Genomic DNA, 115343 nt, shown 5'->3' with positions numbered 1-115343 from the left:
GCACGACCTGCCCGGACGCGACGTAGAAGTAGGCCGCGTCGACGTCCGCCACGGGCACGCCGCGGACCCGGGCCCAGGCCACCCGGTAGACCGCGAGCTGGACGGGGTCGGCGGTCTCCGAGCCGGTCTTCCAGTCGACGACCTCCCAGCGCCCGCCACCGAGCTCGTAGACCGCGTCGATGCGCCCCCGCACCGCGCGCCCGCCGATCATCACCTCGAACGGCGCCTCCAGCGCGAACGGGCGGCGGGCACCGTACGGGCTGGCCAGGAACGCCGCCTGCAGGCCGGAGAGGTCGTGGTCGTCCAGGACGGCGGTGGCGTCCGCGGCGTCGGCGAGATCCTCGACGTCGATGAGCGGCCGCTGGTCGAACATCTCCTCCACCCAGGCGTGGAACCGGGTGCCCCGACGGGCCTGCGGCACCGGCCGGCGCGGCACCGGCCGGGCCAGGTCGCGGGCGAACTCGACCGGGTCGGCGCGCATCCGCACGATCTCGGACGCGGTCAGGCTCGCCGGGATCGGGACGTCCCGGAACGGGGCCCGGGCCACGCGCTCCTCGGCCAGCAGCAGCGCGGCCTCGCGGTCGAGCTCGGCGAGCAGGGCCCGCTCGCGGGCGGTCATCCCGGCCGGCTCGTCGGCCGGGGGGGCCTGGCCGGAGCCGATCATCGCCAGGGTCTCGGTGACGCCGGCCGCCGCCTCCCGCCGGCGCGCGAACGCCACCGGCTCGTAGGGGGTCGGCCACGCGAACTCCGCCGGGACGGCCAGCGCGGGGTTCCCGCCCGACGCCGGTTCGGACGTCCACGCGTCCACCTGCCCGTTCCCGGCGGCCGCGTGATCGTGCAGCTCGGTGAGGAACACCGAGGGGCCACGCCTGGTGCGCTGGGTCGGCCCCCACCAGTGGCCGCTGCCGAGCAGCACCGACTTGGCCCGGGTGAACGCGACGTAGGCCAGCCGCCGTTCCTCGCGCTCCTGGTACTCCCGGCAGTCCGCGGTGTAGGCCTCCAGGGCCGCCTTCGAGTCGTCGAGCTCGTAGGACGGCAGCTCGGCCGCGTCACCGCGCAGCGGGGTCGGCAGCACGCCGGTCGTGGTCGGCCACCTGTCCCGCACTGTCAGGTCGGGGAAAACCCCCCGGCTCAGGTTGGGCACGGCGACGACCTCCCATTCGAGGCCCTTCGCGCGGTGCATGGTCATCAGCGCGACGGCGTCCGCGCCGGACGGCCCGGTGATGTCCAGCCCGCGCTCGTGCTCACGGGCCGCCCGCAGGAAGCCGAGGAAGGACGTCAGCGAGTTCGGCCCGTCGGGGTCGTCGAAGTCGGCCGCCGCGTCGAAGAAGGAGGCCAGGTTCTCCCGGCGGCGAGCCGCCACGGCCCGCGGGCTGGCGGCGAGCTCGACGTCCAGCCCGATCGTGGAGATCACCCGGTGGAGCAGGTCGAGCAGCCCGTCGCCGACGTGCGCGCGCAGCGTCGCCAGCTCCGCGCCGAGCCGGACGACGCGTTCCCGCCCCTGGGCCGAGATCTCCCCGCCGGGGTCGGTGAGGGCGTCGGCGAGGGCGACGACGTCGCACGGGTCGACCCCGGCGACGGCCTCCGCCAGCGCGCCGCCGGCGCCGTCCCCGCCGGCGGCCGTCGGGGCGGTCGGGCTGGTCGTGTGCAGCAGGGCGCGCGCGCGGCGGCCCAGCGCCGCCAGGTCACGCGGGCCGAGGCGGACCCGCGGCCCGGTGAGCAGCCGGACGAGCGCCGCGTTGGCGACCGGGGAGTCCAGCGCCTCCAGCACGGCGACGACGTCGGCGACCTCGGGCAGGTCCAGCAGGCCGGCGAGGCCCACCACCTCGACCGGCAGCCCGGCGGCGGTCAACGCCGTGTGCAGGGCTCGGACGTCCGAACGGGCCCGCACGAGCACGGCCATGTTCCCGGGCCGCTCCCCCGCCGCCACCAGCTCGGCCAGCCGGGTGGCGATCCAGGTGACCTCCTGCGCCCAGCTCTCGTGCAGCGCCACCAGGGTGCGCCCGGCGGTGACGACGTCCGCCCGGGGGCGCAGCTCGACGACGTGGTGGCGGGCCCGCAGTGGCGCGGCCACGTCGTTGGCCAGGGTCAGCAGCCGGCCGCCGCTGCGCTGGTTCACCGACAGCAGGTACCGCGCGGACGGGGTGCCGTCGGCGTGCGGGAAATGGTCGGGGAAGTTGTCCAGGTTGGCCACCGACGCGCCGCGCCACCCGTAGATCGCCTGGCAGGGGTCACCGACGGCGGTCACCGGATGGCCGCCGCCGAACAGCCCGGCCAGCATCGTGCGCTGGGCGACGGAGGTGTCCTGGTACTCGTCGAGGAGCACCACGCCGGCCCGGGCCCGCTCGGCGGCGCCGACCTCCGGGAAGTACCTGGCCAGCCGGGCGGCGAAGGTGACCTGGTCGCCGAAGTCGAGGACGTCCCGGCCGCGCCGGGCGGCGCGGTAGTCGGCGACGAGGCCGGCGAGCTCACGGCGCCCCCGGGCGGTGATCGCCATCCGGCGCAGCTCCTTGCGCAGGCCCTTCGTGCCCGGCCGCGGCTGCGCGCTCGCCAGGGCCGCCATCGCCCGGTCGAACAGGTCCGCGTCGAAGGCCATCAGGTCGTCGGCGGAGACGAGATGCTCGCTCATCTCCCCGTCGAGCGCGACGAGGTCGGCGACGAGCGCGGGCATCGACTTCGTCAGCGCCTCGACGCGGCCGCGGTGGGCGCGGGCGACCCGGGCCGCGAGCTGGTAGCGGGCCGCGGCGACGAGCATCCGGGTGTCGGGCTCGAGGCCGAGGCGCAGCGCGTGCTCGCCGACGAGGCGCCCGGCGTAGGCGTGGTAGGTGCCGATCGTCGGCTCGTCGGCGGCGTCCGCGGCGGGCTGGCCGGGGACACCCGCGCCGGTGGGGGCGTCCCCGCGGGCGCGCCGCAGCGCCGCCCGCACCCGGCCGGCCAGCTCGGCGGCGGCCTTGTTCGTGAACGTCAGGCCCAGCACCCGGCCCGGCTCGACCTGGCGGGTGGCCACCAGCCAGACCACCCGGGCGGCCATCACGGACGTCTTGCCCGACCCGGCGCCGGCGATGACGACCACCGGCTCCAGCGGCGCGGTGGCCGCGGCCAGCTGTTCGTCGGTGTACGGGACGCCGAGCAGCTCCCGCAGGTACTCCGGTTCCGGCAGCGGGCCGGTCGGGGTGCCGCCCGCGCCCGCCGGCTCCGGGCCGAGACCGGGGAGCACCTGCTCGGCGGCCCCCGCCGCGCCGGTCAATCGATCACCTGCTCCCCCTCCGGCCGCCCCGGGCAGCACCGACGGAACGAACACATCGTGCACCCCTCGCCGGGGGTGGGTCGGAAGGACTCGGTCGTGACGGTCCGCACCGCGTTCTCGACCATGTCGTCGATCCACGCCCGGCCGCCGGGGAGCGCCTCCTGACGCCGCACCTCGGGCGGCCCCGGCTCCTCCGCCGGCAGCCGCGGGCCGGTGTTGTCGCCGCCCGCGTCCCGCCGCAGCTGGACCAGCTCCGCCCCGCCGGGCACCGCCGCCGGCCGCTCGCCGGCGGTGGACGGCTCCCCGGCCCCGGACGACTTCCCAGCCCCAGGCGCCTCACCGGGCACGGGCACCGCACCGGACGCGGACGGATCGTGGCGGCGGGCGGCCTCGGCCAGAACCGGGTCGAGGGCACCCTCGCGCACCGCGAGCTGGTAGCTGCCCAGCTGCGCGTGGGTCGCCAGGTCGCGCCGGCTCGGCGGCGTCCGGCCGGTCTTGAAGTCGACGACGTGCACCCGGCCGGCGTCGTCGAGCTCGACCCGGTCGATGAAGCCGCGCAGCCGCACCACCCGGCCCGCCACGTCGATGTCGCAGGAGAACCGCACCTCGGATGCGACGACCTCACGGCCGCGCTGCGCGGCGTGCCATTCGAGGAACCGGCCGAGCGCCTCCCGCGCCGCCACGCGCTCCTGCTCGGAGCGCCACCGCGAGTCGAACTCCAGATGCCGCCAGACCAGGTCGAGCCGCGCGTCGAGGGCCTCGAGCCGGGCCTGCGTGCGGCCCGTCGTCACCTCGTCGGCGAGGGCGTGCACGACCTTGCCGAAGCCCTGCGCGGGCGACGCCGGCTCGGCGGCGTTCGCCTCGTGCTCCAGGAACCAGCGCAGCCCGCAGGAGCTCAGGCCCGACAGCGAGGACCCGGAGAGCCGGATCGGCGCCTCGGGCGCGACGACCGGGACGTCCGAGCTGGTCACCTCCAGCAGGCCCCACCAGCGGTCCGGATGGGCGGCGGGCACCAGCGCCCGGCCGGTCTCGTCGGCGGCGGCGGCCAGCGCGGCGAGCCGGATCCCGGCGGCCGCCCGCGCCGCCGCCGACGCCTCCGGGTCGACGGTCAGCCGCCGCAGCGCGGCGACCAGGCCGACCAGGGTGAGCGGGCGCGGCGGGCGGGACCGGACGCTCTCCACCTGCACCCCGAGCTCGGCCAGGAACCTGCTGGGCTGCTCCCCGTCGTCGTCGGCGCCGTCCACCGCGGTCACCACCAGGCGGCGGCGCGCCCGGGTGAGCGCCACGTAGAACAGGCGGCGCTCGTCGGCGAGCAGCTCATCCCTGGTCCGCGGCGGGCGGACGCCGCCGTTGCGCGGCGAGTCGAGCTGCTCGGCCCCGAGCAGGGTGTGCCGCTGGCGCAGGTCCGGCCAGACGCCGTCCTGCACGCCGCAGACGACCACGACCTCCCACTCCAGCCCCTTGGCGCGGTGCGCCGTGAGCAGCCGGACGGTGGCCGGCCGCCCGGCCCGGGCCTGCGCCGTCTCCGGCGCGATCCGCTGGCGGGTCAGCTCCTCGACGACGGAGCTCACCCCGAAGCCCGGCCCGCGCCGCTCGCCGAGACGCCCGACGGCGTCGAACAGCGCGACGACGGCGTCGAGGTCACGGTCGGCCGACCGACCGCCCGGCCCGCCGACCGCGGACGCCCGTTCCAGCCTTGGGCCCCACTCGCTGGCCGTCCACAGCGTCCACAGCGCGTCCTCCGGGGCCGCCCCGCGCCGCAGTTCGGCGCGCACGGTCCGCAGCAGCCGCCCGAGCCGGCGCGCGGGCGCGGCCAGCTCGTCCGGGACGGGGAGCAGCACCCGCTCCGGATCGGCGACCGCCTCACGCAGCAGCTCGGCCGAGGACGCGGGCAGCCCGAGCACCGGCCCGTCCGCCTCCGGTGCCGAGCGCGGCTCCGGCAGGACGATCGGGCCGGCGGCGGCGCCGCTGGCCGCGCTGTCCCGGGCCGCGCTGTCCCGGGCCGCGGTGCGGGCGGCGGCGTCGTGGGCGCGCAGCGCGCGGCCGAGGGCGCGCAGGCCGGCCGGGTCCGCGCCGCCCAGCGGGGAGGTCAGCAGCGCGCGCGCCGTCTCCGGCGTGAGCTGGACCGCTGGGTCGTCCGCGCAGCGCAGGGCCGTGAGCAGCAGCGCCGCCGCCGGTTCCCGCGCCGGCGGCAGCTCCCCGCCCGCCACGCTCACCGGGACGCCGGCCGCCGTCAGCACCCGGCGCAGCAGCCCGAGCGGCGCGGTGGAGCGGACCAGGACCGCCATGTCCGCCCAGTCGACGCCGTTCTCGAGATGCTCGCGGCGCAGCAGCTCGGCGATCGCCTCCGCCTCGGCGCCGGCCGTCGGATAGGTGCGGGCCGCGACCTGGCCCGGCCCGGCGGAACCGGCGGAGACGAGATCGCGGTGCGCGCGGACGTGCCGGACCGGCAGGCCCGCCGACGGGAGCGCCGCCGCGACGCGACGGGAGGCGGCCAGCGGCGCCGGTGCCATCCGGCGGCACCGCCGCAGCGCGGCGACGGGTGCCGGCGAGCCGTCGGCCCGGGGGAACCGGTTCGGGAAGTCGAGCAGGCCCCGGACCTCCGCCCCGCGGAAGGCGTAGATCGACTGGTCCGGGTCGCCGAAGACGACCAGGTCGCCCCCGCCGCCGGCGACCGCGCTCAGCAGCCGCTCCTGCGCCGGGTCGGTGTCCTGGTACTCGTCGACGAACACCGCCCGGTAGCGCTGGCGCAGCTCGGCACGGACCTCCGGCTCGACGACGAGGTTCGCCGCCGCGTGCACCAGATCGGCGTAGTCGAGGGTGCCCTCCGCGCCGAGGGCGTCGAGGTAGTCGCCGTAGAACTCGGCGACGGCCGCCCAGTCGGCGCGGCCCACCCGGCGGGCGATGCGCGCCAGTGCCGGCGGGTCGACGCCGACCTCCCGGGCCCGGGTGAGCAGCATCCTGATCTCCTCGGCGAAGCCGCGGGTGTTCAGGCAACCGGTGAGCGGGTCGGGCCAGACCGGGCGCCCCAGCTCGCGGGAGCCCTCGATGAGGTCGCGCAGGCGGGCGTCCTGCTCGGGGCCGGACAGCAGGCGAAGGCCGCCGAGCGGGGTGGCGGCGCCGTACGCGCGCAGCAGCGCGAGGCACCAGGCGTGGAACGTCCACGCCGCCGGCCCGACGGCCGCCGCCCCGAGCCGGACGGCGAACCGCTCACGCAGGTGGCGGGCGGCCCGCCGGCTGAACGTGAGCACCAGCAGGGACGCCGGATCCGCCCCGGCCTCGATCCGCCGGGCGACGGCCTCGACCAGGGTCGTGGTCTTTCCCGTCCCCGGACCGGCGAGGACAAGTAGCGGACCACCGGCGTGTCCCACCACGTCGGCCTGCGCCGTGTCCAACACGATGGGTCCGGCCACCGGGACGGAGGGCGACACCAGGCGAAACGACGGCCGCCGGGCAGGGCGGGTGAGCGTCGACACGGTGACCACGCCGCACAGCACATCACGACACTCTGACAAGATCGCCAAAGCACGGACGAGGTCGGCGCGGATGGCACGGAAGTGCTGTCAGCGCGACGACACCGGCACCCTTTGGAGCAGCACAAAGATGAGTACGAATACCCCCAAAAGTGTCGAAACAGCTGCGAGTCAACGTCGGAACGTGGCAGCTTCACCTGGCATGACGGACGACGACATTCCGGCCGGCCGTTCCGAGCGGACCGCACCGGAGGCCCAGGGGGCATCCATCGGAGGACAGGCGGGACAGCCACGCGCCGGCGCCACGGCCCCGGCGCCGCCGGTCACGGCACCACGTCCGCGAGCCGGCGCGGCGGACGGCGCCGGTGCCGGACTCGGTGCCGGTGCCGCGACGGCGGCCGACCCACTCGCCGTGCCGGCCGGCGCCGTCGCCGCGGGTGGTGGCGAGTACGCCGGCCGGGTCGCCTTCGTGACCGGGTCCGGTTCGGGGATCGGCGCCGCCTGCGCCCGCCGGCTGGCGGCGGCGGGTGCCTTCGTCGTCCTGGCCGACCGGGACACCGTCGCGGCCAAGGAGGTCGCCGGCGAGATCGAGGCGGCCGGCGGCGCCGCGCTGGTGGTGGCGGTCGACGTCGCCGACCCGGAGTCGGTGGCCCGGGCCGTCGGCACGGCGATCGAGGCCGGCGGGCGGCTCGACCTCGCGGTCAACAACGCGGGCATCGCCACCGACCGGGCACCGCTGGAGGACATCTCCCTCGCCGACTGGGACCGGGTGCTCGCGGTCAACCTCTCCGGCGTCTTCTACAGCATGCGCGCCGAGATCCCGGCGATGCTCGCCGCGGGCGGCGGCTCGATCGTCAACATGGCGTCCGTGCTGGGCACGGTCGGCCTGCAGGGCACCCCGGCCTACGTCGCCGCCAAGCACGGCGTGATCGGACTCACCAGGGTGGCCGCGCTGGACAACGCGACGCGCGGCATCAGGGTCAACGCGGTGGCACCCGGGTTCATCGACACGACGATGGTCAGCTCACACCGCGGGGCACGCTTCTTCCAGCCGATGAACCGGCTGGGGACCGCCGACGAGGTCGCCGAGGTCGTCCACTTCCTGCTCTCCGACCGCGCGTCCCTGGTGACCGGCAGCGTCTACTCCGCTGACGGAGGGTTCACCGCCCGCTGACCGCACAGACGTGCCCCGACGCCGACCGGAGTCGACACCGGCCCCGACGCCGACCGGTAACCGGCACCCACCGGTGGCCGGCCCGGAATCAGGGCCGGTCGGGGCGGGTGAGGCCATCCCAGCGGGCTGCCGCGAGATCGACCCGATCACCGCCGGGCCGCAGCGGGGTGCCGTCCGCGCGCAGGCGACGCAGTGCCTCGGCGGGCGCGGCGGGGTTCGGCTCCCCGGACGCGCGGATCACCCGGTGCCACGGGACGTCGTCCTCGTGGCCGTGCCGCGAGAGGACCGCGCCCACGGTGCGCCCGGTGCCGGCGCCGACGAACTCGGCGACGTCACCGTAGGTCATGACCTTGCCGGCCGGTATCCGGGTGACGGCCTCCAGGACGGCCATCGCGTGCGGGCTCGGCCTACCCCCGACGTGGATCCGCGTCCCGACACCCGCCGAGACGGTGTCGGGAGACCGTCCCCGCCGACGCTCGCCGGGCCCGTCCGTCACCCGCACCATGCCCACCGACCTCCCGTCCCACTGCCAGACCACAGACCGCCGTCCAAAGGACTCATCAGGACGAGGCACAGACGACCGTGGCGGGTGGGCGCGTCCGTAGCGGACGCGCCCACCCGCCATGGATGCTCCGGGTGCAGGCCCGGGGACACGCCGCGGGCTGACGACGGCCGGGGGGCCGGATCAGTAGACGGGGAGGCCCTTGTCCACCTGGGTGGCCCAGGCGGTCACGCCGCCCTGGACGTGGACGGCGGTGGCGAAACCGGCGCCCTTCAGGGTCGCGAGCGCCTCGGCCGAGCGCACCCCGCTCTTGCAGTAGACGACGACCCGCCGGTCCTGCGGCAGCTCGGCCAGGTGCGCCGGCAGCTCCCCCTTCGGGATGAGGCGCGCGCCGGGGATCCGCACGATCTCCCACTCCGCGGGCTCACGGACGTCGATCAGCTCGATCGGCTCGCCGCCGTCCAGCATGGCCTTCAGCTCGGCGGCGGTGATCGTGGAGCCGGCCGCCGCGAGCTGGGCCTCCTCGGAGACCACGCCGCAGAACGCCTCGTAGTCGATGAGCTCGGTGATCGACGGGTTCTTCCCGCACAGCGGGCACTCCGGGTCCTTGCGCACCTTGATCGTCCGGTAGGACATCTCCAGGGCGTCGTAGACCATCAGCCGGCCGACGAGCGGGTCACCCACGCCGGTCAGCACCTTGATGGCCTCCGTGGTCTGGATCGACCCGATGGACGCGCAGAGCACACCGAGGACACCGCCCTCGGCGCACGAGGGGACCATGCCCGGCGGGGGCGGCTCGGGGTAGAGGCACCGGTAGCACGGGCCGTGCTCGGCCCAGAAGACGCTCGCCTGGCCGTCGAACCGGTAGATCGAGCCCCACACGTACGGCTTGCCGAGCAGCACGCAGGCGTCGTTGACCAGGTAGCGGGTCGCGAAGTTGTCGGTGCCGTCGACGATCAGGTCGTACTGGGCGAAGATCTCCATCACGTTGGAGGTGTCCAGCCGGGTCTCGTGGATCACCACGTTGACCAGCGGGTTGATCTCCCGGACGGAGTCGCGGGCCGACTCGGCCTTGCTCCGGCCGACGTCGGACTGCCCGTGGATGATCTGGCGCTGCAGGTTCGACTCGTCCACCACGTCGAACTCGACGATGCCCAGCGTCCCCACCCCGGCCGCGGCCAGGTACATCAGGGTCGGCGAGCCAAGGCCACCCGCGCCGACGGCGAGGACCTTCGCGTTCTTCAGGCGCTTCTGCCCGTCCATCGCGACGTCGGGAATGATCAGATGCCGCGAGTACCGGCGGACCTCGTCGACGGTCAGCCCCTCGGCGGGGGAGACCAGGGGCGGTAGTGACACGTTGCTCCTCACCTTCTCTGTCGTACCACCCGACGATGCCACAGCCGCCCGGTCCGGCAGCCGTGATCGGCGGTTCGTGCGACCGCCGACGACCCACCGGTTTCCAGGCGGCCCGCCGCGGCGGGCGCTTCACATGGTGCAGCGCGCCCCCGGGCCCTGGTGTTCCCCACCTCGCCCGGGACGTCCGAACCCTGCCCAGGGCGTCCAGAATCGCCCGGGAAGTCCGGCACCCACGGCCGGGACGTCCGGCACCCACGGCCGGGACGTCCCGCACCCGCGCGCGGGTGGGGCCGAGCGGTCGGTGGGCGGTAGCTGGCGACGACGAAACATCGGCGGCGGCCCCGGCCACGGGAATCGACGCGGCCGGTGGGGGTATCGGTGACACGCGCCGCCGGAGAACACCGGCCAGCGCGGGAACCAGCGCAGGATACCGACCAGCGCCAGATGACCGACCAGCGCCGAGGGAGACACCGATGAGGTCACCGACCGACCCCCCGTTGGACGTCCCGGACGCCGACGCCGCCGAGCAGTCCCGGGAGCTCCGCCCGTCGGGGACGCCCCAGGGTGGTCCCGCCGAGGCCGCTCAGAGCGCCGAGGCCCGCGAGGTCGACGAGTTCGACGCCGTCGAGCAGAGCATCGTGGTCGAGCAGGACGACGAGGAGGAATACAGGTAGGCCCGGGTCGGGGCCGGTATCCGGGGGAGTGGCCGGCCATCGCGGGTACTGTTGGCCACATGTCCGCGCGGCCGCGCACCGACGGCCCGCGCCTGATCGACCTTGTGTCAGATCGACCCCGTGTCCGATCGGCCTCGGGTCCGATCGACGATGCCGGTGACCGACGGGGAGGTACGCCGGTGACAGCCGAGCCCGCGGTGCCGCAGTCGCGGCCGGGCCGAACTCCTCGGCTCCCCCGCACAGCGCGCCGGTTCCAGCTGCTGGGGGCGGCCCGCGAGGTGTTCGTCGCCCAGGGCTACCACGCGGCCGCGATGGACGAGATCGCCGAGCGGGCCGGGGTGAGCAAGCCGGTGCTCTACCAGCACTTCCCCGGCAAGCTCGACCTCTATCTGGCGCTGCTCGACGAGCACTCCGAGAAACTGGTCTCGGCCGTGCGCGCGGCGCTCGCCTCCACTGCGGACAACCACATCCGGATCGAGCGTTCGATCCGGGCGTACTTCGACTTCGTCGCCGACCCCAGCGGGGCGCACCAGCTCGTCCTGGAGTCCGACCTGCGCAGTGAGCCGGCCGTCCGGCAGCGGGTGGAGAACACCTCGGCGCAGTGCGTGCGCGCGATCGCCGCCACCATCGTCGCGGACACCGGGCTCCCCCAGGAGGAGGCCGACCTGCTGGCGATGGGGCTGGTCGGGCTGGCCGAGTCGGGCGCGCGCTGGTGGCTGCTGCGGGACGGGCGGGTGTCGAAGGAGCGCGCCGTGGAGTCGCTGGTGGAGCTCGCCTGGCGTGGCATCGCCGGCTACCCGCAGCAACCCACCCCCGAGACGTCCTGACCCGGCCGCCGGCGTGGGCGGGTGCCGGCGGCGGGACATGTGCCGGCAGCGAACAGCGCCGCACAGCGCCCGAACGACGGCCCGCAGGCCATAGTGTGGGCGCTGATCGTCCGTCGGCGGCGGTGGCCGCGGCGGAGAAGTGCCCCTGGAAACTCGACCACGCGGAGGTTATCGAGTGGAGGTCAAGATCGGGATCAAGCACGTCGGTCGTGAGCTGGTACTGGAGAGCACCCAGTCACCGGAGACGGTCGCCGGGCTGATCAGCGAGGCGGTCGACGGCAAGACCGGACTTCTCACCCTCGTGGACGAGAAGGGGCGTCGGGTCGTCGTGCCCGTCGACGCGCTCGCCTACGTCGAGATCGCGGAGTCCGAGTCGCGCCGGGTCGGCTTCGGCACGGCCTGACAGGGCCAGCACCAGCTGCCGAACCAGCACCAATCTGCGAGACCAGCACCGCCTGGAAGACCAGCACCGCCTGACAGACCGGCGGACCGGCGTGGCGTCGGCCTCGAGGCGCGGTGTGTCCTCAGCGACACACCTCACCCCGACGGCCGGCGTCCGCATCCGGGCGGCCCGTTCCGTGGCCCCGTCCGGGCGACCCGGTCGGGTCCCGGCTCCCGCGGGCGGGCCCGTCAGGCGGAGAGGCCGAGCGCCGCCATCCGCCGGCCGTGCGCGGCCATGATGCGGTTGAAGATGCCGGCGATCTCCTGCAGATCACCGACGCCGGCGAGCAGGCCGGTCAACGCGTCCCGGTCCACCGCGACCCGCTGGGCCTGCGTCAGCGCCTCCCCCACCAGCCGGCGCGCCCACAGCGCAAGCCGGCCCGCCACCGCCGGGTTGGTCACGATGGCGGCCCGCACCCGCTCGACGGCGAACGCCGCGTGGCCGGTGTCGGCGAGCACGCTGAGCACCAGGGTGCGCGCCTGCGGAGCGAGCCGGCCGGCGATCTCGCGGTAGAAGTCCGCCGCGATGTTGTCGCCCACGTACGCCTTGACGAGGCTCTCCAGCCAGTCCGAGGGCGCGGTGAGGTTGTGGAACGCGGTCAGCGCCGGCACGAACGGCGCCATGGCCTGCTCCAGGTCGACCCCGAGCCGGGTGAGCTCGCGTTCGATGGCCTCGAAGTGCACGAACTCGGCGGCGGCCATCCGGCCGAGCGCGATCTTGTCCGCGAGCGTGGGAGACATGCGGGCGTCCGTCGCCATCCGCTCGAAGGCGGTCAGCTCGCCGTACGCGAGCAGGCCGAGCAGGTCGACGAGGGCCGGGTCGGCGACGCCCGCCACGGGTTCGGGCTCCGCGGCGCCCGGCGTGCCGGGCACGCCAGTTGCGTCGGTCACATCGGTCGCGTCGATCGCCCCGTTCACGTCGGCGGGAAGGGTTCCGGTCCGGGTCTGCGAGGTCTGCGCCACAGCGCGATTCTGGCACTCCGCGGCTCGCGCACCGCGGCGCGAGCCCGGCCCGGCGCCGGGTGCCACGGCTCGGCAACCGCGTCCCAACAGCGACGAGCGCCCTGGTAGCGGCTCCGGCGGCAGCCCGGTGGGCGGCCCCGCTCGGCGCCGCCGCACGGCGCCCGCGGGCCGCGCGCCGGCACTTGCGAGCCCCCCGGCGAAACCCTGTGGACGTCGGCTTTCGCGACGGCTGTGGGCGAGAACGTTGCAATATCACACCCGCTCGGGGCGAGACACGGGTTATCCTGGGCCTAGCCGGTGGTCATCACACCACCCAGCCGTCAGGCCGCTGATCGACTGGCGCCGCCCCGACACCGGGCCGCAGGCGCCGCGCGGCACAGCGAGCGGGTTCAGCGTAGGACACCGCTCAGAGCAGACCAGGAGCGTCCCGCTGTCCGTCACAAGCACACAAACGCCCGACCACGAACCCATCAGCGACGGCTCTGACACCACGAGCCCGACCGACACCAGCCCGGCCAGCACCACCAGCCCGGCCGACGCGCCGAATCCGGCCGACGCACCCAGTCTGGCGCCCACCTTCGCCGAGATCGGCGTGCGGGCCGAGACGGTCGCCGCCCTGGCGGAGGTCGGCATCATCCGGCCGTTCGCCATCCAGGAGCTCACCCTCCCCCTCGCGCTCGAGCGCACCGACATCATCGGGCAGGCGCGGACGGGTACCGGCAAGACCCTCGCCTTCGGCATCCCCATCGTCCAGGTCGTCACGGCGCCGGACGAGGGTGCGGACGGCCGCCCGCAGGCGCTCGTCGTCGTCCCCACCCGTGAGCTGTGCGTGCAGGTCACCGCGGACATCGCCCGCGCCGGCCTCGGCCGCGGGCTGCGCGTGCTGTCGGTCTACGGCGGCCGTGCCTACGAACCCCAGCTCAGCGCGCTGCGCGCCGGCGTCGACATCGTCATCGGCACGCCCGGGCGCCTGCTCGACCTCGCCCGGCAGAAGGCGCTCGACCTCGCGGGCGTGCGCGCCCTCGTGCTCGACGAGGCCGACGAGATGCTCGACCTCGGCTTCCTGCCCGACGTCGAGCGCATCCTCGCGTTCCTGCCGGAGCAGCGGCACACGATGCTGTTCTCCGCGACGATGCCCGGGCCGGTCATCTCGCTCGCCCGCAGGTTCATGAGCCGCCCGGTGCACGTCCGCGCCGAGCAGCCGGACGAGGGCCGCACCGTCCCGAACACGCAGCAGCACGTCTTCCGCGCGCACGCGATGGACAAGATGGAAGTGCTCGCCCGCGTCCTGCAGGCCGAGACCCGCGGGCTGGCGATGGTGTTCGTCCGCACCCGGCGCACCGCCGACAAGGTCGCCGAGGACCTGGCCCGCCGTGGCTTCGCCGCGGCGCCGGTGCACGGCGACCTGGGCCAGGGCCAGCGTGAGCAGGCACTGCGCGCGTTCCGCGCCGGCAAGGTTGACGTGCTGGTCGCCACCGATGTCGCCGCGCGCGGCATCGACGTCGGCGGCGTCACCCACGTCGTGAACTATCAGTGCCCGGAGGACGAGCACGCCTACCTGCACCGGATCGGCCGGACCGGCCGCGCCGGCGGCAGCGGCGTCGCGGTCACCTTCGTCGACTGGGACGACCTGCCCCGGTGGACGCTGGTCAACCGGGCGCTGGCGCTCCCGTTCGAGGAGCCGCTGGAGACCTACTCCACCTCGGCACACCTGTTCGAGCTGCTGGGCATCCCGACCGGGGTGAAGGGCACGCTGCCGCACTCGGAGCGGACCCGGGCCGGCCTGGCCGCCGAGGAGATCGAGGACCTCGGCGAGAAGGGCCGCGGCACCCGCCGGCGCACCCGCGAGCGGGAGGACGAGCGGCCCGCCCGCCCGGCGGCCCGTACCCGGGTCCGGCAGCGCACCCGCGGCGCCGGGGCGGCCGCGGCGGCCACCGGCCTCACCGTCGCCGACGGTTCGCCGGCCGACGGCTCGGCGCTCGACGACCCGACGCATGACGGCGCGGCCCTCGACGGCCACGCCGGCCTCGACGCCGGCCTCACCGGCACCGTGGACGTACCCGTCGCACCGGTCCGCGCCATCAGCGGCGACACGGCCCGCGGCGACACCGCCCCGGCCGAGTCCGGCGAGGACACCGCCACCGACCCGACGGCCGAGCCCGCCCGACGCCGGCGGCGCCGGCGCGGTGGCCGGGGGCGCGGCACGGGCACCGTGCGCGACACCGACGTGGAGTCGATGGACGACGACGCGGCCGGTTCCGACGCGGACCACACTCCCCGGGCCGAGTCGGCCTGACCGAGTCGGCCTGACCGGGGCCGACCTGGTCAGTTCGGCCCGGACCCGCGCGGCGCGCTCCGGCGTGCCGCGCCCGTCCGGGATGGGCCGGTCAGGGATGGGCCCGCAGCGCGAGCCGCACCCAGCTCGGCCGCCCGCAGGCGGGGCAGCGCAGCAGTGAGGGGTGCCGCAGTGGCAGCGGGAGATGCACGCTCGGTGTCAGCACCCACAGCGCCCGGCGCAGGCCGATCGTGCTCGTCCGGCCGCAGCGGGAGCAGGTGACCGTCAGGTTCGTCGTGCGCGGGCCGGGCGGGCGCACCCCGCTGTAGAGGGCCCGCTTGCCGTGCGCGTCCCGGCCGATCGACGTCGTCGGCCGACCAGGACCAGAGCCGGGAGCGGAGCCGGAGCCGGCGGGGCCGCCCGGCGGAGGCCCGCCCGGCCGGGCCTCCGCCGGCTCCGGCCCGGCCAGTCCGGAGGCGCTGCGCAGGCCCCCCTTCGCCATCCCCCGGTGGCGGAGCCGGTCGAAGCCCGCCGACGCGCCCGCGCTCACACCGCCGCGCCCGAGACAGCGGTGTCCGGCCCCACCGCGGTGTCCGGCCCGACGGCGGTGTCCGGCCCGACGGCGGTGTCCGGCCCGACGGCGGTGTCCGGCCCGACGGCGGTGTCCGGCCCGACGGCGGCGGGAGCGGGAGCGGCGGGCACGGCGACGGCCGGTCCGGGGACACCCGCGATCGTCCGGGCGTGCGTGCGGTACGCCTCGGCCCCCTTGGAACGGCCGGCGGTGGTGAGAATCGACCGTCCGAGGCCGGGCGCCTCGGCGAACCGCACCGACCTCGCCACCGGCGGTTCGAGGATCTTCACCTCGTAGCGGGAGGCCACGTCCACGACCACGGCCCGGCTGTGCGCTGTGCGCCCGTCGAACAGCGTGGGCAGAACCCCGCGGACCCGCAGCCGCGGGTTCGTCAGCCGCTGGACGTCCGCGACGGTGTCCAGCAGCTGGCCGACCCCGCGGTGCGAGAGCGTCTCGCACTGCATCGGGATGACGACCTCGTCCGCCGCGGTCAGGCCGTTGATGGTCAGCACGCCCAGCGAGGGCGGGCAGTCGACGAGCACGAAGTCGTACTCGGCGGCGATCTCGCCGAGGGCCAGCCGCAGCGCGTGCTCCCGCCCGGTGCGCGAGAGCAGGATGGCCTCGCAGCCGGCGAGCTCGATGGTGGCGGGCAGCAGATCGCTGCCGTCGGGAGTGGACCGGATCACGATGCCCGCGGGCAGCCGCCCGAGCAGCACGTCGTGGACGGACAGCTCGAGGGAGTCCGGGTCGAGCCCGAGCGAGAACGTCAGGCAGGCCTGCGGATCCAGATCGACGAGCAGGACCCGGCGGCCGAGCTCGCACAAAGCGGCGCCGAGGCTGGCCACCGAGGTCGTCTTGGCGACGCCGCCCTTCTGGTTGGCGACAGCGAGAACCCGGGCCACACCGATCAGTGTGCCCACCCGGCCCGACTGATCACAACACCGTACGTGACCGAATGTCGCGCCGAGGGTGACTCTGCGGGCGAACCCCCGCAAGCGGGACGGCACCTTCGGCCACCGAAGTCGACATGTCGGGAGCCGGCGGTGCCCGGGCCGTGTCCTGGGCGTGTCGCGCGGGCAGGGCGTACCCGGGACGGGACGAAGCCCGCGGTTCCGCGGAACCGCGGAACCGCGGAACCACCGACGCGGAGCCGCGGAGCCGCGCGCGGCCGCCCGTCCAGCCGGACCATGGACCGGATACGCCGGGCACCAGTGCGGCCGTGCCTACCGGCGCGCCGACCAGAAGGAGTCATCTGAATGCTCGAGGCCGCCGGTTACCTGGTCGTGGCCGTCCTGCTGATCGCCGGCAACGCGCTCTTCGTCGCCGCCGAGTTCGCGCTCGTCGCCGTCGAACCGCACCAGATCGAGGAGGCGGCGAACGCGGGCGACCGCCGCGCCGGGATCGTCCTGCGGGCGGTGCGTTCGCTGTCGTTCCAGCTCTCGGGCGCGCAGCTCGGCATCACGGTGACCTCGCTGGTCGTGGGCTACATCGCCGAACCCGCCGTCGCCACGCTGGTCGAACCGCTGCTGGACGCCGCCCACATCCCGCCGTCGCCGCGCGACATCACCGCGATCGTGCTGGGGCTGGTGCTGGCCACGGTGACCCAGATGGTCTTCGGTGAGCTCGTCCCGAAGAACTGGGCGATCTCCGAGCCGGTCCGGGTCGCCCGGGCGGTCGCGCCGGCGCAGGTCATGTTCTCGCGGGTGTTCCGGCCACTGATCACCGTGCTGAACGGTTCGGCCAACACCCTGCTGCGGGCCGTGGGAGTGGAGCCGCAGGACGAGCTGCGCAGCGGCCGGTCGTCGGACGAGCTGAGCTCGATCGTGGCCTCCTCGGCCGAGCAGGGCACCCTGCCCGTCACCACCGCGGCCCTGCTCAGCCGGTCGCTGCGCTTCGGCGACCGGCGGGCGTCCGACGTGATGACCCCGCGGGTGCGGGCGGTCTTCACCGGGGCGGACGCCTCGCTGGCGGAGCTGCTGCGCCTCGCCGAGCACACCGGCCACTCGCGCTTCCCCGTCCTGCGCGAGGACGACGAGCTCGGCGAGGACGCGTACGGCGTGGTCGGCGTCGTCCACGTCAAGGACGTGTTCCGGGTCCCGGCACCGGAGCGGGCCCGGCGGGTGGTGTCGGAGCTCATGGTCGAGCCGCTGCTGGTGCCCGCGTCGCTGCACTGCGAGGTCCTGCTGCGCCGGCTGCGGCGCGGCGGCCTCCAGCTCGCCGTCGTCATCGACGAGTACGGCGGCACGGACGGCATCGTGACGATGGAGGATCTCGTCGAGGAGCTCGTCGGCGACGTCGACGACGAGCACGACCGCCCAGCACCGCCCGACGCGGTGGCCCTCGGCGCCGGCCGGTGGATGCTGTCCGGGCTGCTCCGCCTGGACGAGGTACGCGAGGCGACCGGGGCCCGCCTGCCCGCCGGCCCCTACGAGACCATCGGCGGGCTCGTTCTGGCCCGCCTCGGCCGGCTGGGACAGCCGCGTGACGTCGTCCAGGTCGAGGGCCACGAGCTCGTTGTGGCCTCGATCGACGGCCACCGCATCGACCGGGTGCGGCTCAGCCCGACGGAAGCCACTGCGGAAACCACGACGAAGCCCACGGCGGAAGCCAACGGCGAGACACCCACCCGGTCCGAGCGGGCGGGCGACCGATGAACCTGCTGGCTGTTCTCGTCGGCGTGCTGCTGCTCGCCGGGAACGCGTTCTTCGTCGGCGCCGAGTTCGCGCTGATCTCGGCCCGGCGCGACCGGGTCGAACCGATGGTGGAGGACGGCGACAAGCGGGCGGCGGCCGTCCTGTCGCATATGGAGCACCTCTCCCCCATGCTCGCCGCCACCCAGCTCGGCATCACCGTGTGCTCACTGGCCCTCGGCGCGGTCGCCGAGCCGGGGGTGGCACACCTCCTCGAGGCCGCGCTCGACGCGGCGAGCGTCCCCGTCGGCGCGCAGCACGCGGTCGCCTTCGTGATCGCGCTGTGCATCGTGGTGTCGCTGCACATGGTGCTGGGCGAGATGGTTCCGAAGAACCTCTCGATCGCCGGCCCGGAGCGCGCGGCGCTCTGGCTCGGGCCGCCGCTGTTCGCGTTCGCCCGGTTCACCCGGCCGTTCATCGCCTTCCTGAACCACTTCGCGAACGCGGTGCTGCGGCTGCTGCGGGTCACCCCGTCGGACGAGCTGGCCTCCGCCTACACACCGGCGGAGCTGGGGGCGCTGATCGGGCAGTCCCGACAGGAGGGCCTGCTGCCCCCGGGGGAGCACGAGTTGCTCACGCACGCGCTCGAGCTGTCCGGACGGACCGTCCGCTCGGTGATGATCCCGCTCTCGGAGATCGTCACCGTGCCGTGGACGGTCACCGCCGCCCAGTTGGAGGAGGCCGTGGCCGAGACGGGCTACTCGCGGTTCCCCGTCCGCCTCCCGGGCCGGGACTCCGGCAGCGAGCCGGGCGGTGCCGGCGGTGCCGGCGGCGACAGTGCCGGCGGCGACGACGGCGGGGCGGGGCCCGTCGCGGAGCTGGCCGGGTTCCTGCACGCCAAGGACGTCCTCGGTGTTCCCGAGCAGGAACGCGCGGAGCCGCTGCCGCCCCGCCGGCTGCGCCGGATGGCCGAGATCGGCGTCGACCTCCACCTGGACGAGGCGCTCCGCCTCATGCAGCGCACCAACAGCCATCTGGGCCGGGCGGTGGACGCGGCCGGCACCACCCTCGGCGTCGTCGCCATGGAGGACGTCGTCGAGGAGTTCGTCGGCGAGGTGGAGGACGCCAGTCATCGCGAGACGGCCGGCCCCCGACCGTGATCCCGCCGGCCCGGCACTCCGCGTACCCCCGCGGGCCCGGGCGGCGGGACGAGCGGTCAGCCGACCGCCGGGGCGGCGGTCTGGATGACCTCGAAGGACCAGAGATTGGCGCCGGACGCGGCCGGCCCACCGGGAGCACCGTGACCGGCAGGAGCACCGTGACCGGCGGGGGCGGCGTCGGCGGCGGGCTGGCCGCCGGGGTGGCCCTGGCCGGACGACGCCTGCACGCCGGCCGCCCGGTGGCCTTCACTGAACGCCATCGAGGACTGCCACTTCTGGAAGTCCTCCTCGCTGCGCCACCGGGTGTAGACGAGGTAGGTGTCGGTTCCCTCGATCGGGCGCAGGAGCTCGAACCACTCGAACCCGTCCGCCTTCTCGACCATCCCGGCCCGCCCGGCGAACCGCGACTCCAGGGTCTCCCGCATCGCCGGGGGGACCGTGAGGACATTGATCTTCACGACGCTCATGACCGTCACGGTAGTGCGCGGTGCCGCGCCGTGACGCCGTCGATCCCCACGTGTGGCGCATGGCCGCGGCCGGGGCCTCGGCGCCATCCCCCGCCCGGACGGGCACTACAGTCGGCGAGCGTGTCCCGACTTCCCCGGCTGGCCGTGGTCATCGACGCCGGTTCCGGTCCCGCCGGGCCGCTCTCCGGCGCCGGCACGGCCGCGCTCATCGCCCTGGTGGACGGCGGACTGGACGGCGTCGGCGTGCTCGCCGGCGACCCGGCCGGCCCACCGGCCCGGGAGGCCGCCCGCGCGCTCGGCGAGTTCGGCATGGCCGACCGGCTCATCGTCGTCCCCGGCCCGCTCGTGCTACAAACCGGCGCGGACGGCGGTGGCCCGTTCGAACTGGCCGGCGTTGGTTCCGCCCGCCTCGGTGCCGTCGGCGCCCTCCCGGCCGGTGCCGGTCCGGGGCTCACCCGCCTGGACGCGGTCGTGTTCGTCGGCACCCCGCCGACCGCCCCGTCGGCGACCGTCCCGTCGGCGGGTGACGGGGCCGAGCCGGGCCGGGTGGGCGCCTCGCGGGCCTGGAGTGGGGAGTACTTCTTCGGCGGCGTGTTCCACCAGGAGGTGGAGGGGCTGTACCGGGTCTCGGCCGAGCCGGAACTGGCCGCCGCCCAGGGCCGCTGGATCGGCGAGTACCTGCGCGGGCGCTATCTGCTGCCCTCACGCCCGGCGATGGTGAGCGCGGCGGGACGGCTCACCGGCGGCCCCCCGGCGGACGGCGCCGGACAGGTGCGCCGCCGCCGGTACCTTCGCGCGCTCGCCCGGGAGGTGCGGCGCGGGCATGCCCGCGCCGCGTCCGCCGGCTACCCCCTGCCGGTCCCGGCCCACCAGAACTGACCAACCAGCCCCACCTCGGGCACCCCCACCGTGACCGCCGGCCACCCGTCGAAGCGAGTCGCCTCAGCCGCTCCATACGCCGCTCGGACAACTCGCTTCAGCAGCGCCCCGGCATGCACGCCGATCGTCCGGGCGGGGTGCTGGTCAGGAGTGGGTCGGGGGGGTGCGTTCGAGGTGGCGTAGGCGGTCGGCGGCGGCGCGCAGCGTCTCCAACCGCTTCGGGAAGCCGAACCGGATGATGTGCCGGCCGTCGGCCGGATCGGCGTAGAAGGACGAGCCCGGGACGGTCGCGACCCCGAGTTCGCTGACCAGCCGTCGCGCGAAGGCGACGTCGTCGCCGGCCGGGTCCAGGTCGGTGGTGTCGCACATCACGTAGTAGGCGCCGTCCGGGGGACGCAGCGCGAACCCGGCGTTCTCCAGCACGCCGCAGAGGAGGTCACGGCGCGCCCGGTACTCCTGCGCGAGCCCGGCGTAGTACTCGGGCGGCAGTCCCATCGCGGCGACGCCGGCCGCCTGCAGCGGCGCGGCGGCGCCGACCGTGAGGAAGTCGTGCACCTTGCGGATCGCCTCGGTGTACGGAGCGGGGGCGACGGTCCATCCGACCCGCCAGCCGGTGACCGCGTACGTCTTCGACAGCGCGTTCACGGTTACCGTGCGGTCCTCCAGGCCCGGCACGGTCGCCGGTGGGATGTGCCCGCCCGGCTCCAGATAGTGGATGTGCTCGTAGATCTCGTCGGTGAAAACCAGGATGTCGTGCCGCTGGCAGAGCTCCGCGACGAGGGCGAGCTCGGCGGCGCTGAACACCTTGCCGGTCGGGTTGTGCGGCGTGTTGACGACGATCGCGCGGGTCCGGTCCGAGCAGGCCGCGCGCAGCTCCGCGGGGTCGATGGACCAGTCCGGGCCGTGCAGGCGCACCAGGCGGGGGATCGCGCCGGACAGGATCGAGTCGGGGCCGTAGTTCTCGTAGAACGGCTCGAAGAACACGACCTCCTCGCCCGGGTCGACCAGCGCCAGCATCGCGGCGATCATCGCCTCGGTGGAGCCGCAGGTCACACAGATCTCGGTGTCCGGGTCGACCGTCCAGCCGGGATAGGTGCGGCCGATCTTGGCGGCGATCGCGGCCCGGAAGTCGGCCGCTCCCCAGGTGATCGCGTACTGGTTGACGTCGGCGTCGATGGCCGCCTTCGCCGCCTCCTTCAGCTCGGGTGGGCAGCTGAAGTCCGGGAAGCCCTGCGCCAGGTTCACCGCCCCGTGCCGCAGCGCGAGCCTGGTCATGTCCCGGATCACGGACTCGGTGAAGGTCTGCGCCTTCGCCGAGATCCGCATCGCCGGGCCGGAGGCCCCGGCGGTCACGTCCCGTTCGCGGCCCACCCGCGCCGGCTGGTCTGTCGTCTCCTCGGCCACGGACACATGATGGCGTGCGGTATCTCAGCGTGCGGGGCCCTTGGCCACGGCGCGCAGCGCGGAGGCCGCTGCCGCCTGCGCCGGCCAGCTGGCCTGGGCGACGGGCGGCGGCGCTGGAGGCTGCGGCGGCGACACGAGCGGTACCGCCCCGGCCCCCGCCATGGCCGCGGCCGCCGCGGGAAAGAAAGCCGCGCCGAGTGGGAACGCCGGGTCGGACAGGATCGCCGGGTCGAGCGCGATAGCGGTGCCCGGCATGACGGCCGAACCGATCGAGATGGCTGGTCCGGACGAGCCCGCCAAACCGGACGAGCCCGTCAAACCAGACGAGAAGCCTGAACCAGGGCGGAAGTCCGAACCAGTCGGGAAGGTCGAACCGGGCGAGAGCGCCGAACCCGGCGGGAAGGCCGAACCCGATGCGGCCGAATCCGAGGAGAAAGCCGAACCGGACGGGAAAGCCGGATCGGAGGAGAAGGCGGGGTCGGGCGGGACAGCCGGACCGAAGGGCGAGATGCTGGGGCCGGGGCGCGGGGCCGCCCCGACCGACCCCGACCACGCCGACCCCGACCGCGCCGGTGCCGGCACCGGTCGCGTTGGTGCCGGCCCGGCCGCGTTGGGCGGCGGGCACACCCGGAACTCGGAATGCCGCCGCCACACGGTGAGCTGGCACAGGCCCGGCCGCACCGTCCAGGTGCGCCGGTCGAGATGGTCCTCGATCCGGACAGGCAGTCTGGTCACCGGCTCGGCGGCACGCCGGTGACTCCAGGCGTGCGCGGCCTCCCAGTTCGCGAAGACGCCGACGAACCGACCGTCGCCGTCGAAGACCTGGAAGCGGCCGGCCTCCCCGGCGGTACCGCCGCCCGCCGCTCCAGCCGGAGCCGGACCGTTCGGGCTCGCGGAGCGCGAGCTCGGTTCACCCACCATCACGATCACCCCGTCCGATGATTCACCGCCCACCACGATCATCGGCGGACCCGACACCCAAAGCAAGATACCGGACACTTAGTGTCAGACAGGGGCGGGATCGTCGCACATGCATTCACGATGATTGTGCATCCATTGTTCCCAGCCCCCGCCCACTTATGCTGAGATCATGACGCTCAGGCTACATTGCCATGCTAACGGTTATATTTAGCGAACTACTTCAGCGAATACAAACGCCATGTAGTGCGGCGGCGGCGAAAACCGGCACCCACCCGGGCGCGCTTCGCCGGCCGAACGGTCCGGCGCACAGGCGGTCACGGCGTGACCAGTGACCGCGAACGGTAACCGCGCGCGGAACGACGCGCACCGCACCCAGGCAAACCAGTGACAGAGAGGCACCATGTCCGAGCACACCAGCGGGGGAAGCCCCACAGTGCGCCGTCGGCGGCTCGGCGCCGAGCTCCGCCGACTTCGGGAGCAGGCCGGCCTGTCGGCGGACGACGCCGCGCGTCATCTCGAATGCTCACCCTCGAAGATCAGCCGGGTCGAGACCGGGCGGACGCCCGCGCGCCTTCGCGATGTGCGCGACCTGCTCGATCTGTACAAGCTGCAGGACACGTCCCGGCGGCAGGCGCTGCTCGACCTGGTGCGCCAGGCCAAGGAGCAGGGGTGGTGGCAGTCCTTCGGCGACGCGGTGCCGGAGTGGCTGGAGACTCTGATCGGCCTTGAGGGCGACGCACAGGCCATCCTCACCTACGAGTCGGCGCTCGTCCCCGGCCTGCTGCAGACCGAGGAGTACACGCGGGCGCTGGCCCTGGACTTCGACCGGGACGGCTCGCCGTCCGAGGCCGAGCGGACGGTCGCGTTCAAGCGGGAGCGCCAGAAGCGGCTGAGTCAGAGCGGCTGGCCTCAGGTCCGGGTGATCCTCGACGAGGCGGTGCTGCGCCGGCCGGTCGGCGGGCCCGGCGTCCTGCGCGGCCAGTTGGAGCATCTGCTGGCCGAGGCGGCCCGCGGCCGGGTCACCATCCAGGTGATCCCTTTCGAGGCCGGCGGCTACCAGGCCCAGGGCTTTCCGTTCACCCTGTTCGAGTTCCCGGACGCCCGAGACCAACCCGTGGTCTATCTCGAAGAACTTGCCGGCGCGATGTACCTGGAAAAGGCTCACGAGGTTCAGCGCTATAAGGTCGCCTTCGAGAAACTGCGGGCCTGCGCTCTCGGTCCTGACGAGGCAGGCGCCATGATCACGCGCATAGTCGAGAAGGTGAAACAGGAGTGAAGGCTTACACGGGCGGCATCGCTACGGGCGATGTCGAGACCCTCCATTGGCGGACCAGCAGCCACAGCCAGCCGCGTGGCAACTGTGTCGAATGGGCACCCGGAACCAGCTCGGCATACGTACGGGACTCCAAGGACCGCGCCGGTGGAACACTGGAGTTCTCCGAGCGGTCGTGGTCGTCGTTCGTCAGCGCCGTCCGCACCGGCACGCTGAACTGACCGCACCCACATCCCCGGGACCGCCGCGGGGTGATCCCGGATTCGGTCGCGGTGGCCGGTACCAGTCCGTCCGACTGGCGCCGGCCACCGCGGCTGGCCGAAAGGCAGTGCCCGGGTCAGGACGTCAGATCGAACTCGCCGTCGCCGAGTCCCGCGGTGAAGGCGTCCCACTCGTCGTCGGTGAACAGCAGGACCGGTCCGACGGGCCGGTCGGAGTCGCGCATGGCCATACCGCCGGGGATCCGCGCCACCTCCACCCGGTTGGCCGTGCCGCCGTCGGCTCGGGCGGAACGCCACGAGGCGCTGGCGAGATCGTGCTCGGAGAGGGCGAGTTTGCGCGGCACCGGTACAGCTCCCGAACTGGTCAGAGCGGATGGGACGCACAGCCGTCAGCGCACGTCACACCCGCGCCCCGGCCGTGCCACCCCCCGTCCCGGAGCTTAGAAGCCACAGCCCGGACGAGCACACGAAGACTACTGCGAGTCACCAGGATGGCAGCAAACTGCCAGCCGCCCGGCTCGTCCTACTCGGCCAGCGCCGCCCAGGGCTCCCGGTCGGGCGAGACCGCCCGCCCCTGCGGGCAGTGCCGCCGGAAGTCACACCAGGAGCACAGCGGGCCGGGGGTGGGCGGGAAGGCGGCGTCGACGTCAGCGCCGGCCCGCAGCCGTTCGGTCGCCTCGGCCGCGTCCCGCGCGACGGACTCGGCGCGCCGCACGTGCCGGGCCGTCGACTCCTCGGTGTGCTCGGCGACGGCGACGGTTCCGCTCGGGAGATGGTGCAGCTCGACCCGCCGGCACGGCCGGCGCAGCATCCGCCCCGCGGCCAGGGCGTAGAGGGCCAGGGCCGAGGACCCACGCGCGTCGTCGTCCGTCGGCGCCCGCCGGCCGGTCTTGTAGTCGACCACGACGAGCTCACCGCCACGCTCGTCCAGCCGGTCGACCCGACCGTGGAAGGCCAGCGTGTCCGTCCGGGTGGCCACCTGGCGCTCCACCGCCCGCGGCTCCGCGGCCGGGTCGAGGCCGGCGGTGTAGGCCTCGACCATCCCCGCGGCCCGCTCGCGCCACGCCGCGGACTGCGCGCCGTCCCGGAAGCCGTCCTCGACCCATCTGGCCCGCAGCAGCGCCCCGGCCCGCTCGGGGGTGCGGGCCGGCAGGGGGACGTCCCACCAGCGGTGCAGCGCGTTGTGCACGCTGACGCCGACCGAGGTGTGCGCCCACGGCGGGCCCTTCGGCGGCGCCGGCCGGTCCAGGTAGGTCATCCGGTACCGGCGCGGGCAGTCCTCGAAGCTCGCCAGGCGAGAGGGGGTGCAGGAGAACAACCGGCGGGGCATCTCGGCCAGCTCCATCTGGTCCATTCGACGATCATCTCACCGCGCCGGCTCGCGCACGGCCTCACATCCGCCCGTTCTGGACTCCGCGGCCCCCGCGGTGGCATGCTCGACCCATGGAGTGCGGTGGGCCACACATGCGCACGGCCCAGCTGGCGAGCGTCGCACAGCTGGGCGAGGTAGCGCGGTTGGCCGAGGTCACGCGGCCGTGTCTCGGCCTGGTCGGCCTTCTTCCACCGCGACCCTTTTACGGGGGCCGGGTTCGGTCCCCGCTCGGCCGCTGATCTCACGCGGCTCCGCGCCAGACCACAGCCCGGCGACACCCGGGCCCCTTGTGGCGCGGGCTGCCGGGCCCGACCGAAGGGCCCACCCGTGACGAACGCCGTCGACGCCGCTTCCGGCTCCGCCGCCGCCAGCTCCGCCGCCGTACCCGCCGACGCTCAGCCCGCCATCCCCCAGCCCGGTACCGACCCGTCCGCGCCGCGGACGATCGCCTCCATCGACGAGGGACGCCAGCTGATCGACGACATCGACGCCAGGCTGCGGGAACTCGTCACGGCCCGCAAGGAGCTGTCCCGCCAGGTCCAGGCGCTGCGCGCCGAGGAGGGCGGGCCACGCATCCAGCACGGGCGGGAGAACGAGATCATCGCCAGCTGGGCGGACGACCTCGGCCCCCGCGGCGTCGAGATCGCCGTCGCCGTGCTGACCCTCTGCCGCGGCAACCTCCCCTAGCCGCCGGCTCTCCCGGTCCCCGGTCGCCGGCTCCCCGGGTCGCCGGGCGGCGGGTCGCCGCCGGGCGGTCGGACCGGCTGGCCCGAACGGCTGTTGCCGGCGGGCCCGACCGCTCCGTTCGGCACGGCGCCCAGATCCTCGCGGCGGCGCCGGCGGTCCCGTCTGTCCCGCCGGCCGCCGTCGGCGCGGGTGCCGTCGAGGTCCGCGAGCAGGATCTTCAGCTCGGCCCGGAGGAAGTCCCGGGTGGCCAGCTCGCCGATGGAGACCCGCATCGCGGCCAGCTCGCGGGCCAGGTACTCCGTGTCGTCCCGGATGCGTACCGAGGCCTCGCGGTCCTGCGCGAGGTTCGCGCGGTCCCGGTCGTCCTGCCGGTTCTGCGCCAGCAGGATCAGCGGCGCGGCGTAGGCGGCCTGCAACGACAGCGCCAGCGTCAGGAAGATGAACGGGTAGTTGTCGAACCGCAGCGACGGCGGCGCCGCGAAGTTGTAGACCAGCCACACCACGACCACCACGGTCTGCACGGCGATGAACCGCGCGGTGCCCAGGAACCGCGCGATCCGCTCGGCGACGCGGCCGAACGCGTCCGGCTCGTAGCTCGGCCGGATGTGCGCCCGGCGCGACGCCCGCGGCTGGTCGAGCCGCTCCCCCCGGCGACGCAGCAGCCCGCTCATGTGGCCGCGGGAGCGGTACCCACCTCACCGCGCCCGCCCGGATCCGGGTCGCCGGCCGGCGGGGCGCTCATCGCCCCCGGCGGCATCTCCTCCTCGCCGTCCGGGGTGGGCTGGCTCTCCCGCCAGTCGGACGGCAGCAGGTGGTCCAGCACGTCGTCCACGGTCACCACCCCCACCAGCCGTCCCGCGTCGTCGAGGACGGGGGCGGCCACCAGGTTGTACGAGGCCAGATGCCGCGTCACCTCGGGCAGCGGGGTGTCCGGCCGCAGCGGGGTGATGTCGACGTCGATCACCCCGCCGACCAGGGTGCTCGGCGGCTCGCGCAGCAGCCGCTGGAAGTGCGCGAGGCCCAGGTACCGCCCCGTCGGCGTCTCGTAGGGGGGACGCACGACGTACACCTGGGCGGCCAGCGCCGGCGAGAGCTCGGGCTCGCGGACCCGGGCCAGCGCCTCGGCCACGGTCGCGTTCGGGGCGAGCACCACCGGTTCGCTGGTCATCATGCCGCCGGCGGTGTCGTCGGCGTAGACGAGCAGGCGGCGCACGGGTGCCGCCTCCTCGGGCTCCATCAGGCGCAGCAGCCGTTCGGCCTCCTCGGCGGGCAGCTCCCCCAGCAGGTCGGCGGCGTCGTCGGGGCCCATCGCCTCGAGCACGTCCGCGGCGCGCTCGGCGGCGAGACCGCCGAGCAGCTCGACCTGCTCGTCCTCGGGGAGCTCCTCGAGGACGTCCGCGAGCCGCTCGTCGTCGAGCGCGGCGGCGACCTCGGCGCGGCGCTTGCGGGACAGGTCGTGCAGCAGCGACGCGAGGTCGGCGGGCCGCAGCTTCTCGAACGCGGCGAGCAGGTTCGCCGCGCCCTGGCCCTCCTCCGGCAGCGAGAAGCCGGTCACCTCGTCCCAGCCGACGGTGCGGACCTCGCCGCGCCGGCCCCGGCCGACCCGCACCGCCACCTGGTCGAGGACCCAGTCGCCGGTGCGGGTGGGCTCGATCGCCGCGTCGACGACGGTCACCTCGCGGCCGGCCGGGCTCGCGGCGCCGGAACCGGCCCCGGTTCCGGCTCCCCCGCCGCCCCGGCCGGTCGAGTCGGCGCTGGGCTGCAGGAGCGTGACCCGGCGGTCGAGCAGCTCGGCCAGCACGCGCGTCTCGTTCGGCCGCTGCGCGAAGCGGCGCCAGCTCAGCCGGGCGGACGACAGCACCACCGCCCCGGACTCGACGCCCGTCACCCGGGAGATCGGCACGAAGATCGGCCGGCGCTGCACCTCGACGGCCAGCCCGAGCACCCGTGGCGGCTCATGCCCCAGCCGCAGCGTGACGATCACATCGTGGACCCGGCCGACCTGGTCGCCGTTCGGGTCGAGCACCAGCAGCCCCGCCAGGCGACGGCAGTACACCCGGGCGGGTCCCGGCCGGGCGGTCACCTGGCCCCGGCCGGGACGGACCGGTGAGTGGCGGGCGGAACGGCCCGGCTGGTGGCGGGCGGAACCGGGACGGGGGCCGCGTGGGGTGTCGGCGGAGCAGAAGGGGCCGCAGGGGTCACGGCCGGAGGCTACCCGCGTGCCGGCCGGCCGCAACCAGCGCGGACGGTCAGCGGCGCCACACCGGTGCTCACAGGTACTGGCGGGACGGCCCGACCATCGCCCGCACGGTGCGCCCGTCGTGGAACTCGCCGATGGCGGTCATCACCCAGGTGGGCGCCCCCGGCTCCCGCTGGAGGCGGCACATCACCAGCCCCGTCGCCGGCTTCGACTCCGACAGGTCGAACCGCACCAGCTCCTGGTTGGTCTGGTCGTCGACGAGCCGGCAGAAGGCGTTGCGGATGTCGGTGAAGGACTGCCCCTGGAAGCTGTTCACCGTGAAGATCAGGCTGACGACGTTCTGCGGCAGCGCGCCGAGGTCGACGAAGATGGTCTCGTCGTCGCCCTCGCCCTGGCCGGTGAGGTTGTCCCCCGAGTGGCGGACGGCCCCGCGCGCCCCCTTCTTCGACATGAACCAGACCTTGTCGACGTCCTTCCCGCGGTCGTCGAACAGGATGCAGGACGCGTCGAGGTCGATGGAGCGGCCCTGCTGCGCGGGGTCCCAGCCGAGGCCCATCCGGACCCGGACCAGCGGCGGGGCGCCGGTCTTGACCAGGGACACGCTCTGGCCCTTGCGCAGCGAGACCCGGCCCTTGTCCAGGTTCACCCGGCCGGGCACCGCACCGGCGGGCGCGCCGGCCCCGACCGGGGCGCCGGGCGGCGGCCCCCACTGCTGCGCGGGCGGCGGGCCCCACTGCTGCGGGTTCGGCGGCGGCGGCGCGCCGGGCGGACCCCACTGCTGGCCGGGCGGCGGCCCCCACTGCTGACCGGGCGGCGGGGCCTGCGGCGGCGCGCCGGGCGAACCCCACTGCTGGCCGGGCGGGGGTACCTGCGGCGGCGCGGCGGGCGGCGCCCACTGCTGGCCGGGGGGAGGACCCCACTGCTGCGGGTTCGGCGGCGGCGGGCCCCACTGCTGGCCGGGCGGGGGCGAGACGACCTGCGTCGGGGCGTCGTACTGTGCCGGCGGCGGGGCTCCGGGACCCGCGGCCGGTGCCGACGCCGCGGCGTTCCCGGAGCCCGGGTCGTCGACGGTGATCCCGAAGTCGGTGGCGATCCCGGCCAGGCCGGAGGCGTAGCCCTGGCCGACGGCACGGACCTTCCAGGCCCCGGCCCGGCGGTACAGCTCGACCAGCACCAGGGCCGTCTCGCTGCTCAGCCCGGCCGGGTCGAACCGGACGACCTCCTGGCCGCGCGCGTCCCGCACGACCACGGCCAGGCCGCGCACGGCGGCGAAGGTCGGCGGGCCGGCGGCGCCGTCCAGGCTGCCGGTGACCACGACCTTGTCGATGTCGGACGGCACCGCGCCGAGCGTGAACTCCAGCGCCGAGGGCGGCGCGAGGCGCACGCCGGGACCGGCCGGCTGGTTGAAGAAGACGAAGTCGGCGTCCCCCCGCACCTTGCCGGACGGGGTGACCAGCAGCGCGGCGATGTCGAGCGGGGTGGACGACGACACCTCGACCCGCACCTCCGTCGTCGGAAGCGGGGCGTTCGCGCCCTTGCTTAGCACCTGTGCCATGTGGGCCCTCCCATCCGCCGTCACAACGAACTGCCGCGGCGTCGCGATCCTACGATCGACCGCTATGAGCGCAACCGACGATCCCACCCACGACGACGATCCGATGTACGACAGCCTGCCGCGCGACAGCTCCACGTACGCCGGAAGGGATGTCGGAACAGGCGCCGGCCTCGCGGCGGACCTCGGCCCCGACGAGGTGCTGCGGCGCGTCGAGCGGCACCTGACCGGCCGGTTCGGCCCGGACACCGGCCGGGCCGGCGTCACCTTCCTCGGCACCGAGCCGATCGAGATCCTCCGCTTCGGGCCCGACCCCGACGGCGTGGTCCGCTATGTGACCCTCGGGATGGCCCGTGAGCCGATGACGCCGCCGGAGGCCACCGTGCGCGACCCGGCCGGCCCGCGGGCCGAGCTCGTCCTGTCACTGCGCGGGCACCGCGAGGGCACGGCCCGGGTGCTGGCCGTGCTCGCCGCCGTGCCGGTCGTCGAGGGACGTCCGGTGGTCGCCGGTGCCGGGCTCGACCTCGGCGAGCCGCTGTGGGACGGTGCGCGGTTCACCGCCGTCCTGATCGGTGAGCCCGGCGGGCTGGTCCCCGACCTGGAGCTCGCCGCCGAGGATCCCGCCGCGGCCGCCGCCGGGGGCGCCACCCGCCCGGCGGGCGCGCCGGCGCCCGTCCACTTCCTTCCGCTGTTCCCGATGACTCCCAACGAGGCCGCCTACAAGCGGGTGCACGGCGCGACGGCCATGCGCCAGCGCTGGCTGGACGCCGGTACGGACCTCCGGGACCCCGACCGCGCCGAGGTCGGCCTGGACTGAGCCCCACGGCGGTTCGGCGGCCGGGTGACTCAGAGCTCGACGCCGGCCAGCACCATCACCCGTTCGACGGTCAGGTCGGCCATCGCGGAGCTGACGCCCTCCCGGCCGAGCCCGGAGCCCTTCACCCCGCCGTAGGGCAGCTGGTCGGCGCGGTAGGACGGGACGTCCCCGACGATCACACCGCCGACGGCCAGCGTGCGGTGGGCGCGGAAGGCCGTGGCCAGATCGTGGGTGAACACGCCGGCCTGCAGCCCGTAGGAGCTGTCGTTGACGCGGGCGAGGCCGTCGTCCAGGCCGTCGACCGGTTCGAGCACCAGCACGGGGCCGAACACCTCCTCGCGCACCACCGCCGCGTCCCGCGGCACGCCGGTTAGCACGGTGGGCGCGAACGCCGTCCCCTGCCGGATGCCCCCGCAGAGCACTGTCGCGCCGCGGGCCACGGCCTCGCTCACCCAGGCCTCGACCCGCTCCGCCGCCGGGATGTCGATCAGCGGGCCGATGTCGGTGGCCGGGTCGGCCGGATCCCCGCCGCGCAGCTCGAGGACGGCCGTCACGATCTCCTCGCGGGCCCGGCCGAACAGCGAGCGGTCGACGAACACCCGCTGCACGGCGACGCACGACTGGCCGGCCTGGTAGTTCGAGAACAGCGCGATCCGGCGGGCGGCGTGGCGCAGGTCGGCGGGGCTGGCGTAGTCCGCCGCGATCAGTACCGCCGCGTTCCCGCCCAGTTCGAGCACGACGTGCTTGCGCGGGACGGCGTCCCGGATCGCCCAGCCGACCCGCCCCGACCCGGTGAAGGACACCACCGGCAGCCGTGGGTCGGCGACCAGGGCGGGCATCCGGTCGTCGGCGACGGGCAGCACCGACCAGGCGCCCTCGGGCAGATCGGTGTCGGCGAGCAGCTCGCCGAGCAGCAGGGCCGACAGCGGTGTGCGCGGCGCGGGCTTCACCACGATCGGCGCGCCCGCCGCGATCGCGGGCGCCACCTTGTGCGCGACGAGGTTCAGCGGAAAGTTGAACGGCGTGATGCCCAGCACCGGGCCGATCGGGAACCGCCTGGTCAGGGCGATCCGGCCCTCGCCGGTCGGGTCGGTGTCGAGCCGGTCGAGGTCGCCGGCGAACCGCCTGGCCTCCTCCGCGCCCCACCGGAAGGTCGAGGACGCCCGCGCCACCTCGGCCCGCGCCCAGGTGATCGGCTTGCCGGACTCGCTGGTGATCAGGCTGGCGATCTCGTCCCCGCGCCGGGCGATCGCCCGCGACACGCTGCTGAGCGCGCCGGCTCTGACATGGGCGGGAAGCGCCGCGCAGGCGGGCGCCGCGCGGACGGCGGCGACCAGCGCGTCCTCGACGTCGCCGTCGCCCGGCCGGGCGACCGTGCCGACGAGCCGCCCGTCGAACGGGCTGCGGACCTCGAACACCTCGGCCGCCGAGCGGCGCCGGCCCGCCACCCAGAACCGCGTCGCCGACATCCTGCCCCCACCGCCCGAGCCGCCACCCGAACCACCGCTGGCGCCGCCACCGGGGCCGTCACCGCCCGGGCCCGTGGTTCTGCCGGCGACCCGGATGGTGCCGTCGGTCGCCGTCCCCGCGCTGGTGCCGGCGCCCGCGCCGGACCATCCCGGAAGGCCGTCGTCGATCACAGGACCACCTTCTCCTCACCGACGGCGGTGAACGTCCCGGGCGTCCTTCCGGCCCGGCGCCCGTCCCGCATGATCAGCGGAATCATCGTGGCCCCTTCCGGCCCGCACGCAGCCGAACCGGACGCGGACGCGCGGATTCGCCGATGTCCCCCGCGCCACCCGACCCCACAGGACAACAAGTGTCCACGACGGGAACACCGCCACTCATTCGGGACCTCACCAACGGAGCTCCGAGACCCCACACAGAGACAACCGGACGCCGCCGGGCGTGGCCCGGCGTGGACTGATCGCGTCCGGCCGGCGGGACGTATGTTGGCGGGGCCGGCGCTCAGGCGGACCACGGACCACGGACCACGGGCCACGGACACCGAGCGGCGAGCGGCGAGCGGGGACCGATCGGGGCTGCGCCAGGCAGGAGAGATCATGAGTGAGACCGGCCAGGCTCAGCCGCCCCCGAGTGGCGGGCCCGGACTGCCTCAGGTCCGCCGGCTGGTCACCGCCGTACCCGGGCCGCGCTCGGTGGAACTGGCGGAGCGCCGTTCCCGGGCGGTGGCCCGCGGGGTCGGCGAGACCCTGCCCGTCTACGTCGCCGCGGCCGGCGGCGGCGTGCTGGTGGACGTCGACGGGAACTCGCTGATCGACTTCGGCTCCGGCATCGCGGTGGTGAACGTCGGCAACGCCGCCGACAGCGTCGTCGACAACGTGCGCGCGCAGGCCGGGCTGTTCACCCACACCTGTTTCATGGTGACCCCCTACGAGGGCTACGTCGCCGTCTGCGAGGAACTCGCCCGGCTCACCCCGGGGCGGCACGAGAAGCGCTCCGCGCTGTTCAACTCGGGCGCCGAGGCGGTCGAGAACGCCGTGAAGATCGCCCGCGCCCACACCGGGCGGTCCGCCGTCGTGGCGTTCTCGCACGCCTACCACGGCCGGACCAACCTGACGATGGCGCTGACCGCGAAGTCCATGCCCTACAAGCACAGCTTCGGGCCGTTCGCCCCGGAGATCTACCGGATGCCGATGGCCTACCCCTACCGCTGGCCGGGCGGCCCCGCCGCGTGCGGGGAGCAGGCCGCGGCCCAGGTGGTGGAGACGATCACCGCGGAGATCGGCGCGGAGAACGTCGCCGCGCTCGTCATCGAGCCGATCCAGGGCGAGGGCGGCTTCATCGTCCCCGGCACCGGCTTCCTGCCCCGGCTGGCCGAGTTCTGCGCGGCCTCCGGGATCGTGTTCGTCGCCGACGAGGTCCAGACCGGCTTCGCCCGCACCGGCGACATGTTCGCTTGCGAACACGAGGGCGTCGTCCCGGATCTGATCGTCACCGCGAAGGGCATCGCCGGCGGCCTGCCGCTCGCCGCGGTCACCGGGCGCGCGGAGATCATGGACTCACCCCATGTCGGCGGACTCGGCGGGACCTACGGCGGCAACCCGCTCGCCTGCGCCGCCGCGCTCGGCGCGATCGCCACCATCGAACGTGAGAACCTCACCGGCCGCGCCCGCCACATCGAGCGGCTCGCGCTGCCCCGGCTGCTCGCCCTGCGCGACCGGTACTCGTTCGTCGGGGACGTCCGCGGCCGCGGCGCGATGCTCGCGCTCGAACTCGTCGCCGACCCGGCCGAGGGAGCCCCACCCGGCCCGCCCGCGCCCGACCGGATGGTGACGGTGGCCGCGGCGGCCGAGGCCCACCGCCGCGGGCTCGTCCTGCTCACCGCGGGCACCTGGGGGAACGTGCTGCGCCTGCTGCCCCCCCTCGTGATCCCCGACAACCTCCTTCTGGAGGGCCTGGACATCCTGGACGAGGTCTTCGCCCACCTCGCCGGTCACCACCCCCGCGCCTGACTCCCCGCGGCCGGCTGGAAAAGCCGGCCGGAGCCGCCACTCCCCGCCACCGGGATGCCTGATGGCGACCGGTGTGTCACGGCCCGGCGCGACGTCCGGGCGGGTCGACCGACATCTGCCACCGAGGTGGACAAGTCCCGCCGCCCAAGCATCAGAACCGGGCTGGCTGGGCATCAATCGTCCACCAGCCGCACGTGGAGGCGGAGGATGACTGTGGCTCCGACTGTCGTAACTCGCACCATCGGTCGCCCGGAGACCGAGATATCCGGGAACGGGTCGTCCCTGGAGGGACCCCCCGGGAGCGGACCCCCCAAAAAAAGCTCACTCCCCGCGTCGCCCGGCGGCGGGCGGTGACCGCCCCGCCGGTATGCCCGGCGTGTCTGGGCGGCCTGGTGCCGCCGAACCTGTGGAGTGACAGGTGGCGGTGCGAGTCGCACGGCGATGTCGAGCCCTTCCACGAGGCACGGTCCTCTCGTGAGCAGGTGCTGCGGTCCCTGGGGCGCAGCAGCCGGGTGCCGGTGTGGCTGCCGTCCCCGATGCCGGTCCACTGGTTCGTGAGCGGCGTCGGCTGGGCGGGTGACGAGCGGACCGGCGCGCACGCGACCGCGTTCGCCGCGAGCGGGCCGTCGCCGGTCGGCGGGCCGGCGGAGATGGTGCTGGTGGCCGAGACACCGCGGGTGGGCCTGGGCAGCCGGCTGGCCGGGCTGACGGTGCCGGATCCGGAGCGTCTCGACGAGGTGCCCGAGGCCAAGATCGAGGCGGCGGGGCACCCGACGGCGCTCTGGCCGATAGCCGCACCGCCCGACCGGGCGGCGTTCGTCGGCGAGGCGCTGGGTGTCTGGCTGTGGTGCGTGCTGTGGCCGGCGGACGCGGCGCTGCTGCTGCTCGAGCATCTCGTCATGGAGGACCTGCGCGACGATCCGCGGCTGGTCGACCGGCTGCTGTTCGGCGCGCCCGGCTCGCACCTGTCGACGCGCTGACCCGAGCGCCCGCCCGACCCGAACACCGACCCGACCCGACCCCGAACACCGACCCGAGCCGAGTGCTCATCCGGGCCGGCGTCCCGGCAGGCCGTTAACCTGGCCTGCCGGGACGCCGGGCGGTCCGGCCGCGGCGGCGACATGAACCGGCGCCGGTCCCGCGATCGAATGTACGGCACCTTTCAGCGCGCTACGATTCTGGCGCCCGCCCGTTCGACAGGTCAGAGCCGGGAGCCGGAGTGACAATTCTGCGCGAGCCGTCCGGCCACGCCGTCGAACAGGCCGAACCCGGGCACCTCCGGCCGCGCACGAACATACTGGGATACCTTCGCACCACTTCACACAAGGACATCGCCGTCCTGTACGCGGTGACGTCTTTCGGGTTCTTCGTCTTCGCCGGAATCCTGGCGATGATGATGCGCGCCGAGCTGGCCCGGCCGGGTCTGCAGTACTTCTCGAACGAGCAGTACAACCAGCTCTTCACGCTGCACGGCACGCTCATGCTGCTGCTGTTCGCGACGCCGCTGGCCTTCGCCTTCGCGAACTTCCTCATACCGCTGCAGATCGGGTCTCCGGACGTCGCCTTCCCCCGGCTGAACGCCCTTTCGTACTGGTTCTTCCTGTTCGGCGGGCTGATGGTCGTCGCCGGCTTCCTCAGCCCGGACGGCGCCGCGGACTTCGGCTGGTTCGCCTACGCCCCGCTGAACAACAAGACGTTCAGCCCGTCGGTCGGGGCGGACATGTGGATCCTGGGCCTCGTCGTCTCCGGGCTCGGGACCATCCTCGGCGCGGTCAACATGATCACCACGATGCTGACCCTGCGCGGCCCGGGCATGACGATGTTCCGTCTGCCGATCTTCTGCTGGACGTTCCTCGTGACGTCCGTGCTGGTGATCGTCGCGTTCCCGGTGCTGGCCGGGGCCCTGCTGTCGCTGGAGGCAGACCGGCGCTTCGGCGCCCACGTGTTCGACTCGGAGAACGGCGGCGCCATCCTCTGGCAGCACCTGTTCTGGTTCTTCGGGCATCCCGAGGTCTACATCATCGCCCTGCCGTTCTTCGGCGTCATCAGCGAGATCATCCCGGTCTTCTCCCGAAAGCCCGTCTTCGGCTACAAGGGCCTGGTGTTCGCCACCATCGCCATCGGCGCCCTGTCGATCGTGGTCTGGGCCCACCACATGTTCGTCACCGGCGCGGTGCTGCTGCCCTTCTTCGCCGTGATGTCGTTCCTGATCGCCGTCCCGACCGGCATCAAGTTCTTCAACTGGATCGGGACGATGTGGCGGGGCAACCTGAGCTTCGAGACCCCGATGATGTTCTGCCTCGGGTTCCTCGTGACGTTCCTGTTCGGTGGGCTGACCGGGGTGCTGCTCGCGAGCCCGCCGATCGACTTCCACGTCAGCGACAGCTACTTCGTCGTCGCCCACTTCCACTACGTGGTGTTCGGGACGGTCGTCTTCGCGGCGTTCGCCGGCACGTACTTCTGGTTCCCCAAGCTGACCGGCCGGATGATGGACGACCGACTCGGGAAGATCCACTTCTGGACCGTCTTCCTCGGTTTCCACCTGACGTTCCTGGTACAGCACTGGCTCGGCATGCAGGGGATGCCCCGACGGTACGCCGACTACGGGCCGAATGACGGATTCACCACGCTGAACACGATCTCGACCGCCGGCAGTTTCCTGCTCGGGGTCTCCACGCTGCCTTTCATGTACAACGTGTGGAATTCCTACCGCCGCGGCCCGCTCTCCGTCGTCGACGACCCGTGGGGATACGGGAACTCCCTCGAGTGGGCGACGTCGTGCCCGCCGCCCCGGCACAACTTCCACGAGCTGCCGCGCATCCGCTCCGAGCGCCCCGCCTTCGACCTGCACTACCCGGAGGTCGCCGGCGCCGCCGACTACCACGCCACCCCCGAGCTGCGCTAGCCCCCGCCAGCCGGTTCAGCCCTGGGGCGGCGTGAGCAGGCGCAGAGCCCCGGGCCGCACGACGATCTCAGCCGGGAGGTCGGCGATCGGGTCGCCGTCCGCGTAGACCTGGAACGGACGGTCCGCCTCCACGACCAGCCGCTCGGCCCGCCGCACCTGGACGTAGGGGACCTCGACGTGCCGGCCGGAGAAGATGCGCGGGAACAGCCGGAGGAAGGTGAGGCGCCCGGTGCGCGCGACCAGGACGATCTCCAGGCGGCCGTCGGCGATGTCGGCATCCGGGGCGAACTTCATCCCGCCGCCGTAGTACGGCCCGTTCGCCGCGCCGACCGTCCACCCGACGTGCTCCAGCGGCGGCTGGTCGTCGATGGTGACGGTGAACCGGGCCGGCTTCCAGGCCGCCACCCCGCGCAACGCCGCGTAGGTGTAGACGCTCTGACCGGACAGCCAGGTCGTCCGGTTCGCGATCACCTGGACGTCGGAGTCGAACCCGAGGCTGGCGATCCCGACGAACGGCACCCCGTTGGCCTCCGGCAGGTCCACCCGGCGTTCCACGGCCGCGACGAGCGCGGTGGCGGCGAGCGCCGGGTCGCGCGGGACGCCCAGTCCACGGGCGAAGTCGTTGCCGCGGCCACCGGGCAGCACGGCCAGCACACCGCCCGACCGGGCGACGGCGCCCGCCACCCGGCCGACCAGGCCGTCACCGCCCAACGCGACGGTCACCCGGCCCGCCGCGACCGCCGAACGGGCTAGTTCCTCGGCGTGCTCCAGGCTTTTCGTCGTCTCGACGGAGACGTCCTCGGCCCAGCGGGCGAGCGCCGAGCGGACGCCGTCGAGGACCTTCGCGGCCCGGCCGCCGCCGGCCTTCGGGTTGACCACGACGGTGAGCCTCGATCGGTCCACCGCCGCGTCGGGTACCTCGGCCCGTGCCGCGGTGCTGGTGCTGGCCGTGCCCGGCTCGGTCATCCGCCGTTTCCTCCCCGCCGACGCCCTGCCGGCCGCGGCAAAGCCTATGGCCACCGGCCACCCGCGGCCCCACCGCCGACCCCGGGCGATCCGCGGCGGCCGCGGGCCGCTCAGGCCTCGTGCGCGCCGGGTGTCCCGGCCTCGACGACCCAGGTCGCGTCAGTCGAGGCGGGGGCGTCGCGCCTGGCGATGGTCTCGACGACCCGCATGTCGGCCCGCCACTCCTCGGGCGTCACGGTGACCCGGGTGTAGCCCCGAAGATCACCGCGGAAATAGCGCACGTGCGGGTTGAGCCGCGCGTTGTTCTCCCGGACGAAGTCCTCGCTGACGAGGAAGAAGCCCGAGCTGATCGACGTGCAGACGAACTCGGTGGCGATCACCGGGGTCTCCGGGCGGTCGAAGTCGACCCGCAGGTCGTTCACCCAGGCGCAGTGGATGTCCCCGGCGAGCAGCACCGGGTTCGCGACCCGGGTGTCGCGCACGGCCGAGAGCAGGCGCGTCCGGTAGGGCACGTAGCCGTCGTTCTGGTCGAGGTTGGTGAGCACCTCGGAGCCGGGGAGCTGGCCGTGCAGCTGGGCGGCCATCGTCTGCTGGGCGATGACGTTCCAGCGCGAGCGGGAGGTGCGCAGGCCGTCGACGAGCCAGGCCTCCTGGGCGGTGCCGGACATGGTCCCGGCGGTGTTGTCGTCGCCCAGCCGGACGGCACCGATGCCGTCCGCCGGCGACCCGGGCTGCGGGGTCCGGTACTGGCGGGTGTCCATCACGTTGAGCGTCAGCAGGTCACCGAAGGTGAGCCGGCGGTAGATCCGCAGGTCCGGCGAGCCCGGGTCGAGCTCGGCGCGGATCGGCATGTGCTCGTAGTACGCCTGGTAGGCGGCGGCCCGCTGCCGGGCGAAGGCCTGCCGGTCCTGGTGCCGGTCGCCGGTGTCGCCGCTCTCGTCGACCAGACCGGCGTAGTTGTTCTCGACCTCGTGGTCGTCCCAGGCGACGACCCAGGGGGCCACGTGGTGGGCGGCCTGCAGCGCGGGGTCGGCCTTGTACTGCCCGTAGCGGTTGCGGTAGTCGGCGAGCGTCTGGAGCTGGTCGAACCCGGGCTTCTCGGGGGTGGTGTGCCGGCGGTCGGGGTACCTGCTGTCGGGGTCGTACTCGTAGATGTAGTCCCCGACGTGCAGGACGAGGTCCGGGCGGTCACCGGCGATCGCGTCGAAGGCGGGCCAGTAGCCGTTCTGGAAGTCCTGACAGCTCGCGAGCGCGAACGACAGCTCACCACCGGGCGAGCCCGGCGCCGCCGCGGTGCGGGTCCGCCCGACCGGGCTGAGGACGTCGCCCGCCCGGAACCGGTAGTAGTAGTCCCGCCCGGGCTCCAGACCGCGGACGTCCACATGGACCGAGTGGGCGAAGGACGTCGTGGCGAGCTGGGTGCCGGCGCGGACGACGTCCGCGAACCTCTCGTCCCGGGCGACCTGCCAGTCGACCTCGACGTCACGCCTGGGCATACCCCCGCCGGCGGTCGGTTCGGGCGCCAGCCGGGTCCAGAGGATCACCCCGTCGGGCAGCGGGTCACCGCTGGCCACGCCGAGCGAGAAGACCCCGTCCCGGATCCCGGGGATGGGCGTCGGCGCGCGCAGGGTCGGCGCCGGCGACGGCGCCGACCCGGAGCCACCGCCGCAGCCGGCGACGACCGCCGCGGCCAGGCCGCCGATCCCACCGAGGAGCACCGCCCGCCGGCCCGGCCGCATCGGCGCGGGCACGGGTGAGTATTCGTCCCGCGTCACGGCCCTGATCACACCACAGTGGGGTGAACGGGGAACGACGATCGGCCGACCATCCTGACCGATCTGACTGGACAGTCGCCTTTGTGGCGACCAGTCCGATCGGTCCGGTAACACCGGGTCTAACATTTCGCCCCGCCCGTTCCCGACTGGAAGACCAGGATGGCCCCCGACCCGGTGCTCGACCTGCTCGCCGCGCAGATGGCGCAGGATATTCTGCCGGCGCGGGTCCGTGACCTGGTCCTGGCCGCTCTCGACGGCGACGGCCCGCTCGCCGCGGAGCTCGCCCGACGCGGCGGGACGCCCGGTGCCGACGAGCCGGACGACGGCGCCACCTCCGGCGACGGCACCGCCCCGGGCGACAGCGCCTCAGGCGGCACCGCCCCGGGTGGCGGGAGGGGGTCGGGTGAGCCGGCCGTCCACCTGGAGTCGATCAGCGTTCAGGGGTTCCGCGGCATCGGACCGCCCGCGGTACTCCCGCTCCGGCCCGGCCCGGGGCTGACCCTCGTCACGGGACGTAACGGTTCGGGCAAGTCCAGTTTCGCGGAGGCCGCCGAGATCGCCCTGACGGGCGACACCCGCCGCTGGTCACGGCGGACGGCGGTCTGGCGTGGCGGCTGGCGCAACCTGCACAGCTCCGGACCCGCCCGCGTCGAGGTGACCTGCACGGTGGAGGGCCGCCCCGGACCGGTCACCGTCGCCCGGAACTGGCCGGAGGGCGCCGGCCTGGACGAGGGCGCCGGCGAGATCCGCGCCGCGGACGGTGAGCCGTGGTCACCATCCGGATGGGCCTGGGCACTGTCCGCCTACCGGCCGTTCCTGTCCTACGCCGAACTGGGCGATCTCCTCGGTGGGCGGCCCAGCGCGATGTTCGACGCGCTGCACGCGATCCTCGGACTGGACGAGATGGTCGACACGGCGCGGCGCCTGAGCGCGGCCCGCGGCCGGTTCGCCGAGGCCGCGCGCCGCTCACGGGAGGAGCACAGCGCCCTGCTCGCGGCGCTGCGGCGCAGCACGGACCCGCGGGCCGCCGCGGCCGCCGACGCACTGCGGGACACCGAACGTCCCGATCTCGACCGGGCCTGGACCATCGCGGCGGGCCTGCCCGCGGCCCCTGGCACCGCGCCGCCCGCGAAGCCGGCGGCGCCACGGGATCCGGCGGCGCCACGGGCGATGGTGGAGCTGCGGGCGATGGTGGAGCTGCGGGTGCCGGCGGAGTCCGACGTCCGGGAGCTCGCCGGGCGGCTGCGCGCGCTCGGGGCCGAGAAGGTCAGGCTGGCGGCGACGGCGGCCGGCGACGCGGCCCGTCTCACCGACCTGCTGGCCGCCGCGCTCGACCACCACGAGCACCAGAACGCCGTCCACGCGGGTGGTCCGTCAGCTGAGAGTCCCGCCGATGGCGATCGGGGCCAGGGCGCGAGCGGCAGCCGACCTTGCCCGGTCTGCGGGGTCGGGCGGCTCGACGAGCGGTGGTGGCACACGACGCGGGCGGAGGTCACCCGCCAGCGGGAGCGGGCCGCGGCCGTGCTCGCCGTGCGCGCCGGCCTCGCCGCCGCGCTGACCGACGTCGCGTTGCTGGTCACACCCAGCCCCGAGCCGCTCACCACCGCTGAGCCGCCGGCTCCCTCCGGGTCGCCGGCCGCCCCCACTCCGCCGGCCGCCGACGCGCCGCCGACCACCGAGGGGAGCACCGCCGGGCTGGCAGGGCTGGCCGCGGCCGCCGACACGGCCTGGCGCCGCTGGGCGCGGCTGCGCGACGGCTCCGACCCGCTGGCCGTCGCGGACGGGCTCGAATCCACCCACCCCGCGCTGCTGCGGGCGGTCGAGGCCCTGCGGGCGGCCGCCCGCGACGAGCTCGACCGCGCCGACGCCGACTGGCGTCCGCTCGCCGCCCGGGTCACCGCCTGGGTCGGGGCGGCCCGGGCGGTCGACGCCGGCGCCGGAGTCCTGGCCGACCTCCGCCAGGCTCTCGACTGGCTGCGCGAGGCCACCCAGCGGCTGCGGGACGAACGGATGCGGCCCTTCGCGCAGCGGTCGGCGCGGATCTGGTCGATGCTGCGGCAGGAGAGCAACGTCGAGCTGGGCCCGGTGCGCCTCACCGGCAGCGCCAACCAGCGGCGCGTCGACCTCGACGTCACCGTCGACGGGGTGGACGGCGCCGCCCTCGGCGTGATGAGCCAGGGCGAGCTGCACGCGCTGGGGCTGGCGCTGTTCCTGCCCCGCGCGACCAGCGACGCCAGCCCGTTCCGCTTCCTCGTCATCGACGACCCCGTCCAGTCGATGGACCCGGCGAAGGTGGACGGGCTGGCCCGGGTGCTCGCCGAGGTCGCCGAGACCCGGCAGGTCGTCGTGCTCACCCATGATGATCGACTGGCCGACGCGGTGCGTCGGCTGCGGCTGCCGGCCACGGTGCTCGACGTGGTCCGTCGCGAGGGTTCGCTGGTGCGGCTGCGAGGGAACCTCGATCCGGTCGGGCGCCATCTCGCGGACGCGCGGGCGCTCGCCCGGACCGGTGACCTGCCCCGCGACCTGGCGATGCTGCTCGTCCCGGCGATGTGCCGGTCGGCGGTCGAGACGGCGTGCAACGAAGTGGTCCGGCGCCGCCGGCTCGGGGCGGGGGCCCGTCACGCCGAGGTCGAGGCGGCGCTCGCGGCGGCGCACTCGGTGAACGAGAAGGCCGCGCTGGCCCTGTTCGACGACGCGCGCCGGGCCCGCGGCGTCCTGCGTCGCCTGGACGGCCACGCGCCATGGGCCGCCGACACCTTCCGGGCCGTCCGGGACGGCGTGCACGTCGGGTATGACGGCGACCTGCTGGCCCTGGTCCGCGACACCGGCCGGCTGACCGACCACATCCGGACCCTGGCTTGACCCGCGGCCGACGGCCGTCGCCGCGGCCGCCGGCGCCGCAGCCGCAGCCGGCGGCGGCGCCGTCACCGGACCTGCGGTTGGATCCCGTGGTGGCGCTCGCCGAAGCCGACCGGCTGTTGCGCCTGGAGACCCCGGCGGCGGACGGGTCGTGGCCGCGGCTGTGCGCCTGGCTGCTGCGACTCGCCGTGGAGCAGGCCGTCGACGAGGTGTGGCGGGCGCACCGCCGGCCGGAGCTCGTCCGGCTCCCGATGCGGGCCCAGCTGCTGGTCCTGCCGAGCTTCATCGATCCCGGCGTGGCGGACGAGGCCGGCGCCGCCTGGTACACGCTGTCGCGGGCCGGCCATCAGCATGCCTACGAGCTGGCCCCCACCGCCGCGGAGCTGCGCCGCTGGCACCAGGACCTCTGCTCGCTGCTGCCCAGGCTCAGGGCCGGACGCCCGCGGTCCGTCCGGCTGGCGGAGGCCGACCGGCCGGACGGATAGTGTGGGTCGGATCGGCTCAAGGAGGTCGCGCTGCCCACCGTTCCCGCCCCGACCCCTGATCCCGCCCCGGCCCCGCCGGCCGGTCCGGCTACCGGCCCGGCGCCGGACGCGACGCCCAGCCCGGTCGCCCGTCCGTCCTCCGGGATCGACCTGCACGCCCATTCGACCGCGTCGGACGGGTCGGCCAGCCCGGAGGAGCTTGTCCGGCTGGCCGCCGCGACCGGCCTCCAGGTGCTCGCGCTGACCGACCACGACACCACCGGCGGGATCGACCGGGCCGCGGCGGCGCTGCCCACCGGCCTGACGCTGGTGCCCGGCGCGGAGATCTCCTGCCGGGTCGTGGTGCACGGGCACCAGATCTCGATGCACGTCCTGGCCTACCTTTTCGACCGGGCCGAGCCCCGGTTCGCCGCGGTCCGGGCCCGACTGCGCGAGGAGCGGGCCACGCACGCCCGCCGGATGGTGGAGCGGCTCGCCGCGGCCGGTCACCCGGTGCGCTGGGAGCGGGTCCAGGAGCTGGCCCGGGGCACCGTCGGACGTCCGCACGTGGCGGCCGCGCTGGTGGAGGCGGGGCTGGTCCCCGACGTGAACAGCGCGTTCAGCCGCGAGTGGATCGGCGCGGGCGGGCGCTTCTGGGCCGAGAAGGCCCAGCCGGACGTCCACGAGACCCTGCGGCTGATCCGGAACGCCGGGGGTGTGAGCGTGTTCGCGCACCCGTTCGCCAGTGCCCGTGGCAAGACCGTCGGGCCGGACATCATCGTCGCCATGGCCCGGGACGGGCTGACCGGCGTCGAGGTGGACCACCCGGATCACCCACCGCAGGCCCGGGCGCAGTTGCGGGAGATCGCCGCCGATCTCGATCTGGTGATCACCGGCTCGAGCGACTTCCACGGGGACCACGATCGGCGGAGCCTCGGGTCGGAGACCACGTCCAGGGACAGCTACGAGGCGTTGGTCGCGAAGGCCAGCGGTTCCAGCCCGATCCGCGGGTAGCGGACCCGACGGCGGCGGGTGGCGAACATGACGGTGGCCGGTGGCGAACCCGGCTCCGGCCGGTCAGACCCCGGAACCGCAGCCGGTGCCGGGCGCGGGCGGGGGTTCCGGACCGCCGAGCCGGCTCAGCAGATCCCCGAGGATGTCCTGCTCCTCCGGAGTGAAGTGGTCCAGAACGTGCCGCGCCACCCCCCGGAGGTGGGTGCCCGAGGCGTCCCGCAGCCGGTTGAGCCCCGCGTCGGTGAGCGTCGCCAGCGTGCCGCGGGCGTCCGACGGGCAGGACCGGCGTTCCACCAGGCCCTCCCGTTCCAGGCGATCGACCAGCCGGGTCAGCCCGCTGCGGGACAGCAGCACCTTCTGCGCCAGCTCACTCATCCGGAGCTGGTGGCCGGGCGCCTCGGCGAGCTGCACCAGAACGTCGTAGGAGGCCAGCGGAAGCTGGTGCGCGGCCTCGAGCTCGGCCTCCAGAAGCCGCGTGGCGTGCGCGTGCGCCCGCAGTAGCTGCCGCCAGGCCCTCATGCCGCGAGCGTCCACCATCCATCTCGGCTCGGCCGGCCCGGGCCCGGATCTCCAGGCTTCGGTCACCCTCTGCTCGGTCACGGTCGAATTCTCCCGCCCCATGTGGATCAGAGTACGACGAGCCGGTACGGTCCCGCCCGGACCACGGGCGCCCTCAGACGCCGACCGCACCGCCGGGCCCGACCGAACCGCCCAACCGAACCGCCCGATCGAACGTGCCACCCGGGCCGCCGCATTCCCGCACGCCGGGCGTCGCCCGCCCCACCGTGTCAGGCCCCCCACCGCCGGCCCGGCCCGGCCGCCCACGCGCGGGCTATCGTGGAACGAGGTCGCGCCCGGTACCCAGCCGACCCGCGATCTGTGCACCGTGACCCGTCCACACGCCCGTCCCGGCGGTACACACCCCGGCGGGCCGATCCCGAACACGACTGCGCCGGACCCGTCGAGCACGGTCCGGCACCCGAGCCCCCCGCTATGCCACATCCGAGGTCGGCCACGACCGAGGATGTCGACCCGCGACCGAGGTTTCCCTTGCCACCAGCCCTGCCTTCGTCCGACGCCATCCAGTCCGCCCTGGCGACCGTGCTGGACCCGGAGATCGGACGGCCGATCACCGAACTGGACATGGTGGATTCGGTCCACGTTCGCGACGACGGATCCGTCGATGTGGTCGTTCTGTTGACCGTCTCCGGCTGCCCGATGCGGGATGAGATCACCTCCCGGGTCACCCGCGCCGTCACCGGTGTGGACGGCGTCCGCGACGTGCGGGTGACCCTCGAGGTGATGACCGCCGAGCAGCGCAGCGCCCTGCACGAGAAGCTGCGGGGCGGCACCCCGCAGCGGGTCATCCCCTTCGCGCAGCCCGGGTCGATGACCAGGGTCTACGGCGTGGCCAGCGGCAAGGGCGGCGTCGGCAAGTCGTCGGTCACCGTCAACCTGGCGGCCGCGATGGCCCAGTCCGGGCTCGCCGTCGGCGTCCTCGACGCGGACATCTACGGCCACTCCGTCCCCCGGATGCTGGGCATCGACCGGCCACCCACCCAGGTCGAAAAAATGATCATGCCGCCGCAGGCGCACGGCGTGAAGGTCATCTCGACCGGGATGTTCACCCGTGGCAACGAGCCCGTCACCTGGCGCGGCCCGATGCTGCACCGGGCCCTCGAGCAGTTCCTCTCGGACGTCTTCTGGGGCGACCTCGACGTCCTGCTCCTCGACCTGCCGCCCGGCACCGGGGACATCGCGATCTCCCTGGCCCAGCTGGTTCCCTCGTCCGAGCTGCTGCTGGTGACCACACCCCAGCTCGCCGCGACCGAGGTCGCCGAGCGGGCCGGGACGATCGCCGTCCAGACCCACCAGAACGTGGTCGGCGTGGTCGAGAACATGGCCTACATGCCGTGCCCGCACTGCGGCGAGCGCGTCGACGTGTTCGGCGAGGGCGGCGGCGCGGCCGTCGCCGAGCGGCTGACCAGGGTGCTCGGCCACGAGGTGCCGTTGCTCGCCCAGGTCCCGGTGGACGTCCGCCTCCGGCAGGGCGGCGACTCCGGCAAGCCGCTGGTCCTCTCCGACCCCGACTCCGAGGCCGGGAAGGCGCTGCGCGCCGTCGCCGAGCGGCTGACCTTCCGCTCCCGCGGCCTGTCCGGCCGCTCGCTGGACATCAGCCCCGCCCGCCGCTGACCCGTCCGGAGACGGAACAGACACGCACAGGGCCCTGCCGGTTGAACCGGCAGGGCCCTGTGTGGACTGCCTGGGAAGACTGGTGGAGCCGACCGGCGACCAGGGCCGGATGGCCGGGGTATCAGGTCGTGTCGGGGTCGAACGGGGGCGGAGTCGACTTCGGCTCCGCCCGCTCCACGCGCACCGGTGCCGGGGCTGGCGTGGGCGGACTGGCCGCGACAGCGGTTCCGCCGGTCGGGCTCGGCTTGGTCAGTGACGGCCGGTTCACCGGCTTCGCGCCGCCAGCCCTGGCCGCCGGACCGCTCTCGGCGCCGGTCGGCAGGTGGGCCTTGGTCAGCGCGGGCGTGACCGGCGGCTCGTCCTCGCCCAGCAGCGACTCGAACGACGTCCGCTTGCCCGGGTAGGCAGGGAACAGGGAGTCGTCGTCATCGCCCTCGAAGAGGTGCTTGCGGACGAAGGTCTTGGGATGCAGGTCCCGCAGGTCGAGGTCGGCCAGCTCGGAGCGCAGGTCGTTGCGCATGCCGTTCGCCATCTGGCGGAACTGGCGCAGCATCCGGCCCGCGTCGCGGGCGGCCCTGGGCAGCCGATCGGGGCCGAAGACGAACAGCCCGATCAGGAGCAGTACGACTACCTCGCCCCACCCGACGCCGTTGAACACAACGGTCAGAGTACCCCGCCTGCCGCCGCCGGCGAAGGGCTCGGACATGATGAACAGGTGTCCTGAGCGCCACTGTCACCTGGGCCACCGACCGCGCCGTCCGGGCGCACGCACCCGACCAGGCGGTTCCGCCGCGGCCCGAGCCCGGACCGCGTCCGGACACCCGGATACCCGCACCGAAGCGCCACCCCGTGCCCCTCGACGGCGCCGACACAGCCGACCGGGGCAAGGCGGGCCGGGCAAGGCAGGGAGGCGGTTCCGCGGAACCGCCGCGTCGCCGACGACCGGCTCCCCCTCTCAGCGGGGCTGCCGTCCGACAACCACCGCGGTATCAGCTGGTCGGCTGTTCCTGGAGGACCACCCGCGCGGTGCTCTCCGCTCCGTTGCGCCGGAAGGTCACGGTCACCGTGTCCCCGACATGGCGCAGCCGGGTGGCCCCGGTGAGATCGTTCGTGCTGGTGACGACGGTGTCGTCGACCCGGGTGATGATGTCGCCCGGCAGCAGTCCGGCCGCGGCCGCGGGCCCCGCCGGCTCGACGTCACGGATGATCGCGCCCGGGGTGGTACCGCGTGCCCGGGCCTCGGCGGCGGTGACCGTCGCGGCCGACACCCCGGTGTAGGGGTGGGTGGCCCGCCCCGTCCGGATGATCTCGTCCGCCACCGACGCGGCGTAGTCGATCGGGATCGCGAACCCGACCCCGACGCTGCCCGACGGCGCCTGGCCGCCCGGTGCCGTCGCGATCGCCGTGTTCAGGCCGACGACCTGGCCTCGGGCGTCGAGCAGCGGGCCACCGGAGTTCCCGGGATTGATCGCCGCGTCGATCTGGATCGCACCGATGATCACAGAAGCCCCGCCGCCCTCGGCGGGCACGGTCGGGTTCCGGTCCAGCGCGCTGACGATCCCCGTGGTGACCGTCCCGGAGAGGCCGAAGGGCGCGCCGATCGCGATCACCGGAGCGCCGGCGACCAGCGAACCTGACCGCCCCAGCGTCGCCGCGGGCAGCCCGGAGGCACCGGGGATGTGCAGCACCGCGAGATCCGAGCGGGCGTCCCGCCCGACGATCTCGGCGAGCACCGGCTCGGCACCGTCACTCATCGTGATCATCACCTGGCCACCCGCGTTCACCGCCGGCGCGACGACATGGTTGTTGGTGAGCACGTAGCCCTCGGACCGAATGATCACCCCGGAGCCGTTCCCGCCCTCGGCCCCCGCCGTCACGTCGATGGTCACGACGGACGGCATCACCCGCGCGACCACCCCGGCCACCGAACCGGGGTCGATGACCGTGGGCGCGGCCGCGGCGGACGCCGCCGGCGACGCCCCCACGGAGTCGCCCAGTACCAGGCTGGTCACCCAGCCCCCGGTCGCTCCCCCCAGCAGCCCGGCGATCACCGCCGTGATCACGAGGGCCCGCCGGCTGTGGCGGATCTTCGGAGCGGCGCCGCGGTGGTGCGTCGCCGCCCCCGCGGCTCTGGCCGCATCGCCCCCGGCCCCGTCCCCGGCCAAGTCAGCCGGCGACGCGTCGGACGTCGACGCCCCCGCCGCGGAGCCGGCGGCCGCCGATTTCCCAGCCGCCGATTTCCCGGCCCTGGACGTCCCAGCCGTGGAGGGCCCAGCCGTGGAGGTCGCCGGCCCGGATGGAGCGGCGGGAGCACGCACGGACGAGGCGGACGCGGATCTGCCGGATGGCGCGAGTTCCGAGGGGGGCGGCGTGGGCGGACGCGCGGCACGCCGGGCCCCCACCGGATCCACCAGCGGGTCGGCCGCCGGCCGGGCCGCGACACGCTGGTCGGCGTCGCGCGAGATCGGCCCGCGGTGGCCCTCCCGTGGGACGGCTTCCCGCGGGATGGCCTCCCGCGAGGCCGGCGGCAGGGGGCTCTGCGGGCGCTGGGCCGAAGGCCGCGAGTTCTCCCGCGCGACCGCCGGCCGCGAAGTCGCGCTCTCCGGCGGAGATGTGCCGGCCCGCGCGGCCGGGCGCGGCGCGGCCGCGGGCCGCGACTGCGCTGGCATACTCGCCTTCGCGCCCACGCCCGGGACACCGCCTCCACCAGCGTCGCGTTCCGGAGTGCCCGCGCGGGGCGCGGTGTCACGCCGGCCGGGCTCCCTGGCTGGCGGCGCGATCGGCCCGCGGGCCGCGCCTTCGGGGCTCGCGGGGCCCTGGCGCCCGGCGAGGTCCCGGGCGGACGAGTCGCCCCCGCTGGCGTCGCGGGTGGCGGCGCCGTTCCGGGCGGCCGCGTCCCGGACGCCGGAACCACTCCGCGGGGACGAGCCGTTCTGCACGGTGGCGCCCCGGGCGCCGGAACCGTTCCGCGGGGGCGAGCTGTTCTGCGCGACTCGGCCGTTCTGGGCGACTTGGCCGTTCTGGGCGGCTCGGCCCTCCCGCGCGACTGGGGCCTGCGCGGCGCCACCGTCCGAGGCGGTGGGCGCGACGGGCGGAACGCCGCCCGGCCGACCCGCCGGACCCTTCGGCGCGGCGGCGGCCTGCCGCGTAGCCGTCCCCCGAGCGGGCGCCTCCCGAGCCGCCGCCTCCCGGACGGGCGCCTCCCGGTTGGAGATCTCCCGGCTCGGTGCCGTCCGGCTCGGTGCCTCTCGAGTGGGTGCCTCCCGAATCGGCGACTCCCGGTCCGCCGGTTCCCGGCCGGACGTCGCCCGCGCGGCCGGGCCTCGCGGGCCGGCGCCGTCCCGTTCCGCACCGGCCCGCCTGGTCGCCTCGTCGCGGGTGCCGCCGGTGGCCCCGGTGTGGCCCGTCGCGGACGAGCCCGGCGCCGACGAGCTCCCAACGGTGGGTGGGCGCCCGGCGGTGGGCGTGCTGGCGCGCGTGGTGGTCCGGACCGGTTCGGCGAAGGGCGACCGTTCCGCCGCCGGCGCGGCACGGCGCGGCGGTTCCGCCCGGGTCTCGGGGCCCGGGCGACGCTCCGCCGGGGGGCGGCGTTCCGGCCCGTGCAGTGGCAGGGAGGCCGGAACCGGCCGGCTCGCTCCCCCCGACGACGGCACGGTGCCCTCCGCCGCCCGCGAGCGGGGCGCGGGCACGGGCACCGACGGGGGCTCTGCCTCGTCCGTGCCAGGACGGGCATCGGTGGTCTGGTCGTCGCCGGTGGTGTCCACATGCCCTCCCCGATGTGCTCGGCTCGCGGCGCTGCGGACCGGCGGCGGCTCCTGCACCACCGCGGCCCGCGAGACCGAGCGGACAACACGGTAGAGGTTCACGGAGCGGCACAGGAGGGCCACCAGACACCAAATCCGCCGGCACAGGCCGCCGAGACCACTCATCGTGAGGGAGTCGGCGCGTTCGTGCACTCCGCGGTTACCGACCTGCCCTTTTCGGCAGCGAAAAAGCTCGGTGGCCGACCTTCGCGCTAGCCCGATGGGGCCATCAAACGATCACTCATGGCGCCACGCAGGGCACGGCCACGGCGCTACGAAGGGCTCGCGGGCCGCGCCGGGGGTGCCGTCGAGGGCTAGGGACGCCGCGGGAAGGACACCGAGGCGATCATCTGGGCCGGGCGGGGAACACCGGCCGCCGGGGCCTTCGCCGGGATCACGGTCGCGACCGTGGGGACCGAGGTCTGGTCCGGCCTCCGGGGCACCGGGCGCCCGTCCGCGAGCGCCGCGCCGCTGACCGCGAGCAGCATGAACGCGGCCGACCCGACGAGCGTCCGCCGCATCCGGCCGTGCCGGCGCGGCCGGGGGGTGATGACCGCCGGTCGGCTGTGCCCCGTGGCGTGTACGGCAACCCCGGGGTCGGCCAGAGCGACACCGGGCGCACCGCACCCCGGTGCGCCGGCGGTGAGCCGCCCGGACCCGGCCGGGACCCGGGGCGACACGGCCCCCGGCGGACGTCCGACGAGTGCGACCGACCGGCCGGGGAAGGCTCCCGGCCGGGACGGCGCACCGCCCGGTCGAGCGGGGCGGCCGGTGCGGACCAGGCCCGCCTGGCGCGCCGGCGAGGCGGCCGGGCGAACCGACCTGCGCGGGGCGGATCCCTCGGCGACGAAACCGCTGGCCATCGCGGGCATTCTGCGCGGGGGGGCCGGCGCGGGCCGCGCGGCCTGGTACTCGCGAGCGCCGAGGCTGAGCAGCGTGGAGGTCAACGTGCTGGGGAGGGCGGGAGTGGCCAGGGCGGAGAGCCGGGCCTTGAGCCTGCGCTGCTCGGCTACCTCCGCCTGACAGTCGGAGCAGCAGGCCAGGTGTGCCAGCGCGCGATCCCGCTCGTCGTGGCTGAGCTGCCCGTCGACCAGGGGGGTGAGGCGCTCACCGAGATGGCTGCTCACGCCCGCCGCTCCCGCGGAGCACCGCCCTCGGCTCCGACGGCACTACTCACCGGACCTCGCCGGCGGTCGGTCCGGCGACCGCGACGCCCCGACCTGTCTGGTTCGACGGCGGCGGCGTCGACCGCGAGCTGACTCTCGCCCGAACCCGGCGCACCGGTGGCACCCGTGGCGCCCGCCGGTGGCCGTTCCCAGGAGCCGCTGGTCTCCGCCTGGGCCTGGGACGACCCCGTGGACGGCGCCGCCGCGGCGTTCGAGACCCCGTCGTCAGCCGCCACCGCCATGCCACGCGGGGCGCGGTCGGCGAGCGCGGCGCGCAGCATCGCCCGGCCCCGGGAGATCCGGCTGCGGACGGTGCCGAGCTTGACCCCGAGCGTCTGCGCGATCTCCTCGTAGGAGAGCTGCTCGATGTCGCACAGCACGACCGCGGCCCGGAAGTCCGGCGGCAGCGCGGCGAGGGCGGCCTCGACGTCGGCGTCCAGATGGCTCTCGGCGTACACGGCCTCCGGGCTGGCCTCCCGGCCGGCCAGGCGCTCGGTGTCCTCCGGCAGCGCGTCGAACCTGATCTTCTGCTGGCGACGCATCCGGTCCAGGAACAGGTTGGTCGTGATGCGGTGCAGCCACCCCTCGAACGTGCCGGGGGTGTAGTCAGCCAGCGAGCGGAACACCCGGACGAAGACGTCCTGGGTGAGGTCCTCGGCGTCGTGCGCGTTGCCCGTCAGACGATAGGCAAGGCGATACACCCGGTTACCGTGCTCCCGGACCACGTCCTCCCAGGACGGGGGCACCCAACCAGCTACTTCTGGGGTGGCGGCCGCGTCGGAGACGGCCGAACCAGCCCCGAACTCCTGCGCCGCCACAGCCGCCTCTCGGTCGGTTCGCGACGAACGTACCCGACGCGCCGGCCAGGGAGCGGCGAATCCCGCTGCGGACACCGATGTTTCTCCCCTCGACCCAGTCGACACGGGCGCACTGACAAGACGAACGTTCCTGTCTTGTCTCCCGTTCCCGTAGGCTGCGGATGTCATGCCGGACATCGACATCGCCGCACGGGAATCTGCCGTCGCCTACGCCGAGGGCTTCCTCGTGGAAGACCCCGTTCTTCGTGCTGCCCGCGCCCGCGCCGAGGAGGTCGGGATCGCCCCGGTCAGCCCCGGTGTCGGGGCAGTGCTCCGTTTCCTCGCCGCGTCCGTCGGCGCCCGCGCGGTCGTCGAGATCGGCACGGGTACCGGTGTGTCCGGAACGTGGCTGCTGCGCGGAATGCGCCCGGACGGCACCCTGACCACGATCGACGTCGAGGCCGAGCACCTGCGGCTCGCCCGCCGCATCTACGCCGACGCCGGGATGGCCCCCGGCCGCTCCCGGCTGATCACCGGGCGGGCCCTCGAGGTCCTCCCCCGGCTCACCGACGGCGCCTACGACCTGGTGTTCTGCGACGCCGACCGGCGAGAGAGCACCGAGTACCTGACCCAGGCGCTCCGCCTGCTCCGCCCCGGCGGGATCGTGGCGTTCACCGGGGTCCTCGCGGGCGGGCAGATCGGCGACCCGGCCACCCGCACCCAGGAGTCCGTGGCCGTCCGGGAGCTGGCGACCGCCGTCCGGGACGACGTGCGCCTCACCCAGATGCTGCTCACGACCGGGGACGGCCTGCTCGTGGCCGTCGTGGCGAAATCCTCCCCCGTCGGCTGATCGCCCCGCCGACGGTACCGGGATCGGTGCATTCGACCGCTATAACCGATTAGTCTCTGTGGGCCGGGCGCTACGTCCGTGCCGTCGACACAGCGTTTCAGCTCTGCCCACCCGGATCCTGTCCGACCGGACGACCCGCGTGCCGACGAGCACTGGCCGAGCGACGGCCGCCAGGCCACGCCGGGTCGTCCGCGGGACGTCCGGAGCGGACCCGCGCGGCCCGGGACACCCGGCGGTGTGCGTCCCGCCGCGCGAGCGCGGGGCGCCGCCACGCCGACCGGCGCGAGCCGTTCGGTGACGGTCGAGGCCGGGAGTGGACGTCGTGCGGAGTGACGTGGCGCGGAGTGAGGTGGATCGTCGTCGTTTCGACGACGACTTCGACCACCGTGGCTCCACGCGCCGCGAGGCCGACCACCACGACGCCGGGTACGGCCACGACGCCGGGTACGGCGATCGCGAACACCACGACCCCGGATACCGCGGCTCCGGGTACCCGAACCCCTCACGCCACGGCTCCGACCGCCGCGACGGGGGCCGGCCGGACACCGGACATCGCGACGCCGGCCATGACGACCACGCCAGCTATGACGATCACACCGGATACGACGATCACGCCTATCGCGACCCTCGACACCGCGGCCCCGGGCAGCGCGACACCGGCTCCGGCCCACGCCGTCCCGCCGCGCGCCCCGGCGGCGCCGGGAACCGGGCCGGCGGCGGACACCAGGGCCGTCAGGGGAACCGAAGCGGCTACCCCGATCGATCCGGCGGACCCGCCCGCCCCGGCCACCCCGATCGATCCGGTGACTCCATGCGCGCCACCCATCCGGGCCGGGACCGACAGCCCGGCGGCCCCGGCGGGCGGCCGGGGTACCCGACCGCGGGCGGCTTCGCGCAGCGGCCACCGGCGCCGCCGCAGTCACCACCGCCACCGCACCGGGAGAACTGGCTCGGCTGGGTGGCGTTCCTGCTCGGGGTCGCGCTACTCGCCGGCGCGGCCGGCTACACGCTCAACCGGGTGACCAGCGGATCGGGCACCGCCGCCGCGGGCCCGGCCAGCGGCGGCCGGCCCATCGGCACGGCCGACCCGACGACCGGCGGCACGGGCACGGGCACGGGCACGGGCACGGGGCCGACAGCCGAGCAGGTCGCGATCCTGCTCGCCAACCAGGGCCTGCCGCTGCGGACGACGGTCGTCTACACGGCGCAGAACGACCCCGACGGCCTGCTGGGCCGTCCCGGCGGGTACTCCGGCCGGGTCGCCTTCGCCGACGGTCGCGTCAGCGCGAGCGAGATCGCCGGCGCGCCGGCGGACGCCATCGAGCGCGGCGGTGCCATCGAGGTCTTCGTCGATCCCGCCGCCGCCGCGGGCCGCGGCGCGGCCCTGCGCGCCCCCGTCGGCGGTGACCTGCCCAAGGAGTACACCTACGTGCGCGGGACGATCGTGCTGCGGCTCTCGCTGATCCTCCCGGAGGAGATGGCCGCCGGGTACGAAACCGCCCTCGCGGCGGTCGTCGGGCAGCCGGCGCTGCCCGGGTAGCCGTCCTAACCCGTCCTGGCGACGTTTGTGTGGGTGCCCTGGAGGGGGAGGGCGTACGCATGAACATCCGCGAGTTCTACGACGCCGATCCCCGCCGACGGGCGTCCGAGGAGATCACGTTCGGGGACGGCTGGACCAGGGCGGACGACGAGCACTCCACCTACCGGCTGAACTGGGTGGTCGACACGGGCGAGGTCTACTCGGTGCGCGAGCCGCACCCCGGCGGCATCCTGGCCCGCTACCTCGATCAGCTCCGAGTGGACCAGGCCGATGTGGACGAGCTTCTCGTGGACGTCCTCGCCGACACCGACCGGTACGCCGTCGAGGCCGCGCTCGCCGGCTGGCCCGCCGTCATGCCGGAGAAGGACAGCCTGAGCTGGGCCCGGCGGCAACTCGCGGCGCTGGGCTCCGCCAGCCCCTCCGGCCGCTGACGGCCCGCTTCCCCATCCCTCCGACGGGGGCCGCCGGACACCATGCGGCGTCCGCGGTTCCGCGGAACCGCGGAACCGCTCCGTCAGGTGGGCTGCTCGCCCGCCGGGGCGCCGGCCAGGTAGGCGAGCAGGGTGCGCACTCCCCAGCCGGTGCCGCCGCGGCTGATCTCGCCGTCGTCGGAGTCCGCCCGGGCCGTTCCGGCGATGTCGAAATGCGCCCAGGGCAGGCCCGCGGTGAACTCCCGGAGGAACAGCGCGGCGGTGATCGACCCACCGCTGACGTCCAGCGCCCGGCCGATGTTCGCCAGGTCGGCGACCGGCGAGTCGATGGCCGGCCGGTACTCCTCGGTCAGCGGCAGCCGCCAGACCCGCTCTCCCGCGCGGCCGGCCGCGTCGGCGAGCTCGCCGGCCAGTGTGTCGTCGGAGGAGAACAGGCCGGCGGTGCGCCGGCCGAGCGCGACGGTGATCGCCCCGGTCAGCGTGGCCAGGTCGACGACCTGGTCGGGGGCGAGGGTGGCGGCGGCGTAGGCCAGCCCGTCGGCGAGCACCAGCCGGCCCTCTGCGTCGGTGTTGAGCACCTCGACCGTCGTCCCGCCCCAGCAGGTGATCACGTCACCGGGTCGGACGGCGGACCCGCCGATCATGTTCTCGGCGAGGCAGAGCAGCGCGGTGACCTTGCCGGGAACTTCCAGCTCGGCCAGCGTGACCATGGCGCCGAGCACCGCGGCCGCGCCGGACATGTCGGTCTTCATGCCGGCCATCGAGACCGACGGCTTGAGCGACAGCCCGCCGGAGTCGAAGGTGATCCCCTTGCCGACCAGCACCCGGTGGCCGGGAGTCCGCCCGCCGGGGCCGGGCGGACCGTCGTAGGTCAGTGTCACCAGGCAGGGTGGGCGCGGGGAGCCCCCGCCCACCGCGACCAGGCCGCCGAAGCCCTGGCTGACCAGGTCGGCGTGGTCGAGCACGGTGACGCCCAGGCCGGCCTGGGCCGCGGCCCGCACGGCCTGGTCCGCGAGCCAGCGCGGCGTCTTCACGAGGCTCGGCATGTTGATCAGATCACGGGCGAGGCACACACCGTCCGCCACGGCGCGGGCCCGGCGGGCCGCCTCGATCAGCGCCGGTTCCTCGGGTCGCTCCGTGCGCAGGACGAGGATCCGCTCGGCGCGCGGGTCGGCCGGCGGCTCGTCGGGCGCGGGCCCGGTGGGGTCGGCCGACCCGGAGGCCGGCTCGGCGCTCGGGTCCTCGGCGCTCGGGTCCTCGGGAGCCGCGCCGGTGACGACGGCGGCCGGGCGGTAGGAGCCCAGAGCGAAGCCCTCGACGAACGCGTAGGTCTGCTCGGCGTCCGGGTCGGCGACGACGAAGGGCCGCCCGCGGGTGCCCGCACGGCGCGCGAGAGCCGCGCCGGCCGAACGCCAGCCGGCAGTCTCGCCGGCACCCACGCCGAGCAGGAACAGCCGCCACGGTCGCTCGGAGCGCGACAGCGGCACGACCAGGACACCCCCCGCGTCCCCCCGGAAGGCCTCGTTCTCGATCAGGCGGTCCGGGTCCGCGCCGACGCGCGCGCAGGCGCTCCGACCCGCCGCACCGACGATCGTGGCACCGTCGACCCTCGTGACCACGACTGCGAGCACGGTGCAGTCCCAGCCGACCGCCGTGCCGACGGTGTCGGGCACGCCGGGTGTGTCGGGCACGCCGGGTGTGAGGGGCGTGACGGGCACGCCGGGCGGCACCGGTTCGCCCGGCGCCTCACCGGTCCCCCCGGTCCCGCCCCGACTCGGCGGCTCGCCGGGCTCGGGCCCACCGGCTGACGGCGGGTGCTCGATGGAGGTGAGAATGACGAGAGGCGCGCGGTACCTCGAGTCGATGAGGTCGGCGTCCTGGGCGGGAGCGGCGGTCGTCATGCGGACGGCTCCGCCCCACGGGCTCGCCCGCCGGGCCGGGGGTAGGTGACCACCGAGCCTAACCGACCGCGATCTTGAGAGCGTCTCCCAGCGCACTCGCCTCGTCGGCTGTGAGTTCGACGACGAGTCGGCCGCCCCCTTCGAGCGGGACGCGCATGACGATGCCGCGCCCCTCCTTGGTGACCTCGAGCGGACCGTCACCCGTCCGCGGCTTCATGGCCGCCATCGGTGCACCTCTTCCTGCCGTCGGACCTGCGTCTGACGACGATTATCCCGGAGACCGGCCCGCAAACCGAAACACGTCCCTGCGGGGAATCACAACGGTCACGGAGAGGTAGTGGCTTCGGTGGCCACAGAGGGGCTCCGGCGGCTCCGAACGAGGGACTCTGGTGTGATTCACTACGGTTACCCAAGCTCGTTTTCCCCGGGCGCCGAGGCCTCTCGCTCGGACGTCGAGGCCGCGGGGCCGCGTGTGTCCCCCCCGTTGGCATCCGGCCGCTCCGGATCAAGCGGCTCCGGATCAGGCTTCTCCGGCCCGGCGTCGGTGTCGGTGTCGGCTTCGGGGTCGACGTCGACCCCGGGGTCCACCCCGGCGTCGGTGTAGCCGTTGGCGTTGGCGGCCACGCCGAGATGCGCGAACTCCGCGAGCCGGACGAGCTCGTCGTCCCGGCGGGCGAGTTCCTCGTCACGCCAGGCGATCTCGTAGGCGAGCCGGGCCAGGACGGCGTCGACCTCGGCCATCCGGTAGCCGCGGGCCGCCATGCCGAACCGGACGTCCGCCACGTCGTCGGCCACCACGGAACGCGCGCCGAGGCCGGTGTGCGGCCCGTCGGGCACGGCCGGTGCCATCCGGTCGAACCGGCCGACGGCCAGCGCGGCGACGACGAAGACGACCACCGCGACGAGCACGATCTCCACTGCGAGCACCACGACGTCGATCGTGCCATGCCCGGGTGGGCCGGGCGGACCCACCCGGCGGCCCCGGGTCGATCCCGCCGGCCCGCGGTCTCTGGCAGGGTTGCGGGGTGTCCGCCGACGCCTTCCCGACCAGCGAGCCCCGCCCGACCGACGCGCCCGGCCCGGCCGGCGAGCCCCGCCCGGCCGACGCGCCCGGCCCGGCGGCCGGGACGGTGCCGGCGCGGCCGCTGCGCCTGGGCACGCGGGTGTTCGCGCCGTCCGAGCTCGTCGTGATGGCGATCGTCAACCGCACTCCGGACTCCTTCTTCGACCGCGGGGCCACCTACGGCGAGGCCGAGGCGCTCGCCGCCGCCGACGCGGCGGTGGACGCCGGAGCCGGGATCATCGACATCGGCGGGGTCAAGGCGGCCCCGGGCGAGGAGGTCGACGCCGCCGAGGAACTACGCCGGGTCGGCGGGTTCGTCGCGGCGGTGCGGGCCCGCCACCCGGAGGTCGTGATCAGCGTCGACACCTGGCGCGCCGAGGTCGGGCGGGTGGTGGCCGGTGAGGGCGCCGACCTGCTCAACGACGCCTGGGGCGGGGTCGACCCGAAGCTGGCCGAGGTCGCCGCCGAGTTCGGCACCGGGCTGGTCTGCACCCACGCCGGCCACCTGCCGCCGCGGACCCGCCCGCACCGGATCGCCTACGCCGACGTCGTCGCCGACATCGCCGCGACGACGACGGCGCTGGCCGAGCGGGCGGTGTCGCTGGGCGCCCGGGCCGACGGGGTGCTCATCGACCCCGGGCACGACTTCGGCAAGAACAGCCGGCACTCGCTGGAGTCGACCCGCCGCCTGCCGGAGCTGGTCGCGACCGGGTGGCCGGTGCTGGTCGCGATGTCCAACAAGGACTTCGTCGGCGAGGTCCTCGACGCCCCCGTGGACGAGCGGCTGGAGGGCACACTCGCGGCGACCTCCGTGGCGGCCTGGCTGGGCGCCCGGGTCTTCCGCGCGCACCAGGTCGCCGCCACCTGGCGCACGCTGCGGATGGTCTCCGCGCTGCGCGGGGACGTCGATCTGCGGATCGCGCGCCGCGGCGTGGTCTGACCCGGCCGGACCGACCACCACGGTGCCCCCGTGCCGGAGCGGCGCGGCGGCGGTGCGGGGCGGTCACTCGCCTTCGGCGACCTCACCCTGGGTGGGCACCCGGGGGGCGACGCCGCCCGCCTCGAGGATGTCGAAGGCCTCGGCCACGCTGGTCGCCCAGATCAGGGTGTCGCGGGCCCGCGGGCGGACGAAGCCGCGGCCCACCAGGTCCTCGACGAGCAGACGCAGGTGCGCGTACACACCGTCGTGATCGAGGACGACGACCGGCTTGGCGTGCAGGCCGAGCACCGCGGCCACCCAGATCTCGAGGAGCTCCTCGAGGGTGCCGAGCCCGCCCGGCAGGGTCAGGAACCCGTCGGCGCGGTCGTCCATGACGGCCTTGCGCTCACGCATCGTGGTGGTGACGACCAGTTCGTCGGAGTCGGTGTCCCCGACCTCCATCGCCAGCAGCACCGTGGGGATCACGCCGACCGTGTGCGCGCCGCCGGCCCGCGCGGCCCGGGCGAGGGAGCCCATACACGAGACCGAGCCGCCGCCCGAGACCAGCACGTGCCCGCGCCGGGCGAGTTCCGTGCCGACCTCGGCGGCCAGCAGCACGAACGAGGGGTCGATGTGATCCGAGGACGCGCAGTAGACACAGACGTTCACGCGGGCGCCCCACCCACCGGGTCCGTCGTCCCGCCGCCCTCGGTGGCGGTCCCACCCGCCTCGTCGGCGCGGCCGGTCCCTTCGAGGATCAGGCGCACCGCCTCGTCGACGTCGTCGGTCAGGGTCACCAGGTCGAGGTCACCCGGCTTGATCCGGGCGGAGCCGAGGACGGTCGAGCGCAGCCAGTCCAGCAGGCCCGACCAGTAGGCGGTGCCCATGAGCACGACCGGGAACCGGGTCACCTTGCCCGTCTGCAGCAGGGTGAGGGCCTCGAAGAACTCGTCGAGGGTGCCGAACCCGCCTGGCATGATGACGAAGGCCTCGGCGTACTTCACGAACATCGTCTTGCGGACGAAGAAGTACCGGAAGCTGACGCCCAGGTCGACCCAGTCGTTGAGGTCCTGCTCGAAGGGCAGCTCGATGCCGAGGCCGACCGAGAGCCCGCCGGCCTCCTGCGCCCCCCGGTTGACCGCCTCCATCGCGCCCGGCCCGCCACCAGTGATCACCGCGTAGCCGGCGTCGACCAGCGCGGCGCCGAGCCGGCGCCCGAGCTCGTACTCGGGTTCGTCCCGGCCGACCCGCGCCGAGCCGAAGACCGTGACCGCCGGGGGCAGGTCCGCCAGCAGCCCGAAGCCCTCGACGAACTCGCTCTGGATGCGCAGGACCCGCCACGGGTCGTTGTGGATGAACGAGGCCGGGCTGCGGGTGTCGAGCAGGCGCTGGTCCGTGGTGGAACGCTGCACCTGCCCACGGCGCGCGGTGACCGGGCCGCGGCGCTGTTCGGGCGGCGGCCCGCCGCCCCGCCTGGTCCGCCTGGACATGGCGGGAACGGGCCCCGCTTCGGGAGCGGGCTCCACGGCGGGAACGGGCCCCGGGCCGGGAACGGGCTCCGCCGCCGCGGGAACGATCGGCTGGGATGTCGATCCGCCGCCCGGCGGATCAGGGTAGGCGGACCGAGTCACGTCCGCACCATACGCAGATCCGCCCGGGTGCCAGAAGCTCAGGGCGTGCGCGGGCCGGTCAGGTAGGAGCCGAGCACGCGCTCCGTCTCCTCGATCACCGCCACCTCGACGTACTCGTCGCGGGTGTGCGCCAGGTTCGGGTCGCCGGGACCGTAGTTGAGCGCCGGAATGCCCAGCTCGGCGAACCGTGCCACGTCGGTCCACCCGTACTTGGCCACCGGGGCCCGCCCGGTCGCCGCCACGAAGGCCGCCGCGGCCGGGGCGGCCAGCCCCGGCGGGGCCCCGCCGGCGGAGTCGTCGAGCACCAGGTCGTAGCCGTCCAGTACCTCGGTCACGTGCGCCAGCGCGGCCTTCGGGTCCCGGTCGGGGGCGAAGCGGAAGTTCACCGTGACCCGGCAGCTGTCCGGGATCACGTTGCCGGCCACGCCACCGTCGATCCGGACCGCCGAGAGGCCCTCCCGGTAGGTGCAGCCGTCCAGCGTGACGGACCGCGGCCGGTAGCGCGCCAGCCGGGTCAGCAGCTCCCCGGCCTGGTGGATGGCGTTCTCCCCGAGCCAGGAGCGGGCCGAGTGCGCGCGGCGGCCCGGCACGGTGGCCACCACCCGCAGCGTGCCCTGGCAGCCCGCCTCGATCTCGCCGGAGGTGGGCTCCATGAGGATCGCCAGATCCGCCTGGAGCCAGTCGCGGTGCCGCTCGGCGAGCCGGCGCAGCCCGTTACGGGCGGCCCCGACCTCCTCGTTGTCGTAGAAGACCCAGGTGACGTCGTGCCGCGCGACCGCCCCCGCCCCCGAGACCGGCGCCGGCGCGGGGGTGCCGAGGAGCGCCGCCAGGCGCAGCATCACGGCCACCCCGGCCTTCATGTCGGACGTCCCGCAGCCGTACAGGCGGGAGCCGTCGAGGCGGGCCGGGAGGTTGTCGGCGATCGGCACCGTGTCCAGGTGACCGGCCAGCAGCACCCGGGTGGGCAGGCCGTGGCCGGTCCGCGCGAGCACCGCGTCGCCGTCGCGCAGGATCTCCAGGCCGCCGAGGGAACGCAGCGCCTCCTCGACGGCCGTGGCGAGCGTGCCCTCGTCGCCGCTGACCGACGGCACGTCCACGAGGGCACGCGTCAGATCACCGACGGGCAGCGCCAGATCGAGACTCATGACGGTCAGGAGGCCACGCCGTGCTCACGCAGGATGTCGTTCAGCGCGAGCTTGTCGTGGATCTCGCCCTCGTCCAGGGTGCGCAGGACGAGGATGCAGGGCATGGCGAACTCGCCGGCCGGGAAGGAGCGGACCCGGCTGGAACCGACGGCCACCGCGCGCTCCGGGATCTCCCCGCGCGGGTACTCCTCCCCCGTCACCGCGTCGAAGACGTGGGTGGACGCCGTCAGGATCGCCCCGGCGCCGAGCTTCGCGCCGCGCCGGACCCGGGCGCCCTCGACCACCATGCAGCGGCTGCCGACGAACGCGTCGTCCTCGACGACGACCGGCACCGCGCTCGGCGGCTCGAGCACGCCGCCCAGGCCGACCCCGCCGGAGAGGTGGACGTTGCGCCCGACCTGGGCGCACGAGCCGACCGTCGCCCAGGTGTCGACGAGGGTCCCGGCGCCGACGTAGCCGCCGATGTTGGTGTAGCTGGGCATGAGCACCGCACCGGGCTCGACGTGGGCACCCCAGCGGACGATCGCGCCCGGCACCACCCGCACGCCGTCGAACCGGGTCTTGAGCGGGACGCGGTCGTGGAAGTGGAAGTCGCCGGCGGCCGACTCGACCATCGGCAGGACCTTGAACGACAGCAGGATCGCCCGCTTGGCCCGCTCGTCGACGGCGACCCGGCCGTCCGCGGCGACCTGGGCGACCCGGGCCTCGCCGGCGTCGATCGCGTCGACCGCGCCCACGATGACCTTGCGGGCCTGGGTGTCCTCCGGCGTCAGCTCACCGCGACGCTCCCACAGGTCGTCGATGGCCCGGTCCAGGGGAGACGCGACTTCGCCGGACGTGACACCCGCGTCCGATGGGCTGGGGTTTGCTCCGCTCACGCTGCTCACGGATAAGACCCTACGGGTCTCGGGGTGAACGGCGCTCGCGGCCGGGAGGGTCAGCGGACGTCAGGCTCCGAGCCCCAGCCTGACGAGTTCCTGTCCCCGGGTTCGCCGCCACCGGGCCGCGGGACGGCCAGCTGCCCGGTCTGGTACGGCGGAACCGGAAGCTGACCGGTCTCGTACGGCGGAACCGGAAGCTGACCCGTCTGGTACGGCGGGACGGGCAGCTGCCCGGTCTGGTACGGCGGAACCGGAAGCTGACCGGTCTCGTACGGCGGAACCGGAGTCTGACCGGTCTCGTACGGCGGAACCGGAGTCTGACCGGTCTCGTACGGCGGAACCGGAAGCTGGCCCGTCTGGTACCCGGGCACGGGCAGCTGGCCGGTCTGGTACGGCGGCAGCGCGCCCGGCCCGGCGGCGTTCTCACCGGCACCGGAGTAGGGCCGGCGGTGGGCGCCCTGCGGATCCCGGTACGGATCTCCGGGCTGCCCCGAGCGGACGTCCCGGCCCCCCCGGAAGTCCTGGGGCTGCCCCTGTTCCCGGGCCGGCCCGGTCTCGTGGGGCTGTCGGTACTCCTGCGGCTGTCGGTACTCCTGCGGCTGTCGGTACTCCTGAGCCTGCCGGCTCTCCTGCGGCTGCCGGTGCTCCTCGGACTGCCGGTACTCCCCGGGCTGCCGGCCGTCCTGGGACTGCCGGTACTCCTCGGGCTGCCGGTACTCCTCGGGCTGCCGGTAGTCCGGAGCCGAGTTGAAATCCTGGGTGGAGCGGTACTCCTGGGACGCCCGGGCGCCCGGATCGGGCTGGCTCGCCCGGTACCGGTCGAACGAGCCGACCGAGCCCTGATCCGCCCGTGCCGGCTCAGCCGCTCCGTATCCGGCCGGCCGGCCGGAGGACCAGTTCTGGTCACCGGCATGGCCCGCACCCACCGGGTGTGGCCCCGACGCCGCGGGGCCGGGCGGGTAGCCGGGCGGCCCGGCGGGCGGGTAGCCGGCCGGCTGCTGGCCCCAGCCCGGCGTGGCCTGGGCACCACCCGGGACGCCCACCATGGGAAGCATGGTCATCCGCTCCGGGACGGTGGCGATCTGCGCGTCCGGGGCCGTCAGCGCGACCCGCACGTGCCGCCGGCCGGACTCGCCGTAGAAGCTTCCCGGCGCGACCAGGACACCGACGCTGGACAGCGCGTCCACCGTGGCCCAGCAGTCCTCGCCGCGGGTGGCCCACAGGTAGAGACCGGCCTCGCTGTGATCGATCGTGAAGCCGGCGACGGCGAGCGCCGCGGCGAGCACCGCCCGCCGGTTGGCGTAACGGGCCCGCTGGTCGGCGACGTGCATGTCGTCGGCGAGCGCGGCCGTCATCGCCGCCTGCACCGGCGACGGCATGATCAGCCCCGCGTGCTTGCGGAGCTGGAGCAGCCCGTCGACGAGCTCGGGGTCACCGGTGACGAACCCGGCCCGGTACCCGGCGAGGTTCGAGCGCTTGGACAGCGAGTGGACGGCGAGCAGGCCCTCGTGGGAGCCGCCGCAGACGTCCGGGTGGAGCACCGAGACCGCGCGGGCCTCCCAGCCGAGCTCGATGTAGCACTCGTCGCTGGCGACGATCACGCCGCGCTCGCGCGCCCAGGTGACCACGGCGCGCATCTCGTCCACCGACAGGACGCGCCCGGTCGGGTTGCCGGGCGAGTTGAGCCAGACGAGGGCGACGCCCTCGGCGGGGCCGACGACCGGCTCGCAGCGGGCGAGCAGCGCGCCGACCTCGTAGGTCGGGTAGGCCGGGGTGGGTACCCAGACGCGGTCCCCGGGCTCCAGGCCGAGCTGTGAGGGGAGCTGGGCGACCAGCTCCTTGGTGCCGAGCACCGGCAGCACCGCGGACGGTTCCACCAGCACGCCGAGCCGGCGGGCCAGCCAGCCGGCCGCGGCCTCGCGAAGATCAGGTGTACCCGCGGTGAGCGGGTACCCCGGAGAGTCCGCGGCACCGGCGAGGGCATGGCGCACCACCGCCGGCGTCGCGTCGACCGGGGTACCCACCGAAAGGTCCACCAGCCCGTACGGATGCGACCGCGCCTTCTCCTTGTACGAGACCAGGTGGTCCCACGGGAAGTCGGGCAGCCGCACCCGCGACCGCCCCGGCGATCTGATCGTCCGGGACGGTCTGGCCGACTCCCCTGAACCGGTCAGGACTCGCCCTGGGGAGCCAGCGCCGAGATGGTGGGCGGATCGAAGTCGAGGGCGCCGACCTTGGAGGCGCCGCCGGGCGAGCCGAGCTCCTCGAAGAACGATGCGTTCGTGTCGGTGAAGGTCTTCCACTGGTCGGGGACGTCGTCCTCGTAGTAGATCGCCTCAACCGGGCAGACGGGCTCACAGGCACCGCAGTCGACGCACTCGTCAGGCTGGATGTAGAGCATCCGTCCGCCTTCGTAGATGCAGTCGACCGGGCACTCCTCGATGCAAGCCCTGTCCTTCACATCAACACAGGGCTCCGCGATGACGTAGGTCACCGGACGTTCCTCCTCGAGCTCACGGGCGACTGATTCCTTAGTATCGACCTGGACCGTTCGGTGTCGACAACAAGGGCGTGCACTAGTGGTGTATGTCGTCCACATCACTCCGGCCGACATCGGCTCCCGGGTCGTGATCCGGCGCCGTATCTCTGGCCCACTCCCCCTGAGCGATGTTCTGGGCACGCTTGAGTCCTGGTCGGATGGCGAGCTCCGCCTCCGCCGCACCGACGGTACGACAGTGAGTGTGCCCGAGGAATCCCTCGTAGCGGCGCGTGTCGTGCCCTTGACACCCCGGCGGGCCAATCGGCGGCCCCCCGCTTGGGCGACACCATTGGACCAGCCCGGAACGCCCCCTCGCCACGACATTGCGCAACGCAACGATCAGATCACGGAATCAGATCGCCGCGCCGGTCCACCCACGACGGGCCAGGTCGACGCCGACGCGGTTGGAGAGTACCCGGGCGCCGGTACCAACGATACCGGGGACAATGGCGGCGACCGGGACGTGAGTGGCGCCGACCCGGGTGGCGCCGGCCCGAGTGCGGAGGTCCAGCGGTGAGCGCCCACAGCAGGCGGATGTTCGCCACCGTCGTCCGCCGCGAGCCCGTCGACCTCGCACTCGCGTGCCATCTGATCGCCGCCGAGGCCGGCCCGGAGACGAACCCCGCCGAGACGACCCGCGCCCTCGACGCGCTGGCCGCCGACGCCGCCGCCCTGCTCGCGGCCCACCGGGCCGCTCCGCGCGGCCGTGACGCGGCCGGTGCCGCTGCCGGCACCGGCACCGACACCGGCGCCGCGTCCGGGGCGGAGGCCACCGCCGAGGCCGCCTCAGGCGACCCGGCGGCCGACCCGGGCATGACGGAACGAAGCACGGCGGATCGGGGCACGGCCGCCGGCGCGGGCGCGGCGGATCGAGGCACTGCGGCCGGCGCGGGCGCCAACGCCGGCGGGGGCACGCTGACCGGGCTGGACCTGCGCGCCGCCGCCGAGGCACTGCGCGAGTCCCTCGGCCGGAGGGCCGGGTTCGCCGGACACGAGTCCGACTACGACGACGTGCGGGCCTCACTGCTGCCCGAGGTGATCAGCCGGCGCCGCGGACTGCCCATCCTGCTGTCCATCGTGTGGATCGAGGTCGCGCGCCGGATCGGCGTCCCCGCCTACGCCGTCGGGCTGCCCGGCCATGTGATCGTCGCGGTGGGCGCGCCCCACGAGAACGTCCTCGTCGACCCGTACGCCGGCGGGGAGATCATGACGGTGCACGACGCGGCGGCCCGGGTACGCGCGGCGGGCGCGCCGTTCACCCGGGCCCAGCTCGCCCCGATGACCCCGGACGACCTGCTCACCAGGGTCCTGGGCAACATCCGGGTGCTCGCGGCGCGCACCGACGTCCCGCGTACCCGGTTGTGGGCGGTGGAGCTGTCGCTCCTGCTGCCCCGCCATCCCGCCGCGCTGCGGCGCGAGCGGGGCGAGCTGCGGGTCCGGCTGGGCGACTTCCTCGGCGGCGCGGCGGACCTGACCAACTTCGCCGACGCGGTCACCACCGTGGAACCCGCCGCCGCCGCGGCCGCCCGCCACTCCGCCGCAGCCGCCCGAGCCCGCCTGAACTAACCCCCCACAAGGGGAGTGAGTCGCCTCAGCGGCACGGGGAGCGGCTACGGCAACTCGCTTCGCCCGTACCCCGCGCGATCAGCCGGCCGGCGGCTGGGTGGGGGAGGTCGCGAGGTACGAGCCCGCGTAGAAGATCAGCGGTGCGACGTCCGGTCGCCGCTCCTCGAGCGCGACCGCCTCGCCGATCACCAGCGTGTGATCGCCGCCTGGATGTGTCGCGACGGTCCGGCACTCCAGGACCGCGAGCGCGCCCTCCAGCAGGGCGACCCCGGTCCGCGCGCCGAGCGAGTACCGCCAGCCCAGCAGCTCTCCCCCGGCCGCGCCGGGCGGCTGGTCGCCCCTGGGCCTGTCGCCGATCACCCGGCCGTCGGCGGGCTGATCGCCGCCGCGGCGGGCGAAGTCGCGGGACGCCTGATCCATGTCGGCGGCGAGGATCGAGACCCCCCACACCCCGGCTTCCAGGAGCGGGCCGTGGAACCGGGCGTCCTGGCGCACGCTGACAAGCACGAGCAACGGGTCGAGGGAGACCGAGACGAAGGAGTTCGCCGTCATCGCGAGCTGGCGCCCGCCCACCACCGTGGTCAGGACGGTCACCCCGGTCGCGAACCGGCCGACCACCCGGCGGAACGTCGCGGCGTCGGGCACCACCAGGCCGTCCGGAGGCACCAGGCCGTCCGGAGGCGCCGATCCGTCCAGGGGGCCGGCGGTGGGGCGGTCGGGCTCGGGACGGAGCGCGGCCGGGCACGGCTGCGCACGGACCGGCTCCGGCGGAACGGGTTCGGGCAGGGGCTGGCGCGCGGGGCTGGCCACGGCGGCAACGCTACAGCGGTGGAAGTGGCCGCACCGACCCGTCGGGTCACTCCGGTGACCATCGGCACAACCCGGGCAGGGCCCTCGGCACCGCCGTGACCTGGCCGGCCGCCCGGACGCTCCAGGCGGGCCGCCCTCAGCGGGGGGGCACCGTCGGGGGACGCGCGGGCAGCGCCGTCAGGCCGCGCCGCGCCTGCCCGAACACGGCCACGACCACCGGCGCGAACACCCCGATCCCCAGGAAGAGGTAGCCCGTCGCCGTCGCCTTCAGCAGCAGGTCGCCCTCGGTCCGCGACGAGGCGAGCAGCAGGACGGCGGGGATCCAGCCGACGAGCGGGATCATCGCCCCGAGCCGGGTGCCGGTCAGCCAGCGGACCAGGAACGGCACCCCGGTGTTACCGAACAGTGCCAGCAGCAGGCCGATCGAGATCAGTGTCCCGCCCGGCCGCGGGCCGGCGGGCACCAGGACGACGCCGTACACCCCGAGCGCGAGCCCGGCCACGACGCCGAACACGTACGAGACACCGAGGAAGGCACGACCGGGCTCCGCCGGAGGTGCCGGCACCGCGGCGGCCGGCATGACCCGGCCAACGGCGGCCGGGGTGGCCCGGCCGGTGACGGCGCCCGGGGTGGCCTGCCCCCGCAGGCGCACAGTCGACCTGGCGGGCTCCTTCGAAGGCGTCGAGGCCGTCGAGGCCGTCGACGCGGCGGGATCACCGCTCGCGTCGGAACCGTGGCCAGGAGTCGGACGGGGCATTCCCCGACAGTAGGCCATGGACCACCCGATCACGCGCCGAGGCCGGACCGCCGATCTCGGCCACCGGCCGCCTCGGGTCAGCGCCTCACGGGGTGACGAGTTCCCGGGGCACGGCGACCACGTCCACCAGGGCGCCGCGGCGCCAGACCGTCATTTCGACAGGTTGTCCGATGGTGTCCTCAGTCAGCAGCCGCTGGAGGTCTCCCGGGCCGGCGACGGCCGTCCCGCCGATCGACAGGACGAGATCGTCGGTGAACAGGCCGGCCTGCCCGGCCGGGCTACCCTGCACCACCTCCGCGAGGCGCACGCCGTGGCGTTGCCCCGTCCGTTCGGCCAGGGCCGGCGGGAGCGGGACCCGGGCGCCGGCGACGCCGAGGTAGGCGCGGCGGACCCGGCCGTCCCGGATCAGTGCCGCGAGGATGCGCCTGGTGGTGGCGTTCACCGGCACGGCCAAGCCGAGCCCGACGCCGGCGACGGCGGTGTTCACCCCGACCACTCGGCCGTCGGCGGTGACCAGTGCCCCGCCGGAGTTTCCCGGGTTCAGCGCGGCGTCGGTCTGGATGACCTCGTCGACGACCCGCACGGCCGAACCGGAGCGCGTCGGCAGCGAACGGTTCAGCGCGCTGACCACACCGGCGGTGACGCTCCCGGTGAGCCCCAGTGGGTTCCCGACGGCGACGACGAGCTGGCCGACCCGCAGTGTCGCCGCGTCGCCGAGCTCAGCCGGGGGCGGGGTGGAGCCGCGGGCCCGCAGCACGGCGAGGTCCGAGAGCGGGTCGGCTCCCACCAGGTCCACGGCACGTTCGGTCCCGTCGACGAACTCCACCGTGCCGACCGGCTCGCCCGCCCGGCCGGCGCCCGGACGTCCCTCCACGACGTGCGCGGAGGTGAGCAGGAACCCGTCCTCGGTGAACAGCACCGCGGAACCGGCTCCGGCGCCGCGCGAGGTGCGCACCCGCAGGCTGCCCACGCTCGGCCCGACCCGCTCGGCCACCCGGGTCACCACCTGGGAGTAGGCGTCCAGCGCCGCCGCACCGGGATCACCGGGATCACCGGGATCACCGGGCGGTCCGATCTCGTCGGGGAGTGTGGCCCGGTCCTCGGCGACCGGGTCGCCTGGGCTGCCCTGGTTCGCCGGGTTGCTCGGGTTGGCGGTGGCGCCTGCGTCCATCCGATCCTCCTCGCGATTACAGTGTTGCACTGCAATCAACGCAAGCGGGGGACGGATCCTGCCGCCGCGACGTCCGCCGTCGGCATAACCGCCGCCACCGCCCGCCACCGCGCCGGGGTGAAGCGAGACGGAGCGAGGCGGGCAGGGTGTGGGTCAGTGGGGCAGGCCGGCGAACAGGTCGGTCTCGCGGGCGCCGGGTTCCGGCGCCGGGCCGCGCTCACCCCGGGTCAGCACGAAGTGCTCGGCGGCCCAGGCCAGTTTCCCGATGCCGTCGGCGAGCGCGAAGAAGAAGCCGTCCACCGCCATCTGGGTGCGGTGCGCGCGCATCGCCGCCATCTTCGCGGGCAGATAGTCGTCCGCCTGGATCACGGTGGTGATCAGCTCGTCGGGAATCGACAGCGGGACGTCGTCCGCGGACTCGGCGGAGCCGAACGGGCTCTCGCCCCCGGCCGCCCGGAAGTACTCGATACCCGCCTGGACGGACGACCTGGGCATGGCCGTCTCGTAGAACTTCGAGATCTGCCACGGCGGGCCGGCCTCCGGCGCGAAGTCGGGATTCGCGGCGTCGGCGAAGGCCCGGACGGACACCTCGTGGGCCCGGATGTGATCCGGGTGGCCGTAGGCGCCGTTCGCGTCGTAGGTGACGAGAACCTGCGGACGGACCTCCCGCACCACCTGGACCAGGGCCGCCGACGCCTCGGTCAGGTCCGCGCGCCACAGGCAGCGCGGATCGTCGTTGGCCGGGGTGTCGATCATGCCGCTGTCCCGCCACCGGCCGGCGCCGCCGAGGAAGCGGTGGTCGGTGACGCCGAGCTCGGCGCAGGACCGGTCGAGCTCACCGATCCGGTACCCCCCGAGCTGGTCGCCGAGATCCGACCTGAGATTGATCAGCTCGGGGACCAGTACCTCACCGACCTCACCCAGCGTGCAGGTGACGAGGGTCACCTGCGTGTCGGGCCGGGCCGCGTAGGACGCCATGGTCACACCGGTCGAGATGACCTCGTCGTCCGGGTGGGCATGCACGAAGAGCACACGGCGCGGCGGCGCCGTTTCGGCTGATTGCGTCACCCGACGACCCTATGCGTACTCCGACCAGCGCTTCCGCCGGCGCGGGCCGGGGTGCCGGCCCCGCGCGGACCGGGTGTCAGCCCGGACCGGGTGTCAGCCCGGACCGGGTTCCGGCCCGCGCGAGCCAGGTGTCAGCCGGTGCGGCGGCGGGAGCGCAGCTTCTCGCGCTCGGAGGCGGCCAGCGCCACCTTGCGCAGCCGCACCGTCGCCGGGGTCACCTCGACGCACTCGTCCTCGCGGCAGAACTCCAGCGCCTGCTCCAGCGAGAGCTGGCGGTGCGGGGTGAGCCGCACCAGCTCGTCGCCGGTCGAGGACCGCATGTTGGTGAGCTTCTTCTCCTTGGTCGGGTTGACGTCCATGTCGTCCGCCCGGGAGTTCTCACCGACGATCATGCCCTCGTAGAGCTCGGTGGTCGGCGCGACGAACATCGTCCCGCGGTCCTGCAGGTTGAACAGGGCGTAGGCGGTCGCCACCCCCGACCGGTCCGCGACCATCGAGCCGGTCGCCCGGGTGCGCAGCTCGCCGAACCAGGGCTCGTACCGGTCGAAGACGTGGTGCAGCAGCCCGGTGCCGCGGGTCTCGGTGAGGAACTCCGTCCGGAACCCGATGAGCCCGCGGGCCGGGACGAGGTACTCCAGCCGGATCCAGCCGGTCCCGTGGTTCACCATCTGCTCCAGGCGGCCCTTGCGCAGCGCCAACAGCTGGGTGAGCACCCCGAGGTAGTCCTCCGGGGCGTCGATGGTCAGCCGCTCGACGGGCTCGTGCACCTTCCCGTCGATCTCCCTGGTCACCACCTGGGGCTTGCCGACCGTCAGCTCGAACTCCTCGCGGCGCATCAGCTCGACCAGGATGGCCAGCGCCAGCTCACCACGGCCCTGGACCTCCCAGGTGTCCGGCCGCTCGGTGGGCAGCACCCGGATCGAGACGTTGCCGACGAGCTCGGCGTCCAGCCGGTTCTTCAGCAGGCGCGCGGTCAGCTTCTTGCCGGACCTGCCGGCCAGCGGCGAGGTGTTCACGCCGATCGTCATGCTGATCGACGGCTCGTCCACCGTGATCACCGGGAGTGCGTGCGGGTCCTCGGCGTCCGCGAGGGTCTCGCCGATCATGATGTCGGGGATGCCCGCGACGGCGATGATGTCGCCGGGGCCGGCCTGCTCGGCCGGGACCCGCTCCAGGGCCTCGGTCATCAGCATCTCGGTGATCTTCACCCGCTGCTGGCTGCCGTCCACCCGGCACAGGGCGACGGTCTGGCCGCGACTGATCGTCCCGTTGTGCACCCGGCACAGCGCGAGCCGGCCGAGGTAGGGCGAGGCGTCCAGGTTCGTCACCAGCGCCTGCAGCGGCGCGCCCTCGGTGTGGGACGGCGCCGGGATCGCCTCCAGCAGCAGGTCGAACAGCGGCTTGAGGTCCGGCGAGTCGGGGCTCGTGCCGTTCTCCGGGCGGGTCGTGGACGCCCGGCCCGCCTTGGCGTTGCAGTAGACGATCGGGAAGTCGATCTGGTCCTCGTCCGCGTCGAGGTCGAGGAAGAGCTCGTAGGCCTCGTCGACGACCTCGCTGATCCGGGCGTCGGACCGGTCGACCTTGTTGATGACGAGCACGACGGGCAGCCGGGCGGCGAGCGCCTTGCGCAGCACGAACCGGGTCTGCGGCAGCGGGCCCTCGCTGGCGTCCACCAGCAGCAGGACGCCGTCGACCATCGCGAGGCCGCGTTCCACCTCGCCGCCGAAATCGGCGTGGCCGGGAGTATCGATGATGTTAATGGTGACGTCACCGAAACGTACGGCGGTGTTCTTCGCGAGAATGGTGATCCCCTTCTCGCGTTCGAGGTCCATCGAGTCCATCACCCGGTCGGTGGCCTCACCACGCTCACCGAACGCCCCGGACTGCCGGAGCATCGCGTCAACAAGAGTCGTTTTGCCGTGGTCGACATGGGCAATGATCGCGACATTACGAAGATCGGCGCGTACGGGCACGGTGATGAGCTCCGGGGCAACATGGGGCTTCAGGGCACTACCCTAGGACCCCGAAACGGTTCGTCGGATGAGGGACCGCGATCTTCGGCAGCGCCCCGGAGGGCGGTACCCGGCCGGGGAAACGACGTCTGCCCCGCCGCGGTCCAACTCCATGGTACGGACTCACGGCGGCGAGCAACGCGCGGCGGACCATCACGGCCCCACCGGGCCCGCCGTCGGTTCGGCCAGCTCCACCCGCAGGGCGTCGACCAGCGGGGTGTCCGCCGGCAGCCACGGGACGTCGTCGAGCTCGCCCACACCCAGCCAACGCAGGGCGTCATGCTCGGCGGCGACCGGCTCACCCGCGGCGACGCGCCCAAGCCACAACCGCATCCGCCACCCCGGGCGGGGCAGCGCGATCTCCCCGAACAGGCGCCCGACCTCGATCTCCACGTCCAGTTCCTCGCGACACTCCCGGCGCAGCGCCGTGAGCTCGTCCTCGCCCGGCTCGACCTTGCCGCCTGGAAACTCCCACATCCCCGCGAGCGCCGGCGGCGAGACCCGCCGCGCGGTGAGCACCCTCCGATCACGGTCGATCAACGCGACAGCCACCACGAGCCGCCCCTCTTCCCCCACCGCCGCCTCGCTCCCCATTCCCACAGTGATCCCCATCTCCGTAGCTCCCTGTCGCGAGAAGCATGGGGGGTGTGCGGAGGGTGGCGGATCTCGGCGCTGGGTGACAGCATCCGGCGCGGGGGCGGGGAGGGCTGGGGTCCGCGCCCGGCCCGGATCACAGATCCGATCACCGATCACGGATGGGAAGGAGTCGGGAATGCCGACACGGCTGGACAACAGCGCCGTATCCACCGCGCTGGAGGCGCTTCCCGGGTGGATCGGCGACGCCGACCGGATCCGGCTCGAGATCCTCGTCGACGGCGACGAGTCGACGGCCGTCGTCGACGAGGTGATGCGCGAGGCCAACGCGATGGACCATCACCCGGTCGTGGAGCACGGCCCGGGGACCACGATTTTCACGGTCTGGACGCACTCCGCCGGCGGCGTGACCGAGCTGGACGTCGAGCTCGCCCGCAAGATCTCAGCCATCCTGCGGTCCGCCGGCATCGCCTTCTGAGCCCGCGCGGCAGCCGACCTCCGGCGATCACCACAGGGTGGGCATCGCCGTGAAGGATCCGTCCGGTGCCGGTGGGAACGGGGCGACGGCGCGCACCGCGGCCGGGTCGATCGTTCCGTACAGGTGGGGGAACAGCGCGCCGCCGCGGTCCGCCGGGCCGGCCGCGGGCTCCCAGCGCAGTGGCGCGGTGAGCCGGTCCGGGTCGACGACGAGCAAAAGAAGATCACTCCGGCCGCGGTAGTAGAGGTTGGCCGTCTCGAGCAGCTGCTCCGGCGTGGAGAAATGGATGAACCCCTCGGTGTCGAGGCTCGGGGGCCGGTAGCCGTCCGGCCCGGCGCTCCAGTCGGCCTGGCTCACCAGGTGGCAGATCATCGCCGTTGTCTCCCGTCCTGTCGGTGCTCGCCGCCGGACCCGACAGGCCGAACCCTAACCGCCCGTCGCGTTCGCCCGCGGGCGGAATGCTGCGACCCTGGACGTATGGACGGCGCGAACCCTGCGGGAACCGGACGGATAACCGGGGTCGACATCGCTCGTGGCGTGGCGCTGCTCGGCATGGTGGCGACCCACGTCTACCCCGCCTTCACCGACACGGCGTCGGACGACCCGGCGGTGTCCCCCGCCTTCACCCTGGCCGCGGGGCGGGCCGCCGCCGCGTTCGCCGTACTCGCCGGCGTGGCTCTGGTGTTGTCCACCCGGCGGCAGAACGCTGCCCAGGCCCGGCTCGCGGTGTTCCTGCGCGCGCTCGGCATCGGGGCGCTCGGCCTGGGCCTCGCCTACGCCGACTCCGGGATCGCCGTGATCCTGGTCTACTACGCGCTGCTGTTCATCCTGGCGCTGCCGCTGCTGCGGGCGTCCGTGCCGGTGCTGGTGACGGTCGCCGTCCTGGCGGTCTTCGCGGTACCCGTCGTCAGCCAGTTCGTCCGCGACGACCTGCCCGAGTCGGACCTGTCGTCGCCCACGTTCGCCGCGCTGGCCGAGCCGGGCCACCTGCTCTCGAAGCTGGCGATCACCGGGGTGTACCCCGCGCTCGCCTGGCTGGGCTACCTCTGCGTCGGAATGGCCGTGGCCCACGCGGACCTGCGCTCACGCCAGGTGGCCACCCGGCTGCTCGTCGGCGGCCTGGCCCTCGCTCTCACGGCACTCGCCGCGTCCTGGCTGCTGCTGGAGCCGCTCGGCGGGCGCGCCGAGCTCGCCAACCCGGCCGAGGTTCCGGGGGTGGGCTCACTGCCGCAGGGCTGGTTCATCGACTCCGGCCTGTACGGCGCGACGCCCACCGACAGCGCCTGGTGGCTGGCTGTCGACACGCCGCACTCGACGACCCCGTTCGACCTCGCGCACACCATCGGGACGGCGCTGGCACTGCTCGGCCTCGCCCTGCTGGTGGCCCGGGTCCCGCTGGTCCGGCCGCTCGCGGCCGTCGGCGCGATGACGCTCACCTGCTACTCGCTGCATGTGGTGGTGATGGCCACCGGCGTGCTCCCGACCGATCCGACCAGGTCGTATCTGCTCCAGGTCCTCGTCGCGCTCACGGCCGCGACGCTCTGGCGGGCGACCGGCCGGCGCGGCCCGGCCGAGGCCGCCGTCTCGGTGCTCCCCCGGGCGGCCCGGCTCGTCCAGGGCCCGACAGCGCCTGGCCGTACGGCGGCGTCAGGTTAGACGTTGAAGCGGAAGTCGACGATGTCGCCGTCGGACATGACGTAGTCCTTGCCCTCCATGCGGACCCGGCCGGCGGCGCGGGCCGCGGCCATGGAGCCCGCGGCCATCAGGTCGTCGTAGGAGACGATCTCGGCCTTGATGAAGCCCCGCTGGAAGTCGCTGTGAATCACGCCGGCCGCCTCGGGGGCGGTCGCTCCGGCCGGGATGGTCCAGGCCCGGGACTCCTTGGGACCCGCGGTCAGGTAGGTCTGCAGCCCGAGCGTGTGGAAGCCGATCCGGGCGAGCTGCGCCAGCCCGCTCTCCTCCTGGCCGAGGGAGGCCAGCAGCTCGGCCGCGTCCGCCTCGGGAAGCTCGATCAGCTCGGCCTCGACCTTCGCGCACAGGATCACCGCGTCGGCGGGGGCCACCAGCTCGGCGAGCTCCTTGTGCCGTCCCGGGTCGGCCAGGACGTCCTCGTCGACGTTGAAGACGTAGAGGAACGGCTTGGCGGTGAGCAGGAACAGCTCGCGCAGCTCCGTGCGGTCGATCGACGGCTCGCTGGACAGCGGCCGCCCGGCGTCGAGCACCTCGTGCGCCGCCTTCATCGCGGCGAGCAGGGACTGCTTCGACCGGTCGAGGCGGGCTTCCTTCTCCAGTTTGGGCAGGCGGGCGCCGATGGTCTGGAGGTCGGCGAGGACCAGCTCGGTGTTGATGGTCTCGATGTCCGCGGACGGGTCGACGGTTCCCTCGACGTGGACCACGTCGGGATCCGAGAAGACCCGCACGACCTGACAGATAGCGTCCGACTCGCGGATGTTCGCGAGGAAGCGGTTGCCCAGGCCCTGGCCCTCCGACGCGCCTCTGACCAGGCCGGCGATGTCGACGAAGCTCACCGTCGCGGGGACGACCCGCGCGCTGGAGAACATCTCGCCGAGCTTCGCGAGCCGCGGATCCGGCACGCCGACGACGCCCACGTTGGGCTCGATCGTCGCGAACGGATAGTTCGCCGCCAGGACCTCGTTACGGGTCAGGGCATTGAAAAGCGTGGACTTGCCGACGTTGGGCAGCCCGACGATGCCTATCGACAGACCCATGACCGAGGAGTCTACGGGTGATCGCCCCCGGCCCCGATCTCGGAGGTCCGGTCGCGACGGCCACCGCCGCCCGCGCGGCACCATGCGGCACCATTGCGACGCCCCCACCGGCCGCCCGCGCGGCCGCGATGCCACCATCGGATCATTCGTGGGCAGAGTAATCGCCACCGTGCCCAACCCGGCCGGTACCGGCGGCGGCGCGCGGCCGTCGCCACGGCCCGCGGCCGGTCCGGGCGGGGCGCGATCCCCGCTCCACGCTGAACTTCCAGGTCGCCGGGCCGTCCGTCGGCGTCCGATCGGCGACCGTGGACGACCCCGTCCCGATCCGTCCGATGGCGGCGTGTCATACCGATCGGTAGCTCATCGTGCATAACGGAATGCCGAAAGTGCAGCTACCAAGACGTGCTCACTTCTCTGACCTATCGCCCTGACGCAGCCGCAAAGTTGGGACGGTACGTTGCCTGGGTGAGTACGCCGCCTCACCGGCAGCCCGCCGGACCGCCGGGAAGGTCCGGGCGTACCCGAGTGCCGGATGATTCGTACCCGCCCGGTCCGCGCACGCGGTCCGGATCACCGCCGCCGCCCACCGTCGTCACCGGGACGCGCCGGGGCCTGACCGCGCTCGGCGCGGGGCTGGTAGCCGTGGTGGTCGGCGGAATCGGCGCCGTCGTCGACTCGCTCCTGTTCGACAATCTCGGCTACGTCTTCGGTGTCCTGTTTGTGGCCGCCTGCGTGCTGGCCGCCATCCGGGTCCATGTTGACGACCTGATCGGTGTCGTGATCATGCCGCCGCTGGCGTACGCCGTGATCACGGTGGTGGCCGGCTTCCTGAACCCCGCGGCCGGCGACGGAAGCACCGGGCTGCGCAACCGCGCGATCGACATCGGCTCCGAGATGATCCTGCACGCTCCCGTGCTGCTCGTGGCGGTCGTCCTGGTGGCGCTGATCTCGGCCGTGCGCGGGCGCCGGGCGCAGGTCGCGCGGCGCGAGCGGCAGCGCTCGCTCGCCCAGTCGGCCGCGGCCCGTCGGCGCCGGCCCCAGTAGCCCCCACCCGGTAGTACCCGCTCGGGTAGAGCCCCGTTCCGATAGAGCCCGGCTCCGGTAGAACCCGCCACCGCGGCGACCGTGGGCCGCGGATCGCCGGTACCACCGCCGGGCGATACCGCCCTCCGAGCGGTGCCACCACCGGGCGGTGCCGCGAGCGGGCCGGCGGCTACCCGCGGTCACACCGACAACCCCTTCGCGGGGGCAGGTCCCCCCGGCCGACACACCAAGGCGCCATTCAAGCCGTTCACCCGCATTCTTCACGGGTTAGCACGCCTGGGCTTTGCTGAGGTCAGCGCGGTGATCCCCCACTGATGGGCACCCGAACGTCACCACCGCAACATCCGGACCGGCGGATCCGTGCAGTACTGTCACGACGTGCCCAACACGCCGGATTACCAGGGACGCACTCGTCGCCCCTGGTGGCGGAGGTGCCGGTGTGGCCATCCGCGGGATTCGCACCGGCATTACCGACCGGGCAGTGACTGCGGCGAATGCGACTGCCCCCGGTTCACCCGGGTGCGTCGCCGCACCGGTCGTTCGGGTGCGCCACCGCCGTAGCGACGTCCATCCGGAGGACGTCGACCGGGCCACGGCCGATCCCGACCGTTCCGCAGCTCCGGCAGCTCCGGCAGCTCCGGCCATTCAGGTAGCTCCGGCAGTTCAGGCAGGCAGCGGCCATGGCGGCCGTCGCCCGGCCAGGCGGTCGCCCTGATCACCGCCTGCCGCGACGCGGGACAGCGACATCGAGGTCGCCGTTCGATCGCCGCGCAGGCAATGCAGTATTCGGAAGTCTCGAATACAGATGATCTAAATTTCTTCAGCAAGACGCAGGAACACCGTCGCCCGCAGGTGCCGAACGGAAGCGCGGCCACTCACCGATGACGTGCCGTTCACCGTTCGATTTCAGCTCACCTCTTGATACGCATCGCCTGACCGTAATGGCACTGCTACACGCAGCAATCACTCATGCTAGATTCCGCTGGACGCCAACCGGTTACATTCCGCGATATGAGCCGACCCGAGCCAAGCGGGCGGCCCGGGGACCGCTGGAGGGGCGAAAAGTGTCTTCCCCGAAATCCGCCATCACCGCGACGTGCAAGGAAAGCAACGAAGGCGCCGGCACCACGGCTCGTTCGGCGTCAGCCGGCCGGGCCCGCGGTCGCAACGCCGCGGTCAACCGGCCGCGGCCGGTGCCGATCCTGCGCTACGACGTCGCCGCCGATCCCCCCGGCCACGCGCCGCGGAGATCGACGGTGACACCCGCAGTCTTCGCGCGCCACCGTCGCATGATCCAGAGATCCCGTCGCCACTTCATGACCGTCGTCAGCTACTGCGCGGCGCTGCGCTCGGCCGACGCGCCGCCCGACGCGATTGTGATCACCTTCGACGGCGACCGCGCGGAGACCTTCGTCGCGGCGCGCGAACTGGCCGAACGAGGCCTGGCCGCCACCGTCTTCGTCACCACCTCCCGCCTCGGGACCCCCGGCATGCTCAGCGAGGCTGACGTACGCCGCCTGCACGAGATGGGCGTCGAGATCGGCGCGGCCGGGCACAGCGGGCGCCGGCTCGACGGTCTGCAGCGCTCCGACATCACCGCGGAGATCACGCTGTGCCGGCGGCGGTTGGCCGCGATCACCGGCGACGAGCCGCGCTCGTTCGCCTACCCCCGCGGGGGCTGGGACCCGACCGCGCGCCAGCTGGTGATCGCGGCCGGCTACGGCGGCGCGTGCGCCGTCGGGCAGGCGCTGTCCCATCAGGATGACGACCCGTTCGCCATCGCCAGGCTGACCGTGGACGGTGGTCTCGCCGACCACCGCGTGCGCGCCTGGCTGGACGGGATCGGCCGGACGCTGCCGCGCACCGTCCCTGCCAGGCCGCGGATCAGGCTCGTCCCGTCGGCGCTGGGGGCACGGGTCCCGGCCCGGGCACCGGCACGGCTGGCCGGCGCGTACCGCCCCCGGTTCGCGCCGCACATCGCCGAGGGGACCCGCCTCCCCGCCCCCGGCCAACCCACACTCCCACCGCTGTGAGCACGGCTTCGCCGGCGGGCGCGCGCGGCGGCGCGGGACGGCGGAGCGGGCCCGTACGCGCCGGCGCGTCCACCATGGCCACCGGCACCACCGGCACCACCGGCACCACCGGCACCACCGGCGCGGCCGCTGCCGCGGCAGCGGCCGTCACCACGGTGACGGCCGCGCTGCTCGCCGTCGCCTTCTGGGTCTGGGCGGCGCACCGGGTCCCGGCGGTCGACGTCGCCGCGGACGCCACCGTCGTGGCGGCTCTGCGGGCGATCGTCCTGCTCGCGCGCGCCGCCGCGCCCGGGCCCGGCGCGCGCCATCGGCTGCGCGCCGGCGGGTTGGCCGCACTCGGCGCGATCACCCTGGCCTGGGCCGGCGGGTCACTGATCCCCGGCCTGGCCTTCCTCACCGCGACCCCCGGCTTCCTGATCCTGCTGCCACTGGCCGCCGCCAGCGTCGCCCTCTGGCCGGCACGCCCCGATGTGTGGCGGTTCAGCGTGTCCCAGGACGCACTGAACCGCCACACATCGGCGGCCGGGAGGCTGGTGGCCTCGGGGGCCTGGGTGCTTCTGGGAGCTTTCCGGGTGGGCGGGCTGGTGTTCGTGGCGGACGTCGCGGCGCGCGGCGGGACGGGGCACCCGCACGTCGCGCTGCTCGCGTGGCTGGCACCGGTCGCGCTGGCGGCCGGCCCGCGCTGCGGCTGGCTGCTCTGGCGGACGAACGGGGCTCCCGGCCCCGCCCCGGCCCGCGTCGCCACCTCGGCAGGACGGCAACGTCCCGTCCGGCGGCTCGGCGCTCCCCGGCGGGTGACGACGGTTCGCGCCGTCCTCGCCCCGGAGTGGGAGCCGCCGTTTCCCGGCTCCCGCCCCAGCCCCGCACCGCACCCCAGCCATGGATCGTCCCCCTCCTCCGGATCGCTGCCCACCCGTGGCTCGCTGCCGGCTTCCGGATCACTGCCGGCTTCCGGGTCGCCGCCGGAGGGCGGATCAGTGGTCCGGCCCAGTGCGCAGCGGTGGGCGCAGGGCCCCCAGCGGCCATCCAGATCCCGGCGTCCCTCGCTGCCGCCGACAAGGTCACCGCAGGCACCGACCCCCCGGTCGCCGTTCTCGGCACTGCCCACGGCACCGGCCGGCTCGGCCCCGTTCGGCAGGACGCCGTTCGGGCGAGCGCGGTTGAGCGCGGCGGGGCGGCGATCGTTCGCCGCGTTCGCCGCGCTCGCGGCCGGCCCTCCCGCTCCGGCCGGGCCGGAACCGGCGACCCGGTCGCGGGTGCTGTGGTCGGCGACCGCGGCGGGGCTGGCCCTCGTGGTCCTCGGTCACCGGATCGGCCCGGCGAGCGCCGCCTTCGCCCTGGCCGTGCTGGCCGTGCTGGCCGTCGGCGGGTTCGCCGGGAACCGCGGTCCGGCGACCCTGCCGTGTGTGGCGGTCGCGCTGGTCGCCGCGCCCCTGCCGTTGGCCCTGCTCGGCGACGACTACGCCGGCCAGGGAACGGCCGGGCTCCGACTGCTCCTGGCCACCCTCGCGATCGACGCCCTGCCGACCGGCACCCGTCCGACCAGCGCCCTGCCGACCGGCGCCGAGCCGGCCGGTGGGGCGCGGGGGGCCGCGCGGCCGGTGATCCGGCGCGGGGCCACGGTGGCCGGGCTGATCGTCGTCGTGGCCCTTCTCCCGATCACGCTGGCGGCCTGGGATGCCGTGGGGGCGGGGCTCGCGCTGCTGGTCGGCCGGGTCGTCGCCGTGGCGCCCGTGGTCCGTCTGCCGGCGCGCCGTGAGCGCGCCGTGGCGCCCGCCGCCGTGGACCCGGGGCAGGCCCGGCCCGCCGCGGCCGCGCCGGTCGCCGGCGGCCGGCACCCCGAGGCCGCCGGCCGCGGCGGCAGACGCGCCCGGATGGCCAGGTTCGCGCCGGGAGACAGCCACCCATCCCGGTCACTGTGAGGACACGGTGACCGACCTTCCGTAACCTGCTGTGGCGTGGAGGAACAGCCGGCCGCACGGGTCCTCATCGTCGAACAGGGTGAGGGTCTCTGGGGCGCCCAGCGCTTCCTGCTGAGGCTCGCCCCGCTGCTGGAGCGGCGCGGGATCGAGCAGATCCTCGCCGCGCCGGCGGACAGCGCGACGGGCGCGGCCTGGCGGGCCGCCGGGCGGTACCACGCCGTCCTGCCGGTGCCGGCGGACCGGACGCTGCGCCGCCCGGACGGCCGCCCGAGCCCCGCGCTGGTCCTGCGCGAGTCCGGCCGGACGGCGGTCCTGGCGGCCCGGACCGCCCGCCTCGCCCGGCGCTTCGGGGTCGACGTCCTACAGGCGAACAGCCACTGGTCGCACCTGGAGGCCGTCGGGGCCTCGGCGCTGTGCCGGCGGCCCGCGCTGCTGCTGCTGCACGAGGAGAACGAGCCGGATCTGGTCGGCCGGCTGCGCGGGCTGGCCGTCCGGGGGGCCGCGCGGTCCGTGGCGGTGAGCGACGCGGTCGCGGCGTCGCTGCCGGGATGGGCCGCCCGGCGCGCGGTGGTGATCCGCAACGGGGTCGACACCGACGCGCTGCGCCCCGGCCCGGCGGACCCGGCCGTGCGGGCCAGCCTGTCGACGGACCCGGCGGCGTTGCTGGTCCTCGCGATGTCCCGCCTCGACCCCCGCAAGGGCGTCGACAAGGTGATCCGCGCGGTGGCCGCGCTGCCGGACCATCTCGGGTCCACCCGGCTGGCGGTCGCGGGCGCGCCCAGCCTGGACCCGGCGTCCGGGGAGTCGCTGCGCCGACTCGGCGCCGAGCTGCTCGGGGACCGGGTGCTGTTCCTCGGGCCGCGTTCGGACGTCGGCGACCTGCTGCGCGCCACCGACGTCCTGGTGCTCGCGTCGAGCCTGGAAGGGCTGCCGCTGAGCGTGCTGGAGGCGCAGGCGTGCGGGCGGCCGGTGGTGGCGTTCCCCACCGCGGGCATCCCGGAGATCGTGACCGACGGAGCGACCGGCCTGATCGCCCGTCAGGACGACGTGGCCGACCTCAGCGCGAAACTCGCCCGGGTGCTCGACGACCGGACGCTGGCCGAGCTGCTCGGCACCCGCGCGCGGGCCAGCGTCGTCGCCCATCACACGCTGGACGCGCAGGCGGACGCGCTGGCCGGCCTGCTGATCAGCCTCGCCGGGCAGGCCCGCGCACGGCGGCACCGCTCGGCCGGCCACGGCAGCACAGCCTATGAGGTGCATCACATGACCGTCGGACACGGTTCGTAGCCGGTCGTTTCGGCGACGCCGCCGCCGGACCGGCGCGAAGCCCGGATCGCCGCCGCCCTAGGGCCACCGGGACTCCGGAGCGCGGCGCGCCCCCGTTCGGGAGTGCTCACCGAAAGCGCGCGGCCCGCGCCACCCTGCCACCGGGACACCTTCCCCGTAACCATCTGGTGACGGTTGCGTAGAGCGACGCCGCATGCACATGAGTTCGGCCGATTACTTTCAGGTCGACTCCTGCGCAGGAATTTGATTCCTATCGCGCATCGTGTCCATGACCAGCACTTCGAGGATCAATCTGATCCGCCTGCTGACGCGTGGTGCCCACTCTGGCAACGGTGGGCGACAGGCCTGTCGTGACCGGCGGCCAGGACGCCTGCGTCCCAGCTCGACCGTGATGCCCGTTCCCAGGGGGGGAAATGACATCCGATCCGCACGCCCCGACCGCGACCGCGCCGACGGTGGGCACGCCCACCGTCAGCGTCGTCGTCCCGACGCTCAACGAGGCGCGCAACCTGCCCCATGTCCTGCGTCGGCTGCCGGCTGACGCGGAGATCGTCCTGGTGGACGGCCGCTCCACCGACGACACGGTCGCCGTGGCGCGCCGGCTGCGCCCGGACGTCGTCGTCGTACACCAGAACCGCCGCGGCAAGGGCAACGCGCTCGCCTGCGGTTTCGCCGCCGCCACCGGCGACATCCTCGTGATGTTCGACGCGGACGGTTCAGCCGACCCCGGCGAGATCACCGACTTCGTCCGGGTGCTCCGCGCGGGCGCCGACTTCGCGAAGGGCTCCCGCTTTCTGCCGGGCGGCGGCAGCAGCGACATCACCCGGCTGCGGCACGCGGGCAACCTTGCCCTGAGCGGCCTGGTCAACGGCCTGATCAGGTGCCACTACTCCGACCTGTGCTACGGCTACAACGCCTTCTGGCGGCACTGCCTGCCCGTTCTCGACCTCGCGCCCGGCGATCACGGGCCGGAGCGCCAGTGGGGCGACGGCTTCGAGGTCGAGACGCTCATCAACATCCGCATCGCCCGGGCCGGGCTCCGGGTCGTCGAGATGCCCAGCTTCGAGCATCCGCGCATCCACGGCGCCAGCAACCTCAACGCCGTCTCGGACGGCCTGCGGGTGCTGCGCACGATCATGGCCGAATCGCGGTACCGGGAGTCACGGGCGGCGGCGTCCCGCGGGCCGCTACGGCAGCCGGTCGGTGCCTGCGCCGGCGCGCCGGCGCAGGAGCCCGCCGGGGCCCTCGCCGGCGCGCCGCCGCGCGCCCGGGTGCCGTGGGCGGCGGCCGGCCACCCCGGAATCCGCGTCTCCGCCACCGCGCACGCCTGGGTGGACGAGACCCGGGCCGAGCGCGCGTGACCCGCGCGCCCAGCTCGGCACCGGCCTCCAGCCCGACACCGGCCTCCAGCCCGACGCTGACCTCCAGCCCGGCACCGGCGCCCGGCCCGGCCGCGGAATCCAGTTCGGCTCTCACTTCCGCCTCCGTCGTGATCTGCGCTTATACCGAGGCCCGGTGGGAGTGCATCCGCACCGCCGTGGACAGCATCATCGGCCAGCGACGGCCGGCAGCCGAGATCATTCTCGTGGTGGATCACAACGAGGCCCTGCTGCACCGGGCCCGGGCTGCGTTCGGAGCGGCCGGTGTCACCGTCGTCCCGAACACGCATCCGCGGGGCCTGTCCGGTGCCCGCAACACGGGGGTCGAGCTGTCGACCTCCGAGGTAGTCGCGTTCCTGGACGACGACGCACGCGCCGAGGTCGAGTGGCTCGCCCGGTTGCTCCCGCACTACGCCGACCCGGCGGTGCAGGGTGTCGGTGGCCTCGTCGTGCCCGACTGGCCCGGCGCCCGGCCCCACTGGTTCCCGCCGGAGTTCGGCTGGGTCGTGGGCTGCAGCTATCCGGGGTTGCCGACCACCGTCGCGCCGATCCGCAACCCGATCGGCGCGGCGATGTCACTGCGCCGCTCCGCGTGGACGTCCGTCGCCGGTTTCACCGACGGGCTGGGCCGCCTGGGCGCGACGCCGCTGGGCTGCGAGGAGACCGAGCTCTACATCCGGGTCCACCGGGACGTCCCCGGGGCGTCGGTCCTGCATGTCCCGGACGCGGTCGTCACCCATCAGGTCACGGACGAGCGGGCGACCTGGGACTACTTCCGGCGCCGCTGCTACGCGGAGGGGCTGTCGAAGGCCATGGTGAGCGCACGGGTCGGCTCCGGGCCGGCACTCGCGTCCGAGCGGGCCTACCTGCGCTCGGTGCTGCCCCAGGCCGTGGCGCGCGACCTGCGCCACCGGGGCGACCGCCGGCGCGCGGCGGCGGCCGCGGCCGGCCTCGCCCTCACCGCCGCCGGTTACGCCCGCGGCCTGCTCGCCACCCGCGGCCCCCGCGCCACCCACCGGCCGCCCGCCGCCGTCAGCGGCGAAGGCCCGGGGACCCGCTGGTCGGGAGCCGTCTGGCCGGGCGAGCTGGACCTGGCCGACCCGACCGCCACCCCCCGGCGCCCGACCGCCATCCCCGGCTCGACGGCGGACGGGCCTGAGGGCTACCGCCAGGCCCGGGTTCTCGTCCGGTGGGACGGCGTTCCCGTCGGCTTCGTCGGCCTGGTGCCGGCCGAGGGCACCGTGACCGCCGCCGCGGTCCGCGCCACCGCCGAACGCGACCTCGCCGCCGAGCTCGCCGGCGTCCGGGCGGACATCGCCCGGTTCGGCCCGGTCAACCAAGCCGAGCCGGTCAACCAAGCCGAGCCGGTCGAGCGGGTGAGTGTCATCGTCTGCACCCGGGACCGGGCCGCGCTCCTGCCGGCCTGCCTGGGACGGCTGCGCGCGCTGCGGTACCCCGACCTGGAGATCGTCATCGTCGACAACGCGCCGACCGACGGCCTCACCCGGGCGGCGTTCGACCGGGAGGTCGGCGGGGACCCGCGTTTCCGGTATGTGCGTGAGGATCTCCCCGGGCTGTCCCGGGCCCGCAACCGCGGGCTGGCGGCGGCCACCGGCGAGGTGGTCGCGTTCACCGACGACGACGTCGCCGTCGACCCGTGGTGGGTGCGCGGGCTCGTCCGCGGTTTCACCCGGCGCGCGGACGTCGCCTGCGTCACCGGGCTCGTCCCCGCCGCCACCCTGGACAGCGCGGCCGAGCGCTACTTCGACGCCCGGGTGAGCTGGGGGACGAACTGCCGGCCCGAGGTGTACGACGCGGTTACCGGGCCGTCCGCGCTGCACCCGTTCACCGCCGGGCTGCTCGGCACCGGCGCGAACTTCGCGGTCCGCACGGCGACGCTGCGCGCGCTCGGCGGCTTCGACGCGGCGCTCGGCGCCGGCACACCGACCGGCGGCGGCGAGGACATCGACCTGTTCCTGCGGGTGCTGCTGGCCGGGCACGCGCTCGCCTACGAGCCGTCCGCACTGGCCTGGCACAGCCACCGGGCCGATCTCGACGCGCTGCGCCGCCAGCTCTTCGGCTACGGGACGGGCCTGTCCGCCTACCTGAGCAAGCACCTCGCCGACCCGTGCAGCCGGTCCCGGATGATCCGTCGGATCCCGGCGGCCGCCGGTCACCTGCGGGCCCTGACCCTGCGCGGCGGCGGCCCCGCCGGGGCCGGGGCCGGGGCTGGGGCTGGGGCTGGGGCTGGGGCTGGGGCCGACGACAGCCGCGGCGGTGCCGGGGGGCCGTCGCTCGGGCGGGCGCTCGCCGCTCGCGAATGGGCCGGATTCGCCGCCGGCCCGGTCTACTACGCGCGGTCGCGGTACGCGCGGCGGTCGACCGACCGTGCGGCCCGGCGGGGGCGGGAGGCCGACGCCCGGTGAGCGACCCCCGACTCGACCGCGCCGTGCACCTGGCGCTGCTGGCCGTCGCCGCGGTGACCGCGGGGATGGTCGCGGCGGGGTACACCGGCCCGCTGCGCCCGCTCGCCGCGCTGGTCACCGCGGCGCTGCTGCCGGGCGCGGCCGTCGTGGCCCTGCTGCCCCGGATCATCCGGGCGCCGCGGCCGGACACCGCCACCTGGATCATGCTGGCCTGCGCCTTCAGCCTCGCCGTCGAGACGGTCTGCGCGCTGGCGATGGTCTGGCTGCGGTGGTGGCGCCCGGCCCCGGCCGCCGCAGTCCTCGGGGTGCTCGCCGCGGTGATCCTCACCGCGCACCTGCGCCGCCCGGCCACCACGAAGCGACCGACCACCACGGAGCGACCGACCGCCCCGGCGCGCCCGGCCCCTTCGGCACGACCGGCCCGTCCGGCGAAACCGGTGGAGGCGGCGCGAGCGGCGGACGGACGGTGAGCACGATCGCGCCGCGCGGGTGGCGTGCCGCGACCTGGGCGGTGCCGCGCCCGGACGCGGCCGTCGCGGTGCCGGTGGCGCTCACCGGCGCCGGCCTCCTGCTGTGGCTGGTCTCGCTGGGCGACATCGACCTGGCCCGGATGAACGACTACGGCCTGCTGCCGGCGCTGCCCGCCACCTGGTTCGCCGGGATCGCGCTGCTGCTGGCGGCGGCCGCGGCGGGCGTCTGCCAGGCCCGGTCCCGACCGGGGCTGATCGCCCTGGCCACCGCCGCGCTGGTGGTCGCGCTCTACGGGACCGTCCCGGCGGTCTCGGCCACCCCGCAGTACTTCTGGGTCTACAAGCACATCGGGGTCACCAGGTACATCGAGCTGCACGGGTCGGTCACCGCGGGCATCGACATCTACCATCGGTGGCCGGGGTTCTTCGCCGTGGCGGCCGCGTTCTCGTGGCTGGCGGGCCGGCCGAACCCGGTCGACTACGCCGGCTGGGCCGAGGTCTTCTTCACGCTGGTCAGCACGGTCGGCGTCGCCGCCCTCGGCCGCCGGCTGCTCGGGGACGCCCGGCTCGGCCAGCTCGCCGCCCTGCTGTTCGCGCTGACGAACTGGGTGGGCCAGAGCTACTTCGCGCCGCAGGCGTTCGCCTTCGCCCTCTCCCTGGGCATCTTCATCCTGCTGTTCGACCACTTCGGCGACGTCCGCGGGAACCCGGTGCGGCGCGTGGTGCTGCGGGCCGCCGGGGCTCTGGTGCGCCGGCGGCTCGTGCTGGAACCACTGCGCACCGCGGCCCCCCGCGGCGGGCGGCGGGAACGGCTCGCCACCGCCGCGCTGGTGGTGCTCCTGCAGGTCGCGGTGGTCGCGAGCCACCAGCTCACCCCGTACATGCTGGTCCTCGGGGTCGCCGGGCTGGCCGTGCTCGGCGTCGTCCGCCCGTGGTGGGTGGTCGGCACGCTCGCCGTGGTGACCGTCGCCTACCTGATCCCCAACCTGAGCTTCGTGCAGCACAGCTTCGGGCTGTTCTCCGGGGTCGACCCGATCGACAACGTACGGACGCAGGGGCTGTTCCGCCCCGACCCCATGCCCGGCAAGGATCTCAACGGCCTGACCGGCCAACTGCTGAGCCTGTCGATCTGGCTGCTGGCCGCAGTCGGGGCGGTGCGCTGGGCGCGGCGGTCCCCCCGCCCCGCCGGCTCACCCGGTCCCGCCGGCCCCGCCGGCCCCGCCGAGGGGGACGCCTGGGCGCTCGTGCCGGTCGTGCTGGTCCTGGCCACCGGAGTCCTGGTCGTCGGGCAGAACTACGGCGGCGAGGGGATCCTTCGGGTGGTCCTGTTCTCCCTGCCCTGGTCGGCGATCCTGGCCGCGCGGGCCCTCGCCCCCGGCGACGGCGGATGGCGGCCGCGCCGGGCCCCGTCGATCCTGGCGGTCACCGCCGGGCTCGGCGCCCTGTTCGTCCCGGCGTTCTTCGGCCAGGCCGCGATGAACATCATCCCGCCCGACGAGGTGCGGGCCGCGGACCATCTCTACTCCGCCGGCACCCCCGGTGTGCCGATCGTGCTCGCCACGCCCGACTTCCCGGTGAAGCTCGCGGACACCTACGACCGCTTCGGCCCGAACGAGCAGAACGTGCCCGCGCTGCTCGACCACGCCGAGCTCCGCGACCATCCGCTCGGCCCGTCGGACGTCGGCGCCGTCACGACGGTGCTGGACTGGTACGGCCGGGAGGGCTACCTGGTCTTCGGCACCTCCGAGGAGACGTACGCCGACATCTACCGGCTCACCCCGCCCGGCGCGCTGCGGTCGCTGGAGACGGCGCTGGTGCGGTCCGGCCGTTTCCGTCTGTGGTACTCGACCCCGAACACCCGGATCTACCACTACCAGGCCGCCGCTCCCGCTCCCGGGGCCGCCGGCACCGCGCCGCGGACCGCTCACCCGACCGGCGGTGCCTCGTGACCGAGCGGGTGGGAACGCCGCTGTACCGCAACGGCGCGGCACTCGCGCTGAGCGGGCTGCTCTCGGGAGTCCTGGGTGCCGGGTTCTGGATCGCGGCCGCCCACACCACCCCGCGGGCCTCGGTCGGTGAGGCGACCGCGCTCGTCTCCGCGATGATGGCGCTGTCCATGCTGGGCCAGCTCAATCTGGGGCCGGCGCTCGCCACCTTCCTGCCCCGGGCCGGGCGGCGACGCGCCTCGCTGGTCGCCGGCGGCACCGCCACGGCGGCCGGGCTGAGCCTGCTGCTCGGCGCGGGGTTCGCGCTGGGCGCGCCGCGGCTCACCGACGCGTTCCCCGTGCTCGACAACCCGCTGGCCGCGGCCGGCTTCGCGCTCTCCGTCGGCCTCTGGTCGGTGTTCGCGCTGCAGGACGCCGTCCTCACCGGCCTGCGGCGCGCCCCCTGGGTGCCGGTGAAGAGCGCCGCTTACAACACCGCGAAGTTCGCGATGCTGCTCGCCGTCGGCGGCACCACCTGGGCGCTGCTGACCGCCTGGATCGTCCCCGCCGCGATCGCGGCCGTGCCGGTCGCCTACCTGCTGTTCAGCCGGGTGCTGCCGACCGCGGCCGAGCCGCAGCCCGGCGCCGACGGCCGGGCGTTCCGCCGGTTCCTGGCCGGCGAGTCCACGGCGATGGTGCTCGACCAGATCGGCGTCACACTGCTGCCGGTGCTGGTCGTGGTTCTGGTCGGGCCGCGGGCCGCCGCCCCGTTCGGGCTGGTCTGGATGATCGTCCAGGCCCTGGACGCGCTGGTGATCGGCCTCGGGTCGTCCCTGGTGGTCGAGGGCGCCCAGGCCGGCGCGGACGTCGACGCCATGCACCGGACGATGCGCCGGCGGACGCTGGCCGGCCTCGCGGTGATCGCGGTCGTCGCCGAGCTCGGCGCCCCGCTGCTACTACGCGTGTTCGGGAACCAGTACGCAGAGGAGGGCGCCGGCCTGTTCCGCCTGCTGCTTCTCGGCAGCCTCGGCCGGACGGTCGTCACGCTGGCGATCTGCGCCGCGCGGGCCCAGCTGCGGGTCGGCTGGATCGTCCGGATGCACCTGCTGCTCGCCGTGCTGGTCCCGGGCAGCGCGCTGCTGCTGGGCCAGCGCATCGGGTTGCTCGGGGTCGGTCTGGCCTGGGCCGGAGCGCAGTTCGTCGCCGCGGTGATCGTGCTCGTCGGCGAGCGGACCGGCCGGCCGTGGCCCCGCCCGCGCCGCTCGGCGAACCCGCGCCAGCCGGCGAGTCCGTATCAGCCGGCGAGTCCGTGCCAGCCGGAGATCTCCGCGCCCCGGCCAGCGCCTCAGGCACCACTCCAGGTAGCCACTCAGGCACCGCCGCAGGCGGCACCGCTCGCAGCGCCACAAGGAGGACATCGATGACGGCCCCGCCCGGGACGACCGCAACGACGGCGACCACAGTCGGGGGCGCCGGACGGGTGCGCCGGCACGTCGGCACCCGCATGCCCGGGCGCGACCGGGCCTGGCGGGGCACCCGCACGATCATCACGCTGGCGGGCGTCGACGCCCCGAGTGCCGACGCGATGCGCGCCACCCTGCGCCGGCTCGCCGCGCTGGACCCCGGCCACCGGCTGTTCCGCCGTCCCGGGACGCTGTTCACCCCCGCCCGGCCCGGACCATCCGCCGTGACCCGCTGGTTCCCCGTGCCACCGGCCGAGCTGGACGACTTCTGCGACCGGATGGTGCTCGAGCTCGACGGCCCCGCGGGCGACCCCGACGCCTGGCAGCGGCACCTGTACGACCGGGCCGACCCCGACCTGCCGTTCCGGATGGCGACCGGCGACGGTCTGGTGGCGGTGTCCGTCGAGCATCCCCTGCTGGACGGCCGGCCGGCCCTGGCGTTCCTCGCCGAGCTCACGGCACGGGCGCAGGACGGCGCGCCGCCGACCGCGATGGTCCGCACCGGCCCGCGGCACCCGCTCGCGACGGCCCTCGCCGAGCGCTACGCCCGCGACCCCCGCCGGCTGTCCGCGACCGCGCGGGCCCGGCGGGACACGATCGCCGCCGAGCCGCCGGGAACCCCGCACCGTCCCTGGCGGCCGGACTTCGCCTCGGCGTCCGGCGCCGGCGACCCGGCCGTGCTGCCGGCGCTGCGCCGCTGGCGGGCCCGCAACACACCCGGTGTCACCAGGACGGCCGTCCTGTTCGCCGCCGCCCGGGCGGCGCTGATCGAGACCGGGCTGCCGCCGTCACCCGGGCTGCACGTCCTCGCGGACAACCGCCGCTACCTGCCCGGCCCGGCCGACCTGCATGGGAACTTCAGCGTCGGGGTGTACCTGGACCCGCCCGACCCGCTGGACCCGGTGTCGATCGCCGGCGCGCTCGACACCGGGCTCGGCGCGGGACGCCCGCTGGCCACGATGACCCTGCTGGCCGCGCGCGCCCAGCTCCGCCGGCCCGCCGGCCCGGCCCGGACGGTGCGGGCCACGCCCCGGCCGTCGCTGGTCCTGAACTATCTGGGGCGCCTGCGCGAGATCGAGCGGGTGTCCTGGCGGGCCGGCTGCCCGCCCCGGTTCCTCGCGGCGAGCACCCCGGGCCACCCGGAGCTGGTCACGTTCACGCTCACGGAGATCATGGGCCGGCTGCAGGTCAGCGCCGCCTTCCACGCGAGCACCTTCGACCCGGCGCTGGTCCGGCGGGCGGTGGACGCGCTCTGCGCCGACCCCGTCGGCCTGCTCGAACGTGCCGGCGCCGGCCGACCCGGAGCTGTCGCCGCCGGGTGAGACGCGGCTGGTCGGCGCCGGTCAGGCGCCGGTGGGCAGGCCGGGGGCGGCGTGCCTGGCGGCGCCGCGGGCCGTCGGTGAGACGGGTACGTCGTCGCGGGCCGGTGCGGTGCGCAGCACCAGGTCGGCGACCGGACTCGTCACGCCCAGCCAGTACCGCTCGTTGCGGTAGTGGTGCAGCCGGTGCCCGCGCCAGACCCGCCGGTAGAACCGGCTCGACGGGCGGACGGCCGTGTGCACGAGGAAATGCGTCCAGTCGTAGGCCAGCGCGCCCAGCCCGGCGCACACCGCCGCGGTGCCGAGCGCCGGGGGCCCCAGCGCCGCGAGGCCGACGGCGAGCGCCCCGCCCGCGGTCACCTCCCGGGGCCGCAGGAACATCGTGTCCAGGTTCGCCGGATCACGGTGGTGCTGCTCGTGCCCGTAGCCGGCGAGCTGGTAGCCGACCGACCCGAGCCGCCCGCCCGGCCGGGCGTGCAGCAGCCCGCGGTGCACCGCCCACTCGACGAACGGCTGCGCGGCCAGGCAGGCCGCGGCGGTGACGACATCACGGCGGCGCAGCGGACCACGCACGGCCCGCGCCACGCCGACCGCGCCCACGCACCCGAGGAGAACCGGCGGGCGCGGATGGGCGACGAACCGCCGCAGCGCCTGCGGAAGCGTCCGGATCTCGGCCGCGCTGCCGTGCGGGCCGGGCCGGTCCAGCCGCGCCACCGCCCGTCCGAGCGGAGCCGTCAGCCGCCGGCCACCGGTCCTGGCTCCGCGGACGAGAGTGGGCATCGCGCTCGGCTCAGAACGGGACGGTCGAGTAGGCCTGGAGCTTGGTCAGCTGGTGCTGGCTGTCGACCCGCCGGATCGTGCCCGAACGCGAGCGCATGACCAGCGACGACGTGTTCGCCCCGCCCGGCCGGTACCGAACCCCGGCGAGCAGTTCGCCGTCGGTGATGCCGGTGGCGACGAAGAAGATGTCCTCGCTGTTCACCAGGTCCCGGGTGTGCAGGACCCGGCCCGGGTCGTGCCCGGCGTCGAGGACCTTGACCCGCTCGGCGTCGTCGCGCGGCCAGAGCCGGCCCTGGATGACGCCGCCGATGCAGGTCACCGCGCACGCGGCGATGATCCCCTCGGGGGTTCCGCCGATGCCGAGCAGCATGTCCACCCCGGTGTCGGCCGAGGCCGCCATGACCGCGCCGGCGACGTCGCCGTCGGAGATGAGCTTGACGCGCGCCCCGGCGGTACGGATGTTCTCCACCAGCTCGGCGTGCCGGGGGCGGTCCAGGACCACGACCGTGACATCCCGCGGCAGGATGCCCTTGGCCTTCGCCACCGCGCGGACGTTGTCCTCCACCGAGGCGTCGATGTCGACGACGCTCGCCGCCTCCGGCCCGGTGACCAGCTTCTCCATGTAGAAACAGGCGCTGGCGTCGTACATCGAGCCACGCTCGCTGACCGCCATCACCGACACCGCGTTGTTCATGCCCTTGGACGTCAGCGTCGTCCCGTCCACCGGGTCGACCGCCACGTCGCACTCGGGGCCCTCGCCGGAGCCGACCTCCTCGCCGTTGAACAGCATGGGGGCCTCGTCCTTCTCCCCCTCGCCGATCACGACGACGCCCCGCATCGACACCGTCCCGACGAGGCGGCGCATCGCGTCCACAGCCGCCTGGTCGGCGCCGTTCTTGTCGCCCCGCCCGACCCAGCGGGCGGCGGCGAGCGCCGCGGCCTCGGTCACCCGGACCAGCTCCAGGGCGAGGTTCCGGTCAGGCGCCTGGCCCTGGACGGCGAGGGACTCGGGCACGGACGACTCGGTCAGGGAAGGGGTCTCGGCAGCCACGGGAGGAGCGTAGTTCGACACGGCGCCACGTGCCGGTGGTAGTGCCGCAAGTCCCGGTCCACGACCGGGCCGCCGGCGCCGTCACCGCCGCGACCAGCCCGTCAGCAGGCCTGCGACCAGCCTGTTTCCCGGCTGGCGGCGGGTCGGGGACCGGCCGTGGAGGCCACAGCGAGACGACCCGACGCGAGCCCGAAAAATTCTTTGGAAAGGTGCGCAACCTTCCCCTGAGGAACCGCGTCATACAGGTCGATACGGGTGGCCGTCACGCGGAGGGGGCGTGACGGCCACCCGCGCTCGTTTCGGGGCGTCACAGTCCCTTTCGGGGCGTCACAGTCCCTTTCGGGACGTCACAGTCCCTTTCGGGACGTCACGGCCGTTTCGGGGCGTCGCCGCCGCGGAACGGCCCCGCGTCAGGGCGTTCTCGAATCAGGGCGTCCCGGTGTCGAGCGGCCGGACGGCGGCGGCGAGGGTCTCCAGGTCGGCCCGGTCGGCGCCCCCGGGGCCGCCCCCGTCGTCGACGATCGTCGTGACCCCGTCGGCCACCCGGGTGATCGCCAGATGCCCGTCACCGTCACGTCGCTCGTCCCAGGCCTCGCCGGCGACGCTCACGGACCCGGTGGCGGGCCGGTCACCGAGAATCGACTGGACCGCGTCCGGGGCGTTGCTCTGGATGAACCGGGTGTAGGTCCGGTCGCCCGGCCGGTCGATGACGTACCCGATCGTGATCTGGGTGGTGTCCCCGTCGCTGGTGCCACCGGAGGGCAGCCTCATCCGGATCGACGTCGCCTTGAAGAAGTCGGGCAGGTCCGCGGGGGCCGAGGCCGGGTAGGGCGCCTGGCGCGCGTACGGCACCAGCGTGGACTCGGTGTCCACGACCTTCACCTCGGGATCCTCGCCACCGTGCGGCATCACGAAGACGTAGAACACCGCCACTCCCGCCAGCACCACGGCGAGAGAGAGCACCATGTCCCGAACTGTTTCCTGACCGCGTTGACGCGCCACGCCCTCATCTTCCGCTCCGACGGCGCCCTGATCCGACGCCGTCCGTACTCGACGTCCCTGTTCGATGTCCGTACTCGACGTCCGTGCTCGACGGAACCCGACCCTACGGCGCGCCGCAGCCCCGGCGTCCCGACCGGCCCCACCGAATGTGGGCCACCCCGCCGCGTCAGGAGGGGTCGGCGGCCGAGGCGGGGGTCAGGCGGGCTCGGGCGCCGTCGAGGAGGCGCTGGCAGAGGGCGGCCAGCTCCTCGCCGCGTTCCCAGAGCGCGAGGGACTCCTCAAGCGCGCAGCCCCCGGCCTCCAGCCTGCGGACGACATCCTCCAGCTCGGCGCGAGCCGCCTCGAAGGTGAGCCCTGAGGTGGCCTCAGCGGTGGCGTCTGAGTCGGGTCCGACGGCGGGGCTCCGCTGACGGTCGGGATCGGTCATCTGAGTTCTCCTGTCGCGAACGGCCCCGGGAGCGCCCGGGAACCGCTCGGGAACCACGTGGTGGTCATTCGGCCCGGGCGGCGAAGGTGCCACCGGCGACCCGGACGGCCAGCGGATCACCGGCCTCGACCTCGGCCGGCGCGCGGATCACCGTGCCGTCCGCCTTCTGGACCAGGGCGTAGCCGCGCTCCAGCGTGGCCGCCGGGGACAGCGCCCGCATCCGGGCCGCCGCGTGGACGAGGTCGCGCTCGGCGACGTCCACCGCGTGGGTGAGACAGCGCAGCGAGCGCGAGCGCAGCGCGTCGAGGGCCTGCTCACGCCGGTCGACCTCGCGCAGCGGGGCCGCCAGGACGGGCCGGGCCCGCAGGTCCGCCAGCCGGCGCCCCTCCAGGTCGAGGCGGTGCGCGAGCACCCGGCGGGCCCGCCCGCGCAGGGCCTCCACCAGCGCCGACTGTTCCGCGACGTCGGGCACCACGCGCTTGGCGGCGTCGGTCGGCGTGGAGGCTCGGACGTCGGCCACGAAATCGAGCAGAGGTGTGTCCTGCTCGTGTCCAATAGCCGACACGACAGGTGTCCGGGCGGCGACAACGGCGCGCAGCAGAGCCTCGTCCGAGAACGGAAGAAGATCTTCCAGGGAGCCGCCGCCGCGGGCGATGACGATCACCTCGACCGTGTGGTCGGCGTCCAGATCGGCCAGCGCGTCGAGGATCTGGGTCACCGCGAGCGGGCCCTGGACGGCCACCTCACGTAGTTCGACCCGTACCGCGGGCCACCGGCGACGGGCGTTCTCGATCACGTCGCGCTCGGCGGCGGATGCACGCCCGGTGATGAGGCCGACCGCGGCCGGCAGGAACGGGAGCCGCCGTTTGCGGCTGGCCGCGAAGAGCCCCTCGGCCGCGAGCGTGGCCTTCAGCCGCTCCAGCCGGGCCAGCAGCGCCCCGGCCCCGAGCGGGCGAATCTCCACTACGGCAAGGGCCAGCGTGCCCCGGTTGGGGTAGAAGCTGGGCCGGCCCCAGACCACCACCCGGGCCCCGTCGACGAGCCCGGGGCCGACCGCGTCGCACACCGCCCGGGGGCAGGTGACCCGCAGGGAGACGTCCGCGACGGGGTCGCGCAGGGTGAGGAAAACGGTGTTCAGGCCCGGCCGGCGGGAGATCTCGGTGACCTGACCTTCCACCCATACGCGGCCGAGCCGGGAGATCCAGTCACCCATCGCCCGGGAGATCGTCCGCACCGGGAGCGGCTCGTCCGGGGTCGAGGTGAGGGGCACCCCCGAACCGTACGACCTCCCCCCACGGGGGAAGGTCACCGGCGGGCCGGACGATGCTGTCCATCCGGTGATGCTCCGCTCGCCGCTCTTCCAGCCTCGCCGCTCCCGCGTAGACTGCTGCGACATGGGGCGGGTCTTGTTGGCCAAGCCGCGCGGCTACTGCGCGGGTGTCGATCGCGCGGTCCAAACCGTCGAGAAGGCACTCGATCTGTACGGGTCGCCGGTGTATGTACGCAAGCAGATCGTGCACAACGCCCACGTCGTCAAGACGCTGGAAGCGAAGGGCGCGATCTTTGTCGAAGAGACCGACGAGGTGCCTCACGGCGCCACGGTGGTGTTCTCGGCGCACGGCGTGGCACCGACGGTCCATGAGGAGGCTTCCTCGCGTCAGCTTCGCACCATTGACGCGACGTGCCCCCTCGTAACCAAGGTCCACTCCGAGGCGCGTCGGTTCGCCAAGGAGGATCTGGACATCCTCCTCATCGGTCATGAGGGCCACGAGGAGGTAGTAGGCACCACCGGCCAGGCGCCGGACCGTATCCATCTCGTCGACGGTCCCGAGGACGCGGCCGCTGTGAAGGTCCGGGACCCGAAACGGGTCGCGTTCCTCTCGCAGACGACGCTCTCGGTCGACGAGACGCAGACCACGGTCAGGGCCCTGCGCGAACGGTTCCCGCATCTGCAGGGGCCGCCGAGCGACGACATCTGCTACGCCACCCAGAACCGTCAGGTGGCCGTCAAGGAGATCGCCGAGAAGGTCGACCTGCTCATCGTGGTCGGCTCGCCGAACTCCTCCAACTCGGTCCGGCTCGTCGAGGTCGCCCTCGACGCCGGTGCGCCGAAGTCGTTCCTGGTGGACGACTGCTCCGAGGTGGATGAGAGCTGGCTCGACGATGTCGAGACGGTCGGTGTGACGAGCGGGGCGTCCGTCCCCGAGGAACTCGTCACCGGGGTCATGGCGTGGCTGGCGGACCGCGGGTTCAACGACGTCGAGGAAGTCACCTCGGCGGACGAGCACCTGCTGTTCGCCCTTCCGCCGGAGCTGCGTCGCGACATGCGCGCCCGGGAGCGGGCCGCGGGCGCCTGACGCTCGCTCATCCGTCGGCGCCGGCGGCAGTCGTCGGCGCCGGCATCGCCACCAACACCAACGGGCCGTCCAGCCACCGCCGGAAGTTCCGGTCGGTCGTGCTGCCGGCGGCCACCTCACGCCAGGGTCACCGCGCGTGGTGTGAGGACCGTGTCCCACCGGGCGGCCGCGCCGTCCGGTCGGGTGATCGTCGACGCCCGTGCTGGTCACCGGCTTCGCTCGTAGCTCGGTCCATCTGTCTGAGTCCGCTCCGTCCGGTGTCGCGCCCCCCTGGTGCGGCACCGGACGTTCGTCTGTGGCGCCCCGGTGCCCGGTGCCGACCCCCGGCCCACCATCCGCGCCGGGCTCGTCGCGGGCGGTGTGACGAGCGCCCGTCGGGAACGCCGGCCAAGGCGACGGATGCACCTGATGTCCTAGGGTCGGCAGTGGCCTGTCATCGCCAGCGCCGCGGGAGAGTTCCGCGGACAGCCGGATCGGCGGCAAGCCAGATCAAGGTCGACGGACATCTCGGGAGATCGGCGCATGAGCGAGCACGAGTCATGAGCGAGCAGGAATACCGCATCGAGCACGACAGCATGGGTGACGTGCGGGTGCCGGCCGCGGCGAAGTGGCGAGCGCAGACGCAACGGGCGGTCGAGAACTTCCCCGTCTCCGGCCAGCGCATCTCGCGCGCGCACATCGCCGCGCTCGCGCGGATCAAGGCCGCGGCCGCGACCGTGAACGCCAAGCTCGGCGTTCTCGACGGTGACATCGCCTCGGCGATCGCCGAGGCCGCCGGCGAGGTCGCCCGGGGAGACTGGGACACCCAGTTCCCGCTCGACGTCTTCCAGACCGGCAGCGGCACGTCGTCCAACATGAACACCAACGAGGTGCTGGCGTCGCTCGCCTCGGAGCGGCTCGGCCGGGCCGTTCACCCGAACGACCACGTGAACGCCTCGCAGTCGTCGAACGACGTGTTCCCGTCCTCGATCCATGTGGCGGCGACCCAGGGGATCGTGCACGAGCTGATCCCCGCGCTCGACCACCTGGCCGTCTCGCTGGAGCGCAAGGCGACCGAGTTCGCCGAGGTGGTCAAGTCGGGGCGCACCCACCTGATGGACGCGACGCCGGTGACCCTCGGCCAGGAGTTCGGCGGGTACGCGGCGGCCGTCCGGCTGGGTGTCGAGCGGCTGGGCGACGCGCTGCCCCGGATCGGCGAACTGCCGCTGGGCGGCACGGCGGTCGGCACCGGTATCAACACCCCGCCCGGGTTCTCCGCGGCGGTCATCGAGGAGCTGGCGGCGAGCACCGGGCTGCCGCTCACCGAGGCCCGTAACCACTTCGAGGCCCAGGCCTCGCGGGACGGCCTCGTCGAGGCGTCCGGCGTGCTGCGGGTGATCGCGGTGTCGCTGTACAAGATCTCAAACGACCTGCGGTGGGCGTCCTCGGGCCCGCGGGCCGGGCTGGGCGAGATCAGGCTGCCGGACCTGCAGCCCGGGTCGTCGATCATGCCCGGCAAGGTGAACCCGGTCATCCCCGAGGCGGTCTGCCAGGTGGTGGCCCAGGTCATCGGCAACGACGCGGCGGTGGCGTTCGGCGGCTCGGCCGGCAACTTCGAGCTCAACGTGATGCTGCCGGTCATCGCCCGCAACCTGCTCGAGTCGATCCACATCCTGTCGACGATCAGCCGGCTGTTCGCCGACCGCTGCGTCGACGGCATCGTGGCGGACGTCGAGCGCTGCCGCCGTTACGCGGAGTCCTCGCCGTCGGTCGTGACGCCGCTGAACAAGTACATCGGCTACGAGGAGGCGGCCAAGGTCGCCAAGCAGTCGCTGGCCGAGGAGAAGACGATCCGCGAGGTCGTGATCGAGCGCGGGTACGTCCAGGCCGGCAAGCTCACCGAGGCCGAGCTGGACAGCGCCCTCGACGTCCTGTCGATGACGCACCCGTAGGCACCGAGCACCCACCCGTAGGTCGGGCCGGTGGGACGGACCGGTGACCGCACCCGTGTGGCGGACGCCCGCGGGCGCGCGCCCCGTGCCGCCGGCACCCTCGGGCGCGCCCGGCCCGTCGGTGCGCTCGATCAGGCGGGGCGAGGAACGGACCCGGCTCCACGAACGTGCGGGAGCCGGGTCCCGATGCCGACGCCTGCGCTCCCGGCCAGCTGGCCGGGAGCACGCCATCCCCACGGCAGGTCGGCACAACCCCGTCGCGAGAGCCGTGGAAGACCCCCCAGCCAGCCTCCACGACCCCCGCGACCCCCGATGCCCTGTCCAACGAGGCGGCCCGGCTTTCGTTACGGGTCGCCGCTCGGATTTTCGGGCTCCGCCGGCCACCGGCCGGGGCGGCCCGGGTGAGCACAGGGGGACCACGCCGTCCCCCACGTCGGCGTGTGACGATGGGAACGCAAGCCACGACATGGCGCGACAGGTGTGACGTTCTGGGGACCTGGGCGAGAAAACGGCGTAACAACACCGATCGCCGGGGGTTCCGGGCCCCCCGGGCGGATAGCCTCGGCGCGACACGATAAATGACAGGGGGAAACGACGTGCACGAGGTCGATGTCCTTGTCATCGGTTCCGGGCCCGGCGGGCAGAAGGCCGCCATCGCCGCGGCCAAGCTCGGGCGCAGCGTCGCGGTCGTCGACAAGCGGGACATGATCGGCGGGGTCTGCATCAACACCGGCACCATCCCGTCCAAAACGCTGCGCGAGGCCGTCATGTACCTGACGGGCCTGGCCCAGCGAGAGGTCTACGGGCAGAGCTACCGGCTCAAGGACGAGATCACGGTCGCGGACCTCTCCGCGCGGACACAGCACGTGATCGGCCGCGAGATCGACGTGATCCGCAGCCAGCTCACCCGCAACCGGGTCCAGGTCCTCTCCGGGCTCGCCACCTTCCTCGACCCGAACACCGTGAGCGTGCGCGGCCCGGGCGGCGTCGAGGAGCGACAGGTCCGCGCCAACAAGATCATCATTGCCACCGGCACCCGGCCGGCCCGGCCCGACTCGGTGGACTTCGACGGCCGCACGGTCGTCGACAGCGACCAGATCCTCGACATCGACCGGATCCCCGGCTCGATGGTCGTGGTCGGCGCCGGGGTCATCGGCATCGAGTACGCCTCGATGTTCGCGGCGCTGGGCACGAAGGTGACCGTCGTCGAGCGGCGCGACCGGATGCTGGACTTCTGCGACCTGGAGATCATCGAGGCGCTCAAGTACCAGCTGCGCGACCTCGCGGTGACCTTCCGGTTCCGCGAGTCCGTGGTCTCCGTGGAACGCCACAACGGCGGCACCCTCACGACGCTGGAGAGCGGCAAGAAGATCCCCGCCGACACCGTCATGTACTCCGCCGGGCGGCAGGGGCTCACCGAGGTGCTCCAGCTCCAGAACGCGGGCCTCTCCGCGGACAACCGCGGCCGGATCCTGGTCGGCCCGGACTTCCGCACCGAGGTCGACCACATCTACGCCGTCGGCGACGTGATCGGCTTCCCGGCCCTGGCGGCGACGTCCATGGAGCAGGGGCGGCTGGCCGCCTACGCGGCGTGCGGCGAGCCGGCCACCGGGATGCGGGCCGAGCTGATGCCGATCGGCATCTACACGATCCCGGAGATCTCCTACGTCGGCAACACCGAGGACGAGCTCACCGAGCGCTCGGTGCCCTTCGAGGTGGGCATCGCCCGCTACCGCGAGCTGGCCCGCGGCGCGATCCTCGGCGACTCCTACGGCATGCTCAAGCTCCTGGTGAGCCCCGAGGACGGCCGGCTGCTCGGCATCCACGTCTTCGGCACCGGGGCCACCGAGCTGGTCCACATCGGCCAGGCCGTGATGGGCTGCGGCGGGACGGTCAACTACCTGGTCGACACCGTCTTCAACTACCCGACCCTGGCGGAGTCCTACAAGGTCGCCGCGCTCGATGCGATGAACAAGATGCGGGCGGTGGCCCGAATCTCGGGCCGCCACATCTGACGGCCCGAGCGGCGGTCGGCCGGCTGGCACCGCCGGGCTGGCTGGCACCGCCCGGCTGGCTGGCACCGCCGACCGGCTGGCGTCAGCCGGTCGGCTGACCACCCGCGGGCGGCAGCGGCAGGACGTCCGCGACGATCTCGTGGCGGTGCCGGCGGCGGTGCGGGGCCGGGCTGTCGTAGACGACCAGCAGCGCCTGCCCGCCGGAGCCCTCCGGATCGGGGATCAGGGTGATACCCTCGGCGTGGTCCACTCCGTCGCCGTAGGGGACGTCCATGATCTCCTCCAGGGCGGTGCCACGCACCACGACGGAGGTCTCCGCCCGCACCGCGCCCCGCCAGGCGTGGATGCGGACCGGGCCGTCGAGGTCCATGGTCGGCCCGGCGAGGACGAGCAGGTCATCCCCGTGGGCGATCATGTCGCGCACCCCGAGGCCACCCAGGTCGAGGAAGTGCTTGCGGTAGAGGCCGTCGTCGAGCGGGGCGAGCAGCAGGTCGGGGCCGTCGCTACCGGCCAGCCGCAGCTCGACGACGACCGCCCAGCCGCGCAGCACCGGGCCCCGCAGGCCCAGGTAGATCCGCTCCCCCACGACGGCCAGGCCCTCGATGTCCAGGCCGTTGTCCTTGCTGGGGATCGCTAGGAAGGGCCCCAGGTGCGGGTCGTCGCGCAGCGCGCGGGTGATCCGGGTGCTCTTGCGCAGGCCCAGGGCCGCCGCCGTCAGCTTCCGACCCGGGTTCGTCGGGTCCGGCGCCGACGCGGCCAGCACGGGCCCGTCGGGCGTGTCCACGACCGGTATCCGGCCGATGATGTGCCGGTTGGCGTTGTTGCTCACCTTGGCGAGCCGGGCCAGTGCGGCCTCGGTGGCGTGCTCCGCCCGGACCCGCTTGCGCGTCCGGGCGTGCGACCCGGTGAACCACAGGTACCCGCCGGCGAGGTCCAGACCCTCGATGTCGATCTCCGGCACGACCCCGTCGGCGTCGGCCGGCTCGGGCAGCTCCAGGAAGTCGCTCACCTCGAAGCTCACGTGCTCGCCGTAGCTGCCGCCGTCCGCCGAGCGGGTCACCCGCTCGATCGTCACCGTCTCGTCGCCGCCCAGCCACAGGTGGCTGCCGTCGTGGCGCACCGTCGACAGTGACTCGGCGATGTCGAGCACCTTGTGGTCGTCGACGAACCGGATCGGAATCGTGTCCACGCCGCTCCCCTTCACCGGCACCCGGCCGCCGGCACCCGTCCCAGGAGCCTACGACCGTGCCCCGCCGTCAGCCGGACATTGCCCAGGACCAGACAGGACATCCGGTCTGGACGTCTGGCCTGGATGTCTGGCCTGGACGTTCTCCCGGTCCGGCGGGAGCTGTCCGGGCGGGAGCGGCAACGCTGACCGAATCACTTTCAGCTAAAAATCAATCCGTATTACTCGGATCTTTAGCTGACCGACCCCCCGACTCCGGTCAGGAGACGGGCCGACAGGGTGCTCGACGGGCCGGCTCCGGCGCCGTCCGCCCGAGGGGAATCGCGGGCGGAGGGCGCGGCGGGGGCCGTACCGGGAGCGGACGGGCCCGCCGTGGCCTGGGCCCGTATCGAGGCGCAGGCGATGCGGCTGACCAGCGCGAATGACCATCGCCGACAGGATCGGCCGTCCCCACCGGCCGGATCCGCGCGCTGCCACCAGTTGTGTGTAGCGGCGGCCGGGGCGCACGGGAAGAGCGGTGCGCGTATTGTTTCGCGCATTTCACCGGCCACCGCCACCAGGCCGGTCGACGCCCTGGTCGGGAAACGACCCCGACCCGGACCCGTCACATCACTGAACACGGTGTCCTGGGGCCGTTCAGGGCTGCTCTCGGCCGCCCGGAGCGGTCAGACCTCGGCGCGGTTGGAGGCCAGCCGGAGCTTGTCGCCGAGCTTGCCGCGGACGTCGGCGAGGTTCACCCAGCGACGGGAGATCCCCCGGGCCGACGGCTCGGGCAGCGTGCGGTCGTCGACATGCAGCAGGAAGGTGGCCTCGTAGTGCACGTGCTCGGGCTCGCTGAGCGCGGGGACGGCGTCGATGGGATGGGCCGTCACGTCAACCGGCAGCACGCTCGCCGGGATGAGGCCGTTCGCCTCGATGTCGGCCTCCGCCGCGAGATGACGCAGCGCGGCGCCGAGCAGCGACTGGTCCTCGGGGTCGATGTGCCCGCCCGGCAGCCGCCAGTTCCTGGCCGGACGCCGCCTGGTCTGCAGCACCCGCCAGTCGGGCGAGACCAGCACCGCGCTGCACGTCACATGGGCCGGAGTCGTGGTGCGGGTGACGATGGCCGGCCCGTGCAGCGCGAGCACGATCAGCGAGCGTAGTAGGTCCGTCTCGTCGGGGTTGGCCTCGATGTACCCCAGCGCAACACCGATCACCGCGTTGTTCGTGACCGCCACAAAAGGAACGTACAGGGGTAAGCCGCCCAAGACACCCCCCAAACGGGGTGACACTTATCGGACTGTCTCCGTACACACTCCCTGACTCCACGTATGGATGATGTGGGCACAGTGGGCTAAAACGCCATGCCCAGCCGGCCTGACGATCAGTCGTCGGAATCGCGCGACCCTGCCGCCCGCCGAGCCCCGGCGAGCCGCGCCGACAGCGCGTGCCGACACCGGGCCCGGGGCGACGGTGGTCCCGCCTCCGGATGGCATGTACTTCCCTGTCCCCTGGTTGTCCCCGGCCCAATCCACTTGTTCGCAGGGGATGTCGGGAGATCCACGGGAGGTTCACGGGGGTCCGAGTTCCGGGATGCGGGGCGCCGTCGCGTTCGTGACACGATGCGACGGGTTCGGACGATGTGCCGCTAGGGTGTCCTCAGTCGATCTTGTGTGGATCCGCCGCATGACGGGCCACGGCGGCACGGCACGATCACGAGCACGGGGAGGACCGGGCATGCCGAACATCACCCTCACCCAGGTCGGGCGGCGGGTATGCCGGGGCAGGCTGCTGGCGGTGGGGCTGGCGGCCGTGGCCGCCGTCACCCTCGCCGGCTGCAACGGCTCCGACAGCGACCTGGACGTCCCGCGGCCCTCGGCGAGCCTGCCCACCAGCCTTCCGACCAGCCTGCCCAGCGGCCTGCCGACGTCGCTGCCGACCTCCCTGCCGACGTCGATCCCGACCGCGCTCCCGACGTCGCTGCCCGGCGTCGGCCGGGTCGACACGGCGACCGGGGCGGAGGCGCTGCGCGGCACGAACATCCCGCCCGACTTCCCGATCCCGCCCGGCGCCACCGTGAAGGTGGGGACGACCGCCGGCAGTCGTTCCACGTTCACGATGGAGGGTGTGGACAGCGACGCCGCCCGCGCCTTCTACCGCCAGGCGCTGCCGGCCGCCGGGTACGAGATCACCCGGGACGTCGGTGTCGCCGGCATCGCCAGCTCGATCGAGTTCCGGGGCAAGGGCGTGACCGGGACGATCGGGGCCGCCGGCGTCGGCTCCGCGAACGCGATCGCGGCCGTCTTCCAGAAGCAGTAGTTCGACCGGCCCGGCGGATCACCGCCGGGCCGAAGCGGGACCGCCGGGCGGTCCGTCACCGGGCCATCGCGCGCGGCGACGGCAGGGCGAACTGGTCGCGGATCTCGGCCTGGACCTCCAGGACGGAGCGCCGCGCGTCGACCACCGCGACCTGCTCCTTGCGCTGGAAGATCTCCATCACCGGCCGGGTCTTCGCGTGGTACTCCGACAGCCGCACCGCCAGGGCCTCCGGATTGTCGTCGGAGCGGGTCACCAGCGCGCCCCCGCAGACGTCGCAGGTGTCCTCGATCTGCGGGCGGCTGGCGATCAGGTTGTAGTCGAGGCCGCACCGCGAGCACAGCCGGCGGGCCAGCACCCGGCGCACGACCTCCTCGTCCGGCAGGTCGAGGTAGATGACGCCGTCTATGTCGTAGCTCTCCAGGAAGAACTCCGCCTGCCGGGCGTTGCGCGGGAAGCCGTCGATGATGAACCCGTAGTTCCAGTCGTGCTCGGTGAGGCGGGTGCGGACCACCGACTCGACGAGGTCGTCGCCCACCAGGTGCCCGCTGGCCACGATCCGCCGCACCTGCGCGCCGATCTTGGTGTGGTTCTGCACGTTCCAGCGGAACACGTCACCCACGCTGATGTGGACCAGGTCGAGCTCGTCGGCCATCAGCTTCGCCTGCGTCCCCTTCCCACTGCCCTGCACGCCCATGATCACGAACTTGCGCACGGTGCCTCCCCGCGTGCTCGACGGCCTGTGGTCGGGCGGCTCCCCACCCAGCCGACGACCCGTGCGGCGGGGAGCCCTGATCTGGCTGCCGATGGCGCCATGGGTACGAGCGTTCCGGCTCCGGGCGGCTGTCCCACGCGCCCACGTTCCCACCCGCCCCTGCTGCGCGTACCCCTCAAGAATGATGCCGGACCGGCCTGCGCCCCCGCGTCCGCCGCGGGCACGTTAGGAGGGATTCCCGGCCGTCGCGGCGCGCGACATCCGCCACCCGTGGCGGTGGCCACCCCGCTCGCGGACGTCCGGACCCCACCCGCGCCCCCGACCGGGAGCGGCCCGGCGGGCACCCACCGGCTGAATCCCCCAGGATGGCACCCCCCATTAGGGGGAGGCGGCTGCGACCGAACGCGACTGAGACGTCAGGATGGACAAACGCAGGATCGCGTGACGATTCGGGACGGGTGGGACGGCCGCGGCGCGGCGGGTGCTCCCGGATCACAGAAGGAGAATCGGGTGCCTGGGGTAATTCGCCGGCTGCTCGGTGGCGGGATTGCCGCCGCCCTGCTCGCCGTGACCGTCGCGGCGTGTGACTCGGGCGGTGACGCGCCCGCCGCGCCCGCCGAGGTGGTGCTCGAACGCGCGGCCGAGACGACCGTCCCGTTCAGCGTGGACAACGCGGGCGAGGTCGTGCTCGACGTGACCACGTCCGCCCCGGGCGCCTCCTGGGGAACGGTCGGTTCCGAGTCCGCCGTGGTCTCCGTGTTCGTCGACGGCACCTACACGACGGACGTGGTGATCCCCGCGTCGTTCCCGACCCGGCACGGCCTGGCCCTCGGCGCGCTCACCCCCGGGAAGCACAACCTGCGACTGCTGTTCGCCGGGGACCGCTCCCCGCAGGGGTCGTCCACGGCGAAGCTGTCGGACTTCGCCTTCCGCACGATCGCGGCCGGCGACCCGCACTACGCGGCGGCCCGCAACGCCCCGGTGATCTACGGGCGCACGACGGTCAACCCCGCGCTCCTGCCCGGGACGCCGGCGACCGGCCCCTTCCAGAACGCCCTGACCGACTCCCCGCTCGTCGCCTTCTACTCCGAGGCCCCGACCGCGGTCTCCGGGCACCGACTGATCACCTACTCCATGGTCTGGAGCAACGAGGACGGCGGGACGTCCACTCCCGCGCTGATGGCCCGCTGGGGGCGGACCACCGACATCGAGTGGACCTACCAGGTCGAGGTCGACGCCGCCGGCAACGCCGTGCCGGGCAGTGCCGTGATCCAGGCGCCCGAGCACGTCCAGGCCCCGTTCACCGGACGTCTCGAGGGCACCCACCCCGTCCTGCAGACCTGCACGCTGAACAACAACATGTGCGACCGGACCGACGGCCAGATGCGCTTCTCGCTCGCCCTGGGCGAGCCGCTGGACCAGGCGGACGAGGCCCGCGAGCGGGCCATGGACCGCAACCCGTGGACGTACTGGGTGATGGCCCAGGAGGTGAACCGCGAGGGCAAGGTGACCGAGGCCCCCGAGGCATCGTCCACCGACCTGATCAGCGACCCCCGCAACTACCTGTACCTGGTCATCCGCAAGAGCACGCTGGGCCAGCCGAACACCGACGACGCCTGGGTCGGGCTGTCCGTGGGCGTCCGCCTGTCCGGCAACCCCAACACGTTCCGCTCCAGCGGCGTGTACCCGGCGTGGTCCATCCAGCGGGACTCCCCCGCGCAGACCGCGATCGCGCTCCCGCCCGGCACCGTCGCCGAGGACATCGCCTCCATCCAGGCGACCCGGCTGATCGGCGAGGGGTACGACACCGGGGCACGCATCCAGGTCGACTCGATCGAGCAGGCGTTCTTCCTCGGTCCGGACGGCCTGCCGCAGAAGTCCTTCCTCTTCACGCCGGCCAAGGCCACGCTGACCGCCGCGGCTCCCACCGCCACGCTGTTCCGCCGGCCCACCGCCGGTTCGTAGCCGGCGGCGCTTCCGCGCCAGCTCCTGTTTTCGTTCCTGTTCCCGCTGCTGTTTCCCGCTGTGCTCCCCTGCTCAACCCGGCCGCAGCGCGGTCAGGACGGGCGCGTCGCCGTGGACGGCGAGGCCGGCCCCGCGCGGGCCGGGAGCGGCCGGGTCGAGCCGCCCCCACAACGCGAGCAGGACGGGCCCGGCCGGCCCCCGCAGCGCGGCGTCCCCTCTGGCGTGCTCGGGCGTCACCGTGACGGCGGGGCCGGCCAGGCGCACCAGCCACTCGCCGGGCAGGTCGGTGAGGTGCACGTGCGCGGTGCCCTCGCCCGGCGGCGAGATGCCGGCGGCGCGCGCATCAGCCGAAGTGTCGCAGCATCGGAGCCATGCCGCCGGCACCGACCGGGCCGGTCAGTCCGGGGGGACCACCAGGGCGGGCTCGCCCAGGTCGGACGCCAGCCGGGCCCACAGGCCGTCCGCCTGGTCGAGGGCGGACGTCGTGCGCGCCAGCAGGGTGGCCGGCGGGACGGGCGTGCCGTCGAAGAGGTTGCCGCACGCCTGCGCCGCGCCCGCGTAGGCCGCGGCACCGTCGGACCAGCTCCGGGCCACCGAGTCCAGTGGCGCGGCCGGGAGCGCGGTCGCGTCCCGGGACGCCCGGTCCAGCACCTCGCAGGCCGGCCGCAGCGAGATCCCGTCGTTCGCGCCGATGTGGGTGCGCACGTCGGTCGCCGCCCGGGCGACGTCCGTGCGCACCGCCGACGTGGACTGGTACCAGTCGGCCAGCTCGGCCTCGAGATCGATGGTCGGGGGCGCGGCCGCGCCGGTCTCGGCGTCCGCGCCGTCACCACCGATCAGGAACCACACCCCGATCACCGCGACGAGCCCGACGGCGGCGAGCAGGGCCAGCCCGATCCGCTGTTCCGGGCGGCTGAGTTCGTCCCACGTCCGGTGGTCGTTGTTACGGCGAGCCACATGTTCCCCCACGCGCCGAAGTGTGCAGGCACAGAACAGACGCGCAGGCGCCCCGCGACGTTGCGATACCCCGGGGCGCCGCGACTGGCGGAACCCGTCGTACCCGCCGTCTACCGTGATACGGCGTCGGGCCCGGCGGGCCCGGCTCGTGATGTCACTCGCCCATGAACGGGGTAGCCATGCGGGTGAAGGATCTTCCGGCGCGGGAACGGCCACGCGAGCGGGTCCTGGCCGCGGGCGCCGAGGCGCTCGCCGACCGCGAGCTGCTGGCGCTCCTGCTCGGGTCGGGCACGCCCGGATGTGACGCGGTCGATCTCGCCGGGCGGCTCATCGCGCGCCACGGTGGGCTGTACGAGCTCTCCCGGGCCGACCCGCAGGAGCTGATCGGTCAGCCCGGGGTGGGACCGGCGAAGGCGGCCCGGGTCTGCGCGGCCTTCCACCTGGGCCGGCGCGCCCGGCCCCCGGCGGCGGGCGTCTCCGGGGTGACCAGCACGGCGGCGCTGGCCGAGGCCGCCGCACCGCTGCTGCGTGGCCTGCGCGGCGAGCGGGTGGTCGTGGTCGTCTGCGACGGCAACGCGGCCGTCCTGCGGGCGAGGCTGCTCACCCAGGGCACGTCCGGCCACAGCCCACTGGGCCTGCGCGACCTGCTCGGGTACGTGCTGCGCTGCGGCGGCTCGGCGTTCGGCGTGGCCCACAACCACCCCGACGGCAACCCCGAGCCGAGCGCGGACGACCGCCGGGTCACCACCCGGCTGCGGGAGTCGGCCGCGCTGCTGGGCCTGCGCTTCCTCGACCACGTGATCATCACCGACGAGACGTGGCGCCGGGTGGTGGACGCCTGAGCCCGCAGGCCGGACCCACCCCGCGGGCGGGACCCACGCCCACCGGCCCGGGGCGATCCCCCGGGCCTGCGGCGCTCAGCTGTCCGCGGCGGCGACGCCCACCGGGCAGGACAGGCCGGTGCCACCCAGACCGCAGTACCCGTGCGGGTTCTTGGCGTCCGACAGGTACTGCTGGTGGTACTCCTCGGCGTAGTAGAACGGGCCGGCGGGCGCGATCTCCGTGGTGATCTCCGGGTAGCCGGCCGCGGTGAGAACGCGCTGGAAGGCGTCCCGGCTCGCCTGCGCGGTCGCGGCCTGGTCCGCGCCGTCCGTGTAGATCGCCGACCGGTACTGGGTGCCGACGTCGTTGCCCTGGCGCATGCCCTGGGTCGGGTCGTGGCCCTCCCAGAACACCCGCAGCAGCTCGTCGAAGCTGACCTTCGCCGGGTCGAAGACGACGAGCACGGCCTCGGTGTGGCCGGTCTGGCCGGAGCAGGCCTCCTCGTAGGTCGGGTTCGGCGTGATCCCGCCCGCGTAGCCCACCGCGGTCGAGTACACCCCCGGGACCTGCCAGAACTTGCGCTCCGCACCCCAGAAACAGCCCATCCCGAACACCGCCGTGCGCAGCCCCTCCGGGAAGGGGCCGAGCAGGGACGTGCCGAGGACGGTGTGCCGGTCGGGGCCGGTGAAGATCGGTGTGCCGCGGCCGGGCAGGGCCTGGTCGGCAGTGGGGAGGGTCGTCTTGTGGCGACCGAAGAACATCGCGAACCACCTCCGGGGAGTTCCGACAGACACAACCATCACACCCCCCGCCAAGTTCCCGCCCCACCCAACACCCCCGCGGGCCCCCGGCCGGGGCGGGCCCCGGCCCGCCGAAAGATCTGTGGCGGGTGGGAGAGCCCGTGGGCTCTCCCACCCGCCACGGTTCAGCGAGTCGCCGCCGCCGGGGCGCCCCGATGTCGCCGGGGTGGGGTGGTTCGGGGCGGGGTCTGGGGTGGTTAGGCCAAACTGGGCTAGTTCGGCCGGTTGGGCCCGCTCAGAGGACCAGGTCCTCGAGCATGGTGGTGACGAGGGCGGCGATCGGGGACCGCTCGGAGCGGGTCAGGGTGATGTGGGCGAACAGGGGGTGGCCCTTGAGTGTCTCGATGACCGAGGCGACCCCGTCATGACGGCCGACCCGCAGGTTGTCGCGCTGGGCGACGTCATGGGTGAGGACGACCCGCGAGCCCTGCCCGAGCCGGGACAGGACGGTGAGCAGTACCCCGCGTTCCAGGGACTGCGCCTCGTCCACGATGACGAAGGCGTCGTGCAGCGAGCGGCCGCGGATGTGCGTGAGCGGCAGCACCTCGAGCATGCCCCGGTCGACGATCTCCTCGATGACCTCGGGCGACACCAGAGCGCCGAGGGTGTCGAAGACGGCCTGTGCCCAGGGCGCCATCTTCTCGTTCTCGCTGCCGGGCAGGTAGCCGAGGTCCTGGCCGCCGACGGCGTAGAGCGGGCGGAAGACGACGACCCGCCGGTGCAGCCGGCGCTCCATGACCGCCTCCAGGCCGGCGCACAGGGCGAGGGCGGACTTGCCCGTGCCCGCGCGGCCGCCGAGGGAGACGATGCCGACCTCGTGGTCGAGGAGCAGGTCGAGGGCCACCCGCTGCTCCGCGGAGCGGCCGTGCAGCCCGAAGGCGTCCCGGTCGCCGCGCACGAGCTGGATGGACTTGTCGGCGGTGACCCGGCCGAGCGCCGAGGCGCTCCCCCCGGGCGCGGTGAGCACGAGGCCGGTGTGGCAGGGCAGGTCGGCCGCCTCCGCGACCTCGACGAGCTCCTTGGCGTAGAGCCGGTCGAGGTCGTCCTGGCTGACGGTGAGGTCCGCCATCCCGCTCCAGCCGCTGTCCACCGGCGACAGGGCCTGGTACTCCTCCGCGGCGAGCCCGACCACGGATGCCTTCACACGCAGCGGCAGGTCCTTCGTGACCAGCACCACCTCGGCGCCTTCACGCGCCAGGTTGAGGGCCACCGAGAGGATCCTGGAGTCGTTGTCGTCCACGCGGAACCCCGGTGGAAGCACGGACGAGTCGGTGTGGTTGAGTTCCACTTGGAGCGTCCCACCGGTCTCCAACGGCAGTGGCTGATCCAGCCGGCCGTGGCGGATCCGGAGGTCGTCCAGGATGCGTAGTGCCTCCCGGGCGAACCAACCCAGCTCCGGGTGGTTCCGCTTACCTTCCAGCTCCCCTATGACGACCAGGGGGAGCACGACATTGTGCTCCGCGAACCGCAGCAGCGCGCCAGGATCAGAGAGCAGCACGCTTGTGTCGACGACATGCGTTCGTGGCACACGCCCACCCGCTTACTCGGAGGTATCCGGGACCGGGCCCCTGGGCAGGAGCCGGGAACCGGCCTCCTGACGTTGTCGCAGTTGCGGCACCGAGGGGCCTCCCGAGTGGCCGACCCGATGTCGGACCACGACTTGAGACGCTAGGGCTCTCACGTTAGCCGTCACCCCGCAAGATGGCGACCAACTTCTTACAACACGCTTCGCTTGTCTTTGTGTGCCCTTCGTGGTCCATGCTCGGCGAAGACCCGGCCCTAGTCACCCTCTGCGAATAATCTCACGGACCGGAACCGATCAGTTCTTCTCAGGTCGCGGCGGCGCCGGCGGCCGGACGTCCTGGCGCGGTGAGACTCTTCCCACCGCGGCCCGCCCTGGACGGCGCGGCGCCCCGGCCCGGCCGCACCCCGACCTCGGCTACCCCGCGTCGCGACCGGCCCCGACCGCCGAAACGTCGAACCGGCGCCCGCGAATGATCGCGGACGCCGGTTCGACGCCCCGGGAAGGATGCCGGCCGCGGCGCAGTCGGTCTCCTCCGGTCGTCAGCCGTTGAGGCGCTTGATGAGGGCCTCGTGCTCCGCCCACAGCTCGGCCGGCAGGCGGTCACCGAAGGTGTTGTAGTGGTCCGGGATCAGCTCCGCCTCCTGCCGCCACACCTCGGTGTCGACGGAGAGCAGGGTCTCCAGGTCGGCCTCGGAGACGTCCAGGCCCTCGGTGGGGAGCTCGCCCGGGGCGGGGAGGATGCCCAGCGGGGTCTCCGTGCCCTTCGCCTCGCCCTCGAGCCGGCTCGCGATCCAGGCCAGCACGCGGCTGTTCTCGCCGAACCCTGGCCACAGGTAGCGGCCCTCGGGGCTCTTGCGGAACCAGTTCACGTAGTAGATCCGCGGCAGCTTGGCCGGGTCGGCCCTGTTGCCGATCTCCAGCCAGTGGGCGAAGTAGTCGGCCATGTTGTAGCCGCAGAACGGCAGCATCGCGAACGGGTCGCGCCGCAGCTTGCCGATCGCGCCCGCCTGGGCCGCGGTCGTCTCGGAGGCGACGATCGAGCCGAAGAACACCCCGCGCTGCCAGTCCGGCGCCTCGGTCACCAGCGGGACGGCCGTCGCGCGGCGGCCACCGAACAGGATCGCCGAGATCGGCACGCCGGCCGGGTTCTCCCACTCGGGCGCCATGGTCGGGCACTGGCTCGCCGGCACCGTGAACCGGGCGTTCGGGTGCGCGGCCGGCTCGGTCGAGTCGGGCGTCCAGTCCCGGCCCTTCCAGTCGATGAGGTGCGCGGGCTTCTCCGGTGTGAGGCCCTCCCACCAGACGTCACCGTCGTCGGTGCGCGCGACGTTGGTGAAGACCGCGTTCCCCCACAGGGTCTTGACCGCGTTCGGGTTGGTCTCCTCGCCGGTGCCCGGCGCCACCCCGAACAGGCCCGCCTCCGGGTTGACGGCGTAGAGCCGGCCGTCGTCACCGAAGCGCATCCAGGCGATGTCGTCGCCGACCGTCTCGGCCTTCCAGCCGGGCAGCGTCGGGATCAGCATCGCGAGGTTGGTCTTGCCGCACGCCGACGGGAACGCGGCGGCGACGAAGTGGACCTTGCCGGCCGGCGAGGTCAGCTTGAGGATCAGCATGTGCTCGGCCAGCCACCCCTGGTCACGCGCCATGACCGAGGCGATACGCAGGGCGTAGCACTTCTTGCCGAGCAGCGCGTTGCCGCCGTAACCGGAGCCGTACGACCAGATCTCGCGGGTCTCCGGGAAGTGCGTGATGTACTTCGTGGAATTACACGGCCACGGGACGTCCGCCGCGCCGGGCTCGAGGGGCGCGCCCAGCGAGTGAACCGCCGGGACGAAGAATCCGTCGTCACCGAGCTGGTCCAGCGCGGGAGTTCCCATTCGGGTCATCGTGCGCATGGAGATGACAACGTAGGGCGAGTCCGTGATTTCGACGCCGAGCGCCGAGATGTGCGAACCGAGCGGACCCATGCAGAACGGGACGACGTACATCGTCCGTCCCCGCATGCATCCGGCGAAGAGCTCACCCAGCTTCGCGCGCATTTCGGCCGGATCGAGCCAGTTGTTCGTCGGGCCGGCATCCTCGGCCTTCTCCGAACAAATGTAGGTCCGGTCCTCCACGCGCGCCACGTCGCTGGGGTCCGAGGCGGCGTAGAAGCTGTTCGGGCGTTTCTCGCCGTCAAGCCGGACGAGAGTGCCCTTGTCGATGAGCAGTGATGTCAGCCGATCGAACTCGGATTCCGAGCCGTCGCACCATTCAATACGGTCCGGCTGGGTGAGTTCGGCGATCTCACGCACCCAGGCGAGCAGCCTGGTGTGCTTGGTGGGGGCGGCATCCAGCCCGGGAATCTGTGCCGCGGTCGTCACAGCTCACACCTCCGGTCGAGTTGAACCTGTCGCGTTCTCGTCCCGTGTGCGAGTGCCGTGAGCGCAGGTGCCGCGTTCGCACCCGAACACCACCAGACACCCAGGTACAAACCTGTGGGAAACGGGGCAGTTCGAGGCCGCGTTCAGGATCATTAGACTGTACCGCGCTTTCGGTGCAGAGTCGCGCGGTAGGCAGTACGCGGAAACGTAGGATCCATCACGCACCGGGACGGACTGACCGACGCTGGTCGGCTCCGCTTCGTGACCCCGATGCCGACCCGATATCGTTCTGCCCCGTGGCCTCCCTCGCACGGCAGACCGCCGGCTCCGACGACGCGACCCTGAACTCCCATCCGCGTGACCTGGTGCGACCGCGCATGCGGGGGTGGCTACACGCCGGAGCATTCCCCGTGAGCCTCGCACTCGGCGTCATTGCGGTGGCACTGGCCACGACACTGAGGGCCCGCCTCGGGGTGGCCGTTTACGCGATCAGCATTGCGGCACTGTTCGGAACCAGTGCCCTCTATCACCGAAAAATGTGGTCGACCTCACGCGCCCGCTCGCTGATGAAGCGCCTCGACCACTCTATGATCTTCGTTTTCATCGCCGGCACCTACACTCCATTCGCCCTCATCGCGATGCCGGAGCACACCGCGCGCATCGTGCTGGCCGTCGTCTGGGGCGGGGCGGCTCTGGGGGTGCTGGTGCGCATGCTCTGGCTGCACTCGCCGCGCTTCCTGATCGTCCCGCTCTACATCGCGCTGGGCTGGGTGGCCGTCTTCGTCATCCCCGAGCTGATGCACCAGGCCGGCGTGGCGGCGATGGTCCTGCTACTGGTGGGCGGCGCCTGCTACAGCCTCGGCGCACTGGTGTACGCCTCCCGGCGACCCGACCCGGCGCCCGGCACCTTCGGGTACCACGAGGTGTTCCACGCGTTCACCCTTGTCGCCGCCGGCTGTCACTACACAGCACTGATGATCGCCATGCTCGGCTGACTGGCGGCCGGCCCGCGCATGTTTGTGACGGCACGGTGACCACTGCCCGGCAGGCCGACCGCCCCGACCGACTGACCGATCCGGCCGACCGGCCCGAACGACTGACCGATCCGGCCGACCGGCCCCGGCCGACGGACCCGCCGAGCGGGCGATACGAAATACCGAATCACCCGGGGCGGGTGGCCGGCGGCCCGTCGGTGGATTCACCCCGAGGGCCGGACGGCCGTCCGAGATTCGCCGGTAATCGCCCGGGACGGGACTAGATTCCCGGTCCTTCCGACCGGATCTGCTCTACCT

98 protein-coding genes (2 of these 98 cut by a window edge) are annotated in these 115343 nt (G+C 74.1%); 44 read left to right on the top strand and 54 right to left on the bottom strand.

Annotation, left to right across the window (positions count from 1 at the left end; genetic code table 11):
* Both B056_RS0112680 and B056_RS0112675 read right to left on the bottom strand, forming a co-directional pair.
* Positions 1 to 3247: the 5' portion of an ATP-dependent DNA helicase gene (locus B056_RS0112680; protein WP_018502239.1), read on the bottom strand. It extends 74 nt beyond the left edge of the window; the window shows 3247 of its 3321 coding nt (coding positions 1-3247); the start codon lies at positions 3245 to 3247; the stop codon falls past the left edge of the window.
* Positions 3244 to 6744, bottom strand: a complete 3501-nt coding sequence (locus B056_RS0112675; RefSeq protein ID WP_018502238.1) for an ATP-dependent helicase — start codon at positions 6742 to 6744, stop codon at positions 3244 to 3246. Before B056_RS0112675 ends, B056_RS0112680 begins: the two co-directional genes overlap by 4 nt.
* A 178-nt stretch (positions 6745 to 6922) precedes the next feature.
* On the opposite strand from B056_RS0112675, the gene B056_RS36290 reads away from it, so the two are divergent.
* Complete coding sequence (locus B056_RS36290; protein ID WP_018502237.1) at positions 6923 to 7894, top strand: SDR family NAD(P)-dependent oxidoreductase; 972 nt, start codon at positions 6923 to 6925, stop codon at positions 7892 to 7894.
* A gap of 88 nt (positions 7895 to 7982) precedes the next feature.
* Here B056_RS36290 and B056_RS36285 read toward each other — a convergent pair whose 3' ends face one another.
* Both B056_RS36285 and moeZ read right to left on the bottom strand, forming a co-directional pair.
* Entirely contained in the window at positions 7983 to 8399 is a 417-nt protein-coding gene (locus B056_RS36285) for an MGMT family protein (RefSeq protein WP_035751342.1), read from the bottom strand.
* A 180-nt stretch (positions 8400 to 8579) separates the two neighbouring features.
* Positions 8580 to 9752 (bottom strand): adenylyltransferase/sulfurtransferase MoeZ, encoded by a 1173-nt coding sequence (moeZ, locus tag B056_RS0112660; protein WP_018502235.1) that lies wholly within the window; start codon positions 9750 to 9752, stop codon positions 8580 to 8582.
* Positions 9753 to 10225: 473 nt separating this feature from the next.
* On the opposite strand from moeZ, the gene B056_RS0112655 reads away from it, so the two are divergent.
* The 3 genes from B056_RS0112655 (at position 10226) to B056_RS0112645 (ending at position 11656) form a co-directional block, all read left to right on the top strand.
* Positions 10226 to 10426, top strand: a complete 201-nt coding sequence (locus B056_RS0112655; RefSeq protein WP_018502234.1) for a hypothetical protein — start codon at positions 10226 to 10228, stop codon at positions 10424 to 10426.
* Positions 10427 to 10605: 179 nt separating this feature from the next.
* Positions 10606 to 11253, top strand: coding sequence for a TetR/AcrR family transcriptional regulator (locus B056_RS0112650; protein WP_018502233.1), 648 nt, complete (start codon positions 10606 to 10608; stop codon positions 11251 to 11253).
* 175 nt (positions 11254 to 11428) lie between these two features.
* Complete coding sequence (locus tag B056_RS0112645) at positions 11429 to 11656, top strand: DUF3107 domain-containing protein (RefSeq protein ID WP_018502232.1); 228 nt, start codon at positions 11429 to 11431, stop codon at positions 11654 to 11656.
* A gap of 227 nt (positions 11657 to 11883) precedes the next feature.
* Here the strand turns inward: B056_RS0112645 and B056_RS0112640 are convergent, their stop codons facing one another.
* A complete protein-coding gene (locus tag B056_RS0112640) occupies positions 11884 to 12657 on the bottom strand; it encodes a ferritin-like fold-containing protein (RefSeq protein ID WP_018502231.1) in 774 nt (257 codons plus the stop codon).
* 592 nt (positions 12658 to 13249) lie between these two features.
* Here B056_RS0112640 and B056_RS0112635 point away from each other — a divergent pair.
* Positions 13250 to 14953 (top strand): DEAD/DEAH box helicase, encoded by a 1704-nt coding sequence (locus tag B056_RS0112635; RefSeq protein ID WP_018502230.1) that lies wholly within the window; start codon positions 13250 to 13252, stop codon positions 14951 to 14953.
* Between the two features lie 91 nt (positions 14954 to 15044).
* Here B056_RS0112635 and B056_RS41885 read toward each other — a convergent pair whose 3' ends face one another.
* Positions 15045 to 15482 (bottom strand): hypothetical protein, encoded by a 438-nt coding sequence (locus B056_RS41885; RefSeq protein ID WP_026239632.1) that lies wholly within the window; start codon positions 15480 to 15482, stop codon positions 15045 to 15047.
* Complete coding sequence (locus tag B056_RS36275) at positions 15479 to 16405, bottom strand: ParA family protein (RefSeq protein ID WP_230202966.1); 927 nt, start codon at positions 16403 to 16405, stop codon at positions 15479 to 15481. Before B056_RS36275 ends, B056_RS41885 begins: the two co-directional genes overlap by 4 nt.
* A gap of 354 nt (positions 16406 to 16759) precedes the next feature.
* Between B056_RS36275 and B056_RS0112620 the strand changes: the two genes are divergently transcribed.
* The gene (locus tag B056_RS0112620; RefSeq protein ID WP_018502228.1) at positions 16760 to 18157 is read left to right on the top strand and encodes a hemolysin family protein; all 1398 of its coding nucleotides are present in this window, start codon (positions 16760 to 16762) and stop codon (positions 18155 to 18157) included.
* Positions 18154 to 19293 (top strand): hemolysin family protein, encoded by a 1140-nt coding sequence (locus tag B056_RS0112615; protein ID WP_018502227.1) that lies wholly within the window; start codon positions 18154 to 18156, stop codon positions 19291 to 19293. Before B056_RS0112620 ends, B056_RS0112615 begins: the two co-directional genes overlap by 4 nt.
* A 56-nt stretch (positions 19294 to 19349) precedes the next feature.
* Here B056_RS0112615 and B056_RS0112610 read toward each other — a convergent pair whose 3' ends face one another.
* Positions 19350 to 19760, bottom strand: coding sequence for an antibiotic biosynthesis monooxygenase family protein (locus tag B056_RS0112610; RefSeq protein ID WP_018502226.1), 411 nt, complete (start codon positions 19758 to 19760; stop codon positions 19350 to 19352).
* 120 nt (positions 19761 to 19880) lie between these two features.
* On the opposite strand from B056_RS0112610, the gene B056_RS0112605 reads away from it, so the two are divergent.
* Complete coding sequence (locus B056_RS0112605; RefSeq protein ID WP_018502225.1) at positions 19881 to 20639, top strand: hypothetical protein; 759 nt, start codon at positions 19881 to 19883, stop codon at positions 20637 to 20639.
* Between the two features lie 144 nt (positions 20640 to 20783).
* Here B056_RS0112605 and B056_RS0112600 read toward each other — a convergent pair whose 3' ends face one another.
* Together B056_RS0112600 and B056_RS42690 are read right to left on the bottom strand one after the other, a co-directional pair.
* Entirely contained in the window at positions 20784 to 22049 is a 1266-nt protein-coding gene (locus tag B056_RS0112600) for a pyridoxal phosphate-dependent aminotransferase (protein ID WP_018502224.1), read from the bottom strand.
* Positions 22050 to 22067: 18 nt separating this feature from the next.
* Positions 22068 to 23021, bottom strand: a complete 954-nt coding sequence (locus B056_RS42690) for a hypothetical protein (RefSeq protein WP_230202965.1) — start codon at positions 23019 to 23021, stop codon at positions 22068 to 22070.
* Between the two features lie 343 nt (positions 23022 to 23364).
* Between B056_RS42690 and B056_RS0112590 the strand changes: the two genes are divergently transcribed.
* Together B056_RS0112590 and B056_RS0112585 are read left to right on the top strand one after the other, a co-directional pair.
* Complete coding sequence (locus B056_RS0112590; protein ID WP_026239631.1) at positions 23365 to 24240, top strand: helix-turn-helix domain-containing protein; 876 nt, start codon at positions 23365 to 23367, stop codon at positions 24238 to 24240.
* Complete coding sequence (locus B056_RS0112585; protein WP_018502221.1) at positions 24237 to 24458, top strand: DUF397 domain-containing protein; 222 nt, start codon at positions 24237 to 24239, stop codon at positions 24456 to 24458. Before B056_RS0112590 ends, B056_RS0112585 begins: the two co-directional genes overlap by 4 nt.
* A gap of 116 nt (positions 24459 to 24574) precedes the next feature.
* Here B056_RS0112585 and B056_RS0112580 read toward each other — a convergent pair whose 3' ends face one another.
* Together B056_RS0112580 and B056_RS0112575 are read right to left on the bottom strand one after the other, a co-directional pair.
* Positions 24575 to 24802 carry a DUF397 domain-containing protein gene (locus tag B056_RS0112580; RefSeq protein WP_018502220.1) on the bottom strand — a complete coding sequence of 76 codons (228 nt, stop codon included), beginning with the start codon at positions 24800 to 24802 and terminating at the stop codon, positions 24575 to 24577.
* Between the two features lie 179 nt (positions 24803 to 24981).
* Positions 24982 to 25812 carry a RecB family exonuclease gene (locus B056_RS0112575; RefSeq protein ID WP_018502219.1) on the bottom strand — a complete coding sequence of 277 codons (831 nt, stop codon included), beginning with the start codon at positions 25810 to 25812 and terminating at the stop codon, positions 24982 to 24984.
* A 345-nt stretch (positions 25813 to 26157) separates the two neighbouring features.
* Here B056_RS0112575 and B056_RS0112570 point away from each other — a divergent pair, with 345 nt between their 5' ends.
* Positions 26158 to 26517 carry a chorismate mutase gene (locus B056_RS0112570; protein WP_018502218.1) on the top strand — a complete coding sequence of 120 codons (360 nt, stop codon included), beginning with the start codon at positions 26158 to 26160 and terminating at the stop codon, positions 26515 to 26517.
* Here B056_RS0112570 and B056_RS0112565 read toward each other — a convergent pair.
* The 3 genes from B056_RS0112565 to B056_RS0112555 form a co-directional block, all read right to left on the bottom strand.
* Complete coding sequence (locus B056_RS0112565) at positions 26514 to 27188, bottom strand: DUF1003 domain-containing protein (RefSeq protein WP_018502217.1); 675 nt, start codon at positions 27186 to 27188, stop codon at positions 26514 to 26516. The genes B056_RS0112570 and B056_RS0112565 overlap by 4 nt on opposite strands.
* Complete coding sequence (locus tag B056_RS0112560; protein WP_018502216.1) at positions 27185 to 28573, bottom strand: magnesium transporter MgtE N-terminal domain-containing protein; 1389 nt, start codon at positions 28571 to 28573, stop codon at positions 27185 to 27187. The genes B056_RS0112565 and B056_RS0112560 overlap by 4 nt, the downstream gene beginning before the upstream one ends.
* Positions 28574 to 28787: 214 nt before the next feature.
* Entirely contained in the window at positions 28788 to 30272 is a 1485-nt protein-coding gene (locus B056_RS0112555) for a TerD family protein (protein WP_018502215.1), read from the bottom strand.
* Between the two features lie 64 nt (positions 30273 to 30336).
* Here B056_RS0112555 and B056_RS0112550 point away from each other — a divergent pair, with 64 nt between their 5' ends.
* Positions 30337 to 31086, top strand: a complete 750-nt coding sequence (locus B056_RS0112550) for a suppressor of fused domain protein (RefSeq protein ID WP_018502214.1) — start codon at positions 30337 to 30339, stop codon at positions 31084 to 31086.
* Positions 31087 to 31115: 29 nt separating this feature from the next.
* On the opposite strand, the gene B056_RS0112545 is transcribed toward B056_RS0112550, so the two are convergent.
* Entirely contained in the window at positions 31116 to 32555 is a 1440-nt protein-coding gene (locus B056_RS0112545; RefSeq protein WP_026239628.1) for an aldehyde dehydrogenase family protein, read from the bottom strand.
* 594 nt (positions 32556 to 33149) lie between these two features.
* Here B056_RS0112545 and gabT point away from each other — a divergent pair.
* The 3 genes from gabT (at position 33150) to ctaD (ending at position 37467) form a co-directional block, all read left to right on the top strand.
* Complete coding sequence (gene gabT / locus B056_RS0112535; protein WP_018502211.1) at positions 33150 to 34562, top strand: 4-aminobutyrate--2-oxoglutarate transaminase; 1413 nt, start codon at positions 33150 to 33152, stop codon at positions 34560 to 34562.
* A 71-nt stretch (positions 34563 to 34633) separates the two neighbouring features.
* Entirely contained in the window at positions 34634 to 35542 is a 909-nt protein-coding gene (locus B056_RS0112530) for a DUF6758 family protein (protein WP_326828226.1), read from the top strand.
* 239 nt (positions 35543 to 35781) lie between these two features.
* Positions 35782 to 37467, top strand: coding sequence for an aa3-type cytochrome oxidase subunit I (gene ctaD, locus B056_RS0112525; protein WP_018502209.1), 1686 nt, complete (start codon positions 35782 to 35784; stop codon positions 37465 to 37467).
* Positions 37468 to 37482: 15 nt separating this feature from the next.
* Here the strand turns inward: ctaD and B056_RS0112520 are convergent, their stop codons facing one another.
* Together B056_RS0112520 and B056_RS0112515 are read right to left on the bottom strand one after the other, a co-directional pair.
* Positions 37483 to 38433, bottom strand: coding sequence for a diacylglycerol/lipid kinase family protein (locus B056_RS0112520; protein ID WP_018502208.1), 951 nt, complete (start codon positions 38431 to 38433; stop codon positions 37483 to 37485).
* A 110-nt stretch (positions 38434 to 38543) separates the two neighbouring features.
* Positions 38544 to 40172 carry an alkaline phosphatase D family protein gene (locus B056_RS0112515; protein ID WP_230202973.1) on the bottom strand — a complete coding sequence of 543 codons (1629 nt, stop codon included), beginning with the start codon at positions 40170 to 40172 and terminating at the stop codon, positions 38544 to 38546.
* 195 nt (positions 40173 to 40367) lie between these two features.
* Between B056_RS0112515 and B056_RS0112510 the strand changes: the two genes are divergently transcribed.
* The 3 genes from B056_RS0112510 (at position 40368) to B056_RS0112500 (ending at position 44548) form a co-directional block, all read left to right on the top strand.
* Entirely contained in the window at positions 40368 to 43073 is a 2706-nt protein-coding gene (locus B056_RS0112510) for an ATP-binding protein (RefSeq protein ID WP_018502206.1), read from the top strand.
* An 89-nt stretch (positions 43074 to 43162) separates the two neighbouring features.
* Positions 43163 to 43555 (top strand): hypothetical protein, encoded by a 393-nt coding sequence (locus B056_RS0112505; protein WP_230202964.1) that lies wholly within the window; start codon positions 43163 to 43165, stop codon positions 43553 to 43555.
* A 144-nt stretch (positions 43556 to 43699) separates the two neighbouring features.
* On the top strand, positions 43700 to 44548 hold the full coding sequence (locus B056_RS0112500) for a PHP domain-containing protein (protein WP_076784686.1): 849 nt from the start codon (positions 43700 to 43702) through the stop codon (positions 44546 to 44548).
* A gap of 63 nt (positions 44549 to 44611) precedes the next feature.
* Here B056_RS0112500 and B056_RS0112495 read toward each other — a convergent pair whose 3' ends face one another.
* A complete protein-coding gene (locus B056_RS0112495; RefSeq protein WP_018502203.1) occupies positions 44612 to 45067 on the bottom strand; it encodes a MarR family winged helix-turn-helix transcriptional regulator in 456 nt (151 codons plus the stop codon).
* 531 nt (positions 45068 to 45598) lie between these two features.
* Here B056_RS0112495 and B056_RS0112490 point away from each other — a divergent pair.
* Positions 45599 to 46741: an Mrp/NBP35 family ATP-binding protein gene (locus B056_RS0112490; RefSeq protein ID WP_018502202.1), complete on the top strand. Its 1143-nt coding sequence runs from the start codon at positions 45599 to 45601 to the stop codon at positions 46739 to 46741.
* A 121-nt stretch (positions 46742 to 46862) separates the two neighbouring features.
* On the opposite strand, the gene tatB is transcribed toward B056_RS0112490, so the two are convergent.
* The 4 genes from tatB to sigE form a co-directional block, all read right to left on the bottom strand.
* On the bottom strand, positions 46863 to 47399 hold the full coding sequence (gene tatB, locus B056_RS0112485) for a Sec-independent protein translocase protein TatB (protein ID WP_020572468.1): 537 nt from the start codon (positions 47397 to 47399) through the stop codon (positions 46863 to 46865).
* A gap of 331 nt (positions 47400 to 47730) precedes the next feature.
* Positions 47731 to 48804 (bottom strand): S1C family serine protease, encoded by a 1074-nt coding sequence (locus B056_RS0112480; protein WP_230202963.1) that lies wholly within the window; start codon positions 48802 to 48804, stop codon positions 47731 to 47733.
* 2054 nt (positions 48805 to 50858) lie between these two features.
* The gene (locus tag B056_RS39425; RefSeq protein ID WP_026239624.1) at positions 50859 to 51671 is read right to left on the bottom strand and encodes an anti-sigma factor family protein; all 813 of its coding nucleotides are present in this window, start codon (positions 51669 to 51671) and stop codon (positions 50859 to 50861) included.
* Entirely contained in the window at positions 51668 to 52528 is an 861-nt protein-coding gene (gene sigE / locus B056_RS0112465) for an RNA polymerase sigma factor SigE (RefSeq protein WP_026239623.1), read from the bottom strand. The genes B056_RS39425 and sigE overlap by 4 nt, the downstream gene beginning before the upstream one ends.
* A 166-nt stretch (positions 52529 to 52694) precedes the next feature.
* Between sigE and B056_RS0112460 the strand changes: the two genes are divergently transcribed.
* The 3 genes from B056_RS0112460 (at position 52695) to B056_RS0112450 (ending at position 55328) form a co-directional block, all read left to right on the top strand.
* Positions 52695 to 53357 (top strand): O-methyltransferase, encoded by a 663-nt coding sequence (locus B056_RS0112460; RefSeq protein WP_018502198.1) that lies wholly within the window; start codon positions 52695 to 52697, stop codon positions 53355 to 53357.
* A gap of 349 nt (positions 53358 to 53706) precedes the next feature.
* The gene (locus B056_RS41870) at positions 53707 to 54897 is read left to right on the top strand and encodes a hypothetical protein (protein WP_230202962.1); all 1191 of its coding nucleotides are present in this window, start codon (positions 53707 to 53709) and stop codon (positions 54895 to 54897) included.
* 59 nt (positions 54898 to 54956) lie between these two features.
* The gene (locus tag B056_RS0112450) at positions 54957 to 55328 is read left to right on the top strand and encodes a hypothetical protein (RefSeq protein WP_018502194.1); all 372 of its coding nucleotides are present in this window, start codon (positions 54957 to 54959) and stop codon (positions 55326 to 55328) included.
* 83 nt (positions 55329 to 55411) lie between these two features.
* Here the strand turns inward: B056_RS0112450 and B056_RS0112445 are convergent, their stop codons facing one another.
* From B056_RS0112445 to B056_RS0112435, 3 genes are all read right to left on the bottom strand, one after another.
* Positions 55412 to 57229, bottom strand: coding sequence for a leucyl aminopeptidase (locus B056_RS0112445; RefSeq protein WP_018502193.1), 1818 nt, complete (start codon positions 57227 to 57229; stop codon positions 55412 to 55414).
* Positions 57230 to 57287: 58 nt separating this feature from the next.
* Complete coding sequence (locus tag B056_RS40590; RefSeq protein ID WP_006544345.1) at positions 57288 to 57455, bottom strand: DUF3117 domain-containing protein; 168 nt, start codon at positions 57453 to 57455, stop codon at positions 57288 to 57290.
* A 179-nt stretch (positions 57456 to 57634) separates the two neighbouring features.
* On the bottom strand, positions 57635 to 58159 hold the full coding sequence (locus B056_RS0112435) for a DivIVA domain-containing protein (protein WP_154676984.1): 525 nt from the start codon (positions 58157 to 58159) through the stop codon (positions 57635 to 57637).
* A 260-nt stretch (positions 58160 to 58419) separates the two neighbouring features.
* Between B056_RS0112435 and folP the strand changes: the two genes are divergently transcribed.
* The gene (folP, locus tag B056_RS0112430) at positions 58420 to 59232 is read left to right on the top strand and encodes a dihydropteroate synthase (protein ID WP_063826624.1); all 813 of its coding nucleotides are present in this window, start codon (positions 58420 to 58422) and stop codon (positions 59230 to 59232) included.
* Positions 59233 to 59295: 63 nt separating this feature from the next.
* Here folP and B056_RS0112425 read toward each other — a convergent pair whose 3' ends face one another.
* From B056_RS0112425 to fdxA, 6 genes are all read right to left on the bottom strand, one after another.
* Positions 59296 to 59880, bottom strand: a complete 585-nt coding sequence (locus B056_RS0112425; RefSeq protein WP_018502190.1) for an LOG family protein — start codon at positions 59878 to 59880, stop codon at positions 59296 to 59298.
* Positions 59877 to 60701, bottom strand: a complete 825-nt coding sequence (locus B056_RS36250; protein ID WP_051105597.1) for an LOG family protein — start codon at positions 60699 to 60701, stop codon at positions 59877 to 59879. The genes B056_RS0112425 and B056_RS36250 overlap by 4 nt, the downstream gene beginning before the upstream one ends.
* Before the next feature lie 179 nt (positions 60702 to 60880).
* Positions 60881 to 61987: a succinyl-diaminopimelate desuccinylase gene (dapE, locus tag B056_RS0112415; RefSeq protein WP_018502188.1), complete on the bottom strand. Its 1107-nt coding sequence runs from the start codon at positions 61985 to 61987 to the stop codon at positions 60881 to 60883.
* 5 nt (positions 61988 to 61992) lie between these two features.
* Positions 61993 to 62865, bottom strand: a complete 873-nt coding sequence (locus B056_RS0112410; protein WP_020572465.1) for a 2,3,4,5-tetrahydropyridine-2,6-dicarboxylate N-succinyltransferase — start codon at positions 62863 to 62865, stop codon at positions 61993 to 61995.
* A 59-nt stretch (positions 62866 to 62924) separates the two neighbouring features.
* Positions 62925 to 64979, bottom strand: a complete 2055-nt coding sequence (gene dapC, locus B056_RS36245; RefSeq protein ID WP_018502186.1) for a succinyldiaminopimelate transaminase — start codon at positions 64977 to 64979, stop codon at positions 62925 to 62927.
* A gap of 59 nt (positions 64980 to 65038) precedes the next feature.
* On the bottom strand, positions 65039 to 65362 hold the full coding sequence (gene fdxA, locus B056_RS0112400) for a ferredoxin (RefSeq protein ID WP_018502185.1): 324 nt from the start codon (positions 65360 to 65362) through the stop codon (positions 65039 to 65041).
* Between the two features lie 85 nt (positions 65363 to 65447).
* Between fdxA and B056_RS46375 the strand changes: the two genes are divergently transcribed.
* Together B056_RS46375 and B056_RS0112395 are read left to right on the top strand one after the other, a co-directional pair.
* Complete coding sequence (locus B056_RS46375) at positions 65448 to 65924, top strand: putative acetyltransferase (protein ID WP_456095367.1); 477 nt, start codon at positions 65448 to 65450, stop codon at positions 65922 to 65924.
* Complete coding sequence (locus B056_RS0112395; RefSeq protein WP_026239620.1) at positions 65921 to 66973, top strand: transglutaminase family protein; 1053 nt, start codon at positions 65921 to 65923, stop codon at positions 66971 to 66973. Before B056_RS46375 ends, B056_RS0112395 begins: the two co-directional genes overlap by 4 nt.
* 78 nt (positions 66974 to 67051) lie before the next feature.
* Here B056_RS0112395 and B056_RS0112390 read toward each other — a convergent pair whose 3' ends face one another.
* From B056_RS0112390 to B056_RS0112365, 6 genes are all read right to left on the bottom strand, one after another.
* Complete coding sequence (locus B056_RS0112390; protein ID WP_018502183.1) at positions 67052 to 67783, bottom strand: flavin reductase family protein; 732 nt, start codon at positions 67781 to 67783, stop codon at positions 67052 to 67054.
* Between the two features lie 136 nt (positions 67784 to 67919).
* Entirely contained in the window at positions 67920 to 68540 is a 621-nt protein-coding gene (locus tag B056_RS0112385; protein WP_230202961.1) for a DUF6113 family protein, read from the bottom strand.
* Positions 68541 to 68625: 85 nt separating this feature from the next.
* Positions 68626 to 69711 carry a S1C family serine protease gene (locus B056_RS0112380; RefSeq protein WP_018502181.1) on the bottom strand — a complete coding sequence of 362 codons (1086 nt, stop codon included), beginning with the start codon at positions 69709 to 69711 and terminating at the stop codon, positions 68626 to 68628.
* Between the two features lie 153 nt (positions 69712 to 69864).
* Positions 69865 to 70779, bottom strand: coding sequence for an N-acetyl-1-D-myo-inositol-2-amino-2-deoxy-alpha-D-glucopyranoside deacetylase (mshB, locus tag B056_RS0112375; RefSeq protein WP_026239618.1), 915 nt, complete (start codon positions 70777 to 70779; stop codon positions 69865 to 69867).
* A gap of 131 nt (positions 70780 to 70910) precedes the next feature.
* A complete protein-coding gene (gene typA, locus B056_RS0112370) occupies positions 70911 to 72752 on the bottom strand; it encodes a translational GTPase TypA (protein WP_026239617.1) in 1842 nt (613 codons plus the stop codon).
* A 192-nt stretch (positions 72753 to 72944) separates the two neighbouring features.
* Positions 72945 to 73403, bottom strand: a complete 459-nt coding sequence (locus tag B056_RS0112365) for a (deoxy)nucleoside triphosphate pyrophosphohydrolase (protein WP_026239616.1) — start codon at positions 73401 to 73403, stop codon at positions 72945 to 72947.
* Positions 73404 to 73563: 160 nt separating this feature from the next.
* Between B056_RS0112365 and B056_RS0112360 the strand changes: the two genes are divergently transcribed.
* Positions 73564 to 73863, top strand: coding sequence for a 4a-hydroxytetrahydrobiopterin dehydratase (locus tag B056_RS0112360; protein ID WP_018502177.1), 300 nt, complete (start codon positions 73564 to 73566; stop codon positions 73861 to 73863).
* Positions 73864 to 73890: 27 nt separating this feature from the next.
* Here B056_RS0112360 and B056_RS0112355 read toward each other — a convergent pair whose 3' ends face one another.
* Entirely contained in the window at positions 73891 to 74235 is a 345-nt protein-coding gene (locus B056_RS0112355; protein WP_018502176.1) for a DUF952 domain-containing protein, read from the bottom strand.
* Between the two features lie 105 nt (positions 74236 to 74340).
* Here B056_RS0112355 and B056_RS0112350 point away from each other — a divergent pair, with 105 nt between their 5' ends.
* Positions 74341 to 75519 (top strand): heparan-alpha-glucosaminide N-acetyltransferase domain-containing protein, encoded by a 1179-nt coding sequence (locus tag B056_RS0112350; protein WP_018502175.1) that lies wholly within the window; start codon positions 74341 to 74343, stop codon positions 75517 to 75519.
* On the opposite strand, the gene ychF is transcribed toward B056_RS0112350, so the two are convergent.
* The gene (ychF, locus tag B056_RS0112345; protein WP_018502174.1) at positions 75516 to 76592 is read right to left on the bottom strand and encodes a redox-regulated ATPase YchF; all 1077 of its coding nucleotides are present in this window, start codon (positions 76590 to 76592) and stop codon (positions 75516 to 75518) included. The genes B056_RS0112350 and ychF overlap by 4 nt on opposite strands.
* Before the next feature lie 525 nt (positions 76593 to 77117).
* On the opposite strand from ychF, the gene B056_RS0112340 reads away from it, so the two are divergent.
* The 10 genes from B056_RS0112340 to B056_RS0112285 all read left to right on the top strand — a co-directional run bounded on the left by B056_RS0112340 (position 77118) and on the right by B056_RS0112285 (position 91863).
* Complete coding sequence (locus tag B056_RS0112340) at positions 77118 to 77636, top strand: DUF6542 domain-containing protein (protein ID WP_018502173.1); 519 nt, start codon at positions 77118 to 77120, stop codon at positions 77634 to 77636.
* A gap of 1316 nt (positions 77637 to 78952) precedes the next feature.
* On the top strand, positions 78953 to 79669 hold the full coding sequence (locus B056_RS0112335) for a polysaccharide deacetylase family protein (protein WP_230202960.1): 717 nt from the start codon (positions 78953 to 78955) through the stop codon (positions 79667 to 79669).
* Positions 79666 to 81591: a hypothetical protein gene (locus B056_RS0112330; protein ID WP_230202959.1), complete on the top strand. Its 1926-nt coding sequence runs from the start codon at positions 79666 to 79668 to the stop codon at positions 81589 to 81591. The genes B056_RS0112335 and B056_RS0112330 overlap by 4 nt, the downstream gene beginning before the upstream one ends.
* A 36-nt stretch (positions 81592 to 81627) precedes the next feature.
* Positions 81628 to 82878, top strand: coding sequence for a glycosyltransferase family 4 protein (locus B056_RS0112325; protein ID WP_018502170.1), 1251 nt, complete (start codon positions 81628 to 81630; stop codon positions 82876 to 82878).
* A 413-nt stretch (positions 82879 to 83291) separates the two neighbouring features.
* Positions 83292 to 84239, top strand: coding sequence for a glycosyltransferase family 2 protein (locus B056_RS36240; RefSeq protein WP_018502169.1), 948 nt, complete (start codon positions 83292 to 83294; stop codon positions 84237 to 84239).
* A 128-nt stretch (positions 84240 to 84367) separates the two neighbouring features.
* The gene (locus tag B056_RS42685; RefSeq protein ID WP_230202958.1) at positions 84368 to 86683 is read left to right on the top strand and encodes a glycosyltransferase family 2 protein; all 2316 of its coding nucleotides are present in this window, start codon (positions 84368 to 84370) and stop codon (positions 86681 to 86683) included.
* The gene (locus B056_RS36225) at positions 86680 to 87153 is read left to right on the top strand and encodes a hypothetical protein (RefSeq protein WP_018502167.1); all 474 of its coding nucleotides are present in this window, start codon (positions 86680 to 86682) and stop codon (positions 87151 to 87153) included. Before B056_RS42685 ends, B056_RS36225 begins: the two co-directional genes overlap by 4 nt.
* Positions 87150 to 89102 (top strand): hypothetical protein, encoded by a 1953-nt coding sequence (locus B056_RS0112295; protein ID WP_018502166.1) that lies wholly within the window; start codon positions 87150 to 87152, stop codon positions 89100 to 89102. Before B056_RS36225 ends, B056_RS0112295 begins: the two co-directional genes overlap by 4 nt.
* Entirely contained in the window at positions 89099 to 90502 is a 1404-nt protein-coding gene (locus B056_RS0112290; RefSeq protein WP_018502165.1) for a lipopolysaccharide biosynthesis protein, read from the top strand. The genes B056_RS0112295 and B056_RS0112290 overlap by 4 nt, the downstream gene beginning before the upstream one ends.
* Positions 90499 to 91863, top strand: coding sequence for a hypothetical protein (locus B056_RS0112285; RefSeq protein ID WP_035751331.1), 1365 nt, complete (start codon positions 90499 to 90501; stop codon positions 91861 to 91863). The genes B056_RS0112290 and B056_RS0112285 overlap by 4 nt, the downstream gene beginning before the upstream one ends.
* Before the next feature lie 21 nt (positions 91864 to 91884).
* Here the strand turns inward: B056_RS0112285 and B056_RS0112280 are convergent, their stop codons facing one another.
* The 5 genes from B056_RS0112280 to xseA form a co-directional block, all read right to left on the bottom strand.
* On the bottom strand, positions 91885 to 92640 hold the full coding sequence (locus B056_RS0112280) for a sterol desaturase family protein (RefSeq protein ID WP_018502163.1): 756 nt from the start codon (positions 92638 to 92640) through the stop codon (positions 91885 to 91887).
* 10 nt (positions 92641 to 92650) lie between these two features.
* On the bottom strand, positions 92651 to 93691 hold the full coding sequence (gene glpX, locus B056_RS0112275) for a class II fructose-bisphosphatase (RefSeq protein WP_018502162.1): 1041 nt from the start codon (positions 93689 to 93691) through the stop codon (positions 92651 to 92653).
* 426 nt (positions 93692 to 94117) lie between these two features.
* Positions 94118 to 94693: a DUF4245 domain-containing protein gene (locus B056_RS0112270; RefSeq protein ID WP_076784684.1), complete on the bottom strand. Its 576-nt coding sequence runs from the start codon at positions 94691 to 94693 to the stop codon at positions 94118 to 94120.
* Between the two features lie 166 nt (positions 94694 to 94859).
* Complete coding sequence (locus tag B056_RS0112265; RefSeq protein WP_051105596.1) at positions 94860 to 95120, bottom strand: exodeoxyribonuclease VII small subunit; 261 nt, start codon at positions 95118 to 95120, stop codon at positions 94860 to 94862.
* Between the two features lie 64 nt (positions 95121 to 95184).
* The gene (gene xseA / locus B056_RS0112260) at positions 95185 to 96390 is read right to left on the bottom strand and encodes an exodeoxyribonuclease VII large subunit (RefSeq protein WP_018502159.1); all 1206 of its coding nucleotides are present in this window, start codon (positions 96388 to 96390) and stop codon (positions 95185 to 95187) included.
* A 124-nt stretch (positions 96391 to 96514) separates the two neighbouring features.
* Between xseA and B056_RS0112255 the strand changes: the two genes are divergently transcribed.
* From B056_RS0112255 to sthA, 3 genes are all read left to right on the top strand, one after another.
* Positions 96515 to 97477: a 4-hydroxy-3-methylbut-2-enyl diphosphate reductase gene (locus B056_RS0112255; protein WP_020572463.1), complete on the top strand. Its 963-nt coding sequence runs from the start codon at positions 96515 to 96517 to the stop codon at positions 97475 to 97477.
* Between the two features lie 539 nt (positions 97478 to 98016).
* Positions 98017 to 99408 (top strand): class II fumarate hydratase, encoded by a 1392-nt coding sequence (locus tag B056_RS0112245; RefSeq protein WP_018502156.1) that lies wholly within the window; start codon positions 98017 to 98019, stop codon positions 99406 to 99408.
* A gap of 596 nt (positions 99409 to 100004) precedes the next feature.
* Complete coding sequence (gene sthA, locus B056_RS0112240) at positions 100005 to 101423, top strand: Si-specific NAD(P)(+) transhydrogenase (protein WP_018502155.1); 1419 nt, start codon at positions 100005 to 100007, stop codon at positions 101421 to 101423.
* Positions 101424 to 101505: 82 nt separating this feature from the next.
* Here the strand turns inward: sthA and B056_RS0112235 are convergent, their stop codons facing one another.
* The gene (locus B056_RS0112235) at positions 101506 to 102612 is read right to left on the bottom strand and encodes a DUF3616 domain-containing protein (protein ID WP_195905898.1); all 1107 of its coding nucleotides are present in this window, start codon (positions 102610 to 102612) and stop codon (positions 101506 to 101508) included.
* A 662-nt stretch (positions 102613 to 103274) separates the two neighbouring features.
* Positions 103275 to 103826 carry an NUDIX domain-containing protein gene (locus B056_RS0112230; RefSeq protein WP_018502153.1) on the bottom strand — a complete coding sequence of 184 codons (552 nt, stop codon included), beginning with the start codon at positions 103824 to 103826 and terminating at the stop codon, positions 103275 to 103277.
* Between the two features lie 499 nt (positions 103827 to 104325).
* Between B056_RS0112230 and B056_RS0112225 the strand changes: the two genes are divergently transcribed.
* On the top strand, positions 104326 to 104907 hold the full coding sequence (locus tag B056_RS0112225; RefSeq protein WP_018502152.1) for a hypothetical protein: 582 nt from the start codon (positions 104326 to 104328) through the stop codon (positions 104905 to 104907).
* A 55-nt stretch (positions 104908 to 104962) separates the two neighbouring features.
* Here B056_RS0112225 and B056_RS0112220 read toward each other — a convergent pair whose 3' ends face one another.
* Positions 104963 to 105619 carry an adenylate kinase family protein gene (locus tag B056_RS0112220; RefSeq protein WP_018502151.1) on the bottom strand — a complete coding sequence of 219 codons (657 nt, stop codon included), beginning with the start codon at positions 105617 to 105619 and terminating at the stop codon, positions 104963 to 104965.
* Positions 105620 to 106129: 510 nt separating this feature from the next.
* Here B056_RS0112220 and B056_RS0112215 point away from each other — a divergent pair.
* On the top strand, positions 106130 to 107584 hold the full coding sequence (locus B056_RS0112215; protein ID WP_018502150.1) for a hypothetical protein: 1455 nt from the start codon (positions 106130 to 106132) through the stop codon (positions 107582 to 107584).
* Positions 107585 to 107656: 72 nt separating this feature from the next.
* Here the strand turns inward: B056_RS0112215 and B056_RS0112210 are convergent, their stop codons facing one another.
* The gene (locus B056_RS0112210; RefSeq protein WP_020572462.1) at positions 107657 to 107881 is read right to left on the bottom strand and encodes a hypothetical protein; all 225 of its coding nucleotides are present in this window, start codon (positions 107879 to 107881) and stop codon (positions 107657 to 107659) included.
* Between the two features lie 99 nt (positions 107882 to 107980).
* Positions 107981 to 108553, bottom strand: coding sequence for a hypothetical protein (locus B056_RS0112205; RefSeq protein ID WP_230202957.1), 573 nt, complete (start codon positions 108551 to 108553; stop codon positions 107981 to 107983).
* 167 nt (positions 108554 to 108720) lie between these two features.
* Here B056_RS0112205 and B056_RS0112200 point away from each other — a divergent pair, with 167 nt between their 5' ends.
* A complete protein-coding gene (locus B056_RS0112200) occupies positions 108721 to 109383 on the top strand; it encodes a JAB domain-containing protein (protein WP_018502147.1) in 663 nt (220 codons plus the stop codon).
* Positions 109384 to 109458: 75 nt separating this feature from the next.
* On the opposite strand, the gene msrA is transcribed toward B056_RS0112200, so the two are convergent.
* The 3 genes from msrA to B056_RS0112185 all read right to left on the bottom strand — a co-directional run bounded on the left by msrA (position 109459) and on the right by B056_RS0112185 (position 114051).
* Positions 109459 to 110124 (bottom strand): peptide-methionine (S)-S-oxide reductase MsrA, encoded by a 666-nt coding sequence (gene msrA / locus B056_RS0112195; RefSeq protein WP_018502146.1) that lies wholly within the window; start codon positions 110122 to 110124, stop codon positions 109459 to 109461.
* Positions 110125 to 110398: 274 nt separating this feature from the next.
* On the bottom strand, positions 110399 to 111691 hold the full coding sequence (locus B056_RS0112190; protein WP_026239612.1) for a PhoH family protein: 1293 nt from the start codon (positions 111689 to 111691) through the stop codon (positions 110399 to 110401).
* 536 nt (positions 111692 to 112227) lie between these two features.
* Positions 112228 to 114051, bottom strand: coding sequence for a phosphoenolpyruvate carboxykinase (GTP) (locus tag B056_RS0112185; RefSeq protein ID WP_018502144.1), 1824 nt, complete (start codon positions 114049 to 114051; stop codon positions 112228 to 112230).
* 173 nt (positions 114052 to 114224) lie between these two features.
* Between B056_RS0112185 and trhA the strand changes: the two genes are divergently transcribed.
* Positions 114225 to 115046 (top strand): PAQR family membrane homeostasis protein TrhA, encoded by an 822-nt coding sequence (gene trhA, locus B056_RS0112180; protein WP_195905897.1) that lies wholly within the window; start codon positions 114225 to 114227, stop codon positions 115044 to 115046.
* 259 nt (positions 115047 to 115305) lie between these two features.
* Here the strand turns inward: trhA and B056_RS0112175 are convergent, their stop codons facing one another.
* Positions 115306 to 115343: the 3' end of a hypothetical protein gene (locus tag B056_RS0112175; protein ID WP_018502142.1), read on the bottom strand. It continues 493 nt past the right edge of the window; the window shows 38 of its 531 coding nt (coding positions 494-531); the start codon falls outside the window, past its right edge — the gene reads right to left on this strand; the stop codon is at positions 115306 to 115308.

The sequence above is a fragment of the Parafrankia discariae genome, from assembly GCF_000373365.1.
Classification (GTDB): Bacteria; Actinomycetota; Actinomycetes; order Frankiales; family Frankiaceae; genus Parafrankia; species Parafrankia discariae.
Note: the sequence above shows the minus strand (reverse complement) of the source record. Positions and strands in the feature narration are given on the sequence as shown.

What these genes read in the sequence shown, in the direction of transcription:
- B056_RS36290 (WP_018502237.1), top strand. Translation starts at nt 6,923, where the DNA reads ATGACGGACGACGACATTCCGGCCGGCCGTTCCGAGCGGACCGCACCG.
- B056_RS36285 (WP_035751342.1), bottom strand. Translation starts at nt 8,399, where the DNA reads ATGGTGCGGGTGACGGACGGGCCCGGCGAGCGTCGGCGGGGACGGTCT.
- B056_RS0112655 (WP_018502234.1), top strand. Translation starts at nt 10,226, where the DNA reads ATGAGGTCACCGACCGACCCCCCGTTGGACGTCCCGGACGCCGACGCC.
- B056_RS0112620 (WP_018502228.1), top strand. Translation starts at nt 16,760, where the DNA reads ATGCTCGAGGCCGCCGGTTACCTGGTCGTGGCCGTCCTGCTGATCGCC.
- B056_RS0112615 (WP_018502227.1), top strand. Translation starts at nt 18,154, where the DNA reads ATGAACCTGCTGGCTGTTCTCGTCGGCGTGCTGCTGCTCGCCGGGAAC.
- B056_RS0112610 (WP_018502226.1), bottom strand. Translation starts at nt 19,760, where the DNA reads ATGAGCGTCGTGAAGATCAATGTCCTCACGGTCCCCCCGGCGATGCGG.
- B056_RS0112590 (WP_026239631.1), top strand. Translation starts at nt 23,365, where the DNA reads ATGTCCGAGCACACCAGCGGGGGAAGCCCCACAGTGCGCCGTCGGCGG.
- B056_RS0112575 (WP_018502219.1), bottom strand. Translation starts at nt 25,812, where the DNA reads ATGGACCAGATGGAGCTGGCCGAGATGCCCCGCCGGTTGTTCTCCTGC.
- B056_RS0112565 (WP_018502217.1), bottom strand. Translation starts at nt 27,188, where the DNA reads ATGAGCGGGCTGCTGCGTCGCCGGGGGGAGCGGCTCGACCAGCCGCGG.
- B056_RS0112555 (WP_018502215.1), bottom strand. Translation starts at nt 30,272, where the DNA reads ATGGCACAGGTGCTAAGCAAGGGCGCGAACGCCCCGCTTCCGACGACG.
- B056_RS0112550 (WP_018502214.1), top strand. Translation starts at nt 30,337, where the DNA reads ATGAGCGCAACCGACGATCCCACCCACGACGACGATCCGATGTACGAC.
- B056_RS0112545 (WP_026239628.1), bottom strand. Translation starts at nt 32,555, where the DNA reads ATGTCGGCGACGCGGTTCTGGGTGGCGGGCCGGCGCCGCTCGGCGGCC.
- gabT (WP_018502211.1), top strand. Translation starts at nt 33,150, where the DNA reads ATGAGTGAGACCGGCCAGGCTCAGCCGCCCCCGAGTGGCGGGCCCGGA.
- B056_RS0112520 (WP_018502208.1), bottom strand. Translation starts at nt 38,433, where the DNA reads ATGACCGAGCCGGGCACGGCCAGCACCAGCACCGCGGCACGGGCCGAG.
- B056_RS0112515 (WP_230202973.1), bottom strand. Translation starts at nt 40,172, where the DNA reads ATGCGGCCGGGCCGGCGGGCGGTGCTCCTCGGTGGGATCGGCGGCCTG.
- B056_RS0112510 (WP_018502206.1), top strand. Translation starts at nt 40,368, where the DNA reads ATGGCCCCCGACCCGGTGCTCGACCTGCTCGCCGCGCAGATGGCGCAG.
- B056_RS0112495 (WP_018502203.1), bottom strand. Translation starts at nt 45,067, where the DNA reads ATGAGGGCCTGGCGGCAGCTACTGCGGGCGCACGCGCACGCCACGCGG.
- B056_RS0112460 (WP_018502198.1), top strand. Translation starts at nt 52,695, where the DNA reads ATGCCGGACATCGACATCGCCGCACGGGAATCTGCCGTCGCCTACGCC.
- B056_RS0112450 (WP_018502194.1), top strand. Translation starts at nt 54,957, where the DNA reads ATGAACATCCGCGAGTTCTACGACGCCGATCCCCGCCGACGGGCGTCC.
- B056_RS0112445 (WP_018502193.1), bottom strand. Translation starts at nt 57,229, where the DNA reads ATGACGACCGCCGCTCCCGCCCAGGACGCCGACCTCATCGACTCGAGG.
- B056_RS40590 (WP_006544345.1), bottom strand. Translation starts at nt 57,455, where the DNA reads ATGGCGGCCATGAAGCCGCGGACGGGTGACGGTCCGCTCGAGGTCACC.
- folP (WP_063826624.1), top strand. Translation starts at nt 58,420, where the DNA reads ATGGCGATCGTCAACCGCACTCCGGACTCCTTCTTCGACCGCGGGGCC.
- B056_RS36250 (WP_051105597.1), bottom strand. Translation starts at nt 60,701, where the DNA reads ATGTCCAGGCGGACCAGGCGGGGCGGCGGGCCGCCGCCCGAACAGCGC.
- dapE (WP_018502188.1), bottom strand. Translation starts at nt 61,987, where the DNA reads ATGAGTCTCGATCTGGCGCTGCCCGTCGGTGATCTGACGCGTGCCCTC.
- B056_RS0112385 (WP_230202961.1), bottom strand. Translation starts at nt 68,540, where the DNA reads ATGCCCCGTCCGACTCCTGGCCACGGTTCCGACGCGAGCGGTGATCCC.
- B056_RS0112380 (WP_018502181.1), bottom strand. Translation starts at nt 69,711, where the DNA reads ATGGACGCAGGCGCCACCGCCAACCCGAGCAACCCGGCGAACCAGGGC.
- B056_RS0112365 (WP_026239616.1), bottom strand. Translation starts at nt 73,403, where the DNA reads ATGGGGATCACTGTGGGAATGGGGAGCGAGGCGGCGGTGGGGGAAGAG.
- B056_RS0112360 (WP_018502177.1), top strand. Translation starts at nt 73,564, where the DNA reads ATGCCGACACGGCTGGACAACAGCGCCGTATCCACCGCGCTGGAGGCG.
- B056_RS0112355 (WP_018502176.1), bottom strand. Translation starts at nt 74,235, where the DNA reads ATGATCTGCCACCTGGTGAGCCAGGCCGACTGGAGCGCCGGGCCGGAC.
- B056_RS0112350 (WP_018502175.1), top strand. Translation starts at nt 74,341, where the DNA reads ATGGACGGCGCGAACCCTGCGGGAACCGGACGGATAACCGGGGTCGAC.
- ychF (WP_018502174.1), bottom strand. Translation starts at nt 76,592, where the DNA reads ATGGGTCTGTCGATAGGCATCGTCGGGCTGCCCAACGTCGGCAAGTCC.
- B056_RS0112335 (WP_230202960.1), top strand. Translation starts at nt 78,953, where the DNA reads ATGACCGTCGTCAGCTACTGCGCGGCGCTGCGCTCGGCCGACGCGCCG.
- B056_RS36240 (WP_018502169.1), top strand. Translation starts at nt 83,292, where the DNA reads ATGACATCCGATCCGCACGCCCCGACCGCGACCGCGCCGACGGTGGGC.
- B056_RS0112285 (WP_035751331.1), top strand. Translation starts at nt 90,499, where the DNA reads ATGACGGCCCCGCCCGGGACGACCGCAACGACGGCGACCACAGTCGGG.
- B056_RS0112280 (WP_018502163.1), bottom strand. Translation starts at nt 92,640, where the DNA reads ATGCCCACTCTCGTCCGCGGAGCCAGGACCGGTGGCCGGCGGCTGACG.
- B056_RS0112265 (WP_051105596.1), bottom strand. Translation starts at nt 95,120, where the DNA reads ATGACCGATCCCGACCGTCAGCGGAGCCCCGCCGTCGGACCCGACTCA.
- B056_RS0112255 (WP_020572463.1), top strand. Translation starts at nt 96,515, where the DNA reads ATGGGGCGGGTCTTGTTGGCCAAGCCGCGCGGCTACTGCGCGGGTGTC.
- B056_RS0112245 (WP_018502156.1), top strand. Translation starts at nt 98,017, where the DNA reads ATGAGCGAGCAGGAATACCGCATCGAGCACGACAGCATGGGTGACGTG.
- B056_RS0112225 (WP_018502152.1), top strand. Translation starts at nt 104,326, where the DNA reads ATGCCGAACATCACCCTCACCCAGGTCGGGCGGCGGGTATGCCGGGGC.
- B056_RS0112200 (WP_018502147.1), top strand. Translation starts at nt 108,721, where the DNA reads ATGCGGGTGAAGGATCTTCCGGCGCGGGAACGGCCACGCGAGCGGGTC.
- msrA (WP_018502146.1), bottom strand. Translation starts at nt 110,124, where the DNA reads ATGTTCTTCGGTCGCCACAAGACGACCCTCCCCACTGCCGACCAGGCC.